The following is a 115,343-nucleotide window of genomic DNA, read 5'->3' on the forward strand; positions in this document are numbered from 1 at the left end:
CGCCGCGCACAGGGCCGCCGTGCAGGATATGACCCCGTCGAGGAGCGCCGGCGCCTTCGAGGCCGCGGCCCCCAGGTAGAAGCCGCACATCGCCGCGATGTCGAAGCCGCCCACCTTCGAGAGCACGTCGATCGGGTCGGCGGGATCGGGCGAGTTCGCGTCGATAGCGCGCTCGACCACGTCGCGCTTGCGCGCGAGCGAGGCGTCCGAGAGCCCCGCGCCGCGCCCGACAAGGCTCCGCGCGTCCGCCCGGATGAGCACTGCGGCCACCGCCGCCGAGGTGGTCGTGTTGCCGATGCCCATCTCGCCCGCGGCGAGAAGGCGCACGCCGGCGCGGGCAAGCCCGCACGCGACGGCGATTCCGACCTCGATCGCGCGCACGGCCCCATCGCGAGACATAGCGGAGCCGAGAGCGATGTTGCCGCTCCCCCGCCGCACGTTCGCGCGCACCATGCGCGCGTCTTCTATGCCCCGGGCCATACCCACGTCGACGGGCACGACCTCGGCACCCGCGAACGCCGCCATGCGGCAGGCGCTCGCGGCCCCCTCGCACATGTTGCGCGCGACGGCTCGCGTCACATCTTGCCCGCTTTGCGACACGCCTTCGGCAACGACCCCGTTGTCGGAGAAGAATACCGCGAGCGCACGGGGAAACTCGGCCACCTCGGCGCTCCCCTGAGCTGCGGCGATACACGCGACGGCGTCTTCAAAGTCGCCCAATCCCCCCAAGGGGTGCGCGATGGAGTCCCACGCGGCGTACGCGGCGGCACGGGCGCACTCGTCTGCGGGCGCGATCCGGGAAAGCGCGGCTTCGAGCACGGCGCCCGGCGCCGACGAGAACGCGCGCTCGACTTCCTCGCGGATGCAGGCAAGCGCGGTTTCGGTTGCTTCAGCCATGCCGCCTCCTCTCTGCGAACGACGCTGCGGCAGACGCGAACGCGCGCGCAACGTCGGGGTTCGCAGGATAGTACACATGCGGGAAGCCCGCCACCAGGGACGGGGTGGTCGTCATGCACGGCCAGCCCTTGTCGCGCCGGGGCTTCTGCGCCCAAAAGTCGCCGCCCGGGCAGGTGGACTGCCAGTAGTGGAACTCGTGCGCGCGGATGCGTGTGCCGCGCGGCCCGTAGAGCCCGTCGCGTTGGGAAGTGAGCTCCACGTACCCGAAATGGGACAGCCTTCCCCCGTTCTCGCTTGCGCCCTCAAGGGCGCCCGCAACAGGCCAGCGCCACCCCTCGCTATCGGCGATTTCGCGCTGCAGGTACAGAAACCCACCGCATTCGGCGACCGTCGGCATGCCGGATTCCACCGCGCGCCGCACCGCCTCGCGCATCGACACGTTCTCGGAGAGCTGCCGCGCATGGAGCTCCGGGTAGCCGCCCCCCAGATAGAGGGCGCTTGTCCCCCGGGGCAACTCGCTATCACACAGGGGGCTGAAAAAGGCCAGCTCGCAACCCAGGTCCTCGAGCGCGCGCAGATTCTCCTCGTAATAGAACGAGAACGCCTCGTCACGCGCGACGGCGACGATGGGCCGCGCTCCCGCGATCGGCTCCAACCGGTAAGGTTCCTCGCGGATATCGGGTGCCGTCGCCGCTATTTCGAGCAAGCGGTCGACGTCGATGCTCTTTTCCACCAGCTCGGCCATCTTGTCGATGCGCGCGGAGAGCTGCTCGACCTCGTCGGCGGTCACAAGCCCCAGATGCCGGCTTTCGAGCGAGAACGCCTCGTCGGCGGGGATATTCCCCAAAACCGCGACGCCCGTGTGCTTCTCGATCGCAGGCGCCGCATAGGCGCAGGCAGCGGCGCTCGTCTTGTTCAGCACGACGCCGCGCACGTTCGCACAAGGCAGGAACTCGGCGATGCCGCGGATTACAGCGGCGAGCGATAAAGACGCCCCGCGCCCGTTCACCACTAAAACGACCGGCGTTTCCGTGTCGCGCGCAACCTGGTAGCTGCTCGCGTCGGCCACGCCGGGCGCCATGCCGTCGTAGAAGCCCATAACCCCCTCGAGCACCGCGACATCCGCGCCCGCGACGCCGCGTGCGAGCAGGGCGCGCAGCGTCGGGGCGTCGGTGAAGAAGCCGTCTAAATTGCCCGAGCGCGCACCCACGACGCGGCGATGAAAGAGCGGGTCAATGTAGTCGGGGCCGCATTTGAAGGCCGCGCATGCAAGGCCGCGGCGCGCGAGCGCGCGCAGGAGCGCGCACGTGACGACCGTCTTGCCGCTCCCGCTCGAGGGCGCAGCGACCATGAAGCGCGGGATGGACGTACTCACCGGGCACCGCCTTCCCCGCCTGCGGCGTTGCAGTTAGCAAGCGAGACCACCTCAACGGATGGTTTCCCCTCGGTAGAGGGGTCCTCCCCGACAGGCGACTCAACAAGCGCCCCGACATCGGCAAGCTCCTCGGCATCCGCGCCCGCACCACGCGCGCTGACGAGGAACACGGGGTTTTGTGCCTTCATAAGATGGTGCGAGCCTACAGCCTCGGCACGGGCGGCCGACACCTGGCACGCCTCGAACCCCTTAAAGCGCGAACCCGAGAGGAGCGCGCACGCCTCGGTGAGCGTCTCAACGGTGACGCACGGCACGCACAGGCGAACCTGCGAGTTCTTCTCGAGCGCCGCCTCCACGATGGAGGGAAGCTCGCCCGCGCTCCCGCCGACGAACACGGCGTCGGGGACGGGCAGTTTCGCGAGCGCTTCGGGGGCAACACCGGGGACCGCATGCACGTTGCCGCACCCGAATGCATCCGCGTTCTCTCGGATGAGCCGCACGCCGGCCGCGTTGCGCTCGACCGCCCATACCGACCCCGCTCGCGCGACGAGCGCCGCCTCAATCGACACGCTCCCCGTGCCGGCGCCGACATCCCACACGGTGTCGGTCGCGGTAAGGCGCAGCTTCGCGAGCGCGACGGCGCGCACCTCCTGCTTGGTCATGGGAACGTCGCCGCGGATGAAGAGCTCGTCGGGAATGCCCGAGGAAGCGTACGGCCAGCGGGAGCTCGCGGCGCGGGATGCGCCCGCAGAGTCCGCCGCGAAAGAAGCCGCCGCGGGCGCAAACGCGCCGGCCGGCGCCTCGGAGGCTGCGCTAGAGTTCGCAGGCGACCCGGCGCAGCCTGCGAACTCGATAAGCATCACGTTCAAGTCGTCGAACGTCTGACCTGCGATTTCACTTGCGGTCGCGCAGGTGATGCGCTCGTCGGGGTACGACAGGCGCTCGGCCACCGTCACGCGCGCGTCCCCGAAGCCAGCCTGCACAAGCTCGCCCGAAAGCCGCGAGGGGTCTTCCCCGCCCGACGTGGCGAGGAAGAGCTCACCTGCGCGCTCGGCCTCGGCCACGATGTCGCACGCCACGCCGTGAGCGCTCGCGAAGCGCCAATCCTGCCATGGACGCGCGAGGCGCGCGGCGAGATACGACGCTGAGCTTATGCCGGGAATGACGCGCACGTCCACCTGCGCGTCGCCGGAGAGCGCCTCCACCAGGCGGCGCGCGCCGCTGAACAGCCCCACATCGCCCGTCATCACGACCACGGCGCGCTGCCACGACGCCGCATCGGTGAGCGCGGCGACGATGTCCGCCGTCTTCACGAGCTCGCATCTCACCACGTCGGGCGGCACGTCGATGCTGACAAGCGCGCGATGAGCGCCGATGACCACGTCGGCGATGTCAATCGCGTCGAGCGCCGCGCGCGAGAGCAAGTCGGGGTTTCCGGGCCCCGCCCCGATGATCGTTACCTTTCGCATGGAATCTCCCGATACCCGCGCGGCGTGACCATACGGCCGCCTACGCGCTTCGTGTCCGCGTTGCCGACGAACACGGTGGTGAACATGTCGGCGTCGAACTCCCCCAGCTCGGAGAGCCTGCACATGCCCGACTGCTGCCCCTCGCGCCCGATGTTGCGTACCCAGCCGCAGAGCGTGTCGGGGGCCTTCCATTCGAGCATAATCTTCGCCGCGCGCGAGAGCCTGTCGGCGCGCTTTCTGCTGCGCGGGTTGTACAAACAGATGCAGAAGTCGGCGCTCGCCACGGCGGCGAGCCTGCGCTCGATGACCTCCCACGGCGTGAGCAGGTCGGAGAGCGACACGACCGCGAAGTCGTGGGCAAGCGGGGCGCCGAGCACCGCCGACCCGCTCTGAGCCGCGGTGGCCCCGGCGATAACTTCCACGTCTACATCGGGGTAGTCCTCAGCAAGCTCCAGCACGGGGCTCGCCATGCCGTACACGCCCGCGTCACCGCTGCACACAAGCGCCACGGCTTCTCGGCACTGCGCGCGCGAAAGCGCCAGGCGGCACCGCTCGACCTCGTGCATCATCGGCGTCGCGAGATGCGCCGCGTCGGGCACGGCGGCGAGCGCGAGCTCCACGTATTTCGTATACCCCACAACGATGTCGGCCGCCTCGAGCGCGCGCCGAGCCGCAATCGTCATGCCGTCGGGGCCGCCCGGGCCGATCCCCACCACGAAGAGCTTTCCCATCACCGCTCCTTAAACGAAAGTTCGATAGTTACCTTGGAAAACGCGACGGTCACGCCGCCGTGAGCGAGCTTCGGGAAGATAAGTTTGCCCCCGCCCGCGAGCGCCGCGCGCTCGCACACATTGTCGACCCCCACCGTCGCGCGCACGAAATCAGATGGCGAAACGCTACCTTCGACCTGCGACAACTCCTCTGCGGAATACGTCGCAAGCGGAATCTTGCGCGCGCGGCAGAAGGCGAGCAGACCCTCCTCGTGCGCCTTCACGTCGATCGTCGCCGCCTCGCGCACGGCCGAAGGCGAGATACCCGCCTGCCCGCACGCGAGAAGAAACGCCTCCCCGATCGCTTCGGCGCACGCACCGCGACGGCACCCTATGCCCGCAACGATGCAGGGCACGACAAGGCGAAGCGGCTCGGGCGCAGGCGCCTGCGCCCGCACGCCCGCCGGCTTCCCCGTCTCACCGGCGGGCACGACATCGCCCGTCGTCTCCGCTGCGCGAACGGACGCACCTGCATTCGCGCCAGCGAACGGCGACACGACGATATCGGCCCGAGCGCGGTCGGACGCAATGTCAACCCCCTCAGGCGGCTGTCCCGAAATCGGCATGTCGGAATAGAGCGCCACGCGCCCGCCCGAAAGCAGCCGCGCCGACACTCGCTTGATGGCCTCGGGATTCGAAACGGCGAGCCCCGCACGGCGCGCCCACGTATCCACCGCCCACACGCCGCGGACGTCGGTCGCCGTGGTGATGACGGGGATGGCCCCTGCCGCGCGTGCCACAGTTTGCGCAAGCTCGTTCGCACCGCCCAAATGCCCCGACAAAAGCGAGACGGCAAAGCGCCCCGCCTCGTCGATGGCCACAACCGCGGGATCGTTTGCCTTCGAGGCGACATACGGCGCGATCGCCCGCACGGCGATGCCCGCCGCGCCCACGAACAGAAGCGCGTCCGACGCTTCCCACGCGAGCGCCGTCCATGCGCGCAGGTCGGCCTTCCCCTCGCCGAACCCGCGCGAAACGGAAACGTCCCAGCCAGGGTCATCTTCACCTGTCTGCGCACAATCGGAAAGCGCGCGTGCGGTGCGCTCCGCCAACGCATGCCCCCTCTCGGTGAACGCTATGCAGGAAACCCTCATCTAGCGCACCACCATCGTCGAGAAGTAGCTGCCCCGATCGGGCACATCGTCGACCGAGCGGTACACGCGCTCGCCCGGAAGCCCACAGTCCTCTACGAGCTCGGCACCGTCGAAGGCGCCCTCCTCGCGAAGGATGCGCTTCGTGTCCGCAAGCGAGCGGCGCGCCTTCATGACCACCTTCGTCCCCGGCCAGCCGAATGCGCGGCGCACGTCGTCGTAGCCGCCGGGCACGATGTGCAGAGGCGACGACATCTCGGGCGTGAGGTCGCGCTCGAGCGCTGCGGCGACCGCGCAGAAGCTCGGCACGCCGGGAATGGCGCGCGCCTCGAACCCGCAGGCGCGCACGTCGGGCGCTATGCGCTGGAAGGTGGCGTAGATGCTCGGGTCCCCCAGGTTCAGCAGCGCGACGTCGCGGACCGCATCCAGGTGCACGACAAGCTCGCGAACAAGCGAGGCATGCTCGGCCGTGCGGCGCTCGGCGTCGCGCGTCATCGAGAATCGCACGGGGATCACCGTCTTGCCTGTAAGGTCGACGGCGCCGCGCACGATGTCGAGCGCGACCATGGCCCCGTCCGCCGTCTGCGGTGCGGCGATGACCGGACACGATTCGATTGTGCGGACGGCCTTGATCGTGAGCAGCTCGGGGTCGCCAGGCCCCGTGCCCACCCCGTACAGCACGCCTTTACTCATACGTAGCCCCCAATTCCCCGATAACTGCATCGGCGCCCGACGTGCGGAAAAGCTCTCGGCGCTCGGCGTCGAACACGACCGCGGCGATGTCGCATGCGCCCGCCGCGCGGCGGCGCAACCTGTCATCGATTGCCGCAGCGAGCGAGGCGCGCGCAGCGTCCCCCACGCCGGCGGCCTCGATTACCTCGAGCGCCGCCGTGGTCGTGACCGACGACATGATCTCGCGCACGGTCTTCGCGCCAGCGCCGGCCAAGGCCGCGTGGGCGGCCAGAATCTCCGCGCGGCAGTCGGCGGTACGCGAATGGGTGTCCATGATGCCGCCCGCAACCTTCACCAGCTTGCCGATGTGTCCCACAAGAAGGACATTGGTAAATCCCTCGCGAACGCAGCAATCAATCGCATCGCCCACGAAGTTGGAGATGAAGACCACCGGCGCACCGTTTAGGTGGAAATGCCCCGAGATGAACTGCCCGCCGTAGTTGCCGGGCGTAAGCACGACTCCGCGTCGCCCCATAGCCGCATGCTGCCGGATCTCGAGCTCGATGCTGTCGCGCAAGGCAGCAAGGCTGCGCGGCTCGACGATGCCCGTCGTGCCCAGGATGGAAATGCCGTCCTCTATCCCCAGGTGCGGGTTGAAAGTCTTTTCGGCAAGGGCAACACCCTCGGGTACCGAAATCGTCACAGCAATATTTCCAGAAAAGCCGTGCGCGGCGCACACCTCGCGCACCGCCGAAGTGATCATCGCGCGCGGCGTCGCGTTGATGGCGGCCGCCCCCACCGGCTGCTCGAGCCCGGGCAACGTCACGCGCCCCACGCCCACGCCGCCATCGACGGAAACTTCCGATTCGCGCGCGGGCACGCCCTTGCTGCCCGCAGCGCCCGTGCCCGACCCCGCATGTTCCACGCGCGCGTACACGAGCACGCCGTCGGTCACATCGGCATCGTCGCCTGCGTCCTTTCGCACGGCGCACTGGGCGCACCCCTCGCCGATGCATGCGTCGACCACGTTCGCCTCGACGGGCAGCCCGCCGGGGGTGACGATCGACACGCGGCCGACGGGCTTTCGTGACAAGAGCATCTCGCAGGCCGCCTTCGCCGCGAGCGCGGCGCAGCTCCCCGTGGTGTAGCCGCAGCGCAGGCGGGTCGTCCCGGTATATATGTAGTGCTCGAAGGCCACGCTAGCTGCTCGCCTTCCGATACCCTGTGGCAAACGAAGGGTCGTAAAGCTTGCTGCGCTCGTACGACTCCGCTTGCGCGCCGTTGTGCGCAAGCCCGCCGCGAGCTCCGAGCACGCGGCCCACCACCACGAGCGCCGTGCGGTCGATGCCCTCTCGCGCGCCCGCATCGGCGAGCGTGCCCACTGTGCATCGCACCACGCGCTCCTCAGGCCAGGTCGCCTTGTACACGAGCGCCGCCGGCTCGTCGGAGCTGCGGCCCGCGGCCAAAAGCTCGGCGGAAAGCTCGGCGAGCATACCCGAGCTCAGGAAGATGACCATAGTCGAGCCGCTTTCCGCCATGGTGCGCATGCCCTCGCCCGCGGGCATGGGGGTGCGCCCGGAAAGCCGCGTGATCACGACCGACTGGCTGATTCCCGGCAGCGTGTATTCCTGGCGAAGCGCCGCCGCGGCACCGCAAAAGCTCGACACGCCGGGCACCACCTCGTAGTCCACGCCGCGCGCGTCGAGCGCGTCCATCTGCTCCTGGATGGCGCCGTACAGGCACGGGTCGCCCGTGTGCAGGCGCACCACTTCCTCGCCCCGCGCATCCGCCGCGCACATCACGTCGAGCACTTCCTCCAAGGTCATGTGCGCGCTGTCGTAGACGACGCAGGATTCCTTGCACTCGGCGAGCAGCTCGGGGTTCACAAGGCTCCCCGCCCAAACGACCACGTCGGCCGCGCGCAGAAGACGCGCCCCGCGCAGCGTGATAAGGTCGGCGGCGCCCGAACCTGCGCCAACGATATAAATCATCCGAGCCTTCCCTTCCCGTTTCTCATCGCAACCGTTTACGCCGCCCTTCGCGCAGCAGGCAAGACACGGCGCCCGCAGCGGCAATCGGCGCAAATACGTAGGCAGGAGGCGCAATGCCGCCCGCCCTGGCTTTGACACGCCCACAAACGCCCACTATCATAGTGGTAGTTTCGGCAACGAGCATATGACAATCGAATAAAAGGAAATGACCGGCGCGGCGCCCACACAGCCCGCGCTGGCTTGCGGAGGGAACCAGGTGGGAATCCTGGGCAAGGGACATTACTGTGTAGGACGCGCGGGCGAACCGCCTCGCGCCCCAAGCCAGACTGCTTCGCCTTTTCCTCACGGCATCGCCGTGGCGTTATCTCCTTGTGAACCCCGAGGAGTGCGCTTCCCTTTCGAATGCAAGAAACAGGCGCGCTATCCCTTTGCGGACGAGCGCGCTTTTCTTTCGCTTGTGCCGATAAGCAACTGTCGCCGGGGGACCGGCAAACCGAGGAAAGGGAAAACCATGTCCGACCAGATGTCACGCCGCGGCTTCATGGGCGCCGCAGCAACCGGAGCCGTCGCGCTCGCCGGATTCGCGCTCGCGGGCTGCTCCAGCACCTCCGCGAGTCCCGAGAAATCGAGCGAAAAGGAGAAGGCCGTGAAGCCGGTCATTCTCGTCACGAGCTTCGGCACGAGCTACAACGACTCGCGCCACATCACCATCGGCGCCATCGAAGACGCTATCCGCGAGAAGTACTGGCAGGACTACGACATCCGCCGCGCCTTCACCGCGCAGATCATCATCGACAAACTGAAGAAGCGCGACGGCATCACGATCGACAACATGACCGAGGCGCTCGACCGCTGCGTGGAAGACGGCGTGAAGGAAATCGTCGTGCAGCCGACGCATCTCATGGCTGGCCTGGAATACGCCGACGTGAAAGACGAGCTCGACAAGTACGCCGACAAGTTCGACAAGATCTCGCTCGGCGACCCGCTGCTCACCTCCGACGACGACTACAAGAAGGTGGCCGCAGCCATTAAGGAGAACATGGCGTCCTTCGACGACGGCAAGACGGCGCTGTGCCTCATGGGCCACGGCACCGAAGCCGATTCCAACGCCGACTATGCCAAGATGCAGGAAGTGTTCAAGAACGAGGGCTTGACGCAGTTCTTCGTCGGCACCGTCGAGGCTGAACCGACCTGCGAGGATGTTATCGCCGCTGCGAGCGCCGCAGGGTACAAGAAGGCCGTGCTCGCGCCGTTCATGGTGGTCGCGGGCGACCACGCGAACAACGACATGGCAGACGAGACCGACCCCGACAGCTGGGCTGCGAAGTTCGTGGCCGCCGGCTTCGAAGTGACGTGCCTGCTCCAGGGTCTGGGACAGAACGCCGCGGTCGACGACATCTACGTCTCGCACGTGGACGACGCCATCGCCAAGCTGTAAACTCGCCGCGCACGGGGGCGCCGGTCGCGTCCCCGTGCAACGGGCATGCGCCTTCCCCGACCGACGGCGCATGCCCGTTGCATTCGCATCCCGCCCGCCCACCGCACGGCGCGGGCGGTCGAAGCGATTGAAAGGAACCCCTCCATGTTGAAGAAAACCCTCGTCTTCGCCCTGTCGGCGGCGCTTCTCGCGTTCTCGCTCGCCGGCTGCGCCGGAAATTCAAGCGACAGCGCAAAGGCAAGCAATACCGATTCCCAGGAAAAGACCGAGCAGGCGGCCGATGCGACCGAGGGCGCAAGCGCTGCCCCCATCACCGCCGACAAGGTGGCCGACGGCACCTATCCGATCACCGTAGATTCCAGCTCGAACATGTTCAGGATTGTGGACGCCCAGCTCATCGTGGAAAACGGCTCCATGCACTGCGTGATGACGCTTTCCGGCACGGGCTACGGCAAGCTCTTCATGGGCACGGGCGACGAGGCTGCCGCCGCGAGCGAGGCCGACTTCATCCCCTATGTGGAAAACGCGGAAGGCAAGTACACCTACGACGTGCCCGTTGATGCGCTCGACGAGGACACCGCCTGTGCCGCGTGGAGTATTAGAAAAGAGCAGTGGTACGACCGCACGCTTGTGTTCGAATCCGCCGGCGTCGATCTGCGCGCCGACGCACTGAAGTAACGCCATGCGGTTGATTCTCCCCAAGGGGGAAAACAGGAAGCGCCACAGCATCGCGGCGCGCGCGATCACCTGCGTTCTCGTCGCCCTGCTCGCGCTTCCCTTCGCGGGGTGCAGTGCGAGCCCGAACGCGACCGGTGGCACGGCGGGCTCTCAGGAATACACTGTGAATGTCTCGCTTTCCGGCGGGTCAGGGCGCGCAAGCATCGCCTCACCCACCACAATTGTGAAGGATGGCGACACCTACACCGCGACCATCACCTGGTCGAGTTCGAACTACGACAAGATGACCGTCGACGGCGTGGACTACGCACCCGTAAACGACGGCGGCAACTCCACGTTCGAGATACCCGTCACGCTCGACGAGGACATCGCCGTGTCGGCCGAGACCGTCGCCATGTCGACGCCGCACACCATCGACTACACGATCCACTTCGACTCATCCACCATGAAGGAGAAATCGGGCGAAGAAGCAAGCGGCGGCTCCCCTGCGGGAACGGCTTCAAGCGCCGCGGCCGACTTCCACAACGCCGATTTGGGCTGTGGCTGGGAGCCGACGGGGGCGCTTCAGCTTGAATACGCCGAGCACTTCACTGTCGACGAGTTCGAAGGCGGTCTGCGGCTTATCTGCGTTTCGAATGGAGAACGTTTCCTCGTGGTGCCGCAAGATGCGAAGGTACCTGATGGGTTGAGCTCCGACATCGCGGTCATAAGGCGCCCCGCCAACAAGGTGTACCTCGTGTCGTCGGCGACGATGTGCCTAGTCGACGCGCTCGATGCGAACGACAATATCATCATGTCGGGCACGAAGGCCGACGACTGCTCGGTCGTGGGCTTCAAAAGCGCACTCGAAAGTGGGGCGATCGCCTACGGCGGCAAGTACAGCGCGCCCGACTACGAGCGAATATCGGCCTCGGGCTGTACGCTCGCCATCGAGAACACCATGATCAACCACACGCCCGATGTGAAGGAAAAGCTGCAGAAGCTCGGGCTCGTCGTGCTCACCGAACAGTCGTCGAGCGAGCCCGAAGCACTCGGGCGCGTTGAGTGGATTAAGCTTTTCGGCGTCCTGTTCGACAAGGAAGACGAGGCCGCGCACCTGTTCAACGAGCAGAAGGCCCGCGTCGAGCAAACATTGGGGCTCGCGTCGTCAGGTAAAACCGTGGCGTATTTCTACATTAACTCGAACGGGGCCGCCGTCACGCGGCGGGCGGGCGACTACGTGGCGCAGATGATCGAGCTTGCAGGCGGCAGCTATGCGCTCGATGACGCGCAGACGGCGTCGACGTCAGGTTCGTCAGTAACGCTCGAAATGGAGCGCTTCTACGCGACGGCGAAGGATGCCGACATCATCGTCTACAACGGCACCATCGACGAATCGGTTGCCACCTTGAACGACTTCGTAGGCAAAAACGCGCTATTGTCGCAGTTCAAAGCCGTGAAGAACGGCAACGTCTGGGTCACAAGCGCCGACATGTACCAGCAGATGACTTCTACCGCCGACATTATCGACGAGCTGCACGGGGCGTTCACCGGCGATGACGCGAGCGACTTCCATTATCTGAGGAAGCTCGGTTAGCGCCATGAGAAGCCGGCTTTCCATGGCATACGACGAATCGGGGCGCGCCGCGCGGTGTCGCGTCGTGACGGCGCTGCTCGCTGTTGCCCTCATCGTGCTCGTCGGGGCCAACCTGTGCATCGGGAGCGTGCTCGTGCCCGCAGACCACATCCCCGGCATCCTTTCAGGCGGCGCGGCCAATTCCATGGAAAGCCAGGTCATCTGGGAGATTCGCCTGCCGCGCGTGCTTTCAGCCGTGCTTCTCGGCGGGGCACTTTCGCTTTCCGGGTTCCTGCTGCAGACGTTTTTCAACAACCCCATCGCCGACCCGTTCATCTTGGGCGTCTCCTCGGGCGCAAAGTTCGTCGTCGCGCTTACGATGATCGTACTTCTAGGCGCGAACCAGGCCATGTCCTCGCCGGCCATGGTGGCCGCAGCGTTTCTGGGCTCGCTTATCACCATCGGCTTCGTGCTCCTCATCGCACGGCGCATAAGTTCCATGGCCATGCTCATCGTGGCGGGCGTCATGGTGGGATACATCTGCTCGGCGGCGACGAACTTCCTCATCGCCTTCGCCGACGACCAGTCCATCGTGAACCTGCACAACTGGTCTTTGGGTAGCTTCTCGGGTTCGAGCTGGGACGACATCGCGGTCATCGCGGTCGTGGTGATCACCGTGAGCGCATGCGTATTCGCGATATCGAAGCCCCTTTCCGCCTTCCAGCTGGGAGAAGCCTACGCGAAAAGCGTCGGCGTGAACGTCGAACGCTTCCGCGTGGTGCTCGTCCTTCTAGCGAGCATGCTCTCCGCCTGCGTGACCGCGTTCGCTGGTCCGGTGTCGTTCGTAGGCATCGCGGTTCCGCATCTCGTGAAGTCGGCGCTAAAGTCGTCGAAGCCCATCCGCGTGATTCCTGCGTGCTTCTTGGGAGGCGCCATCTTCTGCGCGGGCTGCGATTTGATCGCGCGCACGCTGTTCTCTCCCGTCGAGCTTTCCATCAGCGCCGTCACCGCCATCTTCGGCGCTCCGGTGGTTATCGCGCTCATGTTGAAGAAGCGGGTGAGGTAGATGGGGGAATTCGTGCCGCGGCCCAAAACGCTCGGAGGGGACATTCCATGCTTAGACAGTCCTGAGCTCGCACGAAAGCGCCAGAAGGCACTTTCGGCTCGTGCGGAACTGCGCGCGGAACGCCTCCTCCGAGCGGAGCCGAACCTCGAAACTACGGTCGAAACGCAGGCTGACGGAGCGCCGCTTTTCCACATAAGCGACCTGTCGGCGGGCTACGACAAGAAGGTCGTAGTCGAAGGCGTCGATCTGGAGGTTCGCGCGGGCGACGTCGTGGCGCTCATCGGGCCGAACGGCTCGGGCAAGTCGACCATCTTGAAAACCATCACACGCCATCTGGCACCGCTTGCCGGCGCGGTCGAGCTCGACGGGCGGGAGATTTCCCGATGGAAGACGGCGGAGTTCGCAAGGAACCTTGCCGTTATGCTGACAGATCGCCCCCGGACCGAGCTCCTCACCTGCCGCGATATCGTAGAGGCGGGAAGGCATCCCTACACCGGGCGAATGGGCACACTCTCGCCCGACGACAATAGTCGGGTCGACGAGGCCATGAAAACCGCACATGTGGAAGAGCTCGCCGAGCGCGACTTCATGCAGATAAGCGACGGGCAACGCCAGCGCGTCATGCTCGCACGCGCCATCGCGCAGGATCCGCGTGTGCTCGTGCTCGACGAGCCCACGTCGTATCTCGATATCCGCTACCAGATCGACCTGCTGCGAATACTTCGCCACCTTGCGAAATCGCGGAATGTGGCTGTCATCATGTCCATCCACGAACTCGAGCTCGCGCAGAAAAGCGCCGACAAGGTGATTTGCGTGAAGGACGGCCGGGTCTTCCGCGCCGGCACACCCGAGGACATATTCACGCGCGAGACGATTGGCGAGCTCTACGGCCTTCAGCATGGCACCTTCAACGAGCGCTTCGGCAGCGTGGAAATTGGGCGCCCGCACGGCGATGCGCACACGTTCGTCATCGCCGGCGCAGGTACGGGGTCGGCTGTGTTTCGCCAGCTCGTCCGGCAGGGCAAGGCGTTCTACGCGGGCGTTCTGCACGAAGGGGACATCGACTGCGAGCTCGCGCGCGACCTGGCAGCGGAATGCGTGGCCGAGCGCGCCTTCGAGCCGATCGGGGATAAAACCATAGCCCGCGCCAAAGAGCTCCTCGTCCACTGCGCGCGCCTTATTGTGTGCCCCGCCGCCTTCGGCACCATAAACGCCCGCAACGCAGAGCTCGTCGAGTTCGCACGCTCGCATGGTATCGAGGTCATGTGAGCGTGCGAAGGCGCATCGGAGGATTCCCAATTGGAGTGGGAAGGATAAACTGGACTTTCTTTTAATGATCCTCAGGCTACAGCTCCTACGCCGGCGAGGTCTACAAGGCGCCGGAGAACCTCGTAAACAGGAATTTCCACGCCGACGAGCCCAACCTGCTGTGGCTCACCGACATCACCGAGTTCAGGCTCCCGGGCGGCGAGAAGGTCTACCTGAGCCCGGTCGTCGACTGCTTCGGCGGGATGCTCGTCGCCTGATCGATCGGGCTGCACCCCGACAAGCGCCTCGCGAACTCGAGCCTGCGCCTAATCCAAGCGAGATTCCAGACTCGACAGGCCATTGAGAGTCAGGTCGTTGGCGACCTCCGAGACGCGCTCGATAGGAACCGAGTCGTCAGACAGCGCCCATGTGCGATAGATTCCGATAATACCCGACAGCAAAAACGCCAGATAGTAGTCGAACATCTCGTCCTTGAGACCGTGGGGCAGCAGATCGCGCTCGGCAATCTCGTGCTCGAGCGGCGCACGAAGACGAGCCATAAAATCATCGAGCGGAATGTTCTCGATCAGCTGACGATTGAGCACCAGGTTGTTGCACAGCGCCTCGTTAACGGTTTTAAAGAAGGTCGCCGCCGCGCCCAGGGCGCGCTCGTTGGTGTCACCGTCCATGGAAGCAAGCGTTTTCTCGACCGAGTCGACAATCATCTCCACCACATCGACGGCAATGGCATCGAGCAAGCCATCAACCGTACCAAAGTGCACGTAGAAGGTTTTACGGTCGACATTGGCCTCGCGCGCGATGGCACTCACCGTAATGTCTGCCAGCGGCTTTTCCATGAGCAAGCGCTCAAAAGCGGAAAGGATGGCATTGCGGCTGCGAACGATACGGCGATCAATACGCGGTTTACTGGTGGCCATGGGTGTGTCCCTTCGATATGCGAGCATTCATCAACAGATGAGAGATAATCTACGTAAGAGGATTATCCCCCATACAGCTCAAATATGCCCCGCATCATGAAGAACGCACGACTGCCCTACCGCGACTTAGGGTGCTTCTTCTTATTGAGCGCCGACGGAGATACGCGGATACCGTCGCCCGTCTGGCGCACATAGGCTTTATGAGCCGGCTTAGCGGTCCCAGAAGCCTTCTGAGCGTGCTTCCTGGGATCAACGGTAACAGCATTCGTGGGGTGCGGCTTAGTGGGCGCAGAGGGCGTCTGAGGCTCGCGGCCGAGCTTGCGCATCACGCGATCCCAGCGCGCATGGATGCTCTCGTTGTGGGCGCTCTTAAGGCCCAGCAGGGGCGCAGCCAAAATGGTCGGCGCAATAAATGTAATGAGGCGCCACAGCAGATAGCCGGCGGTCGAAGCCGACCCAAAGAAATGACCCAAGAACAATGCAAAGCCGCCCTCAGCGCCACCAGTTCCACCGGGCAAGGGAACCGCAGAGCTCAGCAGCTGGACAAAGGCGCTCGCGGCCATGACCGAAAAAAAGTCGACCTCGTGGTGGCCAAAAGCAAGCATCAGGAAATATGGAACCAGATAGAAAAACGCGAGCTGCAGCATGGTGATAAACACGGTGAGCAGCATGGAAGAAAAATGTCCGGCCGAAAGCTTGAACTTCTCGGAGAAGGAGTAGATCTCGCCGTCGACAAACGTGCGCCATCCCTCGATCTTAGTGGCCGAGACACCTATGCGCTCGAGCCAATTGATGATGCAATGGGCGACGCGCGTGACGGTCTTAGGCATGAGCGCGACGGCGAAGATACCAAGCAAGATGCAGCAGTGGCCGCCAAAACTAAAGACGCACAGCAGCGTCATGTCGCCATAGCGCTCGGCAAAAAACGGCATGCGAGCAAGCAATAGGATAGCGCCCCAGGCAACAAGGCCAAACTGATACACGATAAAACGCGTGAACTGCGTGGCGCCGGCCTCGCCGACATTTTGGCCCGCTTTGGTCAGGCGGTAGATCTGGGCAGGCGTAGAGCCCATCATCATGGGTGTCAGATTACCAAAGAAGATGCCACTCGCCTCGACCGAAATGAGGTCGCGGATACCGACGGGCGAATTGGGGTCGAGCCAAACGGCAATCGCGTACGCCACGATACCAAAAAAGAGGTATAGAAACATGCAGAAGCATGCAGCGAGGAGCCAGGGCGCCTGGACGCTCGACATAGCAGCCCAGAACTGCCCCATCTGCCCGGTTACCACCAGATAGACGATATAACCCACCAGCGCAACGCCGATAAAGATTGCGCCGCGGCGTGCGCTCTTATTGTCATCGCCGCCCGAGGCCTCAACCTCGACCTGGGGCTTAGACGTATGCTGAGAGGACTCCGTCATGAGACTCCTTCTAACAGTCAAAATATCTTGGATATTGTACCCGTAAGGGCCATAGGCAGAACGCAAAGCTCTGGTTCAAACGGGAATTGCAGACGGTTGTTTGAAAATAAAAACCCGGGCTTCCATAGGAAGTCCGGGTATCAGATGCGTGGTAGCCCGTACCAGATTCGAACTGGTGATCTCCGCCTTGAGAGGGCGGCGTCCTAAACCGCTAGACGAACGGGCCACATGACATCTGCACTGCCGTGCTGCGAGGAAATATATTACGGGACAAAAAACGCAAGCGCAAGAAGAAATTCCAAATTGCCGAAATTTTGTCGCGAGGTTATGGAACGCGCAGGTCAACAAGGTAGCTAATTTGGGACGGGGCTATTTTAGCTACCCTAGGTGGAGATGAGTCAGGAGGGCTTCGCGGTTGTTGGGGATGTTGTCCTCGATCACGGCGTCGAGGGCGGCGTTGAGAAGCTGTCCCAGCTCCGGCCCCGGCTTGACGCCGGCGCGGATCAGGTCGCCACCATTGATGGCAAGCATCTTGAGTGTATAGGGCTCCCCCGCCTGCAGCAGATCGTGGGCGAGCGTACGCATCTCCTCGATCGTCTCGACGTAATAGAAGCACGAGGGCGCCTTGCCGAGCGTGTCGGCACGCTTAAGGTCCATGAGCTCGTCCATCAGACGCGGCGTATCGACACCCTCGCCCGAAAGCGCGCGCATCATATTGAGCAGGCAGGAGCGCTCGGGGCGCAGCGGCTTGTCATGGTATTTGATCAGCAAGCACACATCGCGCACCAAATCGTGCGAGAGCGCCAGGCGATCCATGATGACACGCGCCTTCTTGACGCCGAGCTCGGGATGACCGTAGAAGTGGCCGCTGCCGTCGTGATCGACCGTAAAGCACTCGGGTTTGGAAACGTCGTGCAAAAACGCCGCCCACATAAGGCTCGACGAGGGCGCGACGCCGTCGCACAGCGCCAGCTCCCCTGCCACCGTCAGCACGCGGGCGATATGCTCGTAGACGTTAAACGCATGATAGACGCTGCGTTGATCAAACCCGCGAGCGGACGCGAGCTCGGGCACGGCGGCGCAAACAAGCTCGGGGTAGCGCAGCATCGCGTCTCCCCCATGGCCGGTCGAAAGGATACCCTCGAGCTCAATGCCCACGCGCTCGCGCGCCACGGCATCGAGCAGCGGCGCGCACTCGGCAAGGGCACACTTGGTCTCGGGCTCAATCACAAAGTCTAGGCGGCAGGCAAAGCGCACCGCGCGCAACATGCGCAGGGCATCCTCGTTAAAGCGGCGCTTAGGATCACCGACGGCGCGAATCAGCTTGCGGTCTAGGTCGCCCTGGCCATCGTAGCGGTCGACAAGGCCGCGCTCGGGATGCCACGCCATGGCATTGACGGTAAAGTCGCGGCGCGCCAGATCGTCCTCAAGCGAAGCGGCGCGCTCCACACTCTGAGGATGACGACCGTCGGTATAGAAGCCGTCCAGGCGATAGGTGGTGACCTCAATGCGCTCGCCATCGCAAATAGCCGTAATGCCGCCAAATTTAATGCCCGACTCAACTACGGCAATACCGGCGGCCTCGAGTGCCGCCTTGGACTCCTGCCACAGGCCGCTACAGCACATGTCGACATCGTGGCTGGGACGTCCCATCAGGGCGTCACGTACCCAACCGCCCACGTACCAGGCCTCAAGACCGGCATCCTCGAGGGCTCGCAACACGCACAGAGAGGCGGCTGACGGCTGCGTAGCGTTGAGCGAAACATTGCACATTCCTGTGGCCTCCTGCAATTGCGGGCATATCGATTGATGGTTTCCATGAAGTCTAGCAAGAAATGAGAGCGGGCGCACACGCGAACGCGCTTCAAGCACGATTGGATCCCAAGGCATCGACTACAAACATGAAAAAGCACCCGCCTCGGCAATCCGAGACGGGTGCTCTACAAAGCAAAGATGCAAGGTCCGTGCGCTGCGTTAGCAGACCTGACGGATGGCGATGCCCTTCTGATACTCATCGACCTTAGCAAAATCGCCCAGACCCGGGCACTCGACCACGTTGGCGCCGGTGGCCATCGAGAGGCGCAGGGCGTCCTCGACGCGCTCGGGGGCGTCGTGCCACACGGACAGGAAGGCGGCCAGCGAGGAATCGCCCGCGCACACCGTCGACAGCAGCTTGACGTCAAAGGTGCGTTTGGCAAACCAGATGTGCTCGCCATTGGAGAAGTACGCACCGGCACCGCCGAGGGTCAGCAGCACGTTCTTGGCGCCCTTGGCGTGCAGCTCGGCCATGGCGCCCTTAACGGACTCATCATCGCCGCCGCTCACCTTAATGCCAAAGATGTCGAGCAGCTCGTCGTCGTTGGGCTTGATGAGCAACGGCTCCATGGCAATGAGGTCGGCCAGCTGATGGCTCGAGATGTCGAGCACGAACTCGGCGCCCTTGGCCTTAACACGGCGTAGAACCTCGGCCAGGAAACCCTCGGAAGTGTTGGGAGGCAGCGAGCCGCTAATGACCAGGCAGGTCATATCGTCGAGCGAATCGATGAGATCAAACATCTCCTGCTCGTTGGCCGCATTGATGGCGGCACCTGCGTTGACCATGTTGTACTCGGTATCGGGACCAGCGTTGAGGAAGACGTTGACGCGCGTGATGCCGTCGGTCCAAACGGGCTTGACAGGCACGCCCAGGGCCTCGGCGCCCTTGACGATAAATTCGCCCGAGAAGCCGGCGAAAAAGCCCAAGATCGTCGTGTCGACACCGTAGTGATTGAGCGTGAACGAGACGTTGAGGCCCTTGCCGTTGGGCGTATAGACCGCGTCGCGCGTGCGGGTGACGGTGTTGGCGGAAAGACCGTCGCAGGCGATGTTGTAGTCAATAGCGGGATTTGCAGTGAGCGTGTAAATCATGAATGTTCCTTTCACAAGGTAACGTGTTGATGAAAGTATATTCCACGCCTAAGGAAAAGACCATAGCAACTCGGCGAACGGTGTAGAACGCGTGCAGGGCGACAGAAAGGCGGGAGAATCGCCGCTGATATGTTCGCCCCGCCACCCACTCGCATAGTACAAAAAATGGCGCCCCGGCAAAAACCAGGACGCCATATACACACGAATGTGTCGCGTTTCGCTTACTCGCGATCGAGTTTGCGGACAGCAACGCGCTTGCTGTACTCATCGACATGACCGAAGTCACCGATGCCGACGGACTCGGCAACGTTGGCGCCGGTGGCCATAGCGAGCTTCATGGCCTCCTCGACGTTGTCGCGATCCCTGTACCACTTGTGCAGGAACGCAGCGAGGGTGCAGTCGCCGGCGCAAACGGAAGAGACCAGCTTGATGTTGAACTCACGCTTGGCATACCAGATGTCCTCGCCGTTGGAGAAGTAGGCATCGCCGCGGCTACCACGGGTGAGCAGCACGTTCTGGACGCCAGCCTCGTGGGCGAGCTTCATGGCAACGCGGACCTCGTCGTCGGTGTCGACCGGCACGCCGAAGATGGCCTGCATCTCGTGATGGTTCGGCTTGATAAGCAGCGGTTTCTTGTGAGCGAGCTCCTTGAGCTTGTCGGAAGACAGGTCCAGGACGACGTCGGCGCCACGGGCCTGAGCGTGCTCCATGACCTGAGCCAGGAAGTCGGGCGTAGCTTTGGGAGGCACGGAGCCGGAGACGATCAGGCACTCAAGATCACCAGCGGTGTCCAGGATGTTGTAGAGCTCCTCCTGGTGCTGCGGCGTAATCGGAGCGCCGGGGTTCAGGATGCCGTACTCGTGCTGGCCATCGTTGACGTAGGTGTTGATGCGCGTGATACCGTCGGTCCAGACCGGGCGGCACAGGCAACCCAGGTTCATGACCTCCTCGACGATAAACTTGCCGGTGAAGCCAGCGAAGAAACCGAGCGCGACGGTGTCGACGCCCATCTTCTTAAAGGCGAAGGACACGTCGAGGCCCTTGCCGTTGGCCGTGTAGCTGGCCGAGCCGGTGCGGACGTTCTCGTCGGGCTCGAGCGGAGAGCTCGAAACCGTCATGTCGACAGCCGGGTTAGCGGTTAGCGTATAGAACATTTACAGTACCCCCTGTATATGTGAGGGCCGCGTGGTCGGCCCATTCCAACCACGCGGTGACCTCTGATACCAAATTAGCGAGCGGCAGCCTCAAGCAGCGCCTTGACCTCTTCGGCAGTGTTGCAGGCGAGTGCCTTCTCGGCAAGCTCGTCGCACTCGGCCTTGGTCCACTGGCTGATGGTCTTGCGGGCGCGCAGGATCGACGGAGCGCTCATCGAGAACTCCTCCAGGCCCCAGCTGATCAGCAGCGGCTCGAGCAGCGGATCGGCAGCGGCCTCGCCGCACATACCGACCATGATGCCGGCCTTCACGCCGCTCTCGATGATGTTCTTGAGCGAGCGAAGCACGGCGGGATAGTACACCTGGTACAGGTTGGAGATGGTGTCGTTGCCACGGTCGGCGCACATGGTGTAGCCGATCAGGTCGTTGGTGCCGATCGAGAAGAAGTCGGCGACCTCGGCCAGGCGGTCAGCGAGCAGCGAGGCGGCAGGCGTCTCGACCATGATGCCGACCTCGATGTTCTCGTTAAACTTGCGGCCCTCATTGGTCAGCTCGGTCTTGCACTCCTCGACGAGCTCCTTGACGGCCACGACCTCCTCGACGCACGTGACGAGCGGAATCATGATCTTGACGTCACCAAAGGCGCTGGCGCGCAGCAGGGCGCGGAGCTGGACCTTGTACTGATCGGGGTTGGCCAGGCAGTAGCGCACGGCACGGAAGCCCATGAAGGGGTTCTCTTCCTTGACCATGTGCAGGTACGGGATCTCCTTGTCGCCACCCACGTCGAGAGTACGGATGATGACCGGAGCGCCCTTGAGCGCGCTGGCGACCTTGCGGTAGGCGTTGAACTGCTCCTCCTCGGAAGGAAGCTCGGCAGAGTCCATGAACAGGAACTCGGAGCGGAACAGGCCGATGGCCTCGGCATCGTGATCGAGCGCGTTGGGCACATCGTCGGGATTGCCGATGTTGCAGGCGATGATCTTCTTGATGCCGTCGGCAGTCACGGACGGCTTGCCGCGGAAGGCCTCGAGGGCCGCCTTCTCGGCAGCGAAGGCCTCGGCCTTAGCGGTGTAGGCGGCGAGCGTCTCCGCATCGGGATCGGCCTCGACGATGCCCTTGCCACCATCGACGACGACGGTCATGCCGTTACGCAGCGCGGTGCAGCTGTTGGCAACCGAAAGAACAGCCGGGATCTCGAGGGCGCGGGCGATGATCGCGGAGTGCGACGTACGGCCACCGGTCTCGGTAACGATACCGGCAACGTGAGCCTTATCGATCGTAGCGGTCATGGACGGCGTGAGGTCGTGCACGACAACGACGGTGTTCTCGGGCAGGACGGAGAGGTCCACGACCTCCACGCCCAGCAGCTCGGCCAGAATGCCGGTGCGGATGTCGGCGATATCGGCCGCGCGCAGGCGGAACATCTCGTCATCCATGGACAGGAACATGTTCTCGAACATGGTCGAGGTGTCCATGAGCGCCTGCTCGGCACAGGTGCCGGCATCAATGGCGGCGTTGATGGCGTCGGTCATGCCCGGATCCTGAGCCAGGACGATATGTCCGCTCATGATCTCGGCCTCGGCCTCACCCACCGTCTCCTTCATGTGGTCGGCCTGAGCCTGAGTCTTCTCGCAGAACACCGAAAGAGCGTTCTGGTAGCGCTCCTTCTCGGCTGCCGAATCGGCAACCTCGTGCGGCTCAAACGTCAAGTCAGGATCGGTGGCGACCATGACGGTGCCGATTCCGATGCCCTCGGAAGCGTTGACTCCCTGATACATTTCCCATTCCTCTCTCCGTGTCATGTGATAAAGCGTTTTGCCATATCCATGACAAAAGAGCGCAGCTACCTTGCAACAGGTCACTGCGCCCCCAAATATGAACTTAGTTGTTCAACATGCGACCCGTTTGAGTTCTACTCGCCAAGACCGCTCTTGATGAGCTCGATGGCAGCAGCCAGAGCCTCGGCCTCGTCAGCGCCGTCGCACTTAACCTCGACCTCGGTACCGCAGGGGATACCAGCAGCCATGAGGGCCATCGGGGACTTACCGTTGACCTCCTTCTCAGGGGTGACGACCGTCACGTCGCAGGCGTACTTGCCCATGGTGGAGGCGAAGAGGCCAGCCGGACGCATGTGCAGACCCTGAGGATTAACGAGGGTAGCCTTCTCAGAAACCATAATTGACTCCTTTTTTGTGTTTAACCCCTGTCATGCATGTGGCAGGAGTCAGATTCACGACGTTGTTTATATTAACTCACATCAAACGGTTTTTCATTGTGTTTCGCACGAATTGTTGGACAGATGTCGTTCGCTGTCCGCTCGCCTGCCGGGCGGGGCGGTTAAGTTTGCTGCTCTACAGTCCTGCGCAAGACGGAAAGCACATTAAGTGCTTTCCTTTGCGTACGGAACTCACGACAAACTTAACCGCCCCGCCCGGCAGGCGAGTTGCGGAAACTCGGATGGTCCAGAGCAATATCGTGCGAAAGGAATTTTGGCTGAATTTTTGTCCGCACGGACGATCTAATAGACAAGCCGCGCTATCCCCTTCTTCTAACTTGCGGTGAAATATGGACTGATTTTGTGGTTGAAACGTTTAAACAGCCCTTATTTCACCGCAAGTTAGAAGAAGGGGGATGAAAAAGGCGGAGGCCCTGGGGAGGGACTCCGCCTTATATAAAGGGGGGCGATGTTATTCGCGTACTGTGGGATTAGACCAGGCGGGCGTTGATCGTCTTGGCGATCTCGGCGGCGTCGGTGGAACCCTTGACGGTGCCTCGGAAGTCCTCGTCCATGAGCGCCTCGGCAACCTTGGACAGGATCTTGAGGTGCGTGGTGCCAGCCTGTGCACCAGGGATGAGCAGAGCGATGGCCACGTTGACAGGAGCGCCGTCCATGGTGTCCCAACCGGTCACGCCGGACTCGTCCTTGACGACGATGACGGCGGCCTCGGTAATGGCATCGGACTTGGCATGCGGAATGGCGAAGCCTTCCATCATGCCCGTGGTGCCCTCGGCCTCGCGGGCCAGGAAGGCGTTCATCACGGCGTCGGCGTCGCTCGCAAAACCGGCCTTAACGGCCTGGTTGGAGACGAAGCTCAGGACCTCGTCACGAGAAGCGAAGTCCTCGGCGACAAAGACGTTCTCGACCTTCACGAAGTCGGCAGCCTCGGCCTTGGGAGCCTCGACGGCAGCGGCCTTGGAAGCCTCAACCGGCTTGGCTACAGGAGCGGCCTTCTGATTCTTCTCGAAGTCGTACTTCTTGAAGGCCACGAACAGGATGCCACCGACAACAGCACCGATGAGGATCGCGAGGACCCAAAGCGGACCGTTCTCGACAACGGGCAGGACCAGGAAGCCACCGTGAGGCGCCGGATCGTGAACGTTGAACATAATGGTCAGGATCGAAGCGATAGAGGAACCGAGCATCATGATGGGCATGACCGGCCAGATGTTCTTGGTCATGAACGGAATGGCGCCCTCGGTGATGTGGGTGCAACCAAGAATGAGGTTGACGATACCGGCGTCGTGATCCTCCTGGCTGAAGTACTTCTTGCCGACAACGACGGCGAAGGTGGTGATCAGCGGTGGAACGATGCAAGCTGCGGAGACGGCAGCCATGAAGTTGGTGCCGAAATTGTAGGTATCGGTGCCAACGCCGGCAGCCAGTGCCTCGGTGAGCATGGCGGTACCGGTAACGTAAGCAGCCTTGTTGACCGGGCCACCCATGTCAAAGGCGCACATGCAGCCGATGGCAAGACCCAGGACAACGGCGCCAGAGGCGGACAGGCCCTTGAGGAAGTCCATCATGGCGGTGTTGATGGCAGCCATGGGGCCGGAGATGCCGAGCATGACCAGACCGACGATGGCGGTCGAGAACAGCGGGTACAGGAAGATAGCCTTGAGGCCGTCCAGGTTCTTGGGCAGACCGGCAAAGACCTTCTCGAGCAGCAGGATGACATAGCCAGCGAGGAAGCCGCCGACGATGCCGCCCAGGAAGCCGAAGCCCACGCCGGCGCCACCGGCGTCGATCATGCCGGTCTCGGCGTTAACAGGCAGGCCCTGAATGGCGATCATACCGGCAACAAAACCAGGGACGAGCGCCGGGCGCTTACCGATGGACTCGGCGATGTAGGCGGAAAGCACCGGAACCATGAGGTTCATGGCGATGCCGCCGATGATCTTGAGCATGGCGGCGAAGCTGTTGTAGTCAGCAGCCGTCGAATCGAAGGATGTGATGCCCCACAGGAACGAGACGGCGGTCAGAACACCACCGGCGACGACGAAGACCAGCATGTGGCTGACGCCGTTCATGAGGTGCTTGTAGATGACGTGACCGATGGACTCCTTCTCCTCGACCTCGTCCTCGACATCGGCAGCGGCTGCAACCGTGTTGTCGCCCTTGGCGGCGAGCGCGCGGTCAATCAGCTTACCGGCGGCCTCAACGGACAGGGCCTTGGAAACACCAACGGAAACCATGGGCTTACCGGCGAAACGCTCAGCCTGGACATCCTTGTCGGCTGCGACGACGACGGCCTTGGCACCAGCGATCTCACTCTTGGTGAGCTCGTTCTCGACACCGACCTGGCCATGAGTCTCGACCTTAATGGTCAGACCGCGCTCGGCAGCTGCCTTCTCCAGCGCCTCCTTAGCCATGAAGGTGTGCGCAATGCCGGTCGGGCAACCGGTGGCGGCTATGATGTCAAACTTAGCCATGTGTCCCTCCTTTTAAAGTTTTGCGCCCGCAGGCGCTCCCCTACACGCGCGTCCTTGCGCGCTTTTCCACAACTGAAAGATACCAACCTACCGTCCGCGTGAGAAGAGACAAGGTGCAATTCTCCGGTGAAAGGTTCTTTCATAACCGTAAACGGTAGGTGAAAGTTTACCATCAACACTTGAAACGGCAAGGTGTATCTTGTTATTGAAAATCCCCCTATACTATGACATTACAAAACGATTCCGATTTTCATGCCAACCAGGAGCCATCCATGACCGATAGTAGCAAGAGCGCACTTTCCCTCATTAGTACCCATCAGGGATACAGCGAGTCCGAGCAGCGCATTGTCGACTATATATTGGAGCACCAGTCCGAGGCGCCACGCCTCACGGCGGCTCAGCTCTCACGCGCCGCCGCCACGTCCGAGGCGACCGTTTCGCGCTTCTGCCGCAAACTTGGCTTTGGTAGCTTCCGCAGCTTTCAGTTTTCGTTGGCGAGGGATTTGGAAAGCCAGCGCAACGAGGGCCTGACTGACGAAGTCTCGCTCGACAATATGGAGCAGAGCCTTAAGAACATCCTGGCTGCCAAGGTGAGCGAGCTTAATGCGACCATCGACGGGATCGACCACGATACGTTGGCGGCTGTTGTGCATGCCCTTAAGCATGCAGGGGTTATTGAGTTTGCGGCTGTGGGCAATACGAACGCGGTCGCGCTCGATGCGACGTTTAAGTTTTCGCAGCTGGGCCTGCGCTGCATGGCGAGCACCATTAGCGAGACATCAATCGGCTTTGCGCTCACGTTGCGCCCGGGTGACGTCATCGTGCTCATCTCAAACTCCGGCAAGTCGCGCCGACTGAATCGCATGGCAAAAGCGGCTCGCGACTGCGGTGCCACCGTAGTCGTCATCAGCAGCGACAGCAAGTCTCCACTCGCGCGCCTGGCAGACTACACTTTTAATACCGTCAACCACGAGGCGCTGCTGACGACGGGTGACTTTGCGTTCTCCAAGATCAGCGCCACGATGATCATCGAAGTTATCTACAACTTCCTGCTGCCCGAGATTGAAGACGCTCGCGAACATATCAGCTACTACGAGGAGCTCATCCAGCCGGATAAGGTCGTTGAGTAGGTAAATTGGGGAGCCGATAGACGCCTCTCGTCACGAAACACGCCCATCTACTACGTTTTAACCGCAGGCGCCAACCATACACCCAAAATCGAGAAAACCGCAGGCGTTCTACCTGCGGTTTTCTTTTTTCAATTCTTGATATGGTCGCCGATGCCCTACCAAACGTAGTAGATGGACCCGTTTCGTGGCGGCCGGGTTGGACATGCATGTGGCGGCTCGGCCTAGGCACGCGCCTCCGCAAGCATCTGCCTGGCGTGCGCCAGGCTTGCCTCGGACTGATCGCCGCTGAGCATGCGGGCGATCTCGGCGGTACGCGCTTCGCCAGTTACCTCGTCCAAATGCGTCTGGGGAACATCGCCCGGTTCCTTGCTGACGACATAATGCTTGTCAGCCATGACGGCGACTTGCGCCAAGTGGGTTACGACAATCACCTGATGCGTAGCGGCGAGATCTGCCAGCACGCCCGCGAGTGCACGCGCCGTGGAGCCACCGACACCAGCATCGACCTCGTCAAACACCAGTGTATCAACACCGTCCGCGTTACCGAGGACAACCTTGCTTGCCAGCATGACGCGGCTGAGCTCGCCGCCCGACGCAATTCGACGCAGGGGACGCGGCGTCAAGCCGGCACCGCTGCGATACAAAAGCTCATAGCTCGAAGGACCCGCCGGCGTCCACTCGGCGCGCGGAAGATCACGCGACTCCCAAACGAGCTCGGCGCCGCCCATCTCCAAGCGTGCCATCTGACGACCAACCTCGTGGCAGAAGCGCGGGGCCGCCGTATTGCGTGCGCGCTTAAGCGCCTTGGCAGCAGCGAACAGTTCGCGCTCCGCCGCGCCAAGTGCCTCGCGTGCCTTCCTAATCTGCTCGTCACCATCGTCCACCAGCGATAACAACTCCCGCGAGCGATCGCGCATGGCAAAAACATCGTCCATCGTGGGACCCCACTGACGCAACAGGCCCTTGAGGTCGGAATACCGCTCACGCATGCGAGCGAGCTCGCGCGGGTTGAAGGCGACGCCATCGCGATAGGCACGAAGCTCGTTCGCGCTATCCTCAAGGGAGATGCAGGCATCCGAAAGCGCATCGGCAATGTCGCCCAGTTTGCGATCGACGGTAGCCATACGGGAAAGCTCTGCCACGGCGCTGTTCACGGCATCGAGCGCTCCACCTTCGGCGGCAAGCGATGCATGGGCATCGTTAGCTGTGGCAACCAGTACCTCGGCATGTTCGGAGCGCGGCAGCAGTTCCTCGAGTTCCTCATACTCGCCCGGCTTGGGGTCGACCTCGCCGATGCGCTCGAGGGCAAAGCGAGCCTCCTCGACACGGCTCCCCTGCGCGCGTGAGGCTTCCTCCACGCGACGGACCTCCTTGGCAGCCGCACGCGACGCCTTGAAGCAGGCACGGTAACGGTCGAGCGCCTCGAGCGCAGAGCGACCAGCCCAGGCATCAACCATGGCAACATGATGCGCCGGATCGAGCAGACGCTGGTGTTCATGCTGGCCGCACAGATCCATCATCACGCCGACGCGCTCGGAAAGCTCGCGCACGCTAGCGATGCGGCCGTCAATCTTCACGCGGCTGCGGCCCTCGGCAGAAAGGCTACGCTGTACGGTGAACCCCTCCGTGTCGTGCGGACCGTCGAACAGGCGCGCCTCGACGCTCGCCAGCGCCTCGCCCTCGCGCACCGTCGACGAATCCGCGCGCTCGCCCAAAATAAGCTTGAGGGCCGAGAGCAGCGCGGTCTTGCCGGCGCCGGTCTCGCCGGTCAAAACCGTTAGGCCCGCACTCGGAACCAACGTCGCCTCGCGAATGAGCGCGATGTTGGAAACCTGCAGCTCATCGATCATGGCGCACTCCATAGAACACGCGGCTCACCGAGTTATAGAAGCTCTCGGGACCGTAATCGAGCAGCAGCACGTCGCCGGGACCACGGCGCACGGCCACGCTCTCGACCGTGCCATCGCAGGTAATAAACTGTCCGTCGATGGCAATGGCCGGCACACTCGGGCGATCATCGGACATAAAGATCTCGACTACATCACTCGGCGAGGTCAAAAAAGCGCGAGCCTGAATGGTATGCGGGGCGATGGGCACACAGACCATACCCGTGTAATCGGGGCTGACAATGGGACCGCCGGCGGAAAGCGCGTAGCCGGTGGAGCCGGTCGCCGTCGATACGACCACACCATCGCCGCGCAGGCGGTCAATATGATGGCCGGACACCGTGATGTCAAACTCAACCATATCGGACAGGGGGCCGCGCGTAAGTGCCATATCGTTGAGGGCAAACGTGCGCACGACATCCTTCGTGCCGTCTTCGCGCACGGACACGATATCCGCGGCGATGGTGGCGCGGCGGCTCACGTGGAGCTCGCCGGACAGAGCATCGCTCACGACCTGCAGAATGTCGCGCTCCTCGGGGCTCGCAGCAGTTAAAAAGCCCAGGTGACCATAGGAAAGACCAAGGATAGGAATCTCGCGATGGTTGAGGATGCGGGCAGCGCGCAGCAACGTACCGTCGCCGCCGAGTGTAATGACCAGATCTGAGCCGTCAATATCAGGCGTGCTTTGAATCTTCGATCGCTGATCGGCCGCCCATGCGACCTCGTAGCCTTGGCGCGAAAGCCAAAGCTCGAGCATCAGGCCGCTCTCGACCGCCTCTTGCTTGTAGTAATTGGGAACCAGAAAGACCTTCATAGCGTTGCAGCTTTCTCGCTCAAAGCCGATACCTGGGATTGCAGCTCATCGTCGGCGCGCTCCCCGGGGACAAACCTTGTGCCGTACAAGAAAAACTCAACGTTGCCCTTAGCGCCATGGATGGGCGACACGCACACGTCAAGCGGGAACAAGCCCTTGGCGGCAAAAAGCTCAATCGCCGCCACGAGCGTATCGCGGCGGACGGCGGGGTCGGTCACGATACCGCCCTCGCCCACCAGCGCAGCCGGCGCCTCAAACTGGGGCTTTACGAGCGTGCAGAACGAACCCGAAGGCTTCAGGCACGCCAGCACGGCGTCGATGATATTCGCGATGCTGGTAAACGAGACATCACACACAGTCAGGTCGATGGCGCCGGCATAGCCAAGCTCAGGCAGCTGCGTCACGTTTGTGCGCTCATGCAGCGTCACGCGATCGTCCTGACGCAGCGACCAATCAAACTGGGCACGGCCCACGTCCACCGAGACAACGGTCGCAGCTCCGCGCTTGAGCAGGCAATCGGTAAAGCCGCCGGTAGAGCAGCCCACATCCAGACAGGCAAGGCCCGTCGGATTGATGCCAAATGCATCGAGCGCGCCTTCGAGCTTAAGCCCGCCGCGGCCAACATAGGGAATGCGCCCCTTCACGTGCAGCGGCAGGCCCGGGGTCACCTTAAGGCCCGGCGAAGTCAAGCGCTCGCCGCCACTCGAGACCAAGCCGGCCATAAGAGTGCGAAGGGCATCCGCGCGATCGGCGCAGATGCCCTGTGAAATCAGTTCGTCATCGAGACGCACGCGTTTCATGAATGCCATCAACCATTCGTATCCGGAGATGCGGCCTAGCTATCCTGGGATTCGTTTGCCGCATCCTCATCGTATTCCTACTCGAGCTTATCGGCCTCACGAGGCGTCAGCTCAAACTTGTCGACCATATCGACCGCGCGGGAGCCCAGCTCAATCGCCTCGTCAAACAGATCGAGTGAACGCTCCAAGGACGTATCCTTGGAGCGAACGGTAGCGATGATCTGGTCCAGACGGTCCGAAATCTCATCAAAGTTGCGGACGAAACCCTCTGGCATGGCTACTCCTCGACGGAGTCGACATCAGTCTCGGCGGCATCCGCGCCCTCGGCCAGCACACCAGCCTCAGCCTGGGCAACCGCAACTTTAGCGGTAGCCTCGGCAGTCTGGGCCTCCTCGCGAGCGCGATCCTCGGCGAGCAGCTCTTGGTACAAGTCCTCGCCCGGCAGCTCCTCGCTGCGAGCGATCTTGCCCAGCACGCCGTTGACGAACGACGCAGACTGGTCAGTGCCATAGGCCTTGGCGAGCTCGACGGCCTCGTTGATCACGATGGCGTCCGAGACCTCCTCGTCGGTGAGGAAACGCATCTCATAGACGGCGATACGCAGCAGATTGCGGTCGGCGCCGGGCATGCGCATAAGATCCCAGTTCTTGGCGACGGCGCGCAGAGCGCAGTCGATGCGGTCGATATGCTCGTAAGCACCGCGGCACAGCTCCAGCGCATAGGGGTCGAGGGGACCCTTCGAGATCAGGAAATCGCCCTCGAGGACGCGCTCGAGCGGGCTGTCCGTGGCCTCGGCCTGGAACAGCAGCTGCAACGCCTGACTGCGGGCAAGCGTACGCCCGCGATAAACCTTAAGGCTCAAAGGTTACTCCTTGGGGAAAACGAGGCCGTCGATGCAAACGTCAACGCGCTCGACCTCGACGCCCACCTGAGCATCGATGGCAGCGACCACGGCGGCGCGAACGGCCTCGGCGAGTTTCTTGAACGGATAGCCAAAGAACACCACGACGCGCACGGTGAGCGCGAGCTTGTCACCGACAACCTCGGCCTCGACCGCCGGCTCGGAAGCCGGGGCCTTGGACGAGAGCATCATGGAGACAAGGTTGGTGGCAAGGTCCTTGACGCCCACGGAGGCGATGCCCTCGACATCCGTGACGGCGCGCGAGACGATGGCGGTCAGAACATCGGGCGAAATGCCGATGCCGTCAATCTTGATTTCCTGGGGCATGAGTCCTCCTAGAAGAGTTGGTTGCTAGACGCGGGAGACGAACTTGCCGTCGCGGGTGTCAACCTTGATGACCTCGCCCTCGTTGAGGTACATGGGGACCTGGATGACAGCGCCGGTGTCGATCGTGGCCGGCTTGGTGGAACCCTGGACGGTGTCGCCCTTAAAGCCCGGGTCGGTCTGGACGATGGCGGTCTCGATGAACATCGGCGGAGTCACGCCCATGAGCTCATCGTCGGCGAAGAGCAGCTGGCAGATGTCGTTCTCGCGCAGCCACTTGGAGTTCTCGCCCACCATGTCCTCGGGAACGGGAACCTGCTCATAGGATTCGTTGTCCATGAAGATGTAGTCGGTGCCATCGTTGTAGAGGTACTGGAACTCACGGGTGGTGAGCATGACGCTCTCGAACTTGGTGCCGGCGTTGCAGGTGTTCTCGACGACGCGGCCGCTCTTGATGTCGCGGGTCTTGTAGCGCACAAACGCGCCGCCCTTGCCCGGCTTGACATGCTGGAACTCGACGATGGTGTAGACCTTGTCCTTAATGCGGAGACCGAGGCCGTTCTTGAAGTCGGCGGTAGAAATGGTAGGCATAGCGACCTTTCTTGTTATGGGCAGAACGCACAAGCGTCCAAATTACATACGAGCGAAATTATACACTTGCAGACGGCGCCTGCAGCGAGCGCATAAAAAGAGAACGCGGGGCGTCCGAATTGCTCCGGAGGCCCCGCCCCAAACTATCTACCGAAGTAGACTAGCAATCGATGACGTGAAGGTCATGCGGCGTCTTGGTGAAGGGCTCGTAGCCGTTCTCGGTGACCACGCCGTAGTCCTCCAGGCGCACACCGCCCACGCCGGGCAGGTAGACGCCGGGCTCCATGGTGATAACCGAGCCGACCTCGATGATGTTCTTGCTGCGGTTGAAGTTAGGCAGCTCGTGGATGTCAATGCCCACGCCATGGCCCAGACCATGGTTGTAGTAATCGCCATAGCCGGCATCGCCAATGATCTTCTTGGAAAGCTTGAAAATGTCGTTGCCCTCGACGCCCGGATGAATGGCGGCAACGCACTCCTCGTGCGTACGGCGCACGAGCGCGTACAGGTCGAGCTGCTCCTGGGTAGGCTCGCCCATCACGACGGTGCGCGTCATGTCAGAACGATAATCGCAGTAGCCCGCGCCGTAATCCATGAGGACGAAGTCGCCCTTCTCGATCACGCGGTCGCTCGGAACGGCATGCGGGTTGGCGGTATTGGGGCCGCTCGCCACGATGGAGCCAAAGGCCAGGCTGTCGGCACCGTTGGCGAACATAAAGTTCTCGAGCTCGTTGCGAACCTGCTTCTCGGTCATACCGGGCTTAATATAGCCGAGCATGTGCTGGAAGGCGGCGTCGGTGATCGACTGCGCGTGGCGCATGAGCTCGATCTCCTCGGCGTCCTTGATGGCGCGCATCTTACGGATGTCGTCATGCATCAGCGGCAGCATGCAGGCAACGGAGCGGTCCTCCAGGCCACGCTGAATACCCTGGTAGAAATTGATCTGCATGTCGTCCTCGACAGCGCAGACGCGGCACTTGTTGGCCGCGATCTTGCCGGCGACCCAACCGGGGATGGTGCCCTCGTCCATGTCGTAGACCCAGGGGCTGCCGGCGGGCGTGTTCTCCTCAAAGCTGTTGAGATAGCGCGAGTCGGTATGGAACAGGCACTGGTCGGCCGTAATAAACGCAGCATGCGGGAACTCGAAGGTGCAATCGAAGACGCCCTTGACGCCCGTAAGCCAACGAAGGTTGGCCTCGTCGCGCACCACGATAGCGTCGTAGCCACGCTCAACCATCAGGGCACGGACACGCTCGATACGACCGGCAGGACCGGCAGCAAACTCTGACATGCAGATTCCTTTCTTGTTGTCTCTATAAAGACGGAACGGGTCTCAACCGAACGACGGAATCGCGCGCGATTCGCAACCGATTGGAAACCCGCCCCTCAACATGATACGAAAGACGATGTATGTCAATAAATCCTAGAGAAGTTCTTTGCGAGAAGCCAAGTAGGCGTGAGCATGGCGGTCGAGGACCTCGTCCTCAACGCTCGTTAGACGAATGGCGCCGAGTGCCGCGGGCAGCGGCAACATACTACGGTTCGAGCGGTCAAACTGCTGCCTGCGGAACTCCTCGATATATGAGGCAGGCTCCAGATCGAAGGCAAGCTCCTCGATACCAAAGTCCTCCAGGCAGTCATCGACCTCAAAGACGTAATCGATATCAAAGTCGCAGGCATCATGTGCTAAGCGCGCCTCAAAGCGCATGCCCTCAGACAGCAGCTGGTAGGCAGGAACCTGCGCCGCGGCTTTACCCAGGCAGGCGCGCAGGGTACGCTCCCCCATCTTGCCAAAATCGAGCGCATGGCGGGCGCTCGGGTTCGTGGCCATCAGTACGTCCTTACGGGCAGTCTGAGACCACTGAACGGCATTGACGAGCGCGACCTCCTCGCCCGCGAGAATCTCGGGGACGGTCTCAGTAAACTGATTCCAGCGGGACTTGCTGCTCGAAAGCATGGTGCCAACAAGTACCGCATAGCCGAGCTTGAGGTCCTCGGGGTCCGCCGCGCGAACAAGGTCGAGGTCGCACACGACCAAGCCCGGCTCGGGACGGAACGCGATAGCGGGAAGCGCATTCGTCGACGAGGCGACAAGCGGCTTCATGGTCGTCGCAACCGTGAGCATGGCGTCGAACGTCGTCGGCAGCAAGGCGCACTCGGTGCGACCGCACCACTGATTGGCACACCAACAAACGACCGAGCAGGTCGCCGTGTCACCGACAGCGACAACGAGATCGTCGCAGGTAATGCCGTTAGCCGACAGGGCGCCAAAGACGGTATCGGCATCGGCCAGCGTAGCACCGGCAGGAGAAACCTCGAGGACGAGCAGCGACACGGCAAAACCGGCGTCGACCAGCGCATGCTCGACGACCTCGCCAAAACGCTCGGATGTAGCGTCGTTCCAAACCACCATCGCGCGCTTAGGCTTGCCCACGGCCGAGGCAAACATGCGCGACAGCTCCTCGAACGCGCCCAATCCAACGCGGACATCGACACTGCGGTTTTGGAAATTGATAAGTTGACGGCGAATCATAGCAGTCCACGCTCCAAAAGCATCTCGGCACAAAGGTAGGAAACGTCCTCGAAGGACTTGTTGCGAATATCAAGGGTAATATCGGCGGCCTGGCGATACAGCGGACGGCGATGCTCAAACAGGCGCGCAGCGTGCTCGGGCGAGCGGAAATCGGGCCGGGTATCGGAGCGGCGAATCTGGCGCAACGAGTCCTCAAAGTCGCCTTCGAGGTACACGCATATACCCATCTCATGCATCAGCTCAATGTTCACCGGCGTCTCGACGATGCCACCCCCGCACGACACCAGCAGGCTGCGCTCGCTTTGAAGCGAACGGAGTGCCGAGGTCTCAAGCTCGCGAAAACGATCCTCGCCCTCGGTCTCAAATATCTCGGTCACCGACTTGCCACATCGACGCACAACCAAACGATCGGTATCGATAAAACGCCGCTTGAACATAGTGCCGACGTTGCGCGCGAGCGTCGATTTGCCCGCGCCCAAAAAGCCGATAAAGAAGATATGGTCGCAGCCGTGTTTGATGTGCTGAGACATGGCGAAACCTATTCCTCGCAGGGAAGGTCGCGCAGGGCCCGGCGCTCAAAGATACGGAAGATCTGCGTGTACCACAGGTCCTGGGTTGCCTGCGGCTTGACCAGAATAGTGTCAACGCCGGCAAAGTTACCGCTCCACACGTCCGTGTACAGCTGATCGCCGATCAGCACCGCCTCGTCTGCCGTGGCGCCAAGGCGCTTAAGACCCGCCTTCAAGGCAAACGGGGCGGGCTTCATGGCGTGGCTGATGGCCTCGAGTCCCAGCTCGCGTGCAGAGCTCATGACCTGATCGCGATGCCAGTTGTTGGACACCATGCACAGCTTAAAGCCTTTGGCGCGGGCGGTATCGAGCCAAGCGGAAACCGCGGCGGGAACCTGCTCGGTGTCGCGCGGAACCAGAGTGTTATCGCGATCGAGCAGAATGGCGCGTTTGCCGTCGGCCCACAGGGTATCAAGGTCGATGCGATCGACCGAGGCAACGTATCGTTTGGGGCTAAAAATCCTCATGCTAATTCCAAGACAGTTGATGCTCTTCGTAGGTTTGCGAGAAGTACTCCTCGTCCTGCGTAATGTAGAAATACAGGTCATCGGAGTCGGTTGGCTCAAGCGTGGCCTTGAGTGCCTCGAGCGACGGAGAGCAGATGGGCGTGGGTGGCAGGCCCTCGTGCTTATAGGTGTTATACGGGCTATCGCTCTGCAGGTCGTCGGCGGTAACCTCGCCACCGGTGACATACATCATGGTCGCATCGCTGTTGAGATAGCGCAGACCGTCGAGCTTGCCGGCAAGGCGGTTGTAGAAGACCGAGGCCACGTGTGCACGTTGATCGGCGTTGAGGCCCTCGCGCTCAACGATAGAGGCCAAGTTGACGATGTCGTAGTCGGACATCTCCACACCGTAGCGCTCCTTGATCTTGGCTTCGCAGCTCGCAAAGTCAAGCGACTTGTACTCGGTCTTAAACTGATCGAGCATGGCGCGAATCACGTCATCGGCCGTCGGCGAATCACCCAACGAATAGGTCTTGGGGAACAAGAAACCCTCGAGCGAGTCGTTGGCGGCGCCCTTAAGGAAGCTATAGTCGTCCACGTAGTTGGAGGCCTTGGCCTGGTTGAGGAAGTCTTCCTTAGAGATGCTGTCGTAGGCCTGGGCCACGCGGTCGGCGACTTGATCGACTGTCAGACCCTCAGGGATAGTCAGCGCATTGGAGCCCGCGTTGGGGCCTTCCATGAGCTGCTGAACAACCTTGGTCGCATCCATGAGTGTGGTGAACGAGTAGGTGCCAGGCTTAAGCGACATATCGGCGTTAAGCTTTTTCACCGCCGCGTAGTAATCCTTGGGATTTTCGACGATATGGTTCTCGGAGAGAATCGAGGCGATCGTATCGCCCGAAGCACCGTCGGGAATGGTCACCGTAACTTGCTGGCCAGCAGCGACTTTCGCATCCTCACCGGCAAAGAAGCCCTTAACGGCAGGTACGACAAAGAAAGCGATAGTAGCAAGCGCGATTACGGCCACCACAACGCCGATGATCATAGGAACCGGAGAACTCTTCTTTTGAGCACCGCGACGAGCATGCGTGTTGTAGCTCGAGCGAGTCGCCGGAGCAACGCCATGCGACCCGCGAGCGTGATGCGAATGCGATTGGGGGGCCTGCGTTCGCTGGGTAGGTGCCTGTTGCTTAAAGCGAGCACCGCCTGCAGGCTGAGCCGAACGAGCAGTGGGCTGCTGAGCCGCGTGAGAAGCCGGATACTGAACCGAACGAGCAGAAGGCTGCTGACCCGTCCGTTGAACAGGTTGGGCCGAACGAGAGGAGGACTGCACCGGGCGCGCGGCAGACTGAGCTGCGCGCTGGGTCGGCTGTGCCGGACGCTGGCCAGGCTGGGCAGGGCGCGACGCCGACTGACGTGTACAATTCGGCTGGCGCGGATCGGAAGCGCTAGGCATGCGAAACCTCCTCGTTTTTACGATCAAGCCACGTCTGCAAAAACAGGCTGGCGGCAATCATGTCAATCTTGCCCCTCATCTGCTTTTCGTTGAGGCCCTGCTCGCGCAGGATACGCTTTGCCTCTTGCGAGGACAGGCGCTCGTCCTCAAACTCCAACGGAAGATCGAGCTCGTCGGCAATCTTTTGCGCAACAGCGGCAACGCGCTCGGCCTGGGGACCGGGCTCACCGGCCATGGTCAGGGGACGCCCACTTACCAGGATATCGGGCTCATAGTCCTCAACCAGGTAGCGGAACGTCTTGGCCATACCGGTGACCTCTGCAGCCGGGAGCACCTTGACAGGCATCGCCATCTTGCCATCACGGCTCGAGACGGCGATGCCGATCCTGGTCTCCCCTATGTCCAGCGCAAGCGCGACCACAGCGACTACCTAGATTCTTAGGCGCCGAGCGCGGTCTTAGCGGCCGCGAGGGCATCGGCGATGCCGGCGGCGTTCTTGCCACCGGCCTGGGCCATGTTGGGACGGCCGCCACCGCGACCGTCGACCAGGCCCGCGATCTGCTTGATCACGTTACCGGCGTGGAAACCGGCCTTGACGGCGTCATCGGAGCCGGCGGCGAGCAGGGCCGGGGTGCCCTTCTCGGTCACGCTGGCGACGACGCAGGCGACAGGACCGGCGACCTTCTGGTGCACGGTATCCCAGACGTTGCGCAGGTCGGCAGCCTCAAGGCCCTGGAGCTCAGCGACGACGAGCTTGTAGCCGTCGAGCTCGACGGCGCCCTCGATGGCGCTGGAGATAGCGTCGGAGGAGCCACCGGTCAGTGCCTTCTTGAGCTTGTTGGAAGTCTCGCGCAGCTCGGCCTGCAGGTTCTCCACGCGGGCGGGAACCTCATCCACGCGGCACTTGAGCGCAGCAGCGGCGGCGTCGACGAGCGCCAGACGGTCGGCCATGTAGTCGAGAGCACCCTTAGAGGTCACGGCCTCAATACGGCGGACGTTGGAGCCCGTAGAGGACTCGGAAATGATCTTGAACAGGCCGATCTCGGCGGTGTTGGCGGCATGGGTGCCACCGCAGAGCTCACGGGAGAACGGCTGGTCCTCGGCGCCCACGGAGACAACGCGGACGACGTCGCCATACTTCTCGCCAAACAGGGCGACAGCACCGGCGGCCTTGGCCTCGTCGATGCCCATGACGCGGGTCACGACCGGCTTGGAGGCGAAGATCTGCTGGTTAACCAGGTCCTCGACAGCCTTGAGCTGCTCGGAGGACAGGGCCTCGAAGTGCGTGAAGTCAAAGCGCAGGTGCTCGGGCGTCACCAGCGAGCCAGCCTGGGAGACATGCTCGCCCAGGACCTGCTTAAGCGCAGCGTCGAGCAGGTGGGTGGCGGTGTGGTTGCGGCGCAGGAAACCACGGCGCTCGGCGTCGAGCGCGGCGGTCACGGTAGCACCGACGGTCAATGTGCCCTCGGCAACGTGGGCGACGTGAGCATACAGGCCATTGTGGTTCTTGGTATCGGAAACGGTCAGCGCAACGCCCTCGGCGAAAAGCTCGCCGGCATCGCCCTGCTGGCCACCCATCTCGGCGTAGAACGGGGTGCGGTCGAGCACGACCTCGACGTCCTCGCCGGCGGCAGCGGACTCGACGGACTCGACGTTGCGCACGATGGCAACAACCTTGGCGCCTACGATCGCATCGTTGTCATAGCCGTCGAACTCAGTCGCGGCGACCTTGTCGGAAAGTTCGACCCACACGTCGTTGAAGCTGCCCCAGGCGTCGCCCTTGGCATTGGCGCGGGCGCGGGCCTTCTGGTCCTCCATGCAGGCGGTGAAGCCGTCCATGTCGACGTCGTGGCCAGCGGTGCCGGCGATCTCGACGGTCAGGTCGATGGGGAAACCAAAGGTGTCGTGCAGCTTAAAGGCAACGTCGCCCGGAAGGACAGCACCCTCGGCAAGCGCGGCCAGGGCCTCGTCCAGGTAGACGCGACCGTTGTCGAGCGTCGTGGAGAAACGCTCCTCCTCGGAAGCGACGATACCCTTGACGAGCGCGACGTTCTTGAGCAGCTCGGGATAGGCCTCGCCCATCTGGGCGTTGACCTCATCAATGAACTTGGTCAGGAAGGCGCCCTCGATGCCCAGCAGGCGACCGTGGAACACGGCACGGCGGAGCAGGCGGCGAAGGACGTACTCGCGACCCTCGTTACCGGGGAGAATGCCGTCCGAGATCATAAAGTCGACGGCACGAGAGTGATCCGCGATGATGCGCAGGGAGCGGCTGGCACCGGAGTAATCGTCGGCGTCATAGGTCTTGCCGCTGATCTTCTCGCCCAGCTTGATGAGGTGCTGCATCAGATCGCCGTCGTAATTAGCGGTCTTGTGCTGCATGATGGCGGCCATGCGCTCCAGACCCATGCCCGTATCGAGGTTGCGGTGCGGCAGCTCCGGCATGGAGCCATCCTCCTGGCGGTCGTACTGGGTAAACACGAGGTTCCAGAACTCAAGGAAGCGATCGCAGTCGCAGCCAGGCTTGCAGTCGGGGCTGCCGCAACCGACCTCCTCGCCCATGTCAAAGTAGATCTCAGAGCACGGACCGCAGGGACCGGTGGGGCCAGCGGCCCAGAAGTTGTCGTCCTCGCCCAAGCGGGAGATGTGGTCCTCGGCAACGCCCAGGGAGCGCCATACGTCATGGGTCTCGTCGTCCTCGGTAAAGACGGTGAAGTACAGGCGATCGAGCGGCAGCTTGAACTCCTTGGTGATGAGCTCAAAGGCCCAAGCGCAGGCCTGCTGCTTGGAGACGCCGCCAAAGGAGAAGTCGCCGAGCATCTCAAAGAAGGACAGGTGACGGCCGTCCTCGCCGATGCAATCGATGTCGTTGGTGCGGACGCACTTCTGGCAGGAGATCGCGCCGATCTCCTTCATGGTCTTCTTGCCCTGGTAGTACTCCTTAAACTGATTCATGCCGGCGTTGGCAAGCAACAGCGAAGGATCGTCGGGGACGAGGGACGAAGAAGGATAGAGCTTAAGACCGCGCTCCTCAAAGAAGTTGAGGAACTTAGAGCGAATCTCGGCCGTAGTCATTGACGGGTAGTCAGCACTCATAGAGGGAATCTCCTCGGTTTCACATCGAAACAGTTCAAACGTAACGATATTACCATCCCACCGCGCCTGTGCAAAAAAGAGGGCCGCCAAACAGCGACCCTCCAGCGAAAGTGCACGTTATTTAGTACTGTGCGATCCTTTGAAAAAGGACTGCTGTAGAATTACATATAAGAGTCACCCGGAAGGAGCGATCGATGAAAAGCAAACGATTTTTCCTCAATGCACTTCTGTTAGCGGCACTTTTAACGCTATTGGCTTTCTCCTGCTGGTACGCAAACCAACCAGCATTTGGCTACGTGTTGTATGCAGTAATGTCCGGCGATAAGGCTTATTACACTTTACGCGCAATTGACATTCTCTTTTTCTATGTTGCCGGTCCCTTATCAATCGCTTTGCTCGCGTTTCTTGTCATTTACAACTTCAAGAAACGTTAATGGGGCCTATTTAGAATCCGAATCGTCCATGGACCCGTCGATGCCGGTTTTGGTATCGTCATCAGAGTTGGAATCGTCATCCTTGGCGAAGGGATTCTTGAAGAAACCCGTGGCATCGGGCTGAAGACCCGAGAGCTTGATCCAGGGATTATCGAGCTCGGGCTTGGGCATAGCCTTGGCCTCGGGCGCGGTCTCGTTGCCGATGAGCTCGGACTCATAGATGAACGTATCGTCCCCGAGCGCGTCATAGGCGGCGACCGGGTTGCCATCGGCATCGCGGTACGGCGTGCCCTTAAACACGGCGCCGTCATAGGCCACAAGCTGGCGGCCGGTCTCGTTCTCAAAGTAGTAGACGAAAATGCCCTTGAGGGCTGCGCACAGCGGAATGGCAATGATCATGCCAATAGGACCCATGAGTGCCGAGCCAATAACGAGCGCCGTGAGGCTCATGATGGGATGCACCTGCACCGAGCTCTGCATGACCTTAGGCGAAATTACGTTATCGGTGACGTTTTGAGCGACCATCGTCACGATGAGCGTCCATAACGCCAACATGGGGCTGAACATGAAACCGAGCACTGTGGCGATTGCTGCGCTCACCCAGGGACCGACGACCGGAACCAAATGCATGATGCCGGTAAAGATGGCCATGAGCGCCGCATACGGATGGCCGATGATCATAAAACCGATAAAGGCGAGGAAACCACCGCAGATGGACGTCACGACCATACCGCGCATGTAGCCGCCGACAGAGCGAGAAAGGATGGCGACCATAAAGCGGTACGAGGTCTCCTTCTCCTGACCGATGATGGTGCAAATCTCGTGGTGCATGCGAGGGTAGTCGCAGGCCATCCAGTACGCAAGCACCAGACCAAGGAAGATCACGAACAACTGCGAGGCTGTATTGGTGATGAGCGGGAACACACCGCGGCCAAGCTCGGCAGCGATCTGAGACACATACTTCGATGCCACGGCAACCAGCGACGAAAGATTATCGTCCAGATACTCCTTGAGCGGCGTGTTGTTGAGCGTCTTGGCATGCGAGATCATCTCGTTGAGGTCGCCACCCGCAACACGAAGCTGCTCGGGCAGGCGGCTCAGGACTTCCATGATCTGACCAAAGAGAATCGGCGACAAGATGCAAACGACACCGACGAGCACAGCAACGACCACAATAAGCGCGATAAGCGAACCGATGCCGCGATTCACGCCATGGTGCTCGAGCCAGTTGGTGATCGGGGACATCACAAAAGCAATGATGGAGCCGACGGCAAGAAACTCAATAACCGGTGCCAGGATGCCCATAAGGTTAAAGATGACGGCGGCGATGACGATGCAACCGACGACAGCCCAAATGCGAAGCGTCAGAATGCGGGTATCGCGCAGCGTGCGGTCGGTTTGTTGGGGGTGCTCACTCATGAACGAACCATTACTCCGTCAGGGTCAATCTTGTCTTGAATCTTCTTGAGGGTGCGGCGCAGTAGGCGCGAGACCTGCACCTGCGAAATGCCCAGCTTCTTGGCGATCTCGATCTGGGTCATGCCCTTCACAAAGCGTAGCTCGATCACCTCACGCTCGCGCGGCGAGAAATCGCGGATGGCTTCCTCGATTACCAGGCGGTCATCGGTAAAGTCGAGCTCGTTGTCGTCGTCGGCATAGCGATCGAGAATCGAGGGAGCATCGTCGGAGTCGGACGCGCCGGGAGCCTCGATGGGCACCGAGGTGTAGGCCGAGGACGATTCCATGGCTTCGAGCACCTCGTCGACGGTCACGCCAAGGTAATCGGCGATTTCCTCAACCTTGGGCGAACGCTGAAGCTCGTTGGTAAGCTTGTCGGTAGCCTGGTTAACCTTGGCAGAGAGCTCCTGCAGACGACGCGGCACGCGCACACTCCAGCCCTTGTCGCGGAAGTGGCGCTTAATCTCGCCCAAGATGGTGGGCGTGGCAAACGTCGTGAACTCGAGTCCGCGCTCGGGATCAAAGCGATCGATAGCCTTGAGCAAGCCCAAGTACCCGACCTGCAAAAGGTCATCGAGCGGCTCGCCGCGGTTCTTGAATTTGTTGGCAAGAAACCTTACCAGGTTCATATGGGACATGACGAGCTGCTCGCGAGCATCCGGATCACCGGTCTCCTTATAACGACGAAACAGCTCGCGGGTTTTCTCCTTGTCCCAAGCGGTCTTGCCGCTCCGGGAGCGTTCGGTCATATTAGATATCCGCCTTGAGGTCGAGGGAAAGCGTTAGGGGCGCTGTAGTCTTTTCGTAAGAGTCACACACGCTCGCCAAAATGAGCTCGGCATACACGGCAGCCTGGTCATCCTCATCGACAGTCGCCTGGTCGCCAAAGGTAAAGGTCATGCCCACATGCGATTCGTCGACATCGAATTTGATCGAGATATCGTCGGAATCAACAGCCGTGCAGCCAAAGATGAAGGCTTCTTCGGCAGCCATACGAATGTCCTCGATGCGATCAACGGACATAGAGCACAGGGCGCCGACGTTGGCGGCCGTCATGCGCACCAAGCGCGCGAGACGCGGATCACCGGCAACGCTCAGCGTAATGGGGCAGGTTGCTTCGCTACTCATCGCAGGACTCCTCGGAGGTCTCGGCAGGCGTATAAGTGTAATACTGAGCAGGCTTAGCAGCGGGCTTCTGAACATCATCGTCGTCAGCAGCGGCATCGTCATCGCCAATCAGAACGCGCTCAGTAGGCTGCTCGGCCTCGGCGGCGGCAGCGGCGAGCTTGCGATCGGCGTCGGCTGCAGGAGCCTTCACCTTATTGAAGAGCTTCTGCACGGCGCCAGCAGCAGAATCAGTCACGCTCGATACGGCATTGCTGGCCTCAGCCACGCTGCCCGTGACCTCGGAGATGTCGCGAACGACCGCCTCAACCTCAACGAGGTTAGACGTCAGAGCATCAACGGCAGTCTTGCTCGACTTGAGGAGCGGCTCAACCTGTGCCAGCGCGGGGGTGAGCTCATCGACAGCGCCGTCGAGCTTTGCCACCACAGGCTGTGCCTCGGCGAGCGTATTGTTAAGGTCACTCACCGTCTTGTCGAGCGAATCAACGACGGTGCGGGTCTTGCGCAGCGTGAGCGCGAGCTCGACAACAGCCCACACGCCGGCAACGGCGAGCAACAGCAGGGCGATTTGAATGGGACTCATACAAGCCTCCCAAAGGAATCGAAATACAGACGCTGTTCATGGTACCCCAAAGGGGACCGAACATGCCAAGCGTGAGATCCTGGGACAAAATAATCAGCAGTTACTTCGGAGCATTACCGCTACGGTCGCGTTCGCTTTGCTCAACACGCCACTCTTCCCAACCGCGGCCGGCAGGATGCCAGAAGGCGCCGCGCTCCAGCCCCTCGGGCAAATAGCGCTGCTCGACCCAGCCTTCGGGATAGTCATGCGGATACTTATACACACCGTATTCGTCGCTGCCCGGACGATGACGATCGCGCAGATAGCTCGGCACCTCACGAAGCCCACTAGAATGGATATCGGCCAGCGCCGCATCGATTGAAGCCTCACACGCGTTGGATTTAGGCGCCAAGCACACATAGAGTGCAGCCTGAGCCAGGTTAATGCGGCACTCGGGATAGCCAATGACCTCGGCAGACTTAAACGCGGCATGCGCCACCAAAAGCGCCTGCGGATCGGCGTTGCCAACATCCTCAGAAGCCTGAATCATAATACGGCGTGCAATAAACTTGGGATCCTCCCCTGCATCGATCATGCGCGCGAGCCAATAAATGGTAGCATCGGGGTCGCTGCCGCGCATGGACTTAATGAACGCACTGATAATGTCGTAGTGCATGTCACCGTTTTTGTCATACGAAAACCCACGGCGCGGATTGGCGATCTTCACATCGTCGACCGTGATGGGATACCGCTCCCCCGCCGCCGGAGCCGGCGTCCCCTCGGTATCGGGACGCGTGACGGCAATCTCGCTCGCCAACTCAAGCGTCGTCAGGGCCGAGCGTGCATCACCCGCTGCCAGCGTGCAAATGGTCTTGACCGTATCATCATCGGCCGAGAATTTGCCGTTCAGGCCCTGAGGCGCCTCGAGCGCACGCTCGATAAGCATGGCGATATCCTCGTCCTTTAAATGCTCAAGCTCCACGACTCGACCACGTGAGAGCAGCGCCGAGTTGACCTCGAAGTACGGATTCTCCGTCGTAGCGCCAATCATAATGACGGTACGGTTCTCAACTGCATGCAGCAGGGCATCCTGCTGCGACTTAGAGAAGCGGTGAATCTCATCGATGAATAGAATGGTGCGGCGGTCGTACGTATTCAGGCGCGTCTTGGCCTCATCGATCACGCGGCGCAAGTCCTTTACGGTGCCCGTCACGGCGCTGACCTCGACAAACTCGCTCTTAGTATGGTTGGCGATAATGTGGGCCAGCGTCGTCTTACCCGTACCGGCCGGCCCGTACAGAATCACGCTCGAAAGCACGTCGTGCTCGATCGCGGCACGCAACCATGAGCCCTTACCGACGGCCTTTTGCTGGCCCACATAATCGTCGAGCGAATTGGGGCGCATGCGCACCGCAAGCGGCGCATTCTGAAAGGAACGCTCGCGCGTCGAAGCAGAAAAAAGGTCGTCCATAGCCATCCCGTGCATCAATCAAAAACGTTTTCCACAAACAGTATACCGAATAAATACGAACTACCGTTCGTTAATATAGGTGCGGTGCGGAAACTCCAGACCAGGGAATAGCTTGCTCGTCAGCTCGCAGAAATAGCCGTCCGTCATGCTCGCAATGTAATCCGCCACCGCTTGATCCTTGTCGTCCTGCCAAGCATAGATGCGGCCATAATAGGAAAGCTGCTGCTCAATACGCGAAATGTGGTGCTTAAAGATGTAGGAGGACTCGTCACCCTCGTTTAGATCCCGCAGGCAACGGTCGTAGAGCTTTTCGAAGGCCTCGCGCAGCTCCTCCTCGGAATCGCCTTCGATACCGCCCTTGCTATAGATCTTCTCGTAGTTCTCGCGCTTGGCTCGACGAATTTCCTCAAACAGGTCCTCGCTCATCTCGATGCGCGGCTTACCATAGCTATGCTCAACGATATCGATGGAAGCGTGCGTGAGGATCCAGCTGTTATAGGCGCCGCCCCGACCATCGTCAAAAGCGTCGGGCGAAAGCAGACCCGCCGCGATCGCATCCTGACGGTCACGACCGACGTAGGCAAGAATATCCGAGATGCGAACGACGCAGCCCTCGAGCGTCATGGGACGCAGGTGCCCAATGGCGCCATAGCCCGTGGCGATGCAGTCCTCGACCGCCTGATCGAACTGGTCAAAGGAGCCCATATCCGACAATTCAAACACGCGCTGCTCGTACTCGCCGTTATGGCATAGCACGCCGTCGAGCGTCTGGAGTGACACGTTACGGCCGTACAGCGCGTCGAGCACGCGGACCGACTGCACGTTATGGAAAAAATAACGCCCCGTACGCTCGTGGTAGATATCGTTGAGGAATCGCTCACCGGCATGGCCGAAAGGCGTGTGTCCCAAGTCGTGGCCCAGGCCAATCGCCTCGATCAGATCGCAATTGAGCCCCAGGGCGCGACCGATATCGCGCGCAATGCGGGAGACAAGCTGCACGTGCAAACCGCGGCGTGACAGATCGTCATTGCTACGGAAGCTAAAGACCTGCGTTTTGCCTGCATAACGGGTGTACGCAGGAAGATGAAGTATCTTTTCGGTATCGCGCATAAACGCCGGACGCATAAGCGTGCCTTTGTCGGCGGCGCGATCAATACGACGAATGACCTGATCGTCGTTGCAACGATACGGGTTAACATAGCCCGAAGCACGATCGGTGGCAATGCGCTCGAAAAGTTCGGGCGACAACGCCGAGGGAATACGGTCCATGCGCGCCTTAATGACGGCCGTTTCTTGATTAGTTGCCATGGCATGCTCCTTAAGAAGGATGCGCAATCGGTTACAAAGTGCAGCCCACAACCTCGATTATGGCAAAAATCGGCACCAAAAACGGGAGCAATGGCAAGGAGCGCGATTTTGTGATGAGGCAGGAGAGGGCAAGGACCAGGAGCGCGGCGGCAAATGCCACGATGCCACCCAGAGGGTCGAGCGTGCAAAGCGCGAAAAGTGCCTTAGCATCTCCCATGCCGATGCCCGGGATTTGGCGAAGACGACGCCAGAGGGACTCAGTCAGAACGAGAGCAAGATACACGATGACGGCAAGACCTGCGTGGTCAAGCGTTGTGTTCAAACCGAGGTCGAGCCAAACGCCCGCAAACGCCGCCACGGCGCACGCGCCAGCAAGCTCATTGGGAAACCGCCGCTCACGGGCATCAACCACCGCACCGGCAAAGACGCAGATCCAAAATGGGATGTAGAACATCGTGCACCTCCATGAGCAGCTGCTCAAAAGCAAAAACCACCACAAAGGTGCACCCCCTTTGCGGTGGTTCTGGTCGTGGTTACTTGGCGCCCTGCATGACCTCGTCGAGGGTAACGTTAACGGCGTGCTGCGTGGGCACCCAGTCGACCTTCAGGAACAGCGCGGCAACCGTGATGGGGATATAGCTGAACATAAAGATCGGGAAGGTAAACAGGTTGGTCACCAGGCGCCACTTTTGAGCGCAATGAATGTGCTTGTACTCAAAGATGGTCGTGAGCAGCGCCAGGATAAAGAAGGTCTGGTACATCATCACGAACGTCATGATAAGCGAGGCGGCACAAGCCTGCATCTCGACCTCGGTAGCCAAGAAACCATGCGAAAGGCCACCCACGATGAGGAACGTCGCATTGGCGAGCATGGAGATCAGGGACAGCAGCATGCCCGGAGCGATGGTCATAAACATGTCATATGCGGCAAAGCGATGATAGCGGAACGTCGACTTGACCAGATGCTTGCCGTAGGTAAAAAAGACCTGGTAGAAGCCCTTGGTCCAGCGCATGCGCTGTTTCCAGGACGCCTTAAACGTCACCGGCTGCTCGTCAAAGAACTCCGCCGGCGCATAACCGATGCGGATGCCGTGAATGGCGCAGAACGTGGTGAACTGGATGTCCTCGGTCAGTGTATGGAACTGCCAGCCGTGCATGCCCTCGATAACACTGGCGGAGATAAGGTAGCCCGAGCCCGAGACGGCGCAGGACGTCTTGCAGATATTACGCGCGTTGTTGAGGAAGCGGGCCTCACGCAAATACCAGGTGGCATTCGCTGCCGAGATCCACGAGCTTCCGAAGTTCTTGGAGTTACGATAGCTCGTGACCACATGGAAGCCCTGGTCAAAGGCATCATTCATCTTGGACACGTAATCGCGGGCGATAACATTATCGGCATCGAAGATAAAGTAACCTTCAAAGGTGTCGGGATACTCGTTAAGGATACGGTCGAAACCAAAGTCCATGACCCAGCTCTTGCCTTTACGGGCCAGGTCGTTTCGCTCGTACACGACAGCGCCCGCCTCGCGCGCGAGCTGCGCGGTGTTATCGGTGCAGGCATCGGCGACGACAAAGACCTCGATGAGCTCGGACGGATAATCCTGGTCCTTGATGGAGCGAACGAGGTTGGCGATCACGGCCTCCTCGTTATGCGCCGCGATAAAGAAGGCATACCGGTGGAGTTTTTTGGCCTTGGGAGGCGCGACCTCGCCGCGGAGAGCACCGATGACAAAGAAGACCACCTGGTACAAGAAGCAGACCGTGAGCAGCGTGACGACAATCTGGTTGAAGATCACGATGGGTGTGTTGGTTTGTAAAAAGGCGAGCATGCAGGCTCCCAGGAACGTGTTACGTAAACAACCGTATATCTTACCGCAGGCTTACCGAGTTCAAGAAACCACCTAATACTGGCTAGGCTTCGAGCAGACCGAGCTGCGGTACGATTTCGTCGCCGGCAGCAGTGCGACCAAGCGAACGCGGGGCTAAGTCGTCGAGGACGGCGGCGAGATCCCACGGCAGCTCGTCGCGGCACTCAATGCGCTCTCCCGTCACGGGATGATCGAACGCCACGCGCCAGGAATGGAGGAATTGCCTGGTCAGACCCTGATCGGCACGCGCATCGCACTTACCGTAGAGCGGATCGCCCACGCAGGCGTGGTTGATATGGCGCATGTGCACGCGAATCTGATGCGTGCGGCCCGTAAACAGGTGGCACTCGACGAGCGTATAACCGTCGTCAAAACGCGTGGAATCAAAGCGCTCGAGGACCTTAAAGGTCGTAATGGCCTGGCGCGCGAAAGGATCGTCCGAAACTGCCATCTTGACACGGTCACGCGTAGAACGGGCAATGCCGGTGTTAATGGTGCCCTCGTCCATAGCGATATGACCGTGAACGAGCGTAATGTAGCGGCGGTCGAGCGTGCGCGTACGGATAAGATTTTGGAGCGCGCGCTGGGTGTCGTCGTCCTTGGCAGCAAGCATGAGACCCGAGGTATCGCGATCCAAACGATGCACGATACCGGGGCGATCCTCGCCCTGCACAGTGCCCAGATGGTCGATACCGCAGTGATAGACCAGGGCATTCGCGAGCGTACCGCTCTCATGACCATGCGCAGGATGGCACACCAGGCCGCGCTGCTTGGAGAGCACAATGAGATATTCGTCCTCATAGCGAATGTCGAGCGGGATGGCTTCGGGAATCACATCGGTCGGGTCGTGCGGCTCGGGCAAATCGACCGAAATACGGTCACCGGCCCGCACGGCGTACTTTTTGGACAGGCAGGTCTCGCCATTGACACATACGGCACCGCCCTCAATCAGATGCGCGCAGGCAGAGCGCGTAGGACAGCCGTCATTGGCGCCCAGATAGGCGTCAAGGCGCTGACCAGCGGCATCGTCGGCAACAAGGATATGAATGTCAGCCATTAGCGCTCATTCCTTTCGCGAATCTTGCGGGCACGCTCCCCACGCTGCTTGGCTTTGCGCTTGGCGCGGGCCTCGTCACGGGCGTTAAGCTCGGCGGTCGCATCGACCTCACGGGCCGCGGGGCTCAAGAACATGTAGCCGAAGAGGGCGAGCACGACGCCCACGGTAATGCCGATATCGGCCACATTGAAGACGGGGAAGTCGATGAAGGTGGTGGCAATAAAATCGGTCACGAAGCCAAAGGCCAAACGATCGATAGCGTTGCCGATAGCACCGCCCGCAACCATCGCCATGCCCACAACCTCAAGATGGGCGAGCTGGGGTGCACGAACGAGGTACACGGCAATAGCGATAATGACCGCCAACGCCAGCACGGCAAACGCGACACCATGCCCCTCGCCCATGCTAAAGGCAGCACCGATATTACGGACAAACATAAAGTCGATGACACCGGGGATGACGGTCACATGCAAAGCGTCGCCCACGGCACGAACCGCAAGCTTGGTCAGCTGGTCAACAAGCAGCACAACCAGCGCCACCCCACCAGCAACACCCAACCGCCAACGCAAAGGCGGCGTCATATCCCCAGCACGACCCAAATCAATCCCCTAGCCTCAAGAACATCGAATTACGTTTAACGTAAGTAATCATCTTATAGTGACAAACGCCAAACGCGCAGCATATTCACCAACGCTAGCGAAATAATCAGCATAAAACAAAAGCGGCATTCCGAAAAACAGAATGCCGCTTTTATTCAGCGGAGCAAATGGGCCGAAGGCGCCCAAATTCTCCCTATAACTAAAATGCCGAGTTACCGTGCCTTAAAGGGCATTCGCACAACGCTTACAGATGTGAGCATGGCCGTTGTACTCGCCGACGGTGGTGCGGTAGTTCCAGCAACGGTCGCAGCACTCGCCCTCGGCAGCATCGATGGCAACAGAAAGCTCCTCGCCCTGGGTAAGCTCAACATCGGAGACGATGTAAAACTCGGCCAGGTCGACGGCCTTGTCGCCGGTCAGCAGCGCATACATTTCGGCGGGAACGACCGCCTTGACGCGGACCTGCTGGCTCTTGGTGAAGGTGCCAGCGGAGCGGGCATCCTCAAGGGCCTTGGTCACGACGCTACGGAGCTCGAGTGAAGCCTCGAGCACGCCCTCAAACTCGTTGGCCTCGTCGACCGTGATGGGCGACTTGTACCAATCGAGCAGCGCGGCGTACTTCTGGTGATCGACGCAGCCGGCGGGCGCATAGGCCATGGCCTCGTCGACCGTATAGGACAAGATCGGCTGCAGGTCGCGCATGAGCATCGAGAAGAGCTCGGCGAGCACGGTCTGGGCGCTGCGACGCTCGAGCGAGCCGGGCTTCTCACAGTACAGACGGTCCTTCAGGGCGTCGAGGTACACGTTGGAAAGCTCGGTAACCACGAAGTCGTAAAGCGCACGGTAAGCGCGCGGGAACTCGTAGCAAGAGTAAGCATCGTCGACCTCGGCCTGGACCTGGGTCAGACGGGCAACCATGAGCTTGTCGAGCGGCAGCAGGTCGGCAAAAGCGACGCCGTCGGTCTCGGGCTCAAACTGGCCCTCAAGCTCGGAGAGCAGGAAGCGCAGCGTGTTGCGGAAACGACGGTAGGCATCGGACGTACGAGCGAGAATCTCGTGGTCGATGGAAACGTCGGAGCTGGTGTCGACCGAGGCGACCCACAGGCGGATGATGTCGGCGCCCATCTCGTCACAGACCTTATTGGGGTCGATGACGTTGCCAAGCGACTTGGACATCTTACGGCCCTGGCCGTCGAGGGTGAAGCCCTGCGAGACGACCGCCTTGTACGGAGCGTGGCCGTTGGCGCCCACCGAGGTAAGCAGCGAGCTCTGGAACCAACCGCGGTGCTGGTCGGAGCCCTCGAGGTACACATCCGCCGGATACTCCAGCTCGGGACGGTACTCGCAGACGGCCTTCCAGGAAACGCCGGAATCCCACCACACGTCGAGGATGTCCTTATCGGCCTTGAGGTGATGGCCGCCGCACTTGGGGCAGACGCAGGCCTCGCCCAGGTAGCTCTCGGGAGCGTCGGTGAACCAGGCGTCGGAGCCCTTATCGTGGAAGAGCTTGATGACGGCGTCGAGCGTGGCGTCGTTCATGACCTTCTCGCCGCAGTCGGCGCAGGTGTAGCTGGGGATAGGCACGCCCCAGTTGCGCTGACGGCTGATGCACCAGTCGGGACGCTGCTCGACCATGGCGCCAATGCGGTTGGCGGCATGCGCCGGATACCATTTAACGTTCTCGCGGACCTCCTTGCCAGCCTGCTCGCGCAAGCCAGTCTTGTCCATCGAGACAAACCACTGGTCGGTAGCACGGAAGAGCACCGGGTGCTTGCAGCGCCAGCAGTGCGGATAGCTGTGCGTGATCTTCTTCTCGAGGACCAGGGTGCCGCGCTCACGCAGGAACTCGATAATGTGAGGGTTGGCCTCGTCGGTATCCATACCGCTGAAGGGGCCACCGGTGCCAAACTCCTCACCGGTGTAGAACTTGCCGTCGTCGTCGACCGGCATGCAGATGTCGGTGATGCCCTCCTTGAGGCAGGCAAAGTAGTCGTCGACGCCGTGGCCGGGCGAGTTGTGGACGATACCGGTACCGTCATCGACACCGACGTAATCGGCCAGCAGCGCCACGCCCTCAACGCCGTCAAAGATCGGCTGCTTGTAGTGGATGTGGTGGAAGGTCTCGGCGGGAACCACATAGGGCTTGCCGTCGACCATAACCGGGGTGTACTCCCAGCCAAACTCCTCGCAGCACTTGGGAGCCAGGTCCTCGAGCATGACCTCGGCACGGCCCTCGTGCTCAACGGCGACATAGGCGGCGCCGGGCTTGAGGGAAACGGCCTGGTCGGAGGGGATGGTCCACGGCGTGGTCGTCCAGATGATAAAGTCGACCGGGCCGTCGAAGTCCTCGAGGCCGGCGGGCTTGGAAGTCATCTCAAAGCGCACGAAGATGGACGGGCTCGTCTCGTCGGAGTACTCAATCTCGGCCTCGGCCAGCGCGGTATGGCAGTGCTTGCACCAGTGAACCGGCTTGTGGCCGCGATAGATCATACCCTTATCGAACATGGCCTTAAAGACCTCGATGTCGGCGGCATCGTGCTGGTGATAGAGCGTCAGGTAGGGATTGTCCCAGTCGCCGAGCACACCCAGACGACGGAAGCCGGCCTTCTGCAGCTCGATGTTCTCGACAGCGAACTTGTTGCAGAGCTCACGGATCTTAGCCGTGGAGGTCTGGTTGAACTTCTCGGTGCCGAGCTTCTCCTCGACCTTGTGCTCAATCGGCTGGCCGTGGCAGTCCCAACCGGGGACATAGGGAACCTCATAGCCCTGCATCATCCAGTAACGGTTGATCATGTCCTTGGAGATCTTGTTCATGGCATGGCCGATGTGGATCGGGCCGTTGGCGTACGGAGGACCGTCGTGCAGCACGAACTTCTTGTGACCCTCGTTCTTCTTCAGAACCTGCTCGTAGACCTTGTTGTCCTGCCAGTCCTTGAGCCGCTTGGGCTCGGACTTGGAAAGACCGGCACGCATGGGAAAACCGGTCTTGGGCAGATTCATCGTCTGCTTGTACTCGTTTGCCACGGTACCCCTTTCTTGTCATGGGCGCGCACGCCCTCTGGGCACCAAAAAAAGCGCCCGTCCCTGCAAGCTGGGACGAAGCGCCACAAAACGGGCCGTCTGCCCGCAAAAGCTCTTCGCTTAACCACCCAGCTTAGATGCCCTCACCCGCATTACAGCGCGCTCGCATCCGTTACTCGGCTGGCCTGTATCGACGACCATCTCGGCGATGTCTACTAAGACGTGCCTGTACGGCGCGTCCGTTGGGACCGCAGCTCCGGGGTGATTTTCATCGGTCGCATGCACGGGTTCTCAGCGCTCCCCGCTCTCTGTAGCATGCGGACGGCCGACTACTCGTCCCCATCAACGCTTATGCGCTGTATGGTAACACGGTCAACGCCGGCGAAAAACCCTCAACATCGGTTTCATACTTTAGAAACTTCTCGCGATCGCAAGCACTCACTTGGAGCAAAATACCTGAAAGCACTTTATCTAACGAAAGAAGGCTGCTATGCGCACGATTGGAATGAGCGACTACACCGTCGGCGAGGACTGCTTTGACGAGCTGCCCGGCGCACTGGACGAGTACGGAGCGACCAAGGTCGCGATTATCGGTGGTAAACGAGCACTGGCAGCGGCGCTTCCCGGTATCGAAGCGGCGCTGGAGGGCACCGACGTCGAGATTCTGGAGACGCGCGTCTACGGCACCAACAGTACGCGCGCCAATATCGCCAAGGTTGTGAACTCCCCTGTCTGCCAAGAAGCCGACGTTCTTATCGCATGCGGCGGCGGCAAGGCGCTCGACACCGTCAAGACAGCGGCCATCGAGCTCAAGAAGATCGTCTTTACGGTACCGACGATCTGCTCCAACTGCTCGGCCGCGACCGCCATTGCCGTTGTCTACAACGACGACGGCTCGCTCGAGGGCTATTCGTACCCAAACCGCCCCGCGCACATCTTCATCAACCCCAAGATCATCGCCGAGGCTCCGGCGGAGTACTTCTGGGCGGGCGTGGGCGATGCCCTGTCCAAGCAGCCCGAGGTCGAGTACGCCACGAGCGCCGGCAACCTGGAGCACACCGCCGGACTTGGCCTGGCACTCGCCCACACCTGCTCCGAGCCGCTGTTTACCTATGGCGTGCAGGGTCTAGAGGACGTGCGCCAGGACCTGTCGAGCGAGGCCGTCAAGCAGATCGCGCTCGACATCGTGGTCAACACGGGCTATGTCTCGAACCTGACCAACCAAAACGATTACTACTACAACTCGAGCGTGGCGCATGCGTTCTACAACGCCACGTGCAGCATCCCGCGCGAGGGCTCCTACCTGCACGGCGAGGTCGTGAGCCTGGGCGTGCTCGTGCTGTTTGCCTATACGGGCGATACCAAGAACCTTGAGCGCTACGCCGCCTTTAACAAGCAGATGGGGCTACCCGTGACGCTTGAGCAGGTCGGCCTTTCCGAGGCCGACATCCCTGCCCTGTGCGAGTTCGCGCACGCCACCAACGAGTGGAAGCAGGGCAACCCCGAGCCCTTCACCGACGAAAAGTTCGCCGCCGCCATCAAGGCTGCCGACGCTTACGGCCACACGCTCTAGGGCTGGCCCAAAACCACCACAAAGGGGACAGGCACCTTTCTGGTGGTTTTTTATTGCTCCAGCATTCAGTTCGTACTCGAACCCGATTCTTTACGAGAAAGGGTTCGGGTACGTTTTTTGTTTATCGGAAATTCTGCGGAAGGACTACTCGGAACGGTAAACAGGAACGAACAGAGGCAGGGCATCATCGTGGTGATGGTATCCTGCCTTTTGTTTTGCGGGATCAAGGTCGCTTTATGCGAACTTGATCGCCACTTATATGGGGCATTGATGGCAATTGCTTCGTACGTGCATACCGAGAGCCTGTACACCTCTGGCAAGGCGTAAAACACTAGACTTTATTCCAAAGTCCGTGTGCTAAGGGGGCAGGCCCCTTAGAATTCCTGTGGAGTGTGTACGCACGTACGCTGGAAAACGGCAAAATTTCGCTATATCAGGGCGTTCTATCATTGGAGAGTATGGTATACACGGCTTAGTTCAACAAATAAGAATTTATATATAAAGGAGAATATTGATGAAACTGTTTTTATGTTCTCACTTTTCAAGTGTAGGAAGTCTGATAAAGGAAGAAATTGAAAATAAAAAAGTCGCATTTATTCCAACAGCTTCGCTGCGTGAAGGCTACACCGGTTATGTCGGCTCGGCTCGAAAATTATTCAAAAAGTTGGGAGCAATCGTAACTGAAATTGATATTTCAACGGAGGCTTATTCAACGATACAGTCTCTTTTTGAAGATGCGGATGTGATCTATTTTACCGGCGGAAATTCTTTTTTCCTTATAGACCAGCTCCGTAAAACGGGAACGGATGAGCTGTTGAAGAAAGAATTGGCAAAGGGAAAACTGATGATTGGTGAATCGGCAGGTGCGATTGTATGCGCTCCAAGCATCCAATATATCGAGCAAATGGATGAAATGCCGGAGGACTACTCACAAGAAGATGATGCAGGGCTTAATTTGATTGATTTCTATGTTCTTCCGCATTATCTCACAGCACCATTTAAGAAAGTTACCGAGAAAATAATGGCTGAGTTTTCGGATTTGAATCTATGCCCAATTAACAACCGTCAGGGAATTGTAATTGATGGTGAAGGTTCAAAGGTAATTTGCAAAGACTAATTTGAAAATTCCAGTTAGCTGTACTCGTTCCTAGCAGGGTTTGGGGCAGGCACGCCCCAACAAGAAGCTGTCCCAAAGGGGCAAGAATGGGGACTGCGGATGATTTCATGGACCGTCACGCGGCCCTTCCCAGCGCGGAGCGGAACTCAGCCGGCGTGCGGCCACCGAGCGCATCGCTGCGCCTCTCCGTATTATATCGACCGATCCAGCCCCCGAGCTCCTCGATGAAGCGGGCGGGGGGGGTCCAGTCCGACCAGTCCCGGCCGTGCCAGAACTCCTTCTTGAGCAGGCCGAAGAAGCCCTCCATCGCCGCGTTGTCCGGGCTGCAGCCCTTTGCGGACTGGATTGGCTACACTGATGTGGACAGTTCCGGGAGGGGCGCAAGAGACGGGAAGGCCGCGTGCGCGTTCCTGCGCGAGGGCCGCGGGGAGGGGCTGCCTGGGTACGGCGCCTGTCAACTCGGTCTACGTCTTTGATGACCGGGTCGTACTCAATATCAACTTCACGGATGATGCCAAAACGGTCACCCGTGAGGAAGTGTTGGGTTCGAGTGCTATGGACAATGCTCCAGCATGCTGGGATCGAACTCGCTAGCCGGAATCACACGGTACCCGTGACGCAGCAACAGATCGACGAAAACGCCGTTGCCCGCTGTAAGGGTGCCGCTGAATGTTCCGTCGTAGATGCGGCCCGCGCCGCACGAGGGACTACGGTCCTGCAAGATGCACGCAGCGATCTCGGACGGGCCGCCAAAGTGCTCGCACATATCGAGCGCGCGTTGGGCACCATGGCGAAACTCGCGATCAACCGACACGCCCTCGCGGGTGCGAACCTCACAGCCCACGATCTCGGACGGGTCGCGCGGCGTGGGCAGACCGCCAAAAACCTCGGGGCATACGAGGAGCACCTCGGTCCCCGTACGCTCGCAAGCCTCGACCAACGCGCGGTGGTAATTGTCGAGCCCGTTATACTTGCAGCTCTCGCCCATCAAACAGGCGCTTACCACGATCTTCATTTCCATCCCTCTCAAGCAAAACGCCCCATTTGAGAAAGCTGCTCAAATGGGGCGTCGGCGTTTACTGGCTCGGCCGCGGCTTTACTGCTGCTTTGGCATCAGTGGATTCTCGCGCGTGAGGAGATTCATGAACTCCTCGCCCGTGATCGTCTCCTTCTTGTACAGATAACGAGCCAGCTCATGGAGCTTAAACTTGTTCTCCTTGAGGATCTGCAGGGCGCGGTCATGTGCGTCCTCGATCAGCTTGGCGACGATCGCGTCGACGCGCTCGGCCGTACCGGGGGCACAGGTGAGCGACGTGTCCTGGTTGAGGTAGGCATTCTGAACGGTACCGAGCGCCATCATGCCAAACTCTTCCGACATACCAAAGCGCGTCACCATGTTGCGGGCGAGCTTGGTGGCCTGCTCGATATCATTGGCCGCGCCAGTCGTCATCTCACCAAAGATGAGCTCCTCGGCAGCACGTCCGCCGCAGTAGACAGCGAGCTTGTCGAGCACCTCCTGGCGCGTGGTCAAGAAGCGCTCGTCCTCCTCGACCTGCATGGTGTAGCCCAGAGCACCGCTCGTACGCGGCACGATGGTGATCTTCGTAACCGGCGCAGAACCCTTCTGGCGGGCGGCAACGATGGCATGGCCGATCTCGTGATAGGACACGACCTGTTTCTCGTGATCGGACAGCACCGTGGACTTACGCTGCTGGCCGGCGATGACGACCTCCACCGACTCCTCGAAGTCGTCCTGGGTTGCACGCTTGCGACCCTCGCGAACGGCGCGCAGGGCGCCCTCGTTGATGATATTGGCCAGGTCGGCGCCCGAGGCTCCGGGCGTGGCGCGGGCAATCGCGGTCAGATCGATCGGCGGCTCGGTCTTCACACTCTTGGCGTGAAGCTCGAGGATGTTCTTGCGGCCGGTCAGGTCGGGCAGCTCAACGGGGATGCGGCGGTCAAAACGACCGGGGCGCAGCAGAGCGGGATCGAGGCTGTCAGGACGGTTGGTGGCAGCGAGGACGACGATACCCTTGTGGTTGTCGAAGCCATCCATCTCGGTCAGCAGCTGGTTGAGCGTTTGCTCACGCTCGTCGTTGCCGCTAAAGCCGCCACCGTCACGCTTTTTGCCGATGGTATCAATCTCATCGATAAATACGATACAGGGGGCCTTTTCCTTAGCCTGCTTAAACAGGTCGCGCACCTTGGCGGCGCCACGGCCGACGAACATCTCGACGAACTCAGAGCCCGAAATGCTAAAGAACGGTACGCCCGCCTCGCCGGCAACAGCCTTGGCAAGCAGGGTCTTACCAGTGCCAGGAGGGCCCACGAGAAGAGCACCGCGCGGAAGCTTGGCGCCGATTTCCTCATAGCGCTGCGGCTTCTCCAGAAAGTCGACGACCTCCTTCAGGGATTCCTTGGCCTCTTCCTGACCAGCAACATCCTTAAAGGTCACGCCAACATCCTTGGAGGCGATAACGCGCGCACCGGACTTACCCAGACCGCCGCCGCCAAAGCCGCCGCCACCAAAATTCATGGACGGGCCGTCATCGCCCATGGCCTTCTTCATACGGCGGTTGAGCCACCAGCCGATGAGGAAGAAAATCGCCATGGGAAGGACGAGCGTGAGCAAGTAGTAAGTCATCAGGCCCGAGTTCTTATCGGGAACCACCGACTCCAGCGAGGCGCCGGCCTCGAGCACGCGATCGGTAAAGCCCGTGTCACTCGGCACGCCGGTCGTCTTGTAGGCGATGTTCTCGTCCTCGCCCTTCTTGGTGTAATAAATCGAGTAATCGTCCGTGTTGTACTCGACCTTGTCGACACTCTTCTTATCGAGCGCTTTGACAAACGTCGAATAATCGGTCTTCGTAATCTGCTGCGTGTGACCGATGTTGGGGAACAGAACGGTCGAGAGCACGAGGTAGACGACGAAGGCGATGAGCACGTAGAGGATCATATTCCGTCTACGTTTGTTGTCATCCATCTCCATCTGCTTGAACTCCATCTACTGGGGTTGATAATGCTAACTAGAATACCCAACCCGGCCGGCGATAAACCGACGCCGGGCACGAAAGAATAGAGATGGCATCACTCGAAGTCGGCAAGGTTCAGATCTATACGGGCGACGGCAAGGGCAAGACGACGGCTGCGCTGGGGCTCGCGCTGCGCGCCACGGGCTATGGACTTAACGTGCTCATGCTTCAGTTTGCCAAGAAGCTGCACTGCGCCGAGCATGATGCGGCACCACGCCTAGGGCTACGAATTGTACAGGCCGACCGCGACACGCCCGAGGCTTGCGCCGCACAGATCATGGAGCTCGCACGCGAGCAGATCTCACAGGTCGACGTTCTGATTTTGGACGAACTCGGCGAGGCCATGCGCCGCGGCTTCGTGACGCGCGAGGATGTCGAGGAACTGATCGCGATGAAACCCGACACCACAGAGCTCATACTGACCGGCCGCGGCCTGCTGCCCATCGCGGACCTCGCCGACCTGGTCACCGAAATGCGCCTCGTCAAACACTACTTCGACGAAGGCCTCCTGGCCCGCCAAGGCATCGAATACTAATTGATCCGAAGGGGACGAAGGGAAACGGATCATCGACATCACGACGGAGAGCAATGAGCCGTTTTCCTCCGTCCCCCCAGGGATCATTAGGCAGTGGCGCGGCCTAGCCAGTTGCCGCTGTGGTGGTAGATGGTGAACATCGTGGCGGTTATTACCCAGGTTACGGGGTAGACCAGCAGCAGATGCTCGAGCGAGGGGTCGAGCGGCATAATCGCGAACACCCACGCCACGCGGAGCACGACCGTGCCGAATATCGTGAGCATCATAGGCTGGAAGCTCACGCCAGCGCCACGGATGGAGCCGGACGCGTTTTCGATAATCGAGAAGATCGCGTAGAACGGCGCGATGAAATGAAGAATCGTCGTGGTGTAGGCCGAAATTGCGACATCGTCGATAAACAGACGCGAAAGCGGGCCCGAGAATACCAGCAGCACGGCAGACAGGCCACCGATAAGCACAAACGACAGCACGAGCGACGTGTGGTATCCCTTTCGCATGCGATCGTAATTGCGCGCACCAAAGTTCTGCGCCGAGAACGTAGTAATCGACACACCAAGCGCCTCGGTCACCATCCAGATAATGCCGTCCAGGCGACCGGAAAGACCCCAAGCGGTCGTAACATCGGCTCCAAACGAGTTGACCGACACCTGAATCAAAACGTTGGAGATCGAATACGCCGCAGACTGAACGCCCAGCGGCAAACCGCACGAAAGCATGCTCTTGCAAATGCCGCGATCGATACCGAGTTTGGATAGCGACAACCGCCACGCCCCCGGAGCGCGCATCATGCGGATCACAATCATCGTGGCATTGGTGCAGATAGTCAGCGCCACCGCGATGCCGCAGCCCAGCGCTTCCATGTGCAGCACGGCGACAAAGAGAATGTCGAGCGCCACGTTGACGAAGCAGCCGGAGGCAATAATGACCGCCGGACCGCGCGTGTCGCCCACGGCGCGCAACAACGCCGTCCCCATATTGAGCAGCAGCGCCGCAAACATGGCGGCAAAGTAGCAACGGGCATACGCCACACCCTCGGCCAGCAGCTCATGCGGTGTATTCATCAGCACAAGCATCGGCTCGACAAACACCATGCCCAGAATGGAAATGACAATGCCGCCCACCAGCGCGAGCGTCATGGCCGTATGGACCGATCGGCTCAAGCGCTCGTCATCGTGCTGACCAAAAAACTGGCCGGTAATAACGGCACATCCAGCACCAACACCGACGCAAAAACCAATGCAGAGCTCCGTAAGCACCATCGTGGCCTGAATGCCACCCAGCGCGAGCTTGCCGCCAAACTGACCGACGATATAGGTACCGATAAGCGTGTATGCCTGCTGAAAGAACGAACTAAAGAAGATGGGGACGCACAGCGACAGCAGCTGCTGCCAAATAACGCCCTGCGTTACATCGATAGCCGTAGATTTCTTAGCCACACGCCCTCCCCACCAGCGTACGTCAAACAACAAAACGGCACTTTAAAACGAAAGCCAAAACCAGCTTAGCACCGACCGACGTCGGCCGAAACGTCCCGAACCAGAGCCCGGTGCGAAATATCTGCCTAGTGATACAGCCCCGGCTGGTAGTGGTACTCGTTGCTCACATGCGGGCACAGTTGCCAAAAGGCGACGGCACTCGCAGCGGCAACGTTGAGTGAATCGACCCCGTGCGCCATCGGAATGCGCGCGGCTCGGTCGCAGCCGGCAATGGTCTTGGTGCCCAAGCCGGCACCCTCGGTACCCATAAAGATCGCTAGGCGGTCAATCTCCTGCAGCACGGGATCGTCCAGCGACACCGAATCATCCGTCAACGCCATGGCGGCACACGAAAAGCCGGCATCGTGCAGCGCCGCCAGCCCATCATGCGGCCATACGCGCGCCTCGCTGCCAATGCGCGTCCAGGGCACCTGGAACACCGTGCCCATGCTCACGCGGGCCGAGCGACGGTACAGCGGGTCACAGCAAGTGGGGCTCACCAAAATGCCATCGACGTTCAGCGCAGCCGCCGAGCGGAAAATCGCGCCGACATTGGTGTGGTCGACAATGCCCTCGAGCACGCACACGCGCACCGGGCGCTCACCCGCCGCCTCGACGACGCCACTCAAGAACTCGGCTACCGGAATCTGGCGTGGACGACGGAATGCCGCGAGCGCACCGCGCGTCACGTTAAAACCCGTCAGCTGCTCCATGAGCTCCATGGAGGCAACGAACACAGGAACCGGACCCGCGCCCTCGCGCACAACCAGGCGCTCAAACAGCGGCATCATCTGATCGAGCCAGCGTTCGCCCAAAAGAAAGCTCACCGGCTCGTATCCGGCGCGAACCGCACGCTCGATGACCTTGGCGCTCTCGGCGATAAAAATGCCCTTCTGCGGCTCCAGCACGCAGCGAAGCTCACGCTCGGTCAGTCGCACGTAGGCATCGAGCCGCTCGTCCTCGAGCGAATCGATTCGCAGCACCTCAACGGCATCAGTCATAGCAGCCAGCCCGCACCCTTCTTTACAGCACATCTATACCAAACGAGGCGACGCTAAGCGCCGCCCCATGCATTCAATCAACCCGATGATACCGTTCACGCCAGGCGATTTATGCCTCAACGCGACGATACGTCACGAACTCATAATCGAGACCCTCGTCACCCTCGCCCGAGGCAATCGTGGCAACCCCGCCACGCCGCGCAATCTCCCACGCGGGATCGGCGTCCAAGTCGGGAAAGTACGTGTCCACGGGATGGACGCAGTGGTTATGCGTGACCTCGGCCTCCACGCAGCACGGCAAAAACTGACGATACACCTCGCCACCGCCGATCACCCACGCAACGGGCTCATCGGCAACCACGGCGAGCGCTTCGTCGACGCTATGCACCACGTCGACGCCCTCGGCAGCAAAGCTCTCGTCACGCGTGAGCACGATATTGCGGCGGTTCTTGAGCGGACGCCCACCGGGAAAACTCAGCAGGGTCTTGCGTCCCATAATAACCGGGCACCCTTTGGTGCACGCCACAAAATGGCGCATGTCGGCGCGATTGGACACCACCATGTCGCCCTCGCACCCAATGCCCCAGTCATCGCACACGGCGACAATGGCAGAAAGCTTACACGTCATGCGCGTCACCTACACCGCAATGGGGATGTTCTTGACCTGCGGGCCGTGCTCATAACCCTCGACGATCAGGTCGTCGGTCGTAAACGCATAGAAGTCATGCACATCGGGGTTAAGCGTTACCTTGGGCGCGGCAAACTGCGGACGCTCGATAAGCTCGCGGACGATATCGACATGACGGTCGTAAATGTGGGCATCGGCAATCACATGTAGCAGCTCGCCGGGAATCATATCGACCGATTGCGCGACCATCATCAGCAAGATGGCGTACTGGCACACATTCCAGTTGTTCGCGGCCAAAATGTCCTGGCTGCGCTGGTTGAGAATCATGTTGAGCGTCGGTTTGTCATCCTGCGGGCGCTGCGTCACGTTATACGTCACGCTGTAGGCGCACGGATACAGGTGCATCTCGGACAAATCGCTAAACACATAGGTATTCGTCATAATGCGGCGGCTGTACGGCGTGTTCTTAAGGTCGTACAGAACGCGGTCCATCTGGTCGAAATCGCCCTCGGCATAATGGCTCTTCTGCCCAATCTGATACCCGTAGGCCTTACCGATGGAGCCGGTCTCGTCAGCCCACTCATCCCAAATATGGCTGTTGAGGTCATGCACGTTATTGGACTTCTTTTGATAGATCCATAGGATCTCATCCATGGCAGATTTGAGGGCCGTACGACGCAGGGTAAGCGCCGGAAACTCCTCACGCAGGTCATAGCGTGCCGTAACGCCAAAGTTTTTAATGGTATAGGCAGGGGTGCCGTCCTCCCACACCGGACGGACCTTTTGGCCCTCGGTGGTGGTGCCATGGTCCAGAATATCGCGGCACATGGTTACAAACTGTTGATCAGCCTTGCTCATTGACCCTCCTGTCAGTCGCCTACAAGCGAGATTCATTGTAGCCCAGGCGCACGCGGCCCCACAGCCCAAACATAAGCCCTTGTTTTCTGACATATGCCAGAAATCTCTTGCGTAAATCTGCACGTTCGTTATTCTATTGTTGACATATGTCAGATAAGGAGCACGTATGGCAGGAAGACGCGAGAAATTGCGCCGTGTTGGGATCATCCCCGAATATCGCGGCTTTACCCCCGACGGCCTTGCCAGTGGAGACGCCATCGACATGACGGTCGACGAACTCGAGGTGCTGCGCCTGTGCGACCTGGAAGGCCTTAACCAAGAGGCAGTCGCACAGCAGATGGGCATCGCGCGCGCCACGGTGGCGGCTATTTGCAGCCGAGCGCATCGCAAGGTGGCAAACGCGTTGGTCAATGGTCGGGCGCTCATCATCGAAGGCGGCAATATCGCGTACTCCCCCATCACCACGACAACGGCCGCATGGCCAGCAAAGGGGGTCGGCACCATGAGGGTGGCAACCACGTACGACAATGGCAACATCTTTATGCACTTTGGCCGCAGCGAGCAGTTCAAGATCTACGACATTCAGGACGGCAAGGTGCTCAACGAGCAGGTCGTGGGCACCGGCGGCACCGGCCACGGCGCACTTGCGGGCCTGCTCGCCAACGGCGGCGTGGACACGCTCATCTGCGGCGGCATCGGCGGAGGCGCTATAAACGCGCTTGCCCAAGCCGGCATCACGGTATACGCAGGTGCCCAGGGCAGCTGCGACGCTTGCGTCGAGGCCCTTATCGCCGGCACGCTCGCACAGAACGGCGAGGCCACGTGCGGCTGCCACAGCCACGACCACGAGCACACCCATGAGCATGGCGGGTCCTGCGGCTGCCACGGCCACCACGGCCACCACGACCACGAAGGCCATGAGGGCTGCGGCTGCCACTAACGGCACGGCACCGCGAGCTCGGGACGCGAAGCCGAACGCAACCCAACAATCAAAGCCAACAACAAAGGCCACCCGGTAGCTTCCGAGTGGCCTTTGCCATATCAAGCTGGAATTACAGCTCTATTTCTTATTACGCATCTGCGCTTCCATCTGGCGCAGCAGCTCCATATCGGACTTGGGACCGCCCGTACCTAGGCCGCCCATGCCGCCCAGACCCATAGCGTCCAGGCCAGGGATATTGGGCATGCGCATCTTCTTGCCCTTCTTTCCCTTTTTGCCCTTTTTGCCGCCGGCCTGCGCCTGATTGGCCATCGTGCGCATGCGGCCCATCATCTTATTCATCTCGCCCCACTGCTTCATAAGGCTGTTGACCTCGGTGGGGGTTACGCCGGCACCCTTGGCAATGCGGGCGCGGCGCTGGCCGTTGATGATGGAGGGACGCAGGCGTTCCTCCTTGGTCATCGACATAATGATGGCCTCGTTCTTGTCGAAGATGCCCTCGTCCAGGTTGCCGCCCATCTGGTTGAGCGCGCGCTGGCCACCGGGGAGCATGCCGAGAATGCCCTTCATGCCGCCCATCTTCTTAACGGCTTTCATCTGGTCGAGCATGTCGTTCATGGTAAAGCCCTCGCGCAGCATGCGCTCGGCGGCCTCGAGCTGCTCGGCATCGGCGGCCTCCTGGGCCTTCTCGATGATGCCGACGACGTCGCCCATGCCCAAGATTCGCTTGGCCATACGGTCGGGGTAGAACGGCTCCAGCGAATCGGGCTTCTCGCCCATGCTCACGAACTTGATGGGCTTGCCGGTCACCTGGCGCACGGAAAGCGCGCCGCCACCACGGGCATCGCCGTCGAGCTTGGAGATGATCACGCCGTCAAAGTCGGTGCGCTCGGCGAAGGTCGAGACGACGTTGACGATATCCTGGCCGGTCATGGCATCGACGACCATCAGCACCTGATCGGGCTTGACGGCCTTCTTGATGTCCACGGCTTCCTGCATCATCTGCTCGTCGATCTGCAAACGACCGGCGGTATCGACGATGACCACGTCACGCAGGTGGTCGACGGCCTCCTGAATAGCGCCCTTGGCGATGTCGACCGGGTGTGCACCGTCGCCACGGAAGACCGGCACGCCGATCTCTCCGCCAAGCGTGGCTAGCTGGTCGGCTGCGGCGGGACGGTAGACGTCGCACGCGGCGAGCAGCGGCGAGCGGCCCTGCTTCTTGAGCAGGTAGGCCAGCTTTACGGCCGCCGTGGTCTTACCGGAGCCCTGCAGGCCCACGAGCATGATGACATTAGGAATGCGGTTACTAAAAACGAGCTTGCTCTCGGTGGAGCCGAGCATCTCGGTGAGCTCGTCGAGCACGATCTTGACGACGTTTTGCGCCGGCGACAGCGACTCCATGACCTCGGCGGTCATGCAGCGCTCCTTGGTCTTGGCGACAAACTCCTTGACGACCTTGAAGTTGACGTCGGCCTCGAGCAGCGCCATGCGGATGTCGCGCATGGCCGAAGTAATATCGGCCTCGGTCAGCTTACCCTTGCCGCGTAGGCGGTCAAATGTGTCGTTGAGGCGATCGCTCAGGGAATCAAACACTGGTTACTCCTTAGTTGGACTCGCCCACCAGGGCGCGGCAGAAATCTTTGGCGTTAAACTCCTGCAGGTCATCGACCTGCTCGCCCACGCCGATGCGAAGGATCGGGAGCTTGAGCTTCTCGGCCACGGCCATGGCGATACCGCCCTTAGCCGTGCCGTCCAGCTTAGTCATGATAATACCGTCCAGGCCCAGCGCCTCATTAAACTCGAGCGCCTGGTTCAGACCGTTCTGACCAGTGGCGGCATCGATCACAAGCACGACCGAGACCGGCATGGGACCGGCGGCCATATTGGCGGCGCGCTTACGCGTCACGTTGACCACCTTGGCGAGCTCGCGCATGAGCTCGGGGCTCGTATGCAGACGACCGGCGGTGTCGATAAGCACCAGGTCGCTGCCGCGCCTGTCGGCCTCGTCGAGCACGTCGTAACAAACGCTCGCCGGGTCGGAGCCGCGGTCGCGCTTGATGACGGGAACACCGGCGCGCTGGCCCCACACATCGAGCTGCTCGATGGCGGCGGCACGGAAGGTATCGGCCGAACCGATCACGACATTCTTGCCGCGGGAAGCCATGGCGCTCGCAATCTTGCCGACCGTCGTGGTCTTGCCGGCACCGTTGATGCCCACAAACAGCACGCAGCTCGGCGTATCGGAGAACGGATCGCGCTCGATGGGCACAAAGTGCTGCTCAAGCTGCTTGGCCAGAGCGCGACGAAGCTGCGGTGCGGTCTTGAGGTTCTTCTTGGCTGCGGCATCGCGCAGGTCATCGGAGACCTGAATGGCGACCTCGGCACCCATGTCACCCATAACGAGGGTGTCCTCAAGGTCCTCCCAAAAGTCCTCGTCGACCTCGCCGCCAAAGTAGAAGACCTCGTTGAGGGCCTCGCGGCTGCGCTCAAGTCCGCGCGAGAGAGCGTCAAAGAATCCCATTATGCATTCACGACCTTTCCGGTTTCGCGATCGAGTTTTTGCGAGACGACGCGGCTGACGCCGTCGGCTTGCATCGAGACGCCATAGAGAACGTCAGCGTCCTCCATAGTACGGCGCTGATGCGAAATGACCAAGAGCTGTGTATCGGAACGCAGCACATCGAGGGCTCCGATGAGCTTGGACAGGTTGGCGTCATCAAGCGCCGCCTCGACCTCGTCCAGCACATAGAACGGCACCGTGCGCGTGCGGTACACGGCAAAGAGCAGGGCGAGCGCCGTCAGACTCTTCTCGCCACCCGACATGAGCATCATCTTGGTAATGCGCTTGCCGCGCGGCTGCGCCACAACCTCAATGCCCGTCTCGGCAGGATGCTCGGGATCGGTCATCTCAAGATGAGCCTGGCCACCCGGGAACAGCATGGCGAAGATCTCACGGAAGTTCGCATCGACCTTCTCAAACGTCACCAGAAACGCCTTGCGCATCTTGCGATCAATGGCCACTGTGATCTTGGTGAGCGCCTTGCGCGCGCTCTCCAGATCGGCCAGCTGCTCCTCGATGTAATCGGCGCGGCGCTTGAGCTGCTCGTACTCCTCCATGGCAACCTGGTTCACAGGGCCCAGGTTGTTAATCTGGCGCACGAGCTGGTTGAGCTCGCGCTCGGCGGCGTCGCGGTCGGTGGGAGCAGGAAGCATGAGCGCTTCCTCGAGCACCGTAGTGCCATCGGCGGTAATGGCCTTGATGGCCGCCTCCACCTGCACCTCGAGCTTGCCGCGGGAAACCTTGAACTCGTTTTGCGTCGCCGTGGCGGCATCGACCCGCTCCTTGGCGCGGGAGACCTCGGCCTTGGCGTCTTCGATGGTCTTCTTGAGCGAGGCCGAGTCCGCCTCCTCGAGCGAAGCCTGATCACGCAGACGCGCGGCCCAATCCGATGCGCGATCCAGCAGGGCCGAATAGCGCTCGTGCATGGGGTCGACACGCAGGCGCAGCAGCTCGAGCGAGCGCGAAGCCTGGCGTGTTCCGCGGATACGACGGTCGATGCCCTCAAGACGATGCTCAAGGTCGGGCACGCGGCCCTTCAGCGAACGCAGGCGCTCGCTCGTCTGGGCCAGGCGCACCTTGGCATCGGCGAGCTTACCGGCGGCCTCGGAATCGTCACGGCGAACGCGATCGAGCTCATCGTTGGCCTCGGCAATCTGGAGACCCAGGTCGCTTGCCTGTGCACGCGCCTCGTCACGCGAACGGGTGAGTTCGTCAACGCGCGGGCGCGCAGCGCGAACGGCCTCGGCGGCCTGCTCGCGGCGCTTGGAGATGCGCACGTGCTCGACCTCGGCGTTGTTGGCGCTTTGCTCCAGGCGGCCAATCTCGGAGAGCAGCGAGCGGCGCTCGCCCTCAAGACGGGCGATCTCGCCGGCGGCATCGCCCTCGGCGGCACGCGCCTCCTCAACGGCCGCATTGGCCTCGACGACCTGATCCGACACATGCTCAAACACAGCAGCCAGATCGGGTTCCAGGCCCTCCAGCTCGCGGATAAGACGTTTGCGCTCCAAAGCGCCCGAAGCCTCGCCGGCGTCGAGCCCCACACGCACCAGGCCGCCGCAGGCGACGCGGGCGCCATCGGGGGTCACGTAAGTCACGCCGTCAACGACAGGCGCGGCCAGCGCAGCCGCCAAGTCGTCGACAACGTAATAGCCGCCGAGCAGCGCCTCGACAACCGGGCCATAGCCGGCGCGTACGGACAGGCGATCGACCAGGCGGGAACCGGCAGCGCCCTTAGCGGCAGCAGAGGCGCTCACGCCGCGCGCCATCAACAGTGCCTCACCCGAGGCCTTCTTTTGGTCCAGGGCCGCGCGACCGGCACGCTCAAGCGTGGCGGCGTCATCAAACAAAAGAGCATCGATATCGCCGGCAAGCAGCTGCTCGACCAGGCCCTCGAGCTCACGAGGAGCCTCGAGCACGTCACCCAGACGACCCGAGACATCATCGCCCAGCGCGCCCATCAGACGGCTCACCAGCGGCGAGCTGTCAGCCATGCGGGCATCGAGCTTCTTTTGGCTGGCAAGCTCCGAGCGCACCTCGGATAACTTGTTGCGTGCCTCGCTCTCGCGGGCACGCAGGTCCTTCAGGGCCGCGCGTGCCGTCTCGGTGGCTTCACGCGCATCGACCTGAGCCTGGCGCGCTTCCTCAAGAGCACCCTCAAGCTCCTCGGCGCGGTCGCGACGACTCTCGAGCGAAGCCGTGACTTCCTCGAGCTGTTCATCAATCTGCTCCAGGCGCGAGGCGTACATGTTGTCCTCGACCTCGGCGTTGCTCAGCGAGTCCTTCACCTTGGCGAGTTCGAGCGCCGCGTTATCGGCCACACGCTGCACATCGCGTTGCTCACGCGTAAGCTGCGAAATCTGATTGTCGAGCGCCACGCGCCGCTCGTGGAGCTCAGCGGCGGCAGGACCAGCGGCGTCAACGTCCTCCTGGGCCTGCATGTGCGCGCCGGTCACTTCCTCAAGCTGCGCACGTGCATCCTCGAGCTCCTCGACAACGCGACGACGCTGATGCTCGGAGCTCGAGATCTGCCCGCGCATGTCGGACAGGCGCGACACCATATTGTGGCCCTTTTCCTCGAGCAGGCGCATATCGGAGTTAATGCGGCCGACCACGTCTTGCATATGGCGGCGCTGCTCGCCCAGGTCGCCCACAAACAGGCCCTTTTCCTCGAGCATAACCTGGAGCTTCTCGAGCTCGCGCTCCTTTTCGCCCATGCGGTACCGCGCAAGCTCCAGCTCGGCGGCGCCTTCCTTGGAGCGGCTCTCCAGGTCGTTCCACTGCGACTGCAGCGAACGCAGCTCGTCGACGGCTAGCATCTGCGTAAGCTCGTTCGCGCGCGAGGACAGCTCTTTGTACTTGCGCGCACGATCGACCTGACGCTCCAGCGGTCGCAGCTGACGGGCAATTTCCTTATTGATGTCGCGGGCACGCGTCAGGTGCTCGTCCATCGACTTAATCTTTTTGAGCGCACGCTCCTTGCGGCGCTTGTGCTTGGAGATGCCGGCGGCCTCCTCGATGAGGGCGCGGCGCTCCTCGGGGCGGCTCTGCAAAATGGCATCGAGCTTGCCCTGGCTGATGATGGAATGCGTATCCTTGCCCAGGCCCGAATCGTGCAGGATGTCCTGAATGTCCATCAGGCGGCACGGACTCGAGTTGATGAGGTACTCGCTTTCGCCCGAGCGATACATGCGACGGGTGATGGCGACCTCGTCAAAATCGACGGGCAGCATATGGTCCGAGTTATCGAGCACCAGCGTGACCTCGGCGACACCCACCGGCTTGCGCGCTGACGAGCCCGAGAAGATGACATCCTCCATGGCCTGGCCGCGCAGCTGCTTGGCGCTCTGCTCGCCCAGGACCCACAGAATCGAGTCAGAGATGTTCGATTTTCCCGAGCCGTTGGGACCGACGATGACGGTCAGGCCCGGCTCAAACGTCATATGGGCGCGGTCGGCAAACGACTTGAACCCTTTGAGCGTGAGGGACTTGAGATACACGGTTCCTCGCTTAAACAGGCTTCTTGTTGAGAATCACGCCGTTGGTGGTGTAGCCCATGCGGTCAAGTGCCTCAAGTGCAGCGGCTCCCTCGGCTTCCTTCTTTGAGGAGCCGGAGCCGCGACCCTGGCGAATACCATCGACCAACACCACGGCGGTAAAGGTGGGCGCATGCGCCGGGCCCTCGGAGCCAACGAGCTTATACGCCGGGGGTTCGTGACCGTCGGCTTGCACGCACTCCTGCAAGAACGATTTGGGGTTCGCGGGGTGCTCGGCACGCTCGGAGGCCAGGTGCGGTTTGAGCGTACGATGGATAAAGTCCGCCGCAACATCCCAGCCGGCATCCAGGTACAGCGCACCCACGAGCGACTCGTAGACGTTCTCGAGCGCCGAGTGCAGGCCGCGCGCGCCGGTACCGGTCTCGGAGGCACCAAAGATGATGATGTCGTCGATGCCCAGCTCATGCGACACCTCGGATAGCGTAGCGCCCGAGACAAGCGACACCTTCAGGCGCGTGAGCTTGCCCTCGTCAAACTCGGGATAGGACTCAAAGAGCGAACGGGCGACGACGGCGCCCAAAATGGAATCGCCCAAGAACTCAAGGCGCTCATAGCTGGCAGAAACCGGCTGGCCCTCGACTGCCGAGGGATGCGTAAGCGCCGCGCGCAGAAGCACCTTATTATTGAACTCGTGGCCCAGAATTTCCTGGGCACGCGTAAGTCGTTCAGACAAAGCCAAGACCTAGGCCTCCCTGGCGTTTTCAATCGCGTCGACGGCGTCGGCGACAGAGTTGAGCGAGAGCAGAGTCTCGTCATCGATCTCGAGGTTGAACTCGTCCTCGATAGCCGTAACCAGCTGCAGGCGCTCGAGCGAGTTGGCATCGAGATCGTCAAAGGTGGTCTCATCGCTAATTTCGGCAACATCGACGCCCAGAACGTCAGCAGCGACCTCGGCGATCTTGTCGAAGATTTCGGAGCGGTCCATAGCGCTTCCTCTCATAGTGCATGAATACCAAAAGAATGGTACCGCCCGGGCGGTACCAAGACACGGTTCTGATTCTACCCCACGAAGCAGGCCGCGAGGCACATAACAGCGCTCTAACTCGCTCTTACAAAACGATGCCGTCCATGGAGTTGGCGACATTCTCGACCAGCCCGGCGCGCACGGCTTCGGCCGCCGCAAGCGTACCGTTTTTAACAGCTTCGACCGAGGTGGCGCCATGGCCGATCAGAACCACGCCGCGCAGGCCCAAAAGAATCGCGCCGCCCTTGGCGTCGCCAGAGAGCTTGGCCTTTATCTCACGCATCTGCTTTTTAATGAGCAGCGCGGCGATCTTGGTGCCAAGCGAAGACATAAAGACGCCCTTGAGCTCCTGCAACAAAAACTTGGCAGCGCCCTCGGTGGCCTTGAGCGCAATGTTGCCCGACATGCCGTCGGCGACCACGACGTCAAAATTGCCCGACGTAAGATCGGTGCCTTCGCAGTTACCCACAAAGCCGGGAACCGCGGCTTTCATGGCCGGGAAGCAGGCCTTGGTAAAGTTGGAGCCCTTCTCGTCCTCGGTGCCATTGGCAAGCAAGCCCACGCGAGGATGCTCGATGCCCAGGACAACGCGGGCATAGGCGCTACCCATCTGGGCAAAACGCACCATGTCGTCGACCTCGACATCGGGGTTGGCGCCCATATCGCACAGCACCGTCAGACCGCCGGCGCGATTGGGCAGCGCATTGGTCAGACAGGGGCGCACCGGCTGCTTCTTGCCTTCGGCTTGATACCTAAACGGTGTGACGTAGGCGGTCGCGGCAGCGGTCATGGCGCCGGTGGAGCCGGCGGAGAAAAACGCGTCCGCGTTGCCCTTTTTGATGGCGCGGCAGGCAAGCACGATCGAGGACTTGCGCTTGGTCATCACGGCGCGAATGGGATCGTCATCCATGGCGATAATGTCAGGGGCTTCCAGAGCCTCCACACGCGCATGGGCCGCGGCAAAGGGATTGACGATTTCGGCGGGACCGACTGCCAGGACCTCGATATCGGGATCGGCGGCAAGCGCAGCCTCGATACCATCGAGAACAACCTGAGGTTTCTCGTCTCCGCCCACAACGTCTACACAAACGCGAACGTTACTCATATACATACTCCTTATACAAAAATGGCCGACTCATTGAGCCGGCCATTGTGGTTCCATTTGGAACGGCATCGCATCCAGAGTATACCGTTACTCGGTAACGATAACCTCGCGGTCCTTGTAGAAACCGCAGCTGGGGCACACGTGGTGCGGAAGCTTGACAGCGCCGCAACGGGGGCACGTGGACTGAGCCGCAGCCGAGATCTTCATGTTGGCGGAACGACGGGTGTGAGTGCGGATACGACCCTGCTTTTGTTTAGGTACGGGCATAGTGACCTTCCTTATGAACTATCCAGTGTGGCGATTACGCGCAAGTAGCGATACTACCACAGTTTTACTCATCAAGCTTGAGATTCTTCAATGCTGCAAATGGATTTTCCGTGGCAGCGGCCCATTCTGCCTCTGCCTGGGCGGCGCAATCGCATTGCTCGACGTTGAGATTGCAGCCGCAAGTGGGGCACAGACCGCGGCAATCGGGCTTGCAGAGCACCACAAACGGGGTGTCCATAACGACCGCGTCATTGATGGGCTCACCCAGATCGACGATACGGTCCTCACCCAGGAGCTCGTAGCCGTCCTCGTAGGCCTCGGGATCCTCGGGTTCCTCAAAGAGGTAGAACTCCTCGATCTCGCCGGCGATATCAAACGAGGCGGGCTCCAGGCAACGGTCGCACTCGCCGGTGGCGTGCGCGCGGACCATGCCCGTGAGCAAGACACCGGTACCGGCATTGGTAAAGACAACGTCGTAGTCGATGCCGTCCTGAAGCTGGTACTCCTTCTCGCCCACCGTGTAGGTGGAGACATCGACCTTACCGGTCAGCGGATACGAATCTCCGGGAAACTCGAGCTGCTCGGAAAGATCGACGGTAACGCTCGGGAACTCAGCCATTACCACTGACCGTTCTGTTGGGCGGCACCCTCGTTGAGCTGCTGACGGCAACGGGTAACGGTGCCGGTCAGGCTCTTGAGGTTCTCCTCCAGGTGCGTAAAGACCTGCTCTGCGTAGTCCTCGGCAGCATAACGCGTCTCGCGCTCGTACTGCTGGGCACGATCGCGGATGTCGTCGGCCTGCTGCTGCGCAAGGCGGACGATCTCCTGCTCACCGGCAATGGTGAGGGCCTGCTGCTGAGCGTCGGCGATGATGGAATCGGCCTGGGCGGCGGCGGAAGCCATAAGCTCCTCGCGCTCCTTAAGGATACGGCGGGACTTCTGCCACTCCTCGGGATAGCTCATGCGGATCTCGTCGAGGATGTTGAAGAACACGTCGGCGTCGATGACCTTGAACTGAGCGTTCTTGCCGAAAGGCGGCTTGGCTTCCTCGATCAGCCCTTCGAGCTCATCGACCAAGCTGACGATCCTATCGCCAGGAAAATTCTCGCCCGGCATCCGGTCTCCTTTCATAGGTAACATATCATCGTGCTAGTTTACCACATGCCACCAGGCAATAAGAAACGTCACGAAAAGCGATGTTTGAGCGCTTCGACCACGTTGGACGGGACAAACGTCGATACATCGCTGCCGAGCGAGGCGATCTGGCGAACGACCGAGCTCGAGATATAGCCGTACTGCGGCGCACTCATGACAAAAATGGATTCCAGCTCGTTATCCAAGCGATAGTTGAGGTCGGCCTGCTGCAGCTCGTACTCAAAGTCGGTCATGGCGCGCAGGCCCTTGACCACGGCCCCCGCCCCCTGCTCACGAGCGAAGTCGACCAAGAGGCCGGTAAAGGGCAGGACCTCAACGCCGTCGATATCACCGAGCGCCTCGCGGGCCAGCGCCACGCGCTCATCGAGCGTAAACGTGGTGCCCACACCGTTTTTACCCTGCGACTCGGCAACAGCGACGATCACGCTGGGAAAGATGCGGCGGGCGCGGCGGATGACGTCGATATGGCCAAACGTGATGGGATCGAAGGTGCCCGGGACGATCACGCGGTTGATGGTGTCACTCATGGGCGTCCTCCTGAAACGTCGTGGCATCGTTGTTCTCGGCATCTGCGCCGGCACTATCGCCCTCACCGTCGTCATCGCCGACCCAACGAAGCAGGTCGACCGAGGTAATGCCGTAGCGCTTCTCACGTACAGTCTCAAAGCCTGCCGGATGCGCGCCCGCATCGGCGGCGGCATGCTCAAACAGGGCGTAAGCGCCAGACGCAAGCAGACCCTGCTGAGCCAGGTTCTGCAGCAGTTCCTCGACCGGCTCGGCGCCAAAAGCATAGGGCGGGTCGAGCAGGACCAGATCAAAGGGGCCGCCCGGCACACGACCGCGCGAGGCACTCGCCAGCATGTCGCCCGTGACCACGCGCCAACGCGCACGGTCACGGCAGAGCGACTCGATATTCTTTGTAATGAGCCGCGCGGCGTTGCGATCGATCTCAAACGTCGTGAGCGAGCGGACCCCACGAGAGAGCATCTCTAACCCTAAGGCACCAGAGCCGCCAAAGGCGTCCAGCACACGGACCTCGTCCAAATCGAAGTCGAATGCCGACATGACCATAGATGCGCACGCCTCGCGCACGCGATCAGTCGTGGGGCGGGTGACATCGCGACCACGGGGCTCCTCGATCTTACGACCGCGCCATTCGCCGCCGATGATTCTCATCCTCCGCTGACCTCCTTAAAAATGTGTCGATATCGCATGGCGACCGCATCGCGCAGGGGGCGCGTCGCCACGGAGTCAAGGTTGCAAGCATACCGCAAGAGCTCGACCGCGTCCAAATGGGCCCATTCGATAAGGTCCTCATCGGCGTCCAGGTCCACAAAGCGCAAGGTCACGCCGCCGTGCTGACGGTAGCCCAGGATTTCGCCCTCGTGACGCAGACGCAGGTCCATCTGGGCGAGCGTAAAGCCATCCGAGGTTTTTTCGAGCGATTGCAGACGATCTTGCGCCGCCGACGCGCCGCCGTTGCCCTTGGAGTGCGTCATGACCAAGCAGGTGCCCGACACGCTGCCGCGGCCCACGCGACCGCGCAGCTGGTGCAGGGCCGCCAAGCCAAAGCGCTCGCCGTTCTCGATGACCATGACGGTGGCGTTAGGCACGTCGACGCCCACCTCGACCACCGTAGTCGAGACGAGCACGTCAATCTCGCCACGCTTAAAGGCATCAATAACCTGGTCCTTCTCCCCCGCTGGCATACGGCCGTGAAGGCGCTCGATGGCAAGACCCGGCAACGCCAGACGCAGGCGATCGAGCTCGGTCGCCGTATCGTGCAGCGGCACGGGGACGGTTACGCGGCCCTCATCGTCGCGGGCAATACCGGGCACGTCTTCCAGCTCATCGGCCGAGTCACTCGGCTCCACGAGCGGGCAAATCACGTAGGCCTGCTGACCCTTTTCATGCGCCTCGCGGATGGCTCCATAGGCAAGGTCACGGCTCGACTCGGTGAGTACGCGTGTCGTCACGCCAGCGCCAGGGACGGGCCGATGGCGGATGATGCTCGTGTCCAGATCGCCGTAGACCGAAAGCGCCAGCGTACGCGGGATGGGCGTTGCCGTCATAACGAGCAGATCGGCACCGGGGCCCTTCGCGCGCAGGGCGTTGCGTTGGCCGACGCCAAACCGGTGCTGTTCATCGATGACCACGAGCGACAGATGCTTGAACGTAACGTCATCCGAAAGGACCGCGTGGGTTCCAAAGAGGACGTCGAGCTCGCCCGATTCCAGCTGAGCATGGATCTGCTCGCGCTCAGAGGCCGGCGTGGCACCCGTCAGAAGCGCCCAGGACATGCCGGCCTGCGAGAGTAGAGGGCCGGTCTTATCGGCATATTGGCGCGCCAGCACGCCCGTGGGCGCCATAACGCAGGCCTGGGTGCCGCTATCGGCAGCCACAGCCAGCGCGCAGGCGGCAACGGCGGTCTTGCCGGTACCGACATCGCCCAGCAGCAGCCGGTTCATCACGCGCCCGCCATCGCACATATCATGCAGGATGTCTTGGAACGCGGCCTCCTGCTCGTCGCTCAGCGAAAACGGCAGGGCTTCCCTGAGCACGGCCAGGTGCTCGCCCGCGGTGTGGGCATAGGGCGCCACATCGACCAGGCCGCCGTCGTTGCGCAGACGCAGCGCCAGCTGCAGGTAGAGGCACTCCTCGTAGGCAAGCCGTGCGCGTGCGATATCGCGCTCAGCCATACTCGATGGAAAGTGGATTGAGCGCAGCGCGCGGGCATTGCTCATCAGGCGACGCTTAACGCGCAGCGGTGCCGGAATGGGATCAAAGGGATTGCCGACGACCTCGAGCGCGCCGCTTACGATGCGGCGCATCCACGCCTGGCTCACGCCATCACTCACGTAATGGACCGGCAGGATAGTACCCGCGGCACGCCCTTCCTCTAGCTTTTCAAAGTGCGGCGAGGCCATCTGCTTAAAACCGTAGGCAAACTCAACCTTGCCCATCACGGCCAGGCGGTCGCCCTGCTTAAGCTGCTGGGCAATCCAGGGCTGGCGGAAAAAGGCGACCTGCAGCACGCCCGTCTCGTCCACCAGCGAGACCTCGGTCACCTGCATACGCGGGCGAGGCTGCTTTTGGACGATACGGTCAACCGTGGCGACGATCGTGCACACGGTACCGATGGGCGCCATCTCGATGGACCAGGAGCGCGTAAAGTCAAGGTATCGATGAGGGATATGGAGAAGGAGGTCCCCCACCGTCCGAATTCCCAGACGGCGAAGGGCCTCCTCACGTTTACCCGAAACATATTTGAGTCGCGCGATATCCTCGTCGAGCGCATTGCTCTGGGCAAAGCGCTCCGAGACGCGCGGCACGGAGCACAGCTCGGACATGGGCAGTTGCCTACTCGATCGAGAAGATCACGGGATAGAGCGGCTGCTCGCCACGATGGGCGTCGACCTCCAAATCGGGCTGAGCCTCCTCAATGGCGTCGACAATCTCCTGGAAGGCCTCATCGGACAGCTCCTCGCCAGCCAGAATCGTCAGTGCGTCGCCCTCCTCTTCCTCCTGCATGCGGTTGATGCAGTCGAGCGTGACCTGCTTCACATCGGAGCCGACCACGTCGATGGAACCGGCAATGATACCCATGACGTCACCGGAGTGAATCGGCGAGCCGTCGGAGGCGCTGGAGTCGCGCACGGCGCGGGTGACCTCGCCATCGCGGACCTCGCTGATGGCGTCGACCATAGCGGCGACGGCATCCTCGAGCTCGGAATCGGGCAGGACCGCGAACAGCGCGGAGAAGGCCTGCGGAACGGTCTTGGTGGGAACGACGGCGACCTTCTTGTCGGTGCAGGCTGAGGCAGCGGCCTCAGCGGCCATGCGGATGTTGCCGTTGTTGGGCAGGATGATGACCGAGGTCGCGTTGACCTGGTCAACAGCGCCCAGCAGGTCTGCAGTCGAGGGGTTCATGGTCTGACCACCCGACACGATCACGTCGACGCCGAGGGACTTGAGGATATCGGCCTCGCCCGAACCGGCGGCAACGGCGACAAAGCCCAGGGCCTTCGCGGGCTCGGCGGCCTTCTCCTGATCCTCGTGGATCTTGGCGGTACGGTCGTGGGCCTCCATCTCCATGTTGTGGATAAAGACCTCGTAGATCTGACCAAGCTGAAGCATGTGCTCGAGCACCAGGTTGGGGGTGTTGGAGTGCACGTGGATCTTGTAATCGGGGTAGGCGCCCACGAGTAGCTCACAGTCGCCCATGGAACCCAGGAACTTAAGGCACTCATCCTCGTCAAACGGGGCGTCGGCCTTAAAGAGGAACTCGTTGCAGTAGCGGAACTCCGAGCCCTCCCAATCGTCGTTGGCCTCGATCTCAACGCGGCCAAGAGCGGCATCGCGTGCAGAGCCAGCGGAATCGAACGTAGCGGAGAAATCCTCGACAACGGTGCTGCGACCAAGTGCTGCAGCCACAAAGTTCTCCAGGAAGATGGCAAAGCCGAAGGCGCCGGAGTCGACCACGCCGTTCTCTTTGAGGACGGGCAGCAGGTCGGGCGTGCGTGCGACGGACTGGTAGGCCTCGACGACGATAGCGTCGAGCGCATCCTCGGCCGAGAACTTCTTCTTTTCGCACTCGTCGGCCTTGGTCGAGACATCGCGCAGCACCGTGAGGATCGTGCCCTCGATGGGCTTGCGGACGGCCTGGAAGGCCACCTTGACGGCACGACGGAAGGCGAAGGCGATGTTGGCGGACGTAATGGGCTCGTCGGCGGAGACAAGGCCCTCGGCCACGCCGCGCAGGATCTGCGAGGTAATGACGCCGGAGTTACCGCGGGCGCCCATCAGGGAGCCGTGGGTGATGGCGCCGGCAATGGCCTCCATGTCGGCATCGGCGGGAAGGGCGGAGAGCTCCTTGGTCACCGAGGCGAGCGTGAGCGACATGTTGGTGCCGGTGTCGCCGTCGGGCACGGGGAAGACGTTGAGCTTGTTGATCTCCTCGGCCTTGTCGGAAACGGCAGCCGCAGCGATCGGAAAACAGGTGCGAATGGTCTTTGCAATCATGGGTATTTGAATCTCCGTTTTCGGATGCTAGTTCAGACGGCTCTTGAGCGCGTCGATATGGATGCCGATCTTAAGGCTGGCGGGATCGATCTGGGCGATCTCCTGCAGGGTGAAGGCAACGGAGCTCGAAAGATTGTGGCAGACGGACTTCATGTTGACGCCGTTCTCGAGCACGACGTGAAGATCGACCGTAAGGCCGTTCTCGTCGGCGGAGACAAGCACGCCCTTGCGGAGGCGCTGGCCGGCAAGCAGGCGCACGCTCTCGGCGCCTTGGAGCTGCTCAGCCATTCCGACAACGCCGTAGCACGTCATCGCGGCATAACCGGCAATATCGGCAATAACGTCGTTCGAGACGCTCAGGCTGCCGTTAATGGTCTCAGACACAAGAATCTCCTTATCTGGTGCTCGCGGCACCATGTCGTGGGAGCAATCATTGCAATATTCTACAACGACCGCGCCATGTTGAGGTGGTGGGTCGCGGGATTACATCCTCGACACGAAATGTTGATATGGCAACGTTCGAGTCAAGTGGTCGCGGCATGAAAAAACCCGCCGCATAAGCGACGGGTTCTACAACCTGGCTCCCCGGGTAGGACTCGAACCTACAACAGCGCGGTTAACAGCCGCGTGCTCTACCATTGAGCTACCGAGGAATTAAAAAGCCCAGCGGAATGGGCTGAGAAATTCTGGCTCCCCGGGTAGGACTCGAACCTACAACAGCGCGGTTAACAGCCGCGTGCTCTACCATTGAGCTACCGAGGAATTAAAAAGCCCAGCGGAATGGGCTGAGAAATTCTGGCTCCCCGGGTAGGACTCGAACCTACAACAGCGCGGTTAACAGCCGCGTGCTCTACCATTGAGCTACCGAGGAATAGGTGCGTGCTCTCAAGCAACGAAGTTTATTATACGGACGAATCGGCACAGGGCAAGAACTTTTTTGAGAAATTTTCTCGCCTTGATCCCTTGGGGACGGCCTAACTGCCGGCACCGGCAACGGAAACGCCGATGTTTTGACAATGCCAGCGAGCGGGCACCATACTCATTTAAGTCTGTCCCCAATAACCACCCCCAAACTGTCGCACAACTGACAGCCATAGCAACGCCGCAGATAGAGGACGGACAGACACTATGACCCAATCCGAGGGCACTAAAAAGATAGGAGCCCCCGCTCGTGACCGCGGGTCGGGGCTGCGACAATGATGTTGAAGTGCCATAGGCGCAGCCGCGCCGCAACGAGGTTGGGAGGCTCCCATGCCAAAGTATTCTACCGCGTTCGGGATGGACGTCCACCTGAGGTCGACCACCGTCTGCGCCCTCGACGCGGACACCGGCGAGGCCGTGACGAGGAGGTTCCCCGGCAACCCCTGGGGCGAGATCGCCGGGTGGATGGGTGGGTTCCCCGGGCCGTCGCTCGCGGCCTACGAGAGCGGCTACCCCGGCTTCGCCCCGCAGAGGGAGCTCGCCGGGCTCGGCGTCGAGTGTGTCGTCGCCGCGGTCTCGAAGATCCCCAGGTCGGCCGCCGACTCGGCCTCCAAGAACGACAGGAACGACGCCGCCAGGATGGCCAAGGCGATACTCGCCCACGACATCTCCCCCGTATGGGTCCCCTCCCCCGAGGTCGAGGGCATCAGGGACCTCGCCGGCGCCTACGACGGGGCGACCGCGCGCCTGGCGACCGCCAAGCAGCGGCTGCTCGCCTTCCTCGCAAAGCGAGGGTTCGCCTACGGCGGCACCACGCCCGCCGGCAACCCGAGGAAGTACTGGACCTACGACTTCCTGAGGTGGCTCGACAAGGTCAGGCCGGAGGACGATGGCGGGGTTCGGACGCTCGCCGCTCTGAGGAGCGAGGTCGAGGCCGCGGCGGAGGCCCGGGCGGATCTGCTCTCCGAGTACAGGGCGGCCGTGGATGCCAGCCCGATCGCCGCGGAGGTGGCCGCCCTCCAGTCGATCAAGGGCTGCGCCTTCGCGCTGGCCGCAGCCTTCTCGGCCGAGGTCGGCGACTTCACGAGGTTCCGTTCCGGAAGGCAGGTCACGGCCTATTTCGGCCTCGCGCCGAGTCAGAGGTCGAGCGGCGACTCCGTGCGGCTCGGAGGCATCAGCGGTGCGGGCAACGCGCTCGTGAGGAAGCTGGCCGTTGAGGGTTCATGGTGCTACGCCGCGGCGCGGCACCAGCCGAAGCTCATGCCGAGGGACACGGGCGTGCCCCTCGAGATAAGGATGCACGGGAGGAAGGGGTCCGAGCGGCTCCTGCGGCGGCGCGAGGAGATGCTCGCCCGCGGCATGCCCCAGGCGAAGGCTAACGCGGCCACCGCGGCCGAGCTCGTGAGGTGGCTCTGGGCCCTCGGCATGATGTGCCGGGAGGGCGCGGAATAGACATAGCCCCCGCCCCGGCGAGCCGGGCGGCCTTCGGGGATACCCCCTATTTCGCTGTGCGCGCGGAGCCCTCCGCATGCGCCTCGACAGACTTGGGGAACCCCGCCGAAGGAATGGAGTGCGGGCCGACAGAACGGTATCCGCGGATATGAGACTGAGCCGAAGGCGTCGATGACATGCCGGGGGCGGACCGGGACGGGTTAACGGCAGGCCCCGCCGACCGATTGCAAGCGGTCGGCGGGGCCATTGTGGCTCTTGACAGCGGATTGGGTCATATGAGCGAAAACCCGCCAGAGCGAGCAAGGTGCCTTGAAACAAGGCGGCATTGACCTTTTGGTCATGCCGCCGAAGTTGAAAGGCAGATTGCCGCTCTGGCGGGTTTGCAGCGTCGGCCAGTTACGGCGTTCGGTAGAACGCCATAACCCTAAGACTCGATGTAGTCTTTGAGCTTGCTGCTGCGGCTGGGGTGGCGGAGCTTGGCCAAAGTCTTGGACTCGATCTGGCGGATACGCTCGCGCGTGACGCCAAACTCGCGACCGACCTCCTCGAGCGTGCGGGGATGCCCGTCGACAAGGCCAAAGCGCAGCTCGATAACCTTGCGCTCACGATCGGCAAGCGAGTCGAGCACCTGGGTGAGCTGCTCCTGCAGCATGGAGAAGCTGGCAGCATCGGGCGGAACGATAGCCTGGGAGTCCTCGATGAAGTCGCCCAGCTGGGAATCCTCTTCCTCGCCGATGGGGGTCTCGAGCGACACGGGCTCCTGCGAGATCTTCTGGATCTCGCGGACGCGGTCGGCGCTCATGTCCATCTCGGCACCGATCTCCTCGGGGGTCGGGTCGCGACCCAGATCCTGAAGGAGCTGGCGCTGCACGCGGACGAGCTTGTTGATAGTCTCGACCATATGCACGGGAATACGGATGGTACGGGCCTGGTCGGCGATAGCGCGCGTAATGGCCTGACGGATCCACCACGTGGCGTACGTGGAGAACTTGAAGCCCTTCTGGTAGTCGAACTTCTCGACGGCGCGAATCAGACCGAGGTTGCCCTCCTGGATCAGGTCAAGGAACAGCATGCCGCGGCCGACATAGCGCTTGGCGATGGAGACGACCAGACGCAGGTTTGCGCTGATGAGCGCCTGCTTGGCTTCGAGGCCAACGTTCTCAATGCGCGTAAGACGACGCATCTCGGCACGCGTGAGCTCGAGCTCACCGGCATCGGCAGCCTCGAGCTTCTCGGTGGCCTCAAGACCGGCCTCGATCTTCATGGCCAGATCGACCTCTTCGGAGGCGGTCAGCAGGTCGACCTTGCCGATCTCCTTGAGGTACATACGAACCGGATCGCCGGTCAGCATCACCGTGGAGGCATCGATGCCACGCACGCGGGAGCGTGAACGGGACGTGCGCACGGTGCGCTTCTTCTTGCTCTTGGAAGAACCCATCTCGGCATCGGCCTGACGGGCCATCTTGAGCTCGTGATCGTCGAGCGAGCCGGAATCGTGCTCGTCGTCGTCATCGAAATCGTCGGTATCGGTATCGTTATCGTCATCGTCGACGTCCATGGGGGCGTCGTCGTTACCGCTCGCGGAGATAATCTGGATGCCGCTGTTGCGCAGCGCAGAATACACCGCGGTGAGCTGCTCGTCAGAAACATCGATATCCTTCAGGGCGACCTGAATCTCGTCCTCGGTTACCGAAGTCCTGTTTGAGCCGTTGCCCATGAGCTTTGCAACGTAGGATTCCAGCCCAGTACCCGTGCTCTCAGTCTTTTTTGGCACAGATTCTCCCTTCATAGTCCACAGGACTCAATACTTTAGCACACACATCGACGTCTATACCCAAAAAGAGGACAGGATATAGGCGAGAATACGCTGGTTGACCACAACATCTAGGCCTATTCGGCGTCTGCGGCCTCCAGACCGATCAAACGGAACGGGTCCGCCACGCCGCCGATCGACTTTTGCAGTTCGCGTTGACGCTGCGAATCCTGCGCGGCCTGCACGGTCAGCGCGCGACGGGCCTCATCGTCTAGCGAACGGTCCTGGCGCAGCTTGGCCTGTGCGGCACGCATGCGGCGCTTGATGGTGTAGAGCTCGAGCGTATCGAGCATAAACACGATGTTCGTCTCGGTGGGGTGCTTGCTCGTCGCCGAGATGTGCCCGGCACTCACAAGCGTTGCCGCCTCGGGACACACCGAGCGCGCCGCATCCATGCAGGCTGCAGGATCGGTTCCCGGCGGCGTTGCCAGAACGGCCCATGCGATGGACTCGTGACGTGGGTCAACCCACTCGATAGAGCAGATGCGGTCGGCATACGTGCGGAACAGGTCGGGGTAGCTCGTGAGCATGGTCAGCAGCTCACGCTCCCCTGCCAAGGACTTACGCTCAAGATCAGTAAGAACCATCGGCGCCGCCGCAGCCGGAGCACCCGAACCATCAGTCACAGGTACAGCACCCATACCATCAGGCGCGTCGATCGGCGGCAGGTCGTCGACGACCTCCACGGGCGCGGCGCCGTAGGCATCGAGCGGGACGTAGTCATACGGCTCTTCTTCGACCGGCGCGAACACCGGCGGCGTCGCGCCCGATGCCCAAGCACCGCGAGATGCCCCCTGCGAACCAGACGTCCGACCGCCCGCGCTACCAGAGCGCTCAGCCTGTGCCCGCTGGCGCTCATAGTTCTGCTCACGACGTCGTTCCGCATCCTCGCGCTTGGCTACATCGCGAAACACACGGCCCGAGCTCGCACGCACTGTCTCCAGATCCAAACCCAACAGGTCGGCAATCTGGATAAAGTACGTGTCGATCATATAGCTGTCGCGCAGCGGATAGATAAGCGTCAGCGCATCTTCCAGCGCCTTGGCACGACCGCCCGGCGTGGAGATGTCGCTCGACTCCTGAAGCGAACGGTAGACAAAGTCCATGAGCGGCTCGGCGGCGTCAATGCGTTTCTGCAGCTCCCCTCCGCCGTGCGCCGTGATGAACTCCATGGGATCGTTACCGTCGGGCAGCACCACGCAGCGCAGGTCCATAGAATCCTGCTCGATAAACTGAATCGCACGGCGAGCGGCCTTTTGACCGGCGGCATCGCCGTCAAACATATACACGATGCGCTTAGCAAAGCGGGTGAGCGTCTTGACGTGATGCTCCGTGAGCGCGGTGCCCAGCGTGGCGACAACGTTTTTAATCCCCGCCTCCCAACAGGCGATGCAGTCGGTATAGCCCTCCACCACGATGGCGGTATCCTGCGCGACGATAAACTCCTTGGCCCAATTAAAGCCGTAGAGGTTTCGCTTTTTATGAAACACGCTCGTCTCGGCGGTATTGAGGTACTTGGGTTGGCCGTCACCCATGATGCGACCACCAAAGGCAATGTTGTGACCCTGCTCGTCAAAGATGGGGAACATCACGCGGTCGTAGAAGCGGTCGGCAAGCTGCCCGCGCCCGCGGCTCACGGCAACGTTGGCGTCGATCATCTCCTGCGGGGTAAAACCCGCCTGGGACAGGTGCGACACCAGCGCGTTGCGGCCCGGTGCAAAGCCCAGGCAGTAGCGACGGCAGACGTCGCCACCCATGCCGCGGCTGGCAAAGTACTCGCGCGGACGGCCGTCCTTACCGCGCATAAGCATGGTGTGATAGAACTGGGCGGTCTCGGCGCACAGATCGTAGATGCGGGCACGCTTGGTACCGCGCTCGCGGCGGTCTCCGGTGTCGTGCAGCTCAATACCCGCGCGATCGGCCAAATAACGGATTGACTCGGGAAAGCTCAGGTTCTCGCGCTTCATGATATAGGTGAAGACGTCGCCACCCTCGCCGCAGCCAAAGCAATGCCACACCTGCGTGGCGGGAATAATGTGGAAGGACGGAGTCTTTTCGCCATGAAAAGGGCAGCAACCCCAAAACTCATGGCCGCGGGGCTTGAGCTCAACCGTTTCCTGCACGATGGCGACTAAGTCGGACGCAGCGCGTACCTGGTCTTTTTCCTCATCGCTAATCACGGACACTCACCCCCTGCTCGCCCAAGTTGTGACGAATATCTTCGATATTACCCTCGACGGTCGCGATCAACTCATCCAGCGAATCGAACACGCGCGACGGACGCAGCCAGCGCGTAAACGCCAGCGAAACGGAAGCGCCGTACAGGTCGCCCGTATAACCAATTAAATTAGCCTCGAGATGCGATGAAGCGACATCGTCGGCATACGTCGGCGGCAGGCCGACATTAACGGCAGCGGGCCACGCGATGTCATCGACGAGCACCAGACCCTCATACACACCATCGGCAGGCACCTGAATGCCGTCGGGAACCTGCAGGTTTGCCGTGGGAAAGCCCATGCCAGAACCCTCGTGACGGCCGCGAATAACACCGCCGCGCACCATATACGGGCGGCCGAGTAACCCAGCAGCAAGCCCCACATGGCCCTGTCCCAGCTCGTGACGAATGCGGGTGGCGCAAATGGCCTCGCCGCCCTCGCAAAGCAGGTCGTGACCATACACGTCAACTCCGCGCTCGGAACCCCAGGCGCGCATCTCGGCAACACCAGAAGCACCGCCGCGACCCAGCCTAAAATCGCTGCCAACGCGAATCGAACGAATGTCGACCACGCGTGACAACAGTGCGAGAAAACCGACATGGTCGAGCGCCGCAACCTCAGGCGTAAAGGGAACGGCCACCACTGCATCGACCCCGGTTTGAGCAAGGGCATGCAGACGGTCGGCCGTCGTCATCAATTTTTGAGCGGGCGAAGGGCTCACCACGACGTCCGGGTCGGGATCGAAAGTGACCACGACCGCCTTACAGCCATGGGCACGGGCATCACAGACAAGCGCTTCGATGAGTTCCTGGTGTCCACGGTGCACACCATCGAAAACACCAATGGCGATGGAGGCAGCACCCAAGTGCTCGCACCCATCAAATGCATCGGCAGCAACGATGCGAGCCTCGTCCGACTCGCCCGCGAAAAAGATACGCGCGAGCTCGCGAACGGACAACATCATCGAACACCGCCGATTGCCTGCGGAAACACGTGCTCCATGACAAAGCGGCCACTCTCAATGCGGGCGAGCGCCTTGAGTCCCCCATCGAGCACCAACGCAAAAGGCGCCTTCGCGGTATCGAAATCGGCAAGCGCACGCTCAACGGGAATGCGTCGGCCGCAGAGCAGGTCGTCGGCAAGATTGCCCGGCAAGTCAACACGCGTGGCGCCCAGGGCCGCAATGGGATCCAGGGCAAAGCCAGCCGCGGACTCGGGAGAAAGCTCCTCGACCGCATGACAGGCGCCAATGGAAACAACACCGGAGGCCGTGCGGCGCAGCGCGGAAATATGCGCAGCACTATCGCAGGCGCGACCCAGGTCGCGAGCGAGCGCGCGAATGTAGGTGCCCTTGCTTACCGAAAACGCCACGGTCCACACACACGTATCACCTTCGCCGCCCACGGCGATCAGGTCGGCGGCATAGACCTCGACGGGACGCGGAGGTAGGTCCACCGCATTGCCCTCGCGAGCAGACTTGTAGGCGCGAACGCCATTGACCGAGATGGCCGAAAACGCCGGCGGCACCTGCATCTGCGGACCCAGCATAGCGGCCAGCTGCTCACGGGCGTAAGCGGGATCGCGCAGCTCGGGGGCAACGGGCACCGTACGGACGGCCTCGCCCTCGGCGTCATCGGTATTGGTCTCGACGCCAAACGAAATGTCGGCGACATAACTTTTGGTATCGAGGGTTAGCATACCCAGCAGACGGGTCGCCTGGCCCACGCCCACCACCATGACGCCCGAGGCCATGGGGTCGAGCGTACCGGCATGGCCGACGCGTCGCTCATGGAGGGCGCGTCGGCACTGCGATACCACGTCGTGGGACGTACAGCCCACCGGCTTATCGACGGCGAGCAGCATATTCAATTGAGAAGGCGTACGACGAGCCATGTACCATCCAAAATGTTAGAGCTCGACGTTCACCGAAGCGGGATCCTCCCCTACCAGCTCGGCCAGCATGGGGAGTGCCGCGGTGAGCGTCTCGAGAATCGTTCCGTTGTTAGAGAAACCGGCGGCCGCGGGATGCCCGCCACCGCCAAAAGCAGCAGCGATCTCAGAAACATTGAGGTCGCCCTTGGAGCGCAGGTTGCCGCGCACCTTGGTATCGCCCTCAATGCCCTTTAGGAACAGACAGACCTCCACACCCATCACCGAACGCACCACATCGACCAGGCCGTCGCACTCGTCCGAAGTGACGCCGCAGGCCTCGAGGTCGCTCTGGTACGCATAACTATATGCCACGCGACCGTGCGCCACTGTCTTGATGCGGCCCATAACGATGGACTTGAGATGTAAGAACTCTACGCGCATGCTCTGGTAGACTTCGAGCGCAACGCGCGCCGGATCGGCACCGTGCGCGACCAGGCGCGAGGCGGCATGGAACGCAGCGGCATCGGCGTTTTGGTACTGAAAACGACCGGTATCGGTCACCAGGCCGCACAGCAGGCAGGTCGCGACACCATCGCGAGCCACAATGCCGCAATTGTCCAAAAAGCGGTCGATAATCATGGCGCAGGCCGCGGCGTCGACGCACCTCAGGCTCAGCTCGGCAAATTCCTCGCGCGCCGGATGATGATCGAAGCACACCACATGCGACGAGCGGCGGAGCACCTCGGCGGAGTTGTTCAGACGCTCGACGACCGGTACGTCCACCGAGATAAACAGGTCCGGATTGCCGGCATACGCAGATGCCGGCACCAGACGGTCGGCGCCCTCCATAAAGCGGTAAATGCGCGGAACCGGGTCATCGTCTGCCAGCAGCAGGGCAATGTCCTTGTTGGGAAAAAACTTCATAAGCGAGAGGCCCAGACCCAGCACGGAGCCCAGGGCGTCACCATCGGGAGACGTATGTCCCGAAATCGCAATGGAGGACGCACCCTCGATGAGCTCAAGGATGCGTCGCTGAATATCTGCAGACTCGCACGATGCGAGGTCGGCGGAATTACTCATCTAAAGCTGCCTCCTGGGCGGCATCCGCTATTGGATAGCCGTCCTCGTCCTTTTCGATCGCAAGCGTGGCGGGAACGTTTTCCAGCGCGCGCGTGATGCGCTCAGCCTCATCGGTCGAGCGATCGATGCGAAAATCGAGCTCGGGCGTGACGCGCCAATCGAGCGAGCGGGCCAGCAGGCTACGGATGCGGCCCTTGGCGCTGGCGAGCGCCTCCATGACCTCGTCGTAGCGGCTCGCGTCGCACGACACGTACACGCGCGCGAACGAACGGTCCACCGCGACCTCGACCGCGGTCAGGGTGACCAGGTCGAGACGCGGATCGGAAACCTCAAAGAGCAGGATATAACCGAGCTTCTCGCGAAGCTGCTCGCCCAAACGGCGGGTTGCCTGCGTTTGCTTCATAGCGCTACCCCCTACTCGGTACGGGCAACCTGGTCGATGCGGTAGCCCTCAATGGTGTCGCCAGGCTTGATGTCCTGGAAGTTCTCCAGGCCAATACCGCCCTCGGAGCCGCTCTTAAGGCTCTTGGCCTCGTCCTTGTAGTGGCGCATCGAGGCGATTTTACCGTTGAAGACCACGATGCCGTCGCGCACCAGGCGCACGGAATCGGTCGCGGCGATCTCGCCCTCTTCGACGCGGACACCGGCGGCGATACCGACCTTGGGCACCTTGAAGGTATCCAGAACGGTCGCGGTACCCGTGGAAACCTCGACCTCGGTGGGCTTGAGCATGCCGATACGGGCTGCGTCGAGGTCCTCGAGGCACTTATAGATGACGTCGTAGCAACGGATCTCGACGCCCTCGCGCTCGGCGGCGGATCGGGCCTTGCCGTCGGGACGGACGCCAAAGCCGATGATGATGGCGTTGGAGGCGTCGGCCAGAACGACGTCGGTCTCGTTGATGGCGCCAACGGCGGAGTGGATCGTGTTGATGCGCACCTCGGACTGGTCCATCTTGTCGAGGGAGTCCTGAAGGGCCTCGATAGAACCCTGGACGTCGGCCTTGATGATCAGGTTGAGCTCCTTGACCTCGGCGTCGGCGATGGTCTCGAAGAGGTTCTCGAGCGTCACATGCTTCACGCGGCTCTGCTCCTCGATGCGGGCCTTGAGCGAACGCTCGTCGGCCAGGGCGCGAGCCTCGCGCTCGTCCTCGAACACGCGGAACTCATCGCCGGCGTTGGGGACGGACTGCAGGCCCAGAATCTCGACGGCGTCGGAGGGACCGGCCTCGGTGACGGCGTTGCCCTTGGGGTCGAGCATGGCGCGGACGCGGCCGTAGGTAAGGCCGGCGACCAGCGTATCGCCCACGTGCAGGGTACCGCGGGTCACGAGCACCGTGGCAACCGATCCGCGGCCCTTGTCGAGCTTAGCCTCGAGGACGTTGCCCGAAGCGAACGTATCAGGGTTGGCCTTGAGTTCGAGCACGTCGGCCTGGAGCAGGACGGTCTCGAGCAGGTCGTCGATACCGATCTTCTGCTTGGCAGAGATGTTGACGAACATGTTCTGTCCGCCCCACTCCTCGGGGATGATGCCGTACTCGGTGAGCTCCTGGCGCACGCGGTCGGGGTTGGCACCCGGCTTATCGATCTTGTTGACGGCGACGACGATGGGAACACCGGCGGCCTTGGCGTGGTTGATCGACTCGATGGTCTGGGGCATGACGCCGTCGTCGGCAGCCACGATCAGAATGACGATGTCGGTCACCTTGGCACCGCGGGCACGCATGGCCGTAAAGGTGGCGTGGCCGGGGGTGTCGATGAAGGTGATCTTGCGGTCATTGATCATGACCTGCGAAGCGCCGATGGCCTGCGTAATGCCGCCCGCCTCGCCGGCAGCGACGCCGGTGTGACGGATGGCGTCGAGGAGACTCGTCTTGCCGTGGTCGACGTGGCCCATGACGGTGACGACCGGGGCGCGCGGCTTAAGGTCGGCGGGATCGTCGTAGAACGAGAAGGTGTTCTCCTCCTCGGGGGTGATGATCTTGATCTGACGGCCCAAGTCGTCGGCAACGAGCTCGACAAGGTCGTCGGACATGGACTGCGTCATGGTAAGCGGTGTGCCCAGCAGGAACAGGCGCTTGATAATGTCGTTGGCCGGAACGTCGAGCGCCTCGGCGAGCTCCTGGACGGTAACGCCCTGGGAGACCTTGATGGCGTCGAGGTCCTCGGGGTTCACGCCCTGGGCCAGCGCCTCCTCAATCTTGCGCTCTTCCTGAGCCTTTGCGGCCTCGCGCTCGCGCTTCTCCTTGCGCTTTTTGCGGCGACCAGTGGACTCGCGAGAGGCCTCCTCGACGGCGGCACGAGCCTCCTCGAGCACCTTCTCGCGACTGTACTCCTCGGCCTCGCGAGCCATGCGGCTGTAGTGGTCCTCTTCGTTGTTGTGACCGCCCTTGCGCTTCTTGCCCTTACCCTGCTTGTCGGGGTTGGGGAAGTCCATGCCGGCAGCGACGTTGTTGCTGGCATTGGTGCGATGGCTGTGGGGACGGCTCTCGGAGGCGTTGCGGTCGGAGTTGTTGTCGGAGGCGTTGCGATCGTTACGACGGCCACCGCGACGGTCGTTGTTGCCGCCACGACGGTTGCCGCGCTCGGCAGCGCGCTCGGCCTTGGCCTTCTGCTCGGCGTCCTTCTTCTCCTTGAGCACGGTCTCCTGTGCGGCGATCTGGTCGAGCAGCGAACGGAAGCGCGAACCGGAGTCGGAAGCGGGAACGGCGCGGCGCTGGGCCTCGCGGGCAGCCTCCTCCTTCTCGCGAGCAAGACGCTCCTGCTCGGCCTTCTTCTTGGCCTCGGCCTCGGCGCGGGCGGCTTCCTCGGCAGCCTGGGCGGCGGCGAACTGGCGGCGCTCCTCCTCGCGTGCCTTCTCGGCGGCGATGCGCTCGCGCTCGGCCTCGGCAGCGCGTGCTGCCTCCTCGGCGGCGGCTGCCTGCTCCTCGGCTTGCTTGGCGGCCTCGACTTCCTGGGCGCGGGCCTCGATCACCGAGGCGAGCTGCTTGCGGACCATAGCGACGTAGGCGTCCTCCAGAGCGGAGGAAGCGGACTTAGCGGGAATCTTCATTTCGGCGAGATGACCCATCAGTTCCTTGGAGGTCATGCCGAACTCTTTGGCCAGGGTGGACACACGGACTTTTGCCATATGACTTCACCTACCCTTTCTGGCACCTTAGGTGCCTAGAGACTGAACGAGCGTGGGGTATGCGCCGGGACCTGCCCGGCGCGACCGCGCGCTAGATCAGGTCCTCCGCATCATCGAAGGCGTCGGTGTCGTGGACACCGCAGAAACGGGAGCCGGGACGGGCCTGGTTGCGGCACTGGATGCCGTCCTCGGACACGAACTCGCAGCGACGGACGTCCTCGTCCTCCTCGTCACCGATCAGGTCGGCGGCGGGCTCCTCGTGAACGGGAACGTTCTTGAGGATGTCGGCGGCAAGGGTCTCGGACTTGATGTCGATGTGCCAGCCGGTCAGGCGCGCGGCGAGGCGGGCGTTCTGGCCCTCCTTGCCGATGGCGAGGGACAGCTGGTCGTCGGGCACGATAACGCCGGCGTAGGCCTTCTCCTCGTCGATAAGAACGCGGGTGACCTTAGCAGGCGACAGGGCGTTGGCGACGTAGACGGCCGGATCGGCATCCCACAGGATGACGTCGACGCGCTCGCCACGGAGCTCGCCCACGACGGCGCGAACACGGCTGCCCTTGGGGCCGACGCAGGCGCCAACGGGATCCAGGCGATCGTCGAGCGAGTGGACGGCGACCTTGGAGCGCTGGCCGGGCTCGCGGGCGATCGACTTGATCTGGACGGTGCCCTCATAGATCTCGGGCACCTCCTGCTCAAACAGACGACGCATGAGCTCGGGGTGGGTACGGGAGATGACAATCGGCGGACGGCTGTGCTCGCCACGAACCGGCTGCAGGTTGGAGTTGGGGTCGCGAACGTCGATGATCACGGCCTTGATGTGCTGATTGTGCAGGTAGCGCTCGCCCATCGGACGCTCGTTGCGCTCGTTCTCGTAACGGCGCTGGTCGAAGTGCGGAAGCTCGGCCTCGACGCCCTCGCGAATCTTGACAATCGTGAAGTCGGGCGTGGACTGCAGCACAGTACCGCTGATGAGGTCACCGATGCGGCCGGAGAACTCCTCGTAGATCTGCTCGCGGGCGGAGTTGCGCACGATGGCGTTGATCTCGGCCTTGGCGTGCTGGGCGGCGATGCGGCTCGTGTTCTTGGGGGTGACGTCGATCTCCTCGAACTCGGTGAAGTTGCCCTCCTCGTCCATGGAATCGTCGATCGGCTCCAGACGGTAGACGTAGATCTTGCCGGTGGTGCGGTCGATGGTCACCTTGGCGCCCCACTCAAGATGCAGGATCTCGGCATAGCTCTTGGCGAGCGACTGCTCCAGGCGGTCGATCAGGTAGAGCTGGTCGATGTGCTTCTCCTGGCAAAGCTCCATCAGGGCGGACATCATGTCGGATGCTGCCATCTTACTTTCCTTCCTTCGCGGGCTTGAAGTCATAGGTGGGCTTCAACTTGCACTTTTTAACATCAGAGAAATCGAGGGTAACGGACTCGCCGTCCTCGAGCTCGAGGGTCACGTTCGTCTCGGTGGCGGCGGCAATCTTGCCGGCGTACTTGCGACGGCCCTCGGTGGCGGTGGAGGTGAGCTCGCAGTTCTCGCCCACAAAGCGGGCAAAGTCGCGCGGGCGGCGAAGCGGGCGCGCCATACCCGGGCTCGACACCTCGAGCGTATAGCTCGAAGAGATGGGGTCGAGCTCCTCGATCACGTCGCCGACCCATTTGGTGTTGGCCGTGACGTCATTGAGCGACAGGCCCTGGCCCTCGGCACCCTCGATACGCACGCGCACGCAGGGGGCCTTGGTGGCACCCACGAGCTCGACGTCGACGATGCCGACATCGTGCTGGGGAGCAACGGCCTCGAGCGCGTCGATGATCGCCTGCTCGGTCTTGGTCTTGACCATTGCGGCACCTCCATCCATACAAAAAAGAAGCGGGGCCGAAACCCCACTTCTTTCAATTACAACTTCATTTGCAAGCAAACTATACCAATACCTGCACAAACGTGCAACCACAACACAAACCCGCAGGTCAGCGTGAGCACAGGTTCTCCACAAGAAATGGATAATTGGGTGTTGTCGCAAGTGTCCTTAACCAAAAAGAGGGGCGACTCCCTACGGAATCGCCCCTCGCTTGTTGATGTCAGCTATGCGCGCAGCGCTTACTTGACCACCAGGTTAACCAGCTTGCCGGGCACGCAGATGGCCTTGACGACCGTCTTGCCCTCAAGCCACTTGGCAACGGCGACCTCGGCGGCAGCCTGCATCTCCTCGTTGGAGGCGTCGCGGGCGACGTCGATGCGGCCACGGACCTTGCCGAGCACCTGTACGACGATCTGCACCGTGTCCTCGATGGACTCGGCCAGGTCAAACTCGGGCCAGGCGGCGGTGTAGGCATTACCCTCGCAGCCGAGTGCCTCATGCCACAGCTCGTCGGCCCAGAACGGACAGATGGGGGCAAGGACGCTCACGATATCCTTGGCCACGCCGTAGCACAGCGCCTTGTCACGGGAAGCGCCCTCAGCGGCATTGAGGTAGGCGCTCGCCGCGTTGACGAGTTCCATGACGGCCGAGATCGCGGTGTTGAACTGGCCGCGGTCAAAGTCCTCGGTGCACTTGGCAATGGTGCGGTGACGCTCGCGATAAAGCTTCATCGCGACCTCGTCGAGCGCGGACTTGTCGAAGGCCAAGTTGGCGTCACCGGACTGGACGAGCTGCCACACGATACGCCAGGCGCGCTTAATGAAGCGGTTAGCGCCCTCGACGGCCTTGGGATCCCAGTCGAAGTCCTTCTCTGGCGGGGCGATAAACAGGATCGCCAGACGCATGGTGTCGGCACCGTAGGGCTCAATAACCGAGCTCGGGGGCACAACATTGCCCTTGGACTTGGACATGGTGTCGCCGTTCTCGTCCTTGACCATGCCCTGACACAGCAGGTTGGTGAAGGGCTCGTCAACGGTCAGCAGGCCCAGGTCGCGCAGCGCCTTGGTAAAGAAGCGGCTGTAGAGCAGGTGCAGAATGGCGTGCTCGATGCCACCGATGTAGTTATCGACGGGCATCCAACGATCGGCAGCCTCTCGGGAGAAGGGCAGCTCGGTGTTGTGCGGATCGGTATAGCGCAGGTAGTACCAGCTGGAGCAGGTGAAGGTGTCCATGGTATCGGTCTCGCGCTTGGCCGGGCGACCGCAGACCGGGCAGGTGGTCTCGTAGAACTCCTTGCACTCGGCGAGGGTCTCGCCGGCACCCAGGTCCAGGTTCTCGGGCAGCGTCACCGGCAGCTGGTCCTCGGGCACGGGCACGATGCCGCAGTGCTCGCAGTGGATGGCCGGGATGGGGTTTCCCCAATAACGCTGGCGGCTGATGAGCCAGTCGCGCAGACGGAACTCGACCTTGCGGCGGCCGCAGCCCATGGCCTCGAGGTCGGCCACGATTGCAGCCTCGCCCTCGGAGTGCTTGCCACCGCGCATGCCGGTGTACTTGCCGGACTGGACGAGCGTGCCCTCGGCAGCGTGGGCGCAATCCCAGTCGACGGTCTCGGCATGGAAGGTATCGATGGTCTCGCCGCTGGCCTCGACGGCAGCGCGGTCGTCATCGTCCAGGATGATCGGCACAATAGGCAGGTCATACTTGCGGGCGAACTCAAAGTCGCGCTGGTCGCCGCAAGGAACAGCCATGACGGCACCGGTGCCGTAGTCGGACACGACGTAGTCGGCAACCCACACGGGGATCTTCTCGCCGTTGACGGGGTTCACCACGTAGCGGCCGGTAAAGGCACCGTGCTTCTCGAGGGTGCCCTGGGCACGCTCGACGGCAGAGATATGCTTGGAGTCCTCGACGATCTTGGTGACGGCCTCCTCGTACTCCGTGCCCTCGACGAGCTCGTGCAGGCGCGCGTACTCGGGAGCCAGGACAAAGAAGGAGACACCGAAGAGTGTGTCGGCACGCGTGGTGAAGACGGTGATCTTACCCTCGTCGCCCTCGATGGGCTCGCCATTCTTGTCACACAGGGTAAAGTCGACCTCGGCGCCCTCGGAGCGGCCGATCCAGTTGGCCTGCATCTGCTTAACGCGCTCGGGCCAGCCGGGGAGCTTCTCCAGATCGTCGAGCAGCTCCTGGGAGTACTCGGTAATCTTGAAGTACCACTGCTCAAGGTCGCGCTTCTCGGGCTCGGTGCCGCAGCGCCAGCATTTACCCTCGGTCACCTGCTCGTTAGCAAGAACGGTCTTGCAGGTGGGGCACCAGTTGACAGGGTTCTTCTTGCGGTAGACCAGGCCCTTTTCCCACAGCTTCTCGAAAATCCACTGGCCCCAGCGGTAATAGTCGGGGCTGCAGGTCTTGACCAAGCGATCCAGATCGTAAGAGAAGCCCATGCGCTTCATCGTGGCAAGCGCCTGATCCATGTTCTTATACGTCCAGGCGGCAGCCTGCGTGTTGTGCTTGATGGCGGCGTTCTCGGCGGGCAGGCCAAAGGCATCGAAGCCGATGGGATGCAGCACGTCGTAGCCGCGCATGCGGGCCTGACGGGCCATGGCATCGCCGATGGTATAGTTGCGCGCGTGGCCCATGTGCAGGTCGCCCGACGGATACGGGAACATCTCGAGCACATACTTCTTGGGCTTGCTGTCGTCAGTGTCGACGGCAAAGAGGTTGGAGTCCTCCCAGGCCTTCATCCACTTGGACTCAATGGCCTGCGCGTCGTAGGCAGGGATCTCGTCCTTATGATCTGTGCAATCGCACATATCAGCTCCTTTAATCTTAGCTGGGGTCGGTCGGCTTGGCTTTGTTCGCTACTGCGGACAGTCCTGCGCAAGACGAAGAGCACATTAAGTGCTCTTCTTTGCGTGCGGAACTTGTAGCGAACAAAGCCAAGCCGACCGACCCTAAGGTTAACTTGACTGATGATAGCAAATACGACAAGCGAGGTGCCTGCGACTTGCAGGCATCTCGCTTTATCTAAATAACGTGGTTGATACTCAACCTTTGTTTGTGACCCGTCCTAGCATGAACGGGTTTTCCGAGTGCCGCAGATTGGGCCGAAAGAGGAGCGACGCGTACTTTGGTACGCGAGCGACGGTTTGAGGTCCAAGGTACGGTGCTTGGGAAAGCCGCTTATCGATAAGACACAGACTGCTGGGAGTCTTTCACGACTACGTCGTGGGCTCCGCCTTCGACGATGGAGGTGGAGCTGACCAGGGTCAGGCGTGCCTTTTCCTGGAGCTCGGGGATCGAGAGGGCGCCGCAGTTGCACATCGTGGACTTGACCTTGTAGAGCGTGCCGCCCACGCCGTCCTTGAGGGAGCCAGCGTAGGGAACGTAGGAATCGACGCCCTCGACGAAGCTGAGCTTCGCAGCACCGCCCAGGTCGTAGCGCTGCCAGTTGCGGGCACGTGCAGAACCCTCGCCCCAGTACTCCTTCATATACTGACCGTTGACGTTGACGCGCTCGGTCGGGCTCTCGTCGAAGCGGGCGAAGTAGCGGCCCAGCATCATAAAGTCGGCACCCATGGCCAGGGCGAGCGTCATGTGGTAGTCGTAGACGATGCCACCATCGGAGCAAACGGGCACGTAGACGCCGGTCTCCTCGTAATACTCGTCGCGAGCGCGGCAGACGTCAATCAGCGCGGTGGCCTGGCCACGGCCGATACCCTTGGTCTCGCGGGTAATGCAGATGGAGCCGCCGCCGATACCGACCTTGATGAAGTCGGCACCGCAGTCAGCCAAAAAGCGGAAGCCCTCGGCGTCGACGACGTTACCGGCACCGACCTTGACGTCCTCGCCGTAGTTGGCGCGAATCCACTCGATGGTGCGCTTCTGCCACTCGCTGAAGCCCTCGGAAGAGTCGATGCACAGGACGTCGGCACCGGCCTCGACGAGCAGCGGCACGCGCTCGGCATAGTCGCGGGTGTTGATACCGGCGCCGACCATGTAGCGCTTATCGCCGTCGAGCAGCTCGTTGGGGTTGGTCTTGTGGCTGTCGTAATCCTTGCGGAAGACGATGCCCATGAGGTGATCGTTGTCGTCAACGATGGGCAGAGCGTTGAGCTTGTTGTCCCAGATGACGTCGTTGGCAACCTTGAGGCTGATGTTCTTGTCGCCCACGATAAGCTGCTCACGCGGGGTCATGAACTCGGAGACCTTCTTCTGGTGGTCATCGCGGCTGGGACGATAGTCACGGCTGGTGACGATGCCCAGGAGCTTGCCCTTGGGGGTGCCATCGTCGGTGACCGGCATGGTGGAGTGACCGGTCTTCTCCTTGAGCTCGATGACCTGTTCCATGGTCATGTCGGGGGTCAGCGTGGAATCGGACTGAACAAAGCCGGCCTTGTGATCCTTGACGGCCTTGACCATGGCGGCCTCGGACTCGGGGGTCTGAGAACCGTAGATGAAGGACAGGCCGCCCTCGGTAGCGAGCGCGACACCCATGTCGACGCCCGAGACGGACTGCATGATGGCGGAAACCATGGGGATGTTCAGGGTGATTGCCGGCTTCTCACCGCGCTTAAAGCGGGTTAGCGGCGTCTTAAGAGAGACGTTGTTGGGGATGCACTGCGAGGACGAGTAACCAGGAACCAGCAGATACTCCGAAAACGTGTGGGACTCACCGGGAAAGAACGTAGCCATGTTTCTCCTTTTTCCATGCGACCGGTCGGCTGCAGGCCTCGTAGGACCCAGCCCAACCTTGGGCGCCCAATACTGGGGAAGTATCTTAACGCACTTTGACTGCTACAATGCATGATTTAAGAAGAGCACACGAGGGTTTGACGCAGGCTTTGCGTTTGCCCAGCAAACACTTTAGCGGGGAGACGTGGAGCGTATGAAGTACAAGACGACGGCAAAGTTGGTCATTCAAGCGTGCGACAAAGACCTGCCGGGCGTGTTCGGTCACGGCTGCGTCTTGCTGCTGCAGGGTATTGCCCACGAACACTCGCTCAACCGTGCCGCCAAGAGCATGGGTATGGCGTATTCCAAGGCCTGGCGCATTGTGAACGAGGCCGAAGGACAGCTGGGCTGCAAGCTCATCGAGCGCGACGGCGCCCGCGGATCCACGCTTACCCCCGCCGGCGAGCGAGCCATAGCGGTCTACGAGGAGCTGCAGACCGACATCAACAACGTCATCGCCACCAAAGCCGACGCCCTCATCGCCAGCATCAACGCAAAGTAGTCTATTTGGTCTGATTATTGATTCGCCGCACGAACGAATTAAGACGCGCGCCATAAAATGGGCCTATCTACTACGTTTAGTTGAACACCCTCTACCACACCAGATTTCGTGAAAACAAAACCGCTGGTAGACAGCTTGCCAGTTTTCAAAAAAGGCAGGTATGGTCGACCCCTAAGGGTTAAACGTAGTAGATAGGCCGTTTTCGTGGCGCAGTCCCCCACGGCCCAGTCCCAAAGTAGCTAAAAAAGCCCATCCCAAAAAGACTACCCCGAGACAAGCCCCAAAATAGCTAGTTGCGGAGGGCGTTGTCTAGGGCGGCGGCTACGGTTAGGGGGTCGTCGGTGCCGGCGAAGAGGCGGATGGTTCCCCCCTGCTTACCGCGCGGGGCCGAAAGGCGCGTTGTTGAGCCGCCGGCGGGCGACGTGCGGAACTCCCCCGGCAATGTGTCGAACAGCTCGCCCGCGCTACGATCGATAAGGTCAAACTCAACTGCCGGACCAAAGCCGTGCTCGAGGATTCCCGTTGCAACCGAATGGTCGGGATGCGAGCTCAACCCGGAATAGCACACGTCGCTCACCATCTCGTTGGCGGCCAGATACTCGGCCAGCGCACGGGCGCGGTCGAAGTGTGCCTGCATGCGAGCGTTAAGCGAGGAGAGCCCACGCTCCAGCACGTCGGCCTCCTCGGCAGACAAATCGAGCGCCGACGCCCCGCAGCTAGCAAACAACGTATGCGCGCACTCGGAAGCGGCATCCACGCGATGGCGCTTGAGCTGCGAGCGTGCCACCGAAGCGGCAACGAGCTTGCGCGGAGCCTTACCGGCGCACACGCGGTCGAGCGCCTCGAGCGACAGGACGGCACCCAAACGCAGCGGATCGCACCCAAAGACGCTTGCCACGGTGTTATCCACCACGAGCAACGCACGGGCCTCACGCGCCGCCCGACCCAGCGCACGCAGATCGGGCACACGTAGGCCAAACCCGCCGATGGAGTTGACGAACCACCACAGGTGCGGACCCTCGGCATCAAACGAAGCATCTAAGCCCTCGGACGCGGCGGTAAACGCCGCAACCGACGGCTCCCCCACGAGCACAACGTCGCAGGCATCAAAGCCGCGCGCAAACGCATCGGCAAAGTCATCGGCAAACACGACCAGGCGATCGCTGGGACGCACAATCCCCAGCAGCGACAGCGCCGCCGGCACGTGCGAGGCCGCAACAAGACGCGCCTCACACGCGCCGGCCCTTGCAGCCCAGGACTCTTCTAGCTGTTGCACGTCCACGCGGCACCATCCCTTACATAAAACCAAACCAAGACCAGCCCACCCAGGTCGAGAAAACGTCAGCGCAAGCAGCGTCGAGCGGTCCGGCGTTCGTTAGAACGCCGGAACAAAATTAGCCGTGATATTCGCCGTTGTATTGGATCAACGTTAGATCTTCCACGCCATCGAGCGCGCGGATGGCGTCGGCGTAGGGCATGTCCACACCGTCCGAGAAGACCTCGACGGCCATCTCGACCTTGTCGCCGCGCATGGTCTTGGACTTAACGGTAAACTTGGTGCGGCCAAACGCGCGCACGATATCATCGCCGGTGGTCTGACCCGTGTAGTGGATGACCATCATGTACACGCGCGCCTTGTCCTGGTGGCTCGCAAAGCCGGCGATCATCACCACGATCACCACTGCCGTGAGTCCTACGAGCGCATACATGCCGGCGCCCGCCGTAATGCCCGTGGTAATGGCCCAAAACAGATACAACAGGTCGAGCGGGTCCTTGACCGCCGTGCGGTAGCGGACGATAGACAGAGCACCGACCATACCGAGCGAGATGACCACATTCGTCGAGATCGCGAGCGTGACCATGCAGGTGAGCACGCACATGCCCACGAGCGTTACGGCAAAACTGCGCGAATACACCACGCCGGTAAAAAAGCGCTTGTACACGTAATAGATCAGGATGCCCATGGCGAGCGCCACGAGCAGTGACAGGCCGATCTTGGCAGGGTCGACCTGACCAAACGCCTCCAAGACGGAGTTCTTAAAAAAGTCCCTGGTGCTCATGGTCTAAATATCCCCTCGGTTCTCAAAATCCGATTCCCAGTAATTAAATCCGCGCAGGAAGGCGGTCTTTTCGTAACACAGGCAGTACTTGGAGACCGCCGTAAGCTCGACCGCACCTGGCGGCACCATATCGCGCACCAGCTGCGGGCAAAACTCGGTAAACTTGACCTCCATCACCAGCTTGCCGGGCTCCAGCACGGGCAACGCGGGCAACGTCGCGTCAAAGATGTCAAAGCTCCCCACCGCCGCACGCACGTTGCTATCAAAGGTAATGCGCACGGTGCCCTCGTCCATCACCCACGGCTCGCGCTCGTAGTCCACGATGGTCCGCGGGCGCATCATGTTGCAGATGCACTCGATGTAGAACTCGCGACAGAGCGGATAAGGGCTCCTCAGCAAAAAGTCGTAGTCGCCGGCCAGAATCTGCTCAAACTCGCCACGCGTGAGTGGCGCGTCCTCCTTGTAGATCCAGCTGCCGTACTTCTTTTTGCGCTCGAGCTTAATCACCTTGTCGCTGCCGTTATAGATGCGCACGCGATATTTTTTTCGCATAAGAATACCGGCGTCTTTTTCCTCGTAGGCCGAGTTGCAGTAGTCGTCAAAGTACAGGCTGCGAATGGTGTAAACACCCGCCCGCGCATACTTGTCCAGTTTAAAAACCGGCGCCATGCGGCAGGCCAGCACGGCGTGCTCGCCCTCGTTAATGAGATATTTGAGCTCGTGGCGGTAACGCTCCTGCGTGGCACGCACAGGCGGAGCCGTAAGGCGCTCAAGCAGCGCGCTAGCCCTCCTCATACGTGTCCTCCACGACCTTACCGCCGTCTTGCACGTAAAAACACTTCATGCCGTAGTGTTTGCCGTCGTCGGTCACATAGTAGTCAAACGCATCTTGCGTATAGCCGTCTGAGTTGGTGGCGCGCACGCGCACAAAATACTGGCCGGTATCGGGCGCATCGCAGGTCACCTCGGGCAGTAGCACGTCCTCGGCCTTAAAAAACACGTCCTTGATGGCATAGTCGCGCGCCAGCTCCACGGTATAGCGAATGTCGCGCGCCTCAAAGTCGTAGGACGCATCCCAGTTAATGCGCAGCTTACCGTTATCGATCTGCGGCACGCCAATGTAGAACGGCATGGGCTTTTTATAGCTCTCGCGAAAGCTCTTATAGTTCTCCTCGATCTCGGAGGGAATCGCCGCGGCAATCTGCTCGTATTCGTCCTTGGTGACAGGCAGGTTGTCGATATCGGGCAAAGCAAAGACCAGCGATTCGGTAACCTCACGATAATGTTTAATCATCTTGGCCAGGCGTGCCTCGGTCATATACGAGCGCAGGTCCTTTACGGCGCGGTCGAGCTCACTGCGGAACGATTTACTGCGCAGCGCACGATTGAATAGCACGTTGCCCCAGTAGTTGCTTACGCCGCGCTCCCAGCTCGCATAATCCGAGAACCCGGCAAGAGAAAGCTCCAGCTTGCGCAGCATACCGTCGTTGTCCCAATCGAGGATGTACCACGTATTGGAGTTGAGCGGGCTATACAGATAGCAGTTACGGTTCTGCGTATCGCAGTTGCCCGTCAGAATCTGAAACGCCAGCCAATAGACCAGGTTCTCGGTATCAAAGTAGGTGTCGAGCACGTCATCGATCTTTTGCGATTCGTCGTTGAGCGAATCGAGCATCTCGATGAGCTTGGTGTGGTCCGAATCGCCCTTAATCTCGAGCATGCCCTCGAAGTTTGCCTGGTTGTAGTCGGGATCGTCGGCAAGCTTAATGGTGTCCTCGTAGCGATGGAAATCAAAGCTGTTCACCTTGTACAGGTGCCCGCTCTTATCCAGGCCATGTGCCTTAAGCGCCGTCTTGTTGAGCTGCTCCACCTGCGTAAACAGGCCGTAGTCCTCAAAGGTATCGTTGGACTTTTCGGTCTGGTCGCACACCCACAGATGCACAAACTGCGTGCGCAGGCCCATCATCTGGGGAATTCCGCGGATAAGGTCGTAGGCCATCTTGTTGCGAAAACGCATACCCTCGCCCATGTGCTTGTTGAGCGCAATCGCGCGCTGCTGGCGCCAGGTGCCCTTGCCTTTTTTGAGCTCCACCTTGTAATTCTTTTGCGTGTAGGAGCTCGATGTCTGGCCGCGCACCTGCACGGTGGCATTGGGCGCGTCCTCGCCATAGCCAACCTCGCCGGCCACCGGGCCGTCTTCGTCGCCCGGCTGCAGCAGGCCCATAACCTGATAGCGCGTCACGCCCATGTCGGCATAGTCATACACCGAGTACGTGTTGATCTCGGCCCAGCTATGGTCCGTGTTCTCGGAGCTGTTGCCGCGAGAGACCGTCAGATACATGGTCACAATGCCCGAGTCATCATAGACCTCGTACAGCTCGTCCTTATCGCGCAGATGCTTGGACTGGTCGGAGGCCTCGGCCTTTTTAATCTTGTCCTGCTTTTTTACCTTATTTGTCGAGGATTCGTCCTGAGATGAGCAGCCCGAAAGCAGCAGCGCGCCGGCAGCCGCCTCGATCAGACAGCGGCGAGACATCAACTTATCGGTCATCAGAACCTCCCCAATGGTTACGGTACACGCGAACTACTGCGCGCTGAAACGCGCCGTGCGGCACGCCCTTGCGGCGGCACCCCTCATAGCGCTGCTCGGCACGGTCGAGCAAGCGGCCCAGCTGTGTAAAACGACCCGTTTTGTCGGTCGCCACAATGGGCTGCTGACTCAGGATACGATACGGTAAGTTGGCGGTATAGGTATCGAGCCGCAGCAGCGCCACGATAAAAAACACCACCGCACCCAACAAAAAGCCAAAGCCGTAAAACTGCTGCGGCAAAAGCAACGACACGGCGGTCGCCAGCCCTGCCACACCGGCAAACAGGCCCGAGGCCAGAACGGCTCCCTTGTAGTCGGTAAAGTACAGCAAGATAAGCAGGATCGTGTTGCCCACGGCATACAGGCCGTAGCCTACGCATAACGTGCGAAAATACCCGTGCATAAGATTGTTAAAGCCCAGCGGCAGGGCCGAGAGCACTGTAGTCTCGAGCGAGATGACCGCCGCGGTCACAAACAGCTGCTTGAGCGCGCAAAAGCGCAGTTCGCTGTTGAGCGTGGAGAGCATCTCCTCCTCGGCCACCACAATATCGCCCACCACGCCGCCGTCGTTGAACAGGCTGTAGTAGTCACGGTAGCGCGGATAGAAATTGACCTCGACCGACACCACAAAGTTGACGGTCGTGACGAGTGTGGTCAAAAACGCAATGAGTGCCGGAACGTCATGGTAAGGAGCCCCGTAAAACAGGCCTTTGATCTGCACGCCAATAGGGCCCGCCCAGATAATAACCAGGTGTACGAAAAGCCCCAAGTTGGTAAACAGCCCCGTAAGCGCAAGCGGCATAAATTGGTCGAGCCAGCGCAAAAAACGCCAGGGACTCCGGTCACTCTGCGGAAAATACCGGTAAAGCAGCACCACGTCCCAGACGAGCATGACGCCGTAGCCCAGAGCAACTGATGCCAACAGGCCCTCGACCGGCGGCAGCCCCAGTGCCAGCGCGGCCAGGGCGCACAGGCACGCCACGCCAATGGCGGCCGCAAAGCTGCACAGGATGCCGCGGTAGTCTTTGATGGCCGTGAGATAGCTCATGCCGTTCCAGTTGACGATCATAATGTTGAACAGCCACAGGCATAGCAGCCCCTGCAGCAGCGTGGCGCCCGAGAACAGCAAAAAACGCCGTAGAGCACCGTGCCCGCAACGAGCATGACAGCATTGGAGCCCCAAAACGAAGGCAGTATCTCATCCTCGCGCTCGGCAAACAACATATCAGCCAAAAAGCGCGTGACCGGCATGGAGAAAAAGCTCGTGAGCGTAAGCGAGGCCAGCAGTGTGTAGGTCACCATGCACACCAGCAGATCCTGGTTGGCACGGCCCACACCCCACAGACCGCACAGCACCAAAATACCCACCTGCAGCAGCACACCCAGCAGCATGGGGCCCGTGCATACGATGCCGGCGTAGCCGTAAGCACGCATCGTGGCAAACAGGCCCTTGCGCCTAAACAGGCGCTTGAGCTCAAAACCAATTCCGGCCACCGGCTACTCCCCCTCTCTGGGCAGGCTAAACGCACACGCCGTCTCGTCGTACAGCGCGCGATAGTTGGCGAGCATCTGCTCGTGAAAAAAGTACGTGGCAACGCGACGCTGCCCGCGCTCCCCCATCTCAATGCGACGGGCGCGGCTCACGCACATGCGCTCCATGGCATCGGCCAAGCCCTTGCGATACATGGGCGGCGTCACAAAACCCGCCACGCCAAAGTCGTCGCCCGGGGCGCCTTCGAGCAGCTCGCGACAGCAGCCCACCTCTGTCGTCACGCAGGGACGGCGCGCTGCAAGCGACTCCAGCACGCTGAGCGGCTGGCCCTCGGAGATGCTCGTCAAAATGGTAAAGTCGAGCTTTTCCATGTACTCGACCACGTTGACGCGGCCGGTAAAGATCAGGTCGCGCACGCCCAGGGTATCGACCAGCGCGTGGCACTCAGCGCCGTACTCCTCGTCGTCCACGCCGCCCATAATGTGCAGGCGCACCTTGGGCAGGCGCTCGTGCAGCTCAAAGAACGCATAGATCATGGTCTTGACGTCCTTGATGGGCGCCAGGCGCACCACCGCGCCAATGTCCACCCAGCCGTCATCGGGCTTTAAGGGAATGTCCTTAAAGCGGTCGAACTGGATGCCGTTGGGAATGACCAGGCATTTACCCGCATCGCAGCCCATATCGATCTGCGTCTTGCGGGCGTTATGGAACAAACTCGTCACGCGGAAGGCGCGGCGGTAGATCTCCTCCGAAAGCAGGTAGAAAAAGCGAATCCAGCGATCCTTAAACGACGGCACCACCCAGTCAGCGCGAATGATCTCTTCCTCGCGCTCGCGGGTATAGATGCCATGCTCGGTCAGCAGCACCGGCGCATGGTGAACGCTTGAGCCCAGGCAGGCGAGCAGGCCACCGTAGCCGGTCGAGATGGCATGGTACACATCGGCCACCGGCACCTCGCTGCCCAACAGGTAGAGCACGGGAAGCAACATGGAGCGCATGGTGTGGAATGCATCGGCAAAGGGCGTGTAGGGGTACTCGGCCAGGCACACGTCGCGGAAGATGTCCATAAACGTTCGGCTCTGCAAAAACGAGAGCGGATGCACGCGACGGCGCTGAAAGATATCGAACAGCACGTCCCAGTCCGGATTGGAGAGCGACACCAGGCGGCGTAGCGCCTCGCGCTCGCGGTCGTTAAAACTGGTTTCATGTTGCTCGCCCGAAAGCCGCAGGGCGTCGTCCAGGAACACCTCGTGCACCTCGACCACGTTGCCGGGCAGCTCGTAGACAAACTTGCCGCGGTCGGCAGCATGCGCGCCAATCACCCACAGCACAAACTCGTGCTCGGGCATGGCCTGGATATAGCCGTGCATCCAGGTGGACACGCCGCCGTGCACATAGGGGTAGCAACCCTCGAGCACCAAACAGATTCTCATTTGTCGCCACCCTCCTTGCGCGCAATGGTCACCGTCTTGTCCGTGGCTTTGACCAGGTACAGGTCGCCCGTCAGATGCGTAATCTCGCCACCCGCGACTGCACCCGGCTCGCCGTTATTGGCGCGGAACATGAGCCACGCTTCGTCGTGGAAATTGCCCAGACTGAGCGTCCAGGCATCCTCGTCTGTATCCACGCTCACCGTTACGGACGAAAAGCGCTGGATGGCACCCGAGCATTCCGAGCCGGTCTGGCGACGCAGGTCGGGCGCAGACTTGGTAAGCCAGTCCAGGTAGTCGTTCAAGCCGCCCTTGTAGACCTCCCAGCCCTCCGTAGCGCCGCGATCGGGATCGAGCAGATCGTCCGGGTGCATAAAATGCGTGCTCACGTAGTGCATGTTGAGCTCGGACACGGCGGCCAGGTGCATGTAAGAATCGCCGACCATGCCGCCCGAGACAATACGCGGCTGCTCCACAATGCCATCGCTCGCCACGCCAAACTCCTGCACGTACGGAAGATCCGTGCCATCCTCAAAATACGTACTGGCGATGGTCTTAATGCGCGGAACATCGGTGCCGATAATCTTGCGTGCGCGGGCCGAAAGGATGTTTGACGGCGGCACGTAGACCGAGCCGTGCGCGTTGGGCAGCACCTCGTCCTGGAAGGCGATAAGCTCGTTGAGCGATGCGACAAGCGTCTCCTTGTTCTTCCACGTCTTGTAGTCGTACAGCGTGCCATAGTCGGTGTCCCAAAGCGCCAACGGCTGATGGTTGTAGCCGTGAAAGCCCAGCTCTCCGCCCATCTGCAGCAGCATGCCGCCAAAGTAGCGGAACTGCGTGGTATCGGCTTGGCGCGCGGGCTCGCTCTGGTTGACCGCGTCCTCGTAGTTTTCGATCATCACGCCGGTATAGCGAATGCCGTATTTTTGCGCGAGCTTTTGCAGATCGGGCCACCAGACTTTGGTATAAAAGTCGGCAATGGAAAGCCCGTAGTCGCGCTTGATGTAGGTGCCGTCGCCCGAGGGCACGGGGCTGGGAAAGTCGTCCAGGTAGAAAACGGCGCTGTTGATGACCGGATAGGCCGTGGCATCGCCCAGCAGGCTGATCGCCGCGGCGTAAAACCCACGCATGACCTTGTCGTAGACACCGATATTGCACACCACGGTGCGTCCACTACCGCAATCATTCGACCAAATGAGCGGCGAGCCCGCATCGCCGGTCTTAGCCCACATATGCGCCGTCTCGCGCAGCGAAACCGAAAGCGACGAATCAAAGGGATCAGAGAACTCGTAGCGTTCTCCCCCGCCCAGCATAAAGTCCTCGCTCGGCACAATGCTTTCGGCTTTTACATAGTCATATCCGGCCGATTCAATGCCAAGCTTGGGGGCAATCACTTGCAGATAGCTCGAGTTATCCGGCGTCATGGCGAGCATAAGCGAACCGCCGGCACTCACCCAACTCATAATATCGGTCAGGTGCGTACCGAGCCCGTCGAGCGACGGCATGAGCAAAATCACGCGATCGAAGGAGGTCAGCGAGGGAATGGCGTCCGCGCCGTCCAGGGCAAGGTCCACGTCGCGGTGCGCGATCTTCATGTCGAGCAGGATCTGGTCAAACTGCTTCTTTACTTCCTCAACGCCCGCTTGGTCGGTATCGGTAATGACCAGGCATCTGGGCTTTTGGCCAAATATCGCCGAGGAGGCCGGCACCGCATCGTTGGCGGCAAGCATCCCCAGCTTATGTTGGCCCGCACTGTACTGCACGCCGGCGCGCTCCACCAGCAGCACGGCGGCCATGGCAATAAAGACCGCCCACACCACAAGCAGGCCCATCCAGCGAAAGTGGCCCGCACGGTCGCGGATATGCTGCACCACGCTCATCGGGCCTCCTCTCCATTGCTCCAAAACGCCAGCTCCTCGCGGTTGGCGGCGCTCAAGTACACATGCTGCTTGTCAATCGCATCTATCACGCGGTGGACTTCGTCACCGTCGCGGCGCATCACCGCCAGGCGCAGGCAAAGCATCCAAACCTCCTGCTCCTCGGGAACGTCGAGCACCAGCTGATCGGTCACGGCCTGCGCCTCGTCGATCTGGTCGACATCGGCCAGCGCCGCGACATACCGAATACGCAGCTCAACGGAGTCCTCGCGCTCGCAGCGACGCGCAAGCAGACGCGCATACTGTTGGCGCTGAATCTGAGCCACGCGTCCCTCGGCCAAGCCCGAGTCCAAGTATTCACCAAGAAAATCGCAGTATTCGTTGAGATTATGCGCGCTCGGGTCGGTCTTAAAGGCACGCTCCAGCTGCTGCAGCTTAAGGTCGGACTCCTTGGAGATCTGCGCCACCGCCGTTGCGGCATAGTGCGCCACCTCAACGTCGTCGTTAAGCTTAGCCGCCTGTAGCTGCGCCAGATACGCATCGGGCTCCTCGGTGAGCATGGAGAGCATTAGGCGGCGCCGGTCTGCCGGGTCGTTGACGATGAGTGCCTCCTCGAGCGGGATCACGCCTGCATCGGCTTCACGGTCGTGCACCAAGATGTTGCGATGCAGCTCATCATTAATGCGAAGCGACTCCAACGTGGCGTCCTTGAGGTCCGCGCCAAACAAGGCGCTGCGCACGGAAAGCAGCACCACCAGCAGCGGGCCCCACAACGGCACGAGCACCATCACGGCCAGCATATGCCCGCGCACCGGCAGCAGGCCCAACTTCATAAGCGTCCACAACACCAGGCAAACCAGCGCATGAATCAGCAGCAAGACGGCAGCAACGACAAGCGAGATCAAGCGACATCCTCCTCACCGTCACCGGTGTCGGCAATGTGCTGGAGCAGCGCCACAATGTCCTCGCCGTCGACGGGCTCCACCGCAATCTGCTTCGCGCTCAGGCGCTCGCGGATAATGGGCAGGTCGCACACCTTTGCCTGGCGCATAAGCAGGTAGAGCACGTCACCATCGACCAGGCCCGCCGCATCGTTCTCGCGAATAGCCGAACCAATCGCGCCCACCAGCTCGCCGACAGGCTCCATTCCCGGCACCACGCGCAGGAGCAAAAAGCTCCCCATCTTGCCGTCCGCCAGCGCCTGCTCGGCCGCGAGCTCTTGGCCAAAGGCCGCCTGCTTGAGCACGCACGTGCCGTCAACGCAGCGCTTGTCCTGCGCCACGGCCTCATAGTCAAAGGCACGCCCCAGCGCACTTTCGACCAGTCCGCACAAAATGCGGAACAGGTTTTGGTAATAGAGCGTCATTTGATTCTGGGCCGCACGACGCACAGAGATCAACACGGCAGGTGCCCCGTCGCGCTCGATCGTGTATCCAAACATGGGCAGCCCCGGCGTCAACTCGCGATTTACCCACAGGTTCGAACGACCCCCGCCGCCCAAAAGGGGCGCAAGCTGCTCAAGCGAGAACGAGCGCGTGGCGTCTTCGGCAATCACGGGACTCGCCGCCACCAGACGTGCAAACGCCCCGCCCGAAACGTGGTAAATCGCCACCGAATCGTTTTCGAGAATCTCACCCATGAGCTCGCAGCACTTGCGGTAGATGTCGCGCGGATTGAGCACGTCGAGCTCTTGCGTCACGGCAAAGATCTTGCCAAAGCTATCGTGGCGCCCCACAATCTGGCGCTTGTATGTGCGCTTGTCCTCGATAGCATCGTGATAGAGCTGCGTGAGGAACGTATTGCGATTACGCACGAGCTCGTTTTGGTCGCGCTCCACCTTAATGGCCTCGCTATTGCGCAGCTGCACATAACCGCACACGGCACCCACCACAAAGTACGCGATAAACGGCAGCCAGTTGGACGACTCGTAGAACAGACCCTGGAAGGTATAGCCATACTGGGTGAAGTAGCTCACGGCCAAACCAACCGATGCCAGCAGCGCCGCAACCAGGCCAAAGTCCAGGCCATACAGTGTGCCGATGAGCACAACGTAGAGCAGGCGATAATCGAGCACATTGAGCTGGGCTGATTGGGAGAATAGACGCTCCAGTACCTCGAACAGGACCCAGGCAACGCCCGTCTCCAGGCATTTAATAGGCAGCGTGCGCAACTGGATACGGTCGATGGCGGCGCGCAAGGGGTTGACCTTCTTTGCGCGGCCAGTATCCCAGCGAGCCTGAATAGTCGAGAGGTCGCGCAGCAGGTCGTAGCGCTGAAACCAGCCATAGCGCACGCGAGCGACGTCGCTGGCAGGCAGGGCGTAGCCGGCAGAATCGCCATAGGCAACTGAGAGCCCTGGGAACAGCGCCTTGAGGGCGTCGCCCACCTCACCCACCGTGTGATGGAAGGTATCGGCTACATCGAGCGTCTCAAAGTTACCATTCCAGCTGTCGAAGATACGGCGTACCAGCACCGAAAGCTCCTCGGCACACAGCAGGGGAAACGCCGCATCCTGCGCGCCCTGCAGAGCGGCCGATCCGGTTGAGCATGCGTCGAACAGCGGCACCAAAAACGGGTCCTCCAGCGCGGCAGACGCGGTATACAGGAACGGCACGCGCAGGATCTTGGTCTGAACGCCCTCGCGAGCAGCGTAGTAGCGGCACAGGTCGTTGGCTGCGTGCGCGATAATGCCCTTGCCCGTTCGCCCCGCGGCATCGGCGGCACCCTCGGCACCCGCGGGCCCCGCTACATACAGTAGTTGGACCCGGCGACCCGCGCACGTACGAAAGACCGAGCGCAGCAGCTCGATATCGCCCACGGTACCGGTATGCGGGGTAAGGAAATTAGACAGGTAGACCACGCGGTCGAACTCGTAGGCCTGCTCCAAGTGCTGGAGCAGCTCTTTCCACGAGGCATGGGGCGACGACTCATCGCGGCGCGCTTCCTGCGCGGCTACAACCTTAACGTGGTCCCCAGGGAATGCCTTGGCGCAAAAGTCATCGTCAACATATGCGGTGTTGCCAACAACCAGCACCTCCATGGCGTACTCCTCCCCTAAAATCCACTTCTGTCATAGTCAAACATGCGTATTTTACGCTGTCAACGCGAGTTGGAACGCCTTTAAGGCTGTTTTAAGAACTTTTTTAGAGGATGTGGGGACATCAAGAGTGCTAAATGAGCGACCAATTCGGAAGTGGGGTGAAAAACCGAGACCTGTCGACCAGACCCTAGTTTTGGGCACCCGCGACCTGCGGTTTTGTTGCCTGAAATCGGGCTATGCTCGGCGAGTTTCGATTTTTCTCCGCACTTCTCCTACGCACCGGATTTGCAATCGCGCATCACAATCCGCCAATCGCCCTAACCGGAAAGCCAATCCACAGACTCGACTAGCCAGCCAGATACGGCCCGATTACATCGAAAATTTCGCCCACCTTAGTTGCAGGGTTTTGCGCAGATGGCTTAACGTTACCCAGCCCCCTATGGTATGTGACGAGGCGCCCAACACGCTGCAATGCCTCGCCTCGTTTGCCGTCCACCACCTCGAACAGCCCGTCCAAGTTCTTGCGGTACTCGATGCCCAGGTCTCTCGACATCTCCTGCGCGAGGGCATGCTGGCAGTCGGACGCGGACATATGCGCGGTCGTGTAGCGAAAGTGCAGAAGAGGCCACAGCTCGAAGCAGGGGTTCGACCACAACGCATGGAAGGTCCTCGAACCATCGGAGAGCTCGTCGCATTTGCGCTCCATCGCGTCAAAGTCGGACGCAGGAAAGTCATCCTTGTCATACACGAGCCACACATGGTCGAATGTCTCGGGCGCATAGCGGCAGTGTTCGACGGCAAAGTCAAGTAGGTCAAGTGTATGTTTGCCGGTCCCCTTAACGACAATGGCAACCTTACGCTCGTTCGCCGCACCCAACGCCGCACGCACACCCTCAAAGTAGCGAGGCTCGGTCTCCTTGCCCTCGCTCACTACAAGATGACGCGTCATCTGAACCATGCGCGAGCGGCCCTCTCGTTTGCCGCTACGCCAGCCCTTCGACTTCTTCGCCACCATGCTAATCCCACTCCTCGATGCGGGTGAGATACGGATCGGCGCCGTAGCGACCGGACAGGTATTGCTTGTCGAAAGCCGCGTTCTTGCTTACCAGATTACCGTTTGCCTCGTGGATGTCGGCGAGAGACCACAGTTGGCTCGCCTCCCCCTCGCCGCGCGCAGCGAACCATATCTCGTCACGGCGGAACACATCGTTTCGCATGGTTGACACATCCTGGGACGAGAAGATGAGCTGCGCGCCACTCTTGTTGACCCCAGGATCCTTAAACAGCAGAATCACATAGCGAAGAAGCTTCGGGTGCAGTTTGGCGTCGAGCTCGTCTACCACAACGGTGCCACCACGCTCAAGCGCTGTCATCAGATACGCAGCCAACCCCATGAGCTTCTGGGTTCCGGCAGATTCCTCGGATAAACGCAGCTCGTACGCCTTGCCGCCCACCTCGTGCCTCACGAAGACGCGCTGGCCGCGCCACTCCGGCGCCCTCTCCACTCTGAAGCCATCAATACGTACATCAACGGCGCGCAAAAAACGCGTGACCTCGGGTGAGTCATCCTCATCGAGCAATTGTTCGAGCATCTGCTCCAGATAGGAGCTGTTATAGTTCAGGAACACCCCGTCAAGAAACCAGCTGGCAGCCTCCTTGACCACCGGCGCGTCAAAGTTGATGCAGAGAAACGACAGGTACGGCAGCCTCGGGTTGAATCTCGCAGCCGTCACGAGCTTACGCAGCGTGGGACCGAGCTCAACCTCTGCGCCCTCACGCTCGAACAGCATCGCCGTGCGTGACGCTCCCAATTTTCGCCGCCATAGGCCTTCGGACACGATCTCGTCCGCATGCACGGACAGGGCATAGCGGTACTCGTGCTCACCCGCGCGATAGTAGAGCTCGAACTCGGTGGGCTCGGCAGCAGACACGTCATCGAACTCAAACGCAGAGCAACGGGGTATCGAAGGACGGTTACCCTCTGGCGCATCAGTGCTGGCAGACAGCAATCTGATCGGCCTGGCCACCGCCGAACGAATGTAGTCAAGCGCCTCGAGCAGGTTAGACTTGCCGCCAGCGTTAGGCCCGTACACCGCAGCCACCGGAAGAAAACTCTGCCCGTCAGGGCACTCTATGAGGGAGCGCTCGAACTCCCTCATCGATGTTGCCTGCATGGAAAGCTCAGTTTCGTCGCGATAGGATCTATAGTTCCTGAAGGTAAACTGGCAAAGCATCGGCCTCAAAATTCCTTTCATTGTTTTGAAAAGATATTTCAGGGTTTTTCTTTGATTATAGACTTTAAGTAGGCTAAATCAAGTGCTTGCTACACCAATGACAGCAGGCGCAAGGTGCAAACCGCCCATACTCGACCATCCCATTGCCGGAATGGCATTTAGCAAGCACGTCGCACATTACATGCATGAAAAAAGGGCAACACTCTCTAACAGAAAGCGTCGCCCTTAAAGCTCCCGAAGAGCTTTTGTATTGCGCTATATACTATACACCTCAATTAAGTGTATCGTCATACCGCACAACCTCGTTTTCAAAGCGCCCAAATATGCGTTTCAATGCGATTATCGAATCGACAGCATCGTTTACAACCTTCACTGCAATGAAGAAGTCATTTAACGACAGTGGGCACACCATTACGGGCCGTTGTCGGCATGGAGCCGACCCCTTATCCCCTCGGTGGGAAGGGGTCGTGGCCATGGGAATCCCTTGCGCGGATTCTGCCGTCACGACGATGGATGATCAACTCCGACTCTTGATTAGAGCAAATGCGTCGACCGAGCTTTATTGCCTCGCTCTGCGTTGTCGTAACGAAGAAGGCGCGACTTGCCCCTTCACCCTTAACCTGCCAATTGCCATCCGAACGCTTCGTAATGTGCTGATTTCTACCTTTCATAATCACCTCGCCTTCAACTCTGAATTTACCGATGTGTCTACAGCATGAGATATGTGACAGAAGCCCTCGTGCCGTTTTTTCAAAAGTGTAAGCACTGGCGCGGACAAAAAACGAAGCGCACACAGCAGGACCGTTGACCCACCTGGCTTTCTGGTCGCCCCGCACACCCAGGCGAAAGAGCTTTGGGACACTGAAGTTCGCACCCAAAGAGGCGTACATTGGTAAGCTGACGGACGAACGCCTCTATATAAACGCAGCCAGCTACTACCATGATCTACCCGGCGAGCAGGATGATTCATTGGAAGCGTCTTTAGCGTACGGGACGGGTATCTACGCCAGCTGGCTCTTGCCGTTTTCCGCATGTTCACGGTGCGAGAGAGCGACATCGTTGACAGCACATAACATTCCCCGCACGGCAACGTCTTTTACGGTGCCTCAAATCTAAGCTCAACCGCCGAGGCATTCCAGGGCATCCCGCGTAACCCTATTAACAAAACGCCTAAATACACATCATTACACTCATGAAAAAAGGGCAACACTCTCTTGTCGAAAGCGTCACCCTTAAAGCTCCCGTAGAGCTTTTGTATCACAGGACAATATCCTACACCATCTCAATGAGATGAAAGGACACATCTAGGCCTGTCGGGTAAAAGCGTGGGCAGGCCACGAATGAACGAGACGACAGCAGGACTAACGATCACCGCAATCAAAAGAGCCCAAATAATGCAGCGCACCCTTCACTCGCGGAGCATTAGGGTCTTCACCCAAGAAATTGACGCTATAAGAAGGAGCTCCAACATAGACATGAGTCTTACCGGTCTCGCAGCAGAACAAAATATCGCCAGCGCTGTTCTGTGTCAAAGTGTTGTAATTCGAGTAATAATCAAGCTCGTCTGACGGGGCTTCTCCTACAACAATCAACCGAGGCTCCAACTTATCCAGCCATGTCTTAGGGACGCGACCGGACTTCCGTCCATGATGCGGCGCAAAAAGAATGTCCACAGGCGAAAGCGCAATGTCATCTTCGATCGCCTCCATGTAGTCATTCTCCATGTCACCAAGCCAAAGCGCACGGACCCCTTCATCAAGAGAGTAGACAATCGCAGGACTAATATTATTGGGTTTATCAGAGCTTTCGGCATCCCGCAAAGCATCCCGGAAGGTCTCATTATTCACATCGGGCCAGAGGACGCTAATCCCAGCAGAACCGCGCTCACCATCAGAAACGTTCATCCATTTGCGCTTACACCCCTTGTATATTTTGTAAGCGCACGACGACTCCTTCAGATCTTTATACTTTTTGAAACTCTCAGTCTCCGTGGACTTGGAGACATTATTGTCAACGTAATAGAAATTCTTAATAAGCCCGAGCTCATCAAGATACTCAATACCCTGAATATGATCTTGGTCCGGATGCGTACTGATAAAACGAACGACGCCCTTTTTCCCTGCAAGGTTTTTGACCTCATCAAGGATTTCCGACTTACGCTCATCGGTAATATTACAGTCAATCATGCTGAAGTTATCAGTATTGTGATTGATATAAAACATGTCGCCGTTATCAACGGACAGAGACTTAATCTCGCTCATGGTTATCACACTCCTCAAGATTGAAGTTGATTCGTTTTTCTACATACCGTTCCTGCTTGATCCAGGAGGCAACAAATAAGGCGATAAAAGAGCACAGCGCCGCTGGAAGCCGATGAGATTCCGGCAACAATGATGCAAGCAGAATAATTACGAGCAGGACACC

The 115,343-nt window shown here is 61.0% G+C and carries 98 protein-coding genes, 4 tRNA genes and 3 pseudogenes (2 of these 105 running past the window's edge); 14 read left to right on the forward strand and 91 right to left on the reverse strand.

Going from position 1 to position 115,343, the window contains the following annotated elements; translation table 11 throughout:
- The 8 genes in view from DW645_RS00235 to cobM are tightly spaced (at most 1 nt apart) and all read right to left on the reverse strand, a layout consistent with a single transcriptional unit that may run on beyond the window.
- Positions 1-897, reverse strand: the 5' portion of a protein-coding gene (locus tag DW645_RS00235; protein WP_117800204.1) for a nicotinate-nucleotide--dimethylbenzimidazole phosphoribosyltransferase. Its footprint begins 246 nt before the window's first position; 897 of the gene's 1,143 nt are visible here — the first part of the coding sequence; it begins with the start codon at positions 895-897; its stop codon lies beyond the left edge, outside the window.
- Complete coding sequence (locus DW645_RS00240; RefSeq protein WP_233540671.1) at positions 890-2,272, reverse strand: cobyrinate a,c-diamide synthase; 1,383 nt, start codon at positions 2,270-2,272, stop codon at positions 890-892. Before DW645_RS00240 ends, DW645_RS00235 begins: the two co-directional genes overlap by 8 nt.
- The gene (cbiE, locus tag DW645_RS00245) at positions 2,269-3,741 is read right to left on the reverse strand and encodes a precorrin-6y C5,15-methyltransferase (decarboxylating) subunit CbiE (RefSeq protein WP_118225777.1); all 1,473 of its coding nucleotides are present in this window, start codon (positions 3,739-3,741) and stop codon (positions 2,269-2,271) included. The genes DW645_RS00240 and cbiE overlap by 4 nt, the downstream gene beginning before the upstream one ends.
- A complete protein-coding gene (gene cobJ / locus DW645_RS00250) occupies positions 3,729-4,472 on the reverse strand; it encodes a precorrin-3B C(17)-methyltransferase (protein ID WP_117765626.1) in 744 nt (247 codons plus the stop codon). The genes cbiE and cobJ overlap by 13 nt, the downstream gene beginning before the upstream one ends.
- A complete protein-coding gene (locus tag DW645_RS00255; RefSeq protein ID WP_118225778.1) occupies positions 4,472-5,605 on the reverse strand; it encodes a cobalt-precorrin 5A hydrolase in 1,134 nt (377 codons plus the stop codon). Before DW645_RS00255 ends, cobJ begins: the two co-directional genes overlap by 1 nt.
- On the reverse strand, positions 5,606-6,295 hold the full coding sequence (gene cobI / locus DW645_RS00260; RefSeq protein ID WP_118225779.1) for a precorrin-2 C(20)-methyltransferase: 690 nt from the start codon (positions 6,293-6,295) through the stop codon (positions 5,606-5,608).
- Positions 6,288-7,472, reverse strand: a complete 1,185-nt coding sequence (gene cbiD / locus DW645_RS00265; RefSeq protein ID WP_233540672.1) for a cobalt-precorrin-5B (C(1))-methyltransferase CbiD — start codon at positions 7,470-7,472, stop codon at positions 6,288-6,290. The genes cobI and cbiD overlap by 8 nt, the downstream gene beginning before the upstream one ends.
- 1 nt (position 7,473) lies before the next feature.
- Positions 7,474-8,265: a precorrin-4 C(11)-methyltransferase gene (gene cobM, locus DW645_RS00270; RefSeq protein ID WP_118225780.1), complete on the reverse strand. Its 792-nt coding sequence runs from the start codon at positions 8,263-8,265 to the stop codon at positions 7,474-7,476.
- Between the two features lie 511 nt (positions 8,266-8,776).
- Here cobM and DW645_RS00275 point away from each other — a divergent pair.
- The 6 genes and pseudogenes from DW645_RS00275 to DW645_RS10050 all read left to right on the forward strand — a co-directional run.
- Positions 8,777-9,703: a sirohydrochlorin cobaltochelatase gene (locus DW645_RS00275; RefSeq protein WP_089571781.1), complete on the forward strand. Its 927-nt coding sequence runs from the start codon at positions 8,777-8,779 to the stop codon at positions 9,701-9,703.
- Positions 9,704-9,847: 144 nt separating this feature from the next.
- On the forward strand, positions 9,848-10,381 hold the full coding sequence (locus DW645_RS00280; protein ID WP_089571779.1) for a hypothetical protein: 534 nt from the start codon (positions 9,848-9,850) through the stop codon (positions 10,379-10,381).
- Positions 10,382-10,385: 4 nt separating this feature from the next.
- On the forward strand, positions 10,386-11,957 hold the full coding sequence (locus tag DW645_RS00285) for an ABC transporter substrate-binding protein (RefSeq protein ID WP_147356614.1): 1,572 nt from the start codon (positions 10,386-10,388) through the stop codon (positions 11,955-11,957).
- Between the two features lie 22 nt (positions 11,958-11,979).
- Positions 11,980-13,002, forward strand: a complete 1,023-nt coding sequence (locus DW645_RS00290; RefSeq protein WP_117637717.1) for an iron ABC transporter permease — start codon at positions 11,980-11,982, stop codon at positions 13,000-13,002.
- A complete protein-coding gene (locus DW645_RS00295) occupies positions 13,003-14,271 on the forward strand; it encodes an ABC transporter ATP-binding protein (protein ID WP_118225782.1) in 1,269 nt (422 codons plus the stop codon).
- Positions 14,272-14,348: 77 nt separating this feature from the next.
- A pseudogene (locus tag DW645_RS10050) lies at positions 14,349-14,525 on the forward strand (IS3 family transposase); the annotation flags it as partial.
- A 51-nt stretch (positions 14,526-14,576) separates the two neighbouring features.
- Here DW645_RS10050 and DW645_RS00300 read toward each other — a convergent pair.
- The 9 genes from DW645_RS00300 to DW645_RS00340 form a co-directional block, all read right to left on the reverse strand.
- Entirely contained in the window at positions 14,577-15,188 is a 612-nt protein-coding gene (locus DW645_RS00300; protein WP_158565433.1) for a TetR/AcrR family transcriptional regulator, read from the reverse strand.
- A gap of 116 nt (positions 15,189-15,304) precedes the next feature.
- On the reverse strand, positions 15,305-16,612 hold the full coding sequence (locus DW645_RS00305; protein WP_118225783.1) for a lysylphosphatidylglycerol synthase transmembrane domain-containing protein: 1,308 nt from the start codon (positions 16,610-16,612) through the stop codon (positions 15,305-15,307).
- A 149-nt stretch (positions 16,613-16,761) separates the two neighbouring features.
- A tRNA-Glu gene (locus tag DW645_RS00310) sits at positions 16,762-16,838 on the reverse strand.
- A gap of 152 nt (positions 16,839-16,990) precedes the next feature.
- The gene (locus DW645_RS00315) at positions 16,991-18,385 is read right to left on the reverse strand and encodes a CCA tRNA nucleotidyltransferase (protein WP_117583463.1); all 1,395 of its coding nucleotides are present in this window, start codon (positions 18,383-18,385) and stop codon (positions 16,991-16,993) included.
- Positions 18,386-18,586: 201 nt separating this feature from the next.
- Positions 18,587-19,519 (reverse strand): 1-phosphofructokinase family hexose kinase, encoded by a 933-nt coding sequence (locus tag DW645_RS00320; protein WP_118225784.1) that lies wholly within the window; start codon positions 19,517-19,519, stop codon positions 18,587-18,589.
- A 221-nt stretch (positions 19,520-19,740) separates the two neighbouring features.
- The gene (locus DW645_RS00325; RefSeq protein ID WP_118225785.1) at positions 19,741-20,673 is read right to left on the reverse strand and encodes a 1-phosphofructokinase family hexose kinase; all 933 of its coding nucleotides are present in this window, start codon (positions 20,671-20,673) and stop codon (positions 19,741-19,743) included.
- 74 nt (positions 20,674-20,747) lie between these two features.
- Positions 20,748-22,451, reverse strand: a complete 1,704-nt coding sequence (gene ptsP / locus DW645_RS00330; RefSeq protein WP_118225786.1) for a phosphoenolpyruvate--protein phosphotransferase — start codon at positions 22,449-22,451, stop codon at positions 20,748-20,750.
- Between the two features lie 134 nt (positions 22,452-22,585).
- Positions 22,586-22,849 carry an HPr family phosphocarrier protein gene (locus DW645_RS00335; protein ID WP_022094575.1) on the reverse strand — a complete coding sequence of 88 codons (264 nt, stop codon included), beginning with the start codon at positions 22,847-22,849 and terminating at the stop codon, positions 22,586-22,588.
- 530 nt (positions 22,850-23,379) lie between these two features.
- Positions 23,380-25,383 carry a fructose-specific PTS transporter subunit EIIC gene (locus DW645_RS00340; protein ID WP_118225787.1) on the reverse strand — a complete coding sequence of 668 codons (2,004 nt, stop codon included), beginning with the start codon at positions 25,381-25,383 and terminating at the stop codon, positions 23,380-23,382.
- Between the two features lie 272 nt (positions 25,384-25,655).
- Between DW645_RS00340 and DW645_RS00345 the strand changes: the two genes are divergently transcribed.
- A complete protein-coding gene (locus DW645_RS00345; protein ID WP_117806188.1) occupies positions 25,656-26,513 on the forward strand; it encodes a MurR/RpiR family transcriptional regulator in 858 nt (285 codons plus the stop codon).
- A gap of 221 nt (positions 26,514-26,734) precedes the next feature.
- Here DW645_RS00345 and DW645_RS00350 read toward each other — a convergent pair whose 3' ends face one another.
- From DW645_RS00350 to alaS, 14 genes and pseudogenes are all read right to left on the reverse strand, one after another.
- Complete coding sequence (locus DW645_RS00350) at positions 26,735-28,363, reverse strand: DNA repair protein RecN (RefSeq protein WP_118225836.1); 1,629 nt, start codon at positions 28,361-28,363, stop codon at positions 26,735-26,737.
- The gene (locus DW645_RS00355; RefSeq protein WP_055250448.1) at positions 28,353-29,213 is read right to left on the reverse strand and encodes an NAD(+)/NADH kinase; all 861 of its coding nucleotides are present in this window, start codon (positions 29,211-29,213) and stop codon (positions 28,353-28,355) included. Before DW645_RS00355 ends, DW645_RS00350 begins: the two co-directional genes overlap by 11 nt.
- Positions 29,210-30,013, reverse strand: a complete 804-nt coding sequence (locus tag DW645_RS00360; protein ID WP_117847823.1) for a TlyA family RNA methyltransferase — start codon at positions 30,011-30,013, stop codon at positions 29,210-29,212. Before DW645_RS00360 ends, DW645_RS00355 begins: the two co-directional genes overlap by 4 nt.
- Before the next feature lie 80 nt (positions 30,014-30,093).
- Positions 30,094-30,288: pseudogene (locus tag DW645_RS00365) on the reverse strand (exodeoxyribonuclease VII small subunit); the annotation flags it as partial.
- Between the two features lie 2 nt (positions 30,289-30,290).
- Positions 30,291-30,875, reverse strand: a complete 585-nt coding sequence (gene nusB / locus DW645_RS00370) for a transcription antitermination factor NusB (RefSeq protein ID WP_118225789.1) — start codon at positions 30,873-30,875, stop codon at positions 30,291-30,293.
- 3 nt (positions 30,876-30,878) lie between these two features.
- On the reverse strand, positions 30,879-31,241 hold the full coding sequence (locus DW645_RS00375; RefSeq protein ID WP_055250450.1) for an Asp23/Gls24 family envelope stress response protein: 363 nt from the start codon (positions 31,239-31,241) through the stop codon (positions 30,879-30,881).
- 24 nt (positions 31,242-31,265) lie between these two features.
- A complete protein-coding gene (efp, locus tag DW645_RS00380; RefSeq protein ID WP_055250452.1) occupies positions 31,266-31,829 on the reverse strand; it encodes an elongation factor P in 564 nt (187 codons plus the stop codon).
- A gap of 160 nt (positions 31,830-31,989) precedes the next feature.
- On the reverse strand, positions 31,990-33,120 hold the full coding sequence (locus DW645_RS00385; RefSeq protein WP_118225790.1) for a Xaa-Pro peptidase family protein: 1,131 nt from the start codon (positions 33,118-33,120) through the stop codon (positions 31,990-31,992).
- 132 nt (positions 33,121-33,252) lie between these two features.
- Positions 33,253-34,362: a hypothetical protein gene (locus tag DW645_RS00390; RefSeq protein ID WP_118225791.1), complete on the reverse strand. Its 1,110-nt coding sequence runs from the start codon at positions 34,360-34,362 to the stop codon at positions 33,253-33,255.
- Positions 34,359-34,892, reverse strand: coding sequence for a shikimate kinase (locus DW645_RS00395; RefSeq protein ID WP_117736305.1), 534 nt, complete (start codon positions 34,890-34,892; stop codon positions 34,359-34,361). Before DW645_RS00395 ends, DW645_RS00390 begins: the two co-directional genes overlap by 4 nt.
- Positions 34,893-34,900: 8 nt before the next feature.
- On the reverse strand, positions 34,901-35,398 hold the full coding sequence (locus tag DW645_RS00400) for a YqeG family HAD IIIA-type phosphatase (protein WP_099431674.1): 498 nt from the start codon (positions 35,396-35,398) through the stop codon (positions 34,901-34,903).
- Position 35,399: 1 nt separating this feature from the next.
- Complete coding sequence (gene mltG / locus DW645_RS00405; RefSeq protein WP_117790360.1) at positions 35,400-36,422, reverse strand: endolytic transglycosylase MltG; 1,023 nt, start codon at positions 36,420-36,422, stop codon at positions 35,400-35,402.
- 403 nt (positions 36,423-36,825) lie between these two features.
- Positions 36,826-37,254 carry a Holliday junction resolvase RuvX gene (ruvX, locus tag DW645_RS00410; protein WP_035138185.1) on the reverse strand — a complete coding sequence of 143 codons (429 nt, stop codon included), beginning with the start codon at positions 37,252-37,254 and terminating at the stop codon, positions 36,826-36,828.
- A gap of 17 nt (positions 37,255-37,271) precedes the next feature.
- On the reverse strand, positions 37,272-39,929 hold the full coding sequence (gene alaS, locus DW645_RS00415; protein ID WP_118225837.1) for an alanine--tRNA ligase: 2,658 nt from the start codon (positions 39,927-39,929) through the stop codon (positions 37,272-37,274).
- A 194-nt stretch (positions 39,930-40,123) separates the two neighbouring features.
- Between alaS and DW645_RS00420 the strand changes: the two genes are divergently transcribed.
- The gene (locus DW645_RS00420) at positions 40,124-40,363 is read left to right on the forward strand and encodes a hypothetical protein (protein WP_117736302.1); all 240 of its coding nucleotides are present in this window, start codon (positions 40,124-40,126) and stop codon (positions 40,361-40,363) included.
- 6 nt (positions 40,364-40,369) lie between these two features.
- Here DW645_RS00420 and DW645_RS00425 read toward each other — a convergent pair whose 3' ends face one another.
- The 11 genes from DW645_RS00425 to ileS form a co-directional block, all read right to left on the reverse strand.
- Positions 40,370-41,782, reverse strand: a complete 1,413-nt coding sequence (locus tag DW645_RS00425) for an AI-2E family transporter (RefSeq protein ID WP_117736301.1) — start codon at positions 41,780-41,782, stop codon at positions 40,370-40,372.
- Positions 41,779-42,570 (reverse strand): RNA polymerase sigma factor SigF, encoded by a 792-nt coding sequence (locus DW645_RS00430; protein WP_117635146.1) that lies wholly within the window; start codon positions 42,568-42,570, stop codon positions 41,779-41,781. Before DW645_RS00430 ends, DW645_RS00425 begins: the two co-directional genes overlap by 4 nt.
- Position 42,571: 1 nt before the next feature.
- Complete coding sequence (locus DW645_RS00435) at positions 42,572-42,949, reverse strand: ATP-binding protein (RefSeq protein ID WP_117736300.1); 378 nt, start codon at positions 42,947-42,949, stop codon at positions 42,572-42,574.
- On the reverse strand, positions 42,942-43,529 hold the full coding sequence (locus DW645_RS00440; RefSeq protein ID WP_117758144.1) for a hypothetical protein: 588 nt from the start codon (positions 43,527-43,529) through the stop codon (positions 42,942-42,944). Before DW645_RS00440 ends, DW645_RS00435 begins: the two co-directional genes overlap by 8 nt.
- Positions 43,530-43,629: 100 nt before the next feature.
- Positions 43,630-44,979, reverse strand: a complete 1,350-nt coding sequence (locus tag DW645_RS00445; protein ID WP_199576405.1) for a replication-associated recombination protein A — start codon at positions 44,977-44,979, stop codon at positions 43,630-43,632.
- 60 nt (positions 44,980-45,039) lie between these two features.
- Positions 45,040-46,287: a deoxyguanosinetriphosphate triphosphohydrolase family protein gene (locus DW645_RS00450; RefSeq protein ID WP_118225793.1), complete on the reverse strand. Its 1,248-nt coding sequence runs from the start codon at positions 46,285-46,287 to the stop codon at positions 45,040-45,042.
- Between the two features lie 31 nt (positions 46,288-46,318).
- Positions 46,319-46,741, reverse strand: a complete 423-nt coding sequence (locus DW645_RS00455) for a prepilin peptidase (protein WP_118225794.1) — start codon at positions 46,739-46,741, stop codon at positions 46,319-46,321.
- A 79-nt stretch (positions 46,742-46,820) separates the two neighbouring features.
- Positions 46,821-48,116, reverse strand: coding sequence for a glycosyltransferase family 2 protein (locus tag DW645_RS00460; protein WP_117564132.1), 1,296 nt, complete (start codon positions 48,114-48,116; stop codon positions 46,821-46,823).
- Positions 48,117-48,198: 82 nt separating this feature from the next.
- Positions 48,199-49,212 carry an RluA family pseudouridine synthase gene (locus DW645_RS00465; RefSeq protein ID WP_118225795.1) on the reverse strand — a complete coding sequence of 338 codons (1,014 nt, stop codon included), beginning with the start codon at positions 49,210-49,212 and terminating at the stop codon, positions 48,199-48,201.
- Entirely contained in the window at positions 49,212-49,811 is a 600-nt protein-coding gene (gene lspA, locus DW645_RS00470; RefSeq protein ID WP_233540673.1) for a signal peptidase II, read from the reverse strand. The genes DW645_RS00465 and lspA overlap by 1 nt, the downstream gene beginning before the upstream one ends.
- 222 nt (positions 49,812-50,033) lie before the next feature.
- Positions 50,034-52,811 (reverse strand): isoleucine--tRNA ligase, encoded by a 2,778-nt coding sequence (gene ileS / locus DW645_RS00475; RefSeq protein WP_369831566.1) that lies wholly within the window; start codon positions 52,809-52,811, stop codon positions 50,034-50,036.
- Between the two features lie 511 nt (positions 52,812-53,322).
- Here ileS and DW645_RS00480 point away from each other — a divergent pair.
- Both DW645_RS00480 and DW645_RS00490 read left to right on the forward strand, forming a co-directional pair.
- Positions 53,323-54,405 (forward strand): iron-containing alcohol dehydrogenase family protein, encoded by a 1,083-nt coding sequence (locus DW645_RS00480; RefSeq protein ID WP_117639340.1) that lies wholly within the window; start codon positions 53,323-53,325, stop codon positions 54,403-54,405.
- Between the two features lie 514 nt (positions 54,406-54,919).
- The gene (locus tag DW645_RS00490) at positions 54,920-55,522 is read left to right on the forward strand and encodes a Type 1 glutamine amidotransferase-like domain-containing protein (RefSeq protein ID WP_118225798.1); all 603 of its coding nucleotides are present in this window, start codon (positions 54,920-54,922) and stop codon (positions 55,520-55,522) included.
- 115 nt (positions 55,523-55,637) lie between these two features.
- On the opposite strand, the gene DW645_RS00495 is transcribed toward DW645_RS00490, so the two are convergent.
- The 3 genes from DW645_RS00495 to ftsH all read right to left on the reverse strand — a co-directional run bounded on the left by DW645_RS00495 (position 55,638) and on the right by ftsH (position 58,511).
- Positions 55,638-55,868, reverse strand: a complete 231-nt coding sequence (locus DW645_RS00495) for an IS3 family transposase (RefSeq protein WP_370448088.1) — start codon at positions 55,866-55,868, stop codon at positions 55,638-55,640.
- 207 nt (positions 55,869-56,075) lie between these two features.
- Entirely contained in the window at positions 56,076-56,537 is a 462-nt protein-coding gene (locus tag DW645_RS00505; protein ID WP_117800959.1) for a DUF523 domain-containing protein, read from the reverse strand.
- Positions 56,538-56,618: 81 nt separating this feature from the next.
- A complete protein-coding gene (gene ftsH, locus DW645_RS00510; protein ID WP_192934481.1) occupies positions 56,619-58,511 on the reverse strand; it encodes an ATP-dependent zinc metalloprotease FtsH in 1,893 nt (630 codons plus the stop codon).
- 92 nt (positions 58,512-58,603) lie between these two features.
- Here ftsH and DW645_RS00515 point away from each other — a divergent pair, with 92 nt between their 5' ends.
- On the forward strand, positions 58,604-59,089 hold the full coding sequence (locus tag DW645_RS00515) for a cob(I)yrinic acid a,c-diamide adenosyltransferase (protein WP_117639330.1): 486 nt from the start codon (positions 58,604-58,606) through the stop codon (positions 59,087-59,089).
- 86 nt (positions 59,090-59,175) lie between these two features.
- Here DW645_RS00515 and DW645_RS00520 read toward each other — a convergent pair whose 3' ends face one another.
- The 4 genes from DW645_RS00520 to thyA all read right to left on the reverse strand — a co-directional run bounded on the left by DW645_RS00520 (position 59,176) and on the right by thyA (position 63,051).
- Positions 59,176-60,525: an MATE family efflux transporter gene (locus tag DW645_RS00520; RefSeq protein ID WP_118225799.1), complete on the reverse strand. Its 1,350-nt coding sequence runs from the start codon at positions 60,523-60,525 to the stop codon at positions 59,176-59,178.
- Positions 60,526-60,650: 125 nt separating this feature from the next.
- Positions 60,651-61,565, reverse strand: a complete 915-nt coding sequence (locus DW645_RS00525; RefSeq protein WP_117798127.1) for an RNA methyltransferase — start codon at positions 61,563-61,565, stop codon at positions 60,651-60,653.
- Between the two features lie 109 nt (positions 61,566-61,674).
- Positions 61,675-62,193 carry a dihydrofolate reductase gene (locus DW645_RS00530; RefSeq protein ID WP_117639324.1) on the reverse strand — a complete coding sequence of 173 codons (519 nt, stop codon included), beginning with the start codon at positions 62,191-62,193 and terminating at the stop codon, positions 61,675-61,677.
- A 9-nt stretch (positions 62,194-62,202) separates the two neighbouring features.
- Complete coding sequence (gene thyA, locus DW645_RS00535) at positions 62,203-63,051, reverse strand: thymidylate synthase (protein ID WP_117629294.1); 849 nt, start codon at positions 63,049-63,051, stop codon at positions 62,203-62,205.
- A 166-nt stretch (positions 63,052-63,217) separates the two neighbouring features.
- On the opposite strand from thyA, the gene DW645_RS00540 reads away from it, so the two are divergent.
- On the forward strand, positions 63,218-63,991 hold the full coding sequence (locus DW645_RS00540; protein ID WP_118225800.1) for a NifB/NifX family molybdenum-iron cluster-binding protein: 774 nt from the start codon (positions 63,218-63,220) through the stop codon (positions 63,989-63,991).
- A 120-nt stretch (positions 63,992-64,111) separates the two neighbouring features.
- Here DW645_RS00540 and ffh read toward each other — a convergent pair whose 3' ends face one another.
- The 17 genes from ffh to DW645_RS00625 form a co-directional block, all read right to left on the reverse strand.
- Positions 64,112-65,587: a signal recognition particle protein gene (ffh, locus tag DW645_RS00545; RefSeq protein WP_117637757.1), complete on the reverse strand. Its 1,476-nt coding sequence runs from the start codon at positions 65,585-65,587 to the stop codon at positions 64,112-64,114.
- Positions 65,588-65,597: 10 nt separating this feature from the next.
- Positions 65,598-66,515 (reverse strand): signal recognition particle-docking protein FtsY, encoded by a 918-nt coding sequence (ftsY, locus tag DW645_RS00550; RefSeq protein WP_117647329.1) that lies wholly within the window; start codon positions 66,513-66,515, stop codon positions 65,598-65,600.
- Positions 66,515-70,051, reverse strand: coding sequence for a chromosome segregation protein SMC (gene smc / locus DW645_RS00555; protein WP_118225801.1), 3,537 nt, complete (start codon positions 70,049-70,051; stop codon positions 66,515-66,517). The genes ftsY and smc overlap by 1 nt, the downstream gene beginning before the upstream one ends.
- 10 nt (positions 70,052-70,061) lie before the next feature.
- Positions 70,062-70,787: a ribonuclease III gene (gene rnc / locus DW645_RS00560; RefSeq protein ID WP_118225802.1), complete on the reverse strand. Its 726-nt coding sequence runs from the start codon at positions 70,785-70,787 to the stop codon at positions 70,062-70,064.
- Positions 70,788-70,790: 3 nt separating this feature from the next.
- A complete protein-coding gene (locus tag DW645_RS00565) occupies positions 70,791-71,033 on the reverse strand; it encodes an acyl carrier protein (protein ID WP_055309519.1) in 243 nt (80 codons plus the stop codon).
- Positions 71,034-71,157: 124 nt separating this feature from the next.
- Positions 71,158-72,177, reverse strand: coding sequence for a phosphate acyltransferase PlsX (plsX, locus tag DW645_RS00570; RefSeq protein ID WP_118225838.1), 1,020 nt, complete (start codon positions 72,175-72,177; stop codon positions 71,158-71,160).
- A gap of 87 nt (positions 72,178-72,264) precedes the next feature.
- Positions 72,265-72,444 carry a 50S ribosomal protein L32 gene (gene rpmF / locus DW645_RS00575; protein WP_022094017.1) on the reverse strand — a complete coding sequence of 60 codons (180 nt, stop codon included), beginning with the start codon at positions 72,442-72,444 and terminating at the stop codon, positions 72,265-72,267.
- 64 nt (positions 72,445-72,508) lie between these two features.
- Positions 72,509-73,063, reverse strand: coding sequence for a DUF177 domain-containing protein (locus DW645_RS00580; RefSeq protein WP_118225803.1), 555 nt, complete (start codon positions 73,061-73,063; stop codon positions 72,509-72,511).
- Positions 73,063-73,560, reverse strand: coding sequence for an ATPase (locus DW645_RS00585; protein WP_040358176.1), 498 nt, complete (start codon positions 73,558-73,560; stop codon positions 73,063-73,065). Before DW645_RS00585 ends, DW645_RS00580 begins: the two co-directional genes overlap by 1 nt.
- 68 nt (positions 73,561-73,628) lie before the next feature.
- Complete coding sequence (gene coaD / locus DW645_RS00590; protein ID WP_118225804.1) at positions 73,629-74,126, reverse strand: pantetheine-phosphate adenylyltransferase; 498 nt, start codon at positions 74,124-74,126, stop codon at positions 73,629-73,631.
- Entirely contained in the window at positions 74,119-74,775 is a 657-nt protein-coding gene (gene rsmD, locus DW645_RS00595; protein WP_118225805.1) for a 16S rRNA (guanine(966)-N(2))-methyltransferase RsmD, read from the reverse strand. Before rsmD ends, coaD begins: the two co-directional genes overlap by 8 nt.
- Positions 74,772-76,949 carry an ATP-dependent DNA helicase RecG gene (recG, locus tag DW645_RS00600; RefSeq protein WP_118225806.1) on the reverse strand — a complete coding sequence of 726 codons (2,178 nt, stop codon included), beginning with the start codon at positions 76,947-76,949 and terminating at the stop codon, positions 74,772-74,774. Before recG ends, rsmD begins: the two co-directional genes overlap by 4 nt.
- Before the next feature lie 10 nt (positions 76,950-76,959).
- Complete coding sequence (locus DW645_RS00605) at positions 76,960-78,621, reverse strand: DAK2 domain-containing protein (RefSeq protein ID WP_118225807.1); 1,662 nt, start codon at positions 78,619-78,621, stop codon at positions 76,960-76,962.
- Positions 78,622-78,648: 27 nt separating this feature from the next.
- Positions 78,649-79,038, reverse strand: coding sequence for an Asp23/Gls24 family envelope stress response protein (locus DW645_RS00610; protein ID WP_187361832.1), 390 nt, complete (start codon positions 79,036-79,038; stop codon positions 78,649-78,651).
- A 161-nt stretch (positions 79,039-79,199) separates the two neighbouring features.
- Positions 79,200-79,274: transfer RNA gene (locus DW645_RS00615), tRNA-Asn, on the reverse strand.
- Positions 79,275-79,308: 34 nt separating this feature from the next.
- A tRNA-Asn gene (locus tag DW645_RS00620) sits at positions 79,309-79,383 on the reverse strand.
- Between the two features lie 34 nt (positions 79,384-79,417).
- Positions 79,418-79,492 (reverse strand) — tRNA-Asn (locus DW645_RS00625).
- 380 nt (positions 79,493-79,872) lie between these two features.
- On the opposite strand from DW645_RS00625, the gene DW645_RS00630 reads away from it, so the two are divergent.
- Positions 79,873-80,994: an IS110 family transposase gene (locus tag DW645_RS00630; protein WP_118225808.1), complete on the forward strand. Its 1,122-nt coding sequence runs from the start codon at positions 79,873-79,875 to the stop codon at positions 80,992-80,994.
- Between the two features lie 424 nt (positions 80,995-81,418).
- On the opposite strand, the gene rpoD is transcribed toward DW645_RS00630, so the two are convergent.
- The 11 genes from rpoD to DW645_RS00685 all read right to left on the reverse strand — a co-directional run bounded on the left by rpoD (position 81,419) and on the right by DW645_RS00685 (position 97,655).
- The gene (gene rpoD, locus DW645_RS00635) at positions 81,419-82,768 is read right to left on the reverse strand and encodes an RNA polymerase sigma factor RpoD (protein ID WP_055286388.1); all 1,350 of its coding nucleotides are present in this window, start codon (positions 82,766-82,768) and stop codon (positions 81,419-81,421) included.
- A gap of 116 nt (positions 82,769-82,884) precedes the next feature.
- The gene (gene dnaG, locus DW645_RS00640) at positions 82,885-84,993 is read right to left on the reverse strand and encodes a DNA primase (RefSeq protein WP_233540674.1); all 2,109 of its coding nucleotides are present in this window, start codon (positions 84,991-84,993) and stop codon (positions 82,885-82,887) included.
- Positions 84,980-85,987, reverse strand: a complete 1,008-nt coding sequence (gene ribF / locus DW645_RS00645; RefSeq protein WP_233540675.1) for a riboflavin biosynthesis protein RibF — start codon at positions 85,985-85,987, stop codon at positions 84,980-84,982. The genes dnaG and ribF overlap by 14 nt, the downstream gene beginning before the upstream one ends.
- Positions 85,984-86,916, reverse strand: coding sequence for a tRNA pseudouridine(55) synthase TruB (gene truB, locus DW645_RS00650; protein ID WP_118225809.1), 933 nt, complete (start codon positions 86,914-86,916; stop codon positions 85,984-85,986). The genes ribF and truB overlap by 4 nt, the downstream gene beginning before the upstream one ends.
- A 15-nt stretch (positions 86,917-86,931) precedes the next feature.
- On the reverse strand, positions 86,932-87,975 hold the full coding sequence (locus DW645_RS00655) for a bifunctional oligoribonuclease/PAP phosphatase NrnA (protein ID WP_118225810.1): 1,044 nt from the start codon (positions 87,973-87,975) through the stop codon (positions 86,932-86,934).
- Entirely contained in the window at positions 87,968-88,378 is a 411-nt protein-coding gene (gene rbfA, locus DW645_RS00660; RefSeq protein ID WP_117647311.1) for a 30S ribosome-binding factor RbfA, read from the reverse strand. The genes DW645_RS00655 and rbfA overlap by 8 nt, the downstream gene beginning before the upstream one ends.
- Positions 88,379-88,389: 11 nt before the next feature.
- The gene (gene infB, locus DW645_RS00665; RefSeq protein WP_118225811.1) at positions 88,390-91,104 is read right to left on the reverse strand and encodes a translation initiation factor IF-2; all 2,715 of its coding nucleotides are present in this window, start codon (positions 91,102-91,104) and stop codon (positions 88,390-88,392) included.
- 91 nt (positions 91,105-91,195) lie between these two features.
- Positions 91,196-92,443 carry a transcription termination factor NusA gene (gene nusA / locus DW645_RS00670; protein WP_022094169.1) on the reverse strand — a complete coding sequence of 416 codons (1,248 nt, stop codon included), beginning with the start codon at positions 92,441-92,443 and terminating at the stop codon, positions 91,196-91,198.
- A gap of 1 nt (position 92,444) precedes the next feature.
- Positions 92,445-92,939: a ribosome maturation factor RimP gene (gene rimP, locus DW645_RS00675; protein WP_118225812.1), complete on the reverse strand. Its 495-nt coding sequence runs from the start codon at positions 92,937-92,939 to the stop codon at positions 92,445-92,447.
- A 257-nt stretch (positions 92,940-93,196) separates the two neighbouring features.
- Positions 93,197-95,773: a leucine--tRNA ligase gene (gene leuS / locus DW645_RS00680; RefSeq protein WP_118225813.1), complete on the reverse strand. Its 2,577-nt coding sequence runs from the start codon at positions 95,771-95,773 to the stop codon at positions 93,197-93,199.
- Positions 95,774-96,143: 370 nt separating this feature from the next.
- The gene (locus DW645_RS00685; RefSeq protein WP_118225814.1) at positions 96,144-97,655 is read right to left on the reverse strand and encodes an IMP dehydrogenase; all 1,512 of its coding nucleotides are present in this window, start codon (positions 97,653-97,655) and stop codon (positions 96,144-96,146) included.
- Positions 97,656-97,848: 193 nt separating this feature from the next.
- On the opposite strand from DW645_RS00685, the gene DW645_RS00690 reads away from it, so the two are divergent.
- Positions 97,849-98,196: a winged helix-turn-helix domain-containing protein gene (locus DW645_RS00690; RefSeq protein ID WP_117862100.1), complete on the forward strand. Its 348-nt coding sequence runs from the start codon at positions 97,849-97,851 to the stop codon at positions 98,194-98,196.
- Between the two features lie 289 nt (positions 98,197-98,485).
- Here the strand turns inward: DW645_RS00690 and DW645_RS00695 are convergent, their stop codons facing one another.
- The 14 genes and pseudogenes from DW645_RS00695 to DW645_RS00760 form a co-directional block, all read right to left on the reverse strand.
- Positions 98,486-99,478 (reverse strand): PLP-dependent transferase, encoded by a 993-nt coding sequence (locus DW645_RS00695; protein ID WP_158568641.1) that lies wholly within the window; start codon positions 99,476-99,478, stop codon positions 98,486-98,488.
- Between the two features lie 112 nt (positions 99,479-99,590).
- A complete protein-coding gene (locus tag DW645_RS00700) occupies positions 99,591-100,256 on the reverse strand; it encodes a DUF4956 domain-containing protein (protein ID WP_089571688.1) in 666 nt (221 codons plus the stop codon).
- Positions 100,257-100,259: 3 nt separating this feature from the next.
- Positions 100,260-101,051, reverse strand: a complete 792-nt coding sequence (locus DW645_RS00705; protein ID WP_118225816.1) for a polyphosphate polymerase domain-containing protein — start codon at positions 101,049-101,051, stop codon at positions 100,260-100,262.
- Entirely contained in the window at positions 101,038-102,807 is a 1,770-nt protein-coding gene (locus tag DW645_RS00710; protein WP_118225817.1) for a CotH kinase family protein, read from the reverse strand. The genes DW645_RS00705 and DW645_RS00710 overlap by 14 nt, the downstream gene beginning before the upstream one ends.
- Positions 102,797-104,280: pseudogene (pelG, locus tag DW645_RS00715) on the reverse strand (exopolysaccharide Pel transporter PelG). The gene DW645_RS00710 and the pseudogene pelG overlap by 11 nt, the downstream one beginning before the upstream one ends.
- Positions 104,281-104,343: 63 nt before the next feature.
- Positions 104,344-105,771 (reverse strand): GT4 family glycosyltransferase PelF, encoded by a 1,428-nt coding sequence (pelF, locus tag DW645_RS00720; RefSeq protein ID WP_118225818.1) that lies wholly within the window; start codon positions 105,769-105,771, stop codon positions 104,344-104,346.
- Positions 105,768-107,648, reverse strand: a complete 1,881-nt coding sequence (locus tag DW645_RS00725; protein WP_118225819.1) for a DUF2194 domain-containing protein — start codon at positions 107,646-107,648, stop codon at positions 105,768-105,770. Before DW645_RS00725 ends, pelF begins: the two co-directional genes overlap by 4 nt.
- Positions 107,645-108,550, reverse strand: coding sequence for a hypothetical protein (locus DW645_RS00730; RefSeq protein WP_118225820.1), 906 nt, complete (start codon positions 108,548-108,550; stop codon positions 107,645-107,647). The genes DW645_RS00725 and DW645_RS00730 overlap by 4 nt, the downstream gene beginning before the upstream one ends.
- Entirely contained in the window at positions 108,547-110,685 is a 2,139-nt protein-coding gene (locus DW645_RS00735) for a DUF4118 domain-containing protein (protein ID WP_118225821.1), read from the reverse strand. The genes DW645_RS00730 and DW645_RS00735 overlap by 4 nt, the downstream gene beginning before the upstream one ends.
- 346 nt (positions 110,686-111,031) lie before the next feature.
- Positions 111,032-111,700 carry an RloB family protein gene (locus DW645_RS00740; protein WP_117818377.1) on the reverse strand — a complete coding sequence of 223 codons (669 nt, stop codon included), beginning with the start codon at positions 111,698-111,700 and terminating at the stop codon, positions 111,032-111,034.
- A 1-nt stretch (position 111,701) separates the two neighbouring features.
- A complete protein-coding gene (locus DW645_RS00745) occupies positions 111,702-112,919 on the reverse strand; it encodes an ATP/GTP-binding protein (protein ID WP_158550181.1) in 1,218 nt (405 codons plus the stop codon).
- A 443-nt stretch (positions 112,920-113,362) separates the two neighbouring features.
- On the reverse strand, positions 113,363-113,809 hold the full coding sequence (locus DW645_RS10205) for a DUF2188 domain-containing protein (RefSeq protein WP_370448087.1): 447 nt from the start codon (positions 113,807-113,809) through the stop codon (positions 113,363-113,365).
- Positions 113,810-114,280: 471 nt separating this feature from the next.
- Positions 114,281-115,180 carry a hypothetical protein gene (locus DW645_RS00755; RefSeq protein ID WP_199576408.1) on the reverse strand — a complete coding sequence of 300 codons (900 nt, stop codon included), beginning with the start codon at positions 115,178-115,180 and terminating at the stop codon, positions 114,281-114,283.
- Positions 115,167-115,343, reverse strand: partial view of a hypothetical protein gene (locus tag DW645_RS00760; RefSeq protein ID WP_118225823.1) — the 3' portion only. 336 nt of this gene lie beyond the right edge of the window; 177 of the gene's 513 nt are visible here — the last part of the coding sequence; the start codon falls outside the window, past its right edge; it ends in the stop codon at positions 115,167-115,169. The genes DW645_RS00755 and DW645_RS00760 overlap by 14 nt, the downstream gene beginning before the upstream one ends.

The sequence above is a fragment of the Collinsella sp. AM23-17 genome (genome assembly GCF_003470945.1).
In the GTDB taxonomy this organism is placed as follows: domain Bacteria; phylum Actinomycetota; class Coriobacteriia; order Coriobacteriales; family Coriobacteriaceae; genus Collinsella; species Collinsella aerofaciens_O.

Bases quoted from the DNA above. Each gene is read 5' to 3' on its own strand.
- DW645_RS00455 (WP_118225794.1), bottom strand. From the start codon at position 46,741: ATGTTCTACATCCCATTTTGGATCTGCGTCTTTGCCGGTGCGGTGGTT.
- DW645_RS00465 (WP_118225795.1), bottom strand. From the start codon at position 49,212: ATGGCTGACATTCATATCCTTGTTGCCGACGATGCCGCTGGTCAGCGC.
- rbfA (WP_117647311.1), bottom strand. From the start codon at position 88,378: ATGAAGCAAACGCAGGCAACCCGCCGTTTGGGCGAGCAGCTTCGCGAG.
- DW645_RS00335 (WP_022094575.1), bottom strand. From the start codon at position 22,849: ATGGTTTCTGAGAAGGCTACCCTCGTTAATCCTCAGGGTCTGCACATG.
- DW645_RS00280 (WP_089571779.1), top strand. From the start codon at position 9,848: ATGTTGAAGAAAACCCTCGTCTTCGCCCTGTCGGCGGCGCTTCTCGCG.
- DW645_RS00340 (WP_118225787.1), bottom strand. From the start codon at position 25,383: ATGGCTAAGTTTGACATCATAGCCGCCACCGGTTGCCCGACCGGCATT.
- ribF (WP_233540675.1), bottom strand. From the start codon at position 85,987: ATGATGTTGTCCGTTCGCGAGCTCGCGCGTATCTTTTTCGCGGGCGAG.
- DW645_RS00690 (WP_117862100.1), top strand. From the start codon at position 97,849: ATGAAGTACAAGACGACGGCAAAGTTGGTCATTCAAGCGTGCGACAAA.
- DW645_RS00705 (WP_118225816.1), bottom strand. From the start codon at position 101,051: ATGAGGAGGGCTAGCGCGCTGCTTGAGCGCCTTACGGCTCCGCCTGTG.
- DW645_RS00435 (WP_117736300.1), bottom strand. From the start codon at position 42,949: ATGAGTAGCGAAGCAACCTGCCCCATTACGCTGAGCGTTGCCGGTGAT.
- pelF (WP_118225818.1), bottom strand. From the start codon at position 105,771: ATGAGAATCTGTTTGGTGCTCGAGGGTTGCTACCCCTATGTGCACGGC.
- DW645_RS00385 (WP_118225790.1), bottom strand. From the start codon at position 33,120: ATGTCAGAGTTTGCTGCCGGTCCTGCCGGTCGTATCGAGCGTGTCCGT.
- DW645_RS00460 (WP_117564132.1), bottom strand. From the start codon at position 48,116: ATGCTCGCCTTTTTACAAACCAACACACCCATCGTGATCTTCAACCAG.
- DW645_RS00505 (WP_117800959.1), bottom strand. From the start codon at position 56,537: ATGAAGATCGTGGTAAGCGCCTGTTTGATGGGCGAGAGCTGCAAGTAT.
- cobI (WP_118225779.1), bottom strand. From the start codon at position 6,295: ATGAGTAAAGGCGTGCTGTACGGGGTGGGCACGGGGCCTGGCGACCCC.
- DW645_RS00425 (WP_117736301.1), bottom strand. From the start codon at position 41,782: ATGAGTGAGCACCCCCAACAAACCGACCGCACGCTGCGCGATACCCGC.
- cobJ (WP_117765626.1), bottom strand. From the start codon at position 4,472: ATGGGAAAGCTCTTCGTGGTGGGGATCGGCCCGGGCGGCCCCGACGGC.
- DW645_RS00540 (WP_118225800.1), top strand. From the start codon at position 63,218: ATGGCAGGAAGACGCGAGAAATTGCGCCGTGTTGGGATCATCCCCGAA.
- DW645_RS00325 (WP_118225785.1), bottom strand. From the start codon at position 20,673: ATGTTCTATACGCTAACCGCTAACCCGGCTGTCGACATGACGGTTTCG.
- DW645_RS00315 (WP_117583463.1), bottom strand. From the start codon at position 18,385: ATGTGCAATGTTTCGCTCAACGCTACGCAGCCGTCAGCCGCCTCTCTG.
- nusA (WP_022094169.1), bottom strand. From the start codon at position 92,443: ATGGCAGCATCCGACATGATGTCCGCCCTGATGGAGCTTTGCCAGGAG.
- DW645_RS00585 (WP_040358176.1), bottom strand. From the start codon at position 73,560: ATGCCGGGCGAGAATTTTCCTGGCGATAGGATCGTCAGCTTGGTCGAT.
- DW645_RS00565 (WP_055309519.1), bottom strand. From the start codon at position 71,033: ATGGACCGCTCCGAAATCTTCGACAAGATCGCCGAGGTCGCTGCTGAC.
- DW645_RS00300 (WP_158565433.1), bottom strand. From the start codon at position 15,188: ATGGCCACCAGTAAACCGCGTATTGATCGCCGTATCGTTCGCAGCCGC.
- DW645_RS00745 (WP_158550181.1), bottom strand. From the start codon at position 112,919: ATGCTTTGCCAGTTTACCTTCAGGAACTATAGATCCTATCGCGACGAA.
- ptsP (WP_118225786.1), bottom strand. From the start codon at position 22,451: ATGTATCAGGGAGTCAACGCTTCCGAGGGCATCGGAATCGGCACCGTC.
- DW645_RS00630 (WP_118225808.1), top strand. From the start codon at position 79,873: ATGCCAAAGTATTCTACCGCGTTCGGGATGGACGTCCACCTGAGGTCG.
- cobM (WP_118225780.1), bottom strand. From the start codon at position 8,265: ATGATTTATATCGTTGGCGCAGGTTCGGGCGCCGCCGACCTTATCACG.
- DW645_RS00700 (WP_089571688.1), bottom strand. From the start codon at position 100,256: ATGAGCACCAGGGACTTTTTTAAGAACTCCGTCTTGGAGGCGTTTGGT.
- coaD (WP_118225804.1), bottom strand. From the start codon at position 74,126: ATGAGTGACACCATCAACCGCGTGATCGTCCCGGGCACCTTCGATCCC.
- DW645_RS00450 (WP_118225793.1), bottom strand. From the start codon at position 46,287: ATGGCAACTAATCAAGAAACGGCCGTCATTAAGGCGCGCATGGACCGT.
- recG (WP_118225806.1), bottom strand. From the start codon at position 76,949: ATGTCCGAGCTGTGCTCCGTGCCGCGCGTCTCGGAGCGCTTTGCCCAG.
- DW645_RS00295 (WP_118225782.1), top strand. From the start codon at position 13,003: ATGGGGGAATTCGTGCCGCGGCCCAAAACGCTCGGAGGGGACATTCCA.
- DW645_RS00360 (WP_117847823.1), bottom strand. From the start codon at position 30,013: ATGAAACGCGTGCGTCTCGATGACGAACTGATTTCACAGGGCATCTGC.
- infB (WP_118225811.1), bottom strand. From the start codon at position 91,104: ATGGCAAAAGTCCGTGTGTCCACCCTGGCCAAAGAGTTCGGCATGACC.
- DW645_RS00490 (WP_118225798.1), top strand. From the start codon at position 54,920: ATGAAACTGTTTTTATGTTCTCACTTTTCAAGTGTAGGAAGTCTGATA.
- DW645_RS00655 (WP_118225810.1), bottom strand. From the start codon at position 87,975: ATGAGTAATTCCGCCGACCTCGCATCGTGCGAGTCTGCAGATATTCAG.
- DW645_RS00275 (WP_089571781.1), top strand. From the start codon at position 8,777: ATGTCCGACCAGATGTCACGCCGCGGCTTCATGGGCGCCGCAGCAACC.
- alaS (WP_118225837.1), bottom strand. From the start codon at position 39,929: ATGAGTGCTGACTACCCGTCAATGACTACGGCCGAGATTCGCTCTAAG.
- DW645_RS00755 (WP_199576408.1), bottom strand. From the start codon at position 115,180: ATGAGCGAGATTAAGTCTCTGTCCGTTGATAACGGCGACATGTTTTAT.
- mltG (WP_117790360.1), bottom strand. From the start codon at position 36,422: ATGATCATCGGCGTTGTGGTGGCCGTAATCGCGCTTGCTACTATCGCT.
- DW645_RS00440 (WP_117758144.1), bottom strand. From the start codon at position 43,529: ATGAGTCCCATTCAAATCGCCCTGCTGTTGCTCGCCGTTGCCGGCGTG.
- DW645_RS00605 (WP_118225807.1), bottom strand. From the start codon at position 78,621: ATGATTGCAAAGACCATTCGCACCTGTTTTCCGATCGCTGCGGCTGCC.
- rsmD (WP_118225805.1), bottom strand. From the start codon at position 74,775: ATGAGAATCATCGGCGGCGAATGGCGCGGTCGTAAGATCGAGGAGCCC.
- DW645_RS00480 (WP_117639340.1), top strand. From the start codon at position 53,323: ATGCGCACGATTGGAATGAGCGACTACACCGTCGGCGAGGACTGCTTT.
- ftsY (WP_117647329.1), bottom strand. From the start codon at position 66,515: ATGGGATTCTTTGACGCTCTCTCGCGCGGACTTGAGCGCAGCCGCGAG.
- DW645_RS00685 (WP_118225814.1), bottom strand. From the start codon at position 97,655: ATGGCTACGTTCTTTCCCGGTGAGTCCCACACGTTTTCGGAGTATCTG.
- DW645_RS00390 (WP_118225791.1), bottom strand. From the start codon at position 34,362: ATGATTCGCCGTCAACTTATCAATTTCCAAAACCGCAGTGTCGATGTC.
- DW645_RS00375 (WP_055250450.1), bottom strand. From the start codon at position 31,241: ATGCCCCAGGAAATCAAGATTGACGGCATCGGCATTTCGCCCGATGTT.
- DW645_RS00355 (WP_055250448.1), bottom strand. From the start codon at position 29,213: ATGAAGGTCTTTCTGGTTCCCAATTACTACAAGCAAGAGGCGGTCGAG.
- DW645_RS00445 (WP_199576405.1), bottom strand. From the start codon at position 44,979: ATGGACGACCTTTTTTCTGCTTCGACGCGCGAGCGTTCCTTTCAGAAT.
- DW645_RS00725 (WP_118225819.1), bottom strand. From the start codon at position 107,648: ATGAGCGTGGTGCAGCATATCCGCGACCGTGCGGGCCACTTTCGCTGG.
- DW645_RS00735 (WP_118225821.1), bottom strand. From the start codon at position 110,685: ATGGAGGTGCTGGTTGTTGGCAACACCGCATATGTTGACGATGACTTT.
- DW645_RS10205 (WP_370448087.1), bottom strand. From the start codon at position 113,809: ATGTACGCCTCTTTGGGTGCGAACTTCAGTGTCCCAAAGCTCTTTCGC.
- DW645_RS00530 (WP_117639324.1), bottom strand. From the start codon at position 62,193: ATGACGTGTAAGCTTTCTGCCATTGTCGCCGTGTGCGATGACTGGGGC.
- DW645_RS00580 (WP_118225803.1), bottom strand. From the start codon at position 73,063: ATGGCTGAGTTCCCGAGCGTTACCGTCGATCTTTCCGAGCAGCTCGAG.
- leuS (WP_118225813.1), bottom strand. From the start codon at position 95,773: ATGTGCGATTGCACAGATCATAAGGACGAGATCCCTGCCTACGACGCG.
- DW645_RS00345 (WP_117806188.1), top strand. From the start codon at position 25,656: ATGACCGATAGTAGCAAGAGCGCACTTTCCCTCATTAGTACCCATCAG.
- DW645_RS00430 (WP_117635146.1), bottom strand. From the start codon at position 42,570: ATGACCGAACGCTCCCGGAGCGGCAAGACCGCTTGGGACAAGGAGAAA.
- DW645_RS00420 (WP_117736302.1), top strand. From the start codon at position 40,124: ATGAAAAGCAAACGATTTTTCCTCAATGCACTTCTGTTAGCGGCACTT.
- rpmF (WP_022094017.1), bottom strand. From the start codon at position 72,444: ATGCCCGTACCTAAACAAAAGCAGGGTCGTATCCGCACTCACACCCGT.
- DW645_RS00255 (WP_118225778.1), bottom strand. From the start codon at position 5,605: ATGAGGGTTTCCTGCATAGCGTTCACCGAGAGGGGGCATGCGTTGGCG.
- DW645_RS00320 (WP_118225784.1), bottom strand. From the start codon at position 19,519: ATGATTTACACGCTCACTGCAAATCCCGCTATTGACTACAACATCGCC.
- cbiE (WP_118225777.1), bottom strand. From the start codon at position 3,741: ATGCGAAAGGTAACGATCATCGGGGCGGGGCCCGGAAACCCCGACTTG.
- DW645_RS00305 (WP_118225783.1), bottom strand. From the start codon at position 16,612: ATGACGGAGTCCTCTCAGCATACGTCTAAGCCCCAGGTCGAGGTTGAG.
- rimP (WP_118225812.1), bottom strand. From the start codon at position 92,939: ATGGTCAAGACCAAGACCGAGCAGGCGATCATCGACGCGCTCGAGGCC.
- DW645_RS00350 (WP_118225836.1), bottom strand. From the start codon at position 28,363: ATGATCGATGAGCTGCAGGTTTCCAACATCGCGCTCATTCGCGAGGCG.
- plsX (WP_118225838.1), bottom strand. From the start codon at position 72,177: ATGAGTAACGTTCGCGTTTGTGTAGACGTTGTGGGCGGAGACGAGAAA.
- DW645_RS00525 (WP_117798127.1), bottom strand. From the start codon at position 61,565: ATGACTGATGCCGTTGAGGTGCTGCGAATCGATTCGCTCGAGGACGAG.
- efp (WP_055250452.1), bottom strand. From the start codon at position 31,829: ATGCCTACCATTTCTACCGCCGACTTCAAGAACGGCCTCGGTCTCCGC.
- DW645_RS00285 (WP_147356614.1), top strand. From the start codon at position 10,386: ATGCGGTTGATTCTCCCCAAGGGGGAAAACAGGAAGCGCCACAGCATC.
- DW645_RS00515 (WP_117639330.1), top strand. From the start codon at position 58,604: ATGGCATCACTCGAAGTCGGCAAGGTTCAGATCTATACGGGCGACGGC.
- DW645_RS00400 (WP_099431674.1), bottom strand. From the start codon at position 35,398: ATGAGGATTTTTAGCCCCAAACGATACGTTGCCTCGGTCGATCGCATC.
- truB (WP_118225809.1), bottom strand. From the start codon at position 86,916: ATGGCTCGTCGTACGCCTTCTCAATTGAATATGCTGCTCGCCGTCGAT.
- ftsH (WP_192934481.1), bottom strand. From the start codon at position 58,511: ATGGAGATGGATGACAACAAACGTAGACGGAATATGATCCTCTACGTG.
- thyA (WP_117629294.1), bottom strand. From the start codon at position 63,051: ATGAGCAAGGCTGATCAACAGTTTGTAACCATGTGCCGCGATATTCTG.
- ileS (WP_369831566.1), bottom strand. From the start codon at position 52,811: ATGAATCTGCCCAAGACCGGTTTTCCCATGCGTGCCGGTCTTTCCAAG.
- DW645_RS00740 (WP_117818377.1), bottom strand. From the start codon at position 111,700: ATGGTGGCGAAGAAGTCGAAGGGCTGGCGTAGCGGCAAACGAGAGGGC.
- DW645_RS00395 (WP_117736305.1), bottom strand. From the start codon at position 34,892: ATGTCTCAGCACATCAAACACGGCTGCGACCATATCTTCTTTATCGGC.
- DW645_RS00610 (WP_187361832.1), bottom strand. From the start codon at position 79,038: ATGGTGCCGCGAGCACCAGATAAGGAGATTCTTGTGTCTGAGACCATT.
- DW645_RS00290 (WP_117637717.1), top strand. From the start codon at position 11,980: ATGGCATACGACGAATCGGGGCGCGCCGCGCGGTGTCGCGTCGTGACG.
- DW645_RS00710 (WP_118225817.1), bottom strand. From the start codon at position 102,807: ATGACCGATAAGTTGATGTCTCGCCGCTGTCTGATCGAGGCGGCTGCC.